This is a genomic window from Streptomyces sp. NPDC058239 (genome assembly GCF_042882185.1).
Classification (GTDB): Bacteria; Actinomycetota; Actinomycetes; order Streptomycetales; family Streptomycetaceae; genus Streptomyces.
The window spans coordinates 48,059-145,871 of sequence record NZ_JBHVWS010000019.1 but is presented as its reverse complement, the minus strand read 5'-3'; the positions used below and the strand labels follow the sequence as shown (position 1 = coordinate 145,871).

Here is a 97,813-nt window from a genome sequence, read left to right as displayed (position 1 = left end):
GCCCGACCGACCCACCGCCCGCACGGCCCGAGACCTCGTCGCGGCCACAGGGTCGAACCGGATGCGACGCCGGCCGGGCCGCCGGTACGGCCACGAAGGGTGCCGCGCCGCCCCACGGGGACAAGGGCGGCACCGCAAGGATCACCGCTCGCTGTCGAGGTGGTGCATCTGGGACTCGGCATAGCGGGTGCCGGCGGCGGCGCCGACGGGGACGGCCTGCTCGATGGCCGACAGGTCGTCACCGGTGAGGGTGAGTTCCTGGGCGCCGAGGGCCTCGGCAAGGCGCTCGCGGCGGCGGGCGCCGACGAGCGGGACGATGTCCTGGCCCTGCGCGGCGACCCAGGCGATGGCGACCTGAGCGACACTGGCGCCCTTGGCCTCGGCGACCCCCCGCAAGGCATCGACCAGGGCCAGGTTGTGGTCGAGGTTGTCGCCCTGGAAGCGGGGGCTGATGGCACGGAAGTCGGGAGCTGCGAACTGCCGGGCCTTGCTCCAGTGGCCGGAGATCAGGCCCCGGGAGAGTACGCCGTAGGCGGTGATGCCGATGCCCAGCTCGCGGGCGGTGGGCAGAATCTCGTCCTCGATTCCGCGAGAGATCAAGGAGTACTCGATCTGCAGGTCGGCGATGGGGTGCACAGCCTGGGCCCGCCGCAGGGAGTCCGCGCCGACCTCGGACAGACCGATGTGGCGGACGAGGCCTGCCTGGACCATCTCGGCGATGGCACCGACGGTTTCCTCGACCGGCACATCGGGGTCGAGCCGCGCCGGGCGGTAGATGTCGATGTGGTCGGTGCCCAGACGGCGCAGGGAGTAGGCGAGGAAGTTCTTCACGGCCTCGGGGCGGGCGTCGTAGCCGCCCCAGCCGCCCTTGGCATCGCGCAGGGCGCCGAACTTGACGCTGATCACGGCGTCGTCGCGGCTGCGGCTGCGCAAGGCATCACGGAGCAGCAGCTCATTGTGGCCCATGCCGTAGAAGTCGCCGGTGTCCAGCAAGGTCACGCCGGCGTCGAGCGCGGCGTGGACGGTGGCGATGGACTCGGCCTCGTCGGCCGGCCCGTAGAGGTCGGACATGCCCATCATGCCGAGGCCGAGAGCGGAGACTGCGGGACCGTTGATTCCGAGAGTGCGGGTGTTCACAGAGGTGATCCTTCACGAGAGACTTATCAACGCTAACGAGTACATGTTATCGCTGATGTAATCGATGCTAACAGGCGTCGGGTAGCGTTTGATTCCATGAGTGCGGAAAAATCTCTCGACACCCGCGAGCGCATCCTCGTCGCGGCCGCCGACCTGCTGGCCGAAGGCGGCAGCGATGCCGTCTCCACGCGCGCCGTCAGCGCAGCCGCCGGCGTCCAGGCACCCACCCTCTACCGGCTCTTCGGAGACAAGAAGGGGCTGCTGGACGCCGTCACCGCCTACGGCTTCGAGCGCTACCTCTCGGACAAGCAGGCCCTGGCAGCCACCGGTGATCCGGTCGAGGACCTGCGGCACGGCTGGGACCTGCACATCGAGTTCGGCCTGACGCATCCCTCGTTCTACGTACTGATGTATGGAGCCGTACGCCCGGGCGAGCGGGCCGCGGCCTCCGGGAAGACGTACCGGGTGCTGCTCGGCATGCTCGAGCGCGCCGCCCGGGCGGGCCGTCTGCGCGTACCCGTCGACGCGGCCGCCGAGATGATCCAGGCCACCAGTGTCGGCGTCGCCCTCGCGCTCATCACCGCCCCCGCCGACGCCCGCGACATGGGCCTGTCCGACCGCACCCGGGACACGGTGCTGACCGCCCTCACCACAGACCCCGCACCTGCCGACCGCGACGCCACCCTCGCCTCCCGCGCCATCGCTCTCGACGCCGCGCTGACCCCCGGGCCCGAATCCCTCACGGCGGGTGAGGTCGCTCTGCTCCGCGAGTGGCTCACACGCCTCGCGTCAGCATGACCCTGCCGCGGCCTGCGCGACTTCACACGGCGCCGCGGGCCACCTTCGCCGGCTCACCGGGTGAGTGCGTCCATGGGCGCGAGGCGGAGCCAGGGGCGCAGACGTTCCAGGTCGGCGGCGAGGGCCAGCAGCCGCTCCTCGCCGCCGGAGGGGGCGACGAGCTGAACGGCGTACGGCGAGCGGTCCGCCCGCTCCGCGGCGCCTAGGGGCACAGCGGCAGCCGGCCAACCCGCGAGGTTCCAGGGCGGGGTGAAGGGGCTGAACCGGGTGTTGGCGAGCAGATTTGCCGTCCAGCCCCGTCGGTGCCAGTCCTTCGCCGCCGGGGCGGGCCGGGCGAGAGCCGGGGTGAGCAGCACGTCGTGGCGCTCGAAGAACGGGAGCATGCGGTCGCGCAGTTGTGACCTGTGGTCGGTGTGCGGCAGTGGAGTACGCACCACCAGGCGGCCGACGGCGGCATGACGACGGGTGCGTGGTGCGAGCCGCCGGGGGTCGAGGCCGACAGCTTCGGCCGCCGTACCGGCGGTCCATCGTGCGGCCGCAGCGACGCCCAGCCACCAGGGATAGGGCGGGTCGGCAGCCACGACGTGGTGACCCGCCTCGCTGAGCAGGCGGGCGGCGTCACGGGCGGCCCGGGCCCAATCGCGGCTGACGCCGACGCCGGGGACGGGGCTGCGGGTGGAGACGGCTATGCGCAGCGGTTCGCTCGCCGAGGGGCCGGGGGACGGCTTTTCCACACCGGCAAGCACCTGGTACATCAGCCTGGCATCCGCGACGGTGGTTGCGATGGGGCCGTTCTCCGCCATGCCGTACCAACCGTTGGTGCCCAGCTCGCAGGGCACCGTATCCGCGCCCGGCTTGAGACCGACCAGGCCGCAGCACGCGCAGGGGATGCGGATGGATCCCATCCCGTCCGCTCCGAGCGCGATCGGTGCCAGCCCTGCGGCGACCGCCGCGGCGCTGCCGCCGGAGGAGCCACCGGAACTGCGAGCCGGCTCCCAGGGGTTACGGGTGACGCCGTGCGCGCCCTCCGTCGTACCGAAGACGCACAGCTCGGGAACATGGGTGAGGCCGATGACGACGGCCCCGGAAGCACGCAGGCGGCTGACGGTCTCGTGGTCGGCGGTGGCGGGTCCGGTCGGCGAGGCCGCGCTGCCGTTGCGGGTGGCCTGTCCGGCGACCGGGACGTTGTCCTTGATCGCAACGGGCACGCCCGCGAGCGGCAGATCGGTCAGGTCCTTCCGGCCGGCGAGAGCATCTGCGGCGGCCGGCGCCTCTGCGTCCAGTACGGCCCGGAAGGCACCGAGACGTTCGTCGAGCCGCCGGATACGTTCCAGGTGCTCGACAACGACCTGACGAGGCGTCACATCACCGCGCCGTACGGCATCGGCGATCTCGACGGCGGTGCGGCCGGTCCAACCCGTCACACGTACTCCCAAGTGGTGTGCGAATGTCGCGGAGAGCGTAGGCGGCAAACCTGCGGGGCGGAAGAGCGGACCGTGCCCGCGCCACCTCGAACACCGGACCCGGACGGCTGGAACAGACATGGACGGAGCCGGCCGCCGCGGTTCGAAATGACACCTGAGCGACCCCAGCCAGACATTCATGATCGCTTCACCGGGAAGTCGGCCAGGTCGCACCACGGCCTGACGCGCGGCACCTAAGGTCTTTGGTTCAGACCGGTTATGCATTCGTTACACAGCCGGACCACAGCTCCCGGACCAGAATTCCCGGGCCAGAGAACAGGGATCCCCGTGAGACTCACCCCTCTCGTGATCGCCGCGACGTCCGTCGCGCTCGTCTCCCCGACCGTCGCGCAAGCCCAGCCCCCGGGCACTCTCGCCCCGTCCGCACCCGGCGTGAGCGTCCCGGGCGGGCGGTACGAACACTCGGTCGAGCTGAAGTTCCGGGCCGAGCGCGGGACCACCGTCCGCTACACGCTGGACGGTACGACCCCGACCCGTGACAGTCGCGCCTACTCCCCCGGCCGTCCGCTGCGGATCAAGAAGGACACCAATGTCACGGCGGTCGCCTTCCGCGGCAGGCAGAGCAGCGTCCCTGTGTCGTACGGCTATCTGATCAAGTCCCGGGAGAAGCCGCTCGCCCGTCTGGTCGTCATGTCCGATGTGCACGTCGGCAGCCATGCGAGCGCCGACAAGAAGTACGAGAGCTTCTTCGACACCATCGGGTCGATCTTTCCCGAGCCGGACGCGATCCTGTCCAACGGCGACATGATCAACGACAACGGGGACGGCAAGGGCCCCGACCACAGAATCGTCTCCGAGATCTTCCAGGCCAACCTCGCCCGCAAGGGCATGACCGACACCCAGTTGCTGATCTCCAACGGCAACCACGACGCGAGCCTCGCCGCGATACGGGCCGGATACCCGAAGGCATGGTTCCCCGACTCGGGCGGTGGCTACTACGAGTCCGAGGTGAAGGGCCTCCACATCCTCACGGTCAACACCGAGACGTACGACTCCAGCACGGCCCAGCGCACTTGGCTGAAGGAGCGGCTCGCCGCGATCACCGCCGATCCGGCCTACGCGGGCAAGCCGGTCCTGGTCCAGGGGCACCGGCCCACCACCGGAACCACCATGGACGGCCAGCAGGCTTCCAACCCGCGACTGGCGGAGGATCTGAGCGCCTTTCCGCAGGCCATCCTCTTCTCCGGTCACTCGCACCTGAACATCAACGACGACCGCTCGATCCACCAGCGCGACTTCACTTCGGTCAACGACGGTTCCATGTCGTACGTCGAGATCGATCACGGCTACCAGATGGTCACCGAGGACGGCCTCGCCGACCGCTTCGAGTCGCCGACCGCGCAGGCGCTCTTCGTCGAGGTCTACAAGGACCGTACGGAGATCGCGCGGGTGAACATGGCCGCGGACAAGCACGACATCTACACCGGTGGCCAGTGGTCGGCGAGCTGGCAGCCGCCGTACGCCAGTGCGGGCACCCTGAGCGGTCCCACCTGGACCGTGCGTCTGAAGGGTTCGACAAGTCAGCAGATCAAGGACAACTTCCGCTACACGGACGCCGAACGCAACACCGTGGCGCCGAAGTTCACCACGCGTGAGCCGCTGTCCCGGGTGCACGACGCGAAGGGCGGCACGGCTCTGCGGATCGCGCAGGCCGAGGACGACCAGATGGTGCACCACTACAACGTCGACATCACCGACGCCTCGACGGGGGCCTCGGTCGTCTCGTCCAAGGTCCTCTCGGACTTCTACTTCATGCCCCGGCCGAACACCCTCGACATCCCGGTGACGGGCGCGGCCGGGGGCGGCCGGTACGTGGCACGGGTCGTCGCCGTCGACGCGTACGGGAACGCCTCCCCCGCCGCGTCGCTGACGTTCCGCAAGTAACGCCGCCGGGACCGGGCGGCTCCCTCCCTGGGGTGCCGTCCGGTCCCTGTCCTGCCGGGTGGTCAGGTCGCGTCGGGGTCGACGGCGGCCCGGCCCTTGGCCCGCCTGCCGACGACGGCTGCCGCCGCGACGGCACTGCCCGCGAAGGCAAGGGCGACCATCCATGGCTGGTTGAAGGCATGCCCGGTGGCATGGTCGAGGGAGTACCGGCCGGGGCCGATCAGGCCGATCGCCGCGGCGGTGAAGCCGAGGAAGGCCGGGTACTCGTAGCCGCCGCCCTGTGCGAAGAATCCGGCGGGTGCGTGGACGGCCACGGCGCCCGCCATCGCCCCGGCCGCGGCCGCACCGGCCGCCGGGGTGGCGAGGCCGAGGGCCAGGAGTGCGCCGCCGCCCGCCTCGCCGAGCCCGGCGGCGACCGCGCTGTGCTTGGGCGGGTGGAAGCCCATGGCCTCCATCGCGGCGGTGGTTCCCTCGATGCCTCCGCCGCCGAACCAGCCGGCCAGCTTCTGGGTGCCGTGCGCGGCCAGTACCGCGCCGGTACCGACGCGCAGGACGAGCAGGCCGAGGTCACGGCGGTCGAGGCAGGCCATGAGGGTCTCCGCAAGGGTTCGGGGGTCGGTGGGCTTCGACGCGCCACCCGCGCCGTGGCGGACAGATGCCACGGTTCCACTTTCCGTGGCCCGGGGCGCCGACGCGTCCTGGTGTTAGGCCGTCCGGGGGACGACCACACTCGCGACTCTGCGACGAACGCCATTATGCAACTTGTTGCACAATGGTGTTTCGGTGGTCTACAACTGGCTCAACGACACTGCGCGAGGAGCCGCCTCATGAGCCCGTACCCGAATCTGCTGAGCCCGCTCGACCTCGGGTTCACCACCCTCCCCAACCGGGTGCTGATGGGGTCGATGCACATCGGTCTGGAGGAGGTCGAGCGCGGCTTCGAGCGGATGGCCGCCTTCTACGCGGAACGCGCCCGGGGCGGCGTCGGTCTGATGGTCACCGGCGGCATCGCTCCGAACGCCCGCGCCTGCTCCTTCCCCGGCGGCGCAAAGATGACCACCGAGGCGGAGGCCGAGCAGCATGCGCGGGTCACTGCCGCCGTGCATGAGGCGGGCGGCCGGATCGCCATGCAGATCCTGCATTTCGGCCGGTACGCACACCATCCCGACCTGGTCGCGCCGAGCCCGATCCAGGCGCCGATCAGCGCATTCACCCCGCATGCCCTTGACGACGACGAGGTCGAGGAGACCATCGAGGACTTCGCCAGGGCCGCCGAGCTTGCGCGGCGTGCCGGGTACGACGGTGTCGAGATCATGGGCTCCGAGGGCTATCTGATCAATGAGTTCATCGCCGCTGCCACCAATCACCGCACCGACCGCTGGGGCGGCTCCTACGAGAACCGCATCCGGTTCCCCGTCGAGATCGTGCGCCGGGTCCGTGAGCGGGTCGGCAGCGATTTCATCCTGATCTACCGGCTCTCGATGCTGGATCTGGTGCCCGGCGGTTCCTCGCTGGAGGAGGTCGTGCAGCTCGCCCGCGAGATCGAGGCCGCCGGCGCGACGATCATCAATACGGGGATCGGCTGGCACGAGGCCCGGATCCCCACCATCGCCACCTCGGTGCCACGCGGTGCCTACACCTGGGTCACCGAAAAGGTGCGCGGCGCCGTCTCCGTACCGCTGGTGACGAGCAACCGCATCAACACGCCCGAGGTCGCCGAGGAGATCCTCGCCTCGGGGCGGGCGGACATGGTGTCGATGGCCCGGCCGTTCCTCGCCGACCCCGACTTCGTCGTCAAGGCGTCCGAGGGCCGCGCGGACGCGATCAACACCTGCATCGGCTGCAACCAGGCCTGCCTGGACCACATCTTCAGCGGCCGGGTCACCTCCTGCCTGGTCAATCCTCGCGCCTGCCACGAGACCGAGCTCACCCTGTCACCGACCCGCACCGTCAAGCGGGTGGCGATCGTCGGCGCCGGGCCCGCCGGTCTCGCGTGCGCCGTCGCAGCGTCCGAGCGCGGGCACGAGGTGACGCTCTTCGACGCGGCCGAGGAGATCGGCGGCCAGCTGAACGTGGCACGCAGGGTTCCCGGCAAGGAGGAGTTCAACGAGACACTGCGCTACTTCCGTACCCGGCTCGCGGAGGAGAAGGTCGGGCTGCGGCTCGGTACACGGGCCACGGCCGATGTGCTCGAAGGCTTCGACGAGGTCGTCCTCGCCACCGGTGTCACGCCCCGCTCCCCCGCGATACCGGGCCTGGACCACCCCAGCGTGGTCAGTTACCTCGACGTGCTGCGCGACGGGGCAAAGGTCGGCGACCGGGTCGCGATCATCGGGGCGGGCGGGATCGGCTTCGACGTCGCCGAGTTCCTGACCGACCCGGGCGATGCCGCGAGCCTCGACCCCGAGGTGTTCTTCCGGCAGTGGGGCGTCGACACCGACTACCGCGGCCGGGGCGGTCTTCGTGCCCCGGAGCGCGGGAAGGCGCCGCGCACTGTCCATCTGGTCCAGCGCAAGACCAGCAAGGTCGGTGCCGGGCTGGGCAAGACCACAGGGTGGATCCACCGCACCGAACTGCGGCACCGCGGCGTCACGATGATCGCGGGCGCCGGCTACGACCGGATCGATGACGACGGACTGCACCTCACGGTCGACGGCGAACAGCACCTGCTGCCGGTCGACACGGTGGTGCTCTGTGCGGGGCAGGAGCCGCGCCGCGAGCTGTACGAGGAACTGCTCGCCGCGGGCCGTCCGGCTCATCTGATCGGCGGCGCCGATGTGGCCGCCGAACTGGACGCCAAGCGCGCGATCCGCCAGGGCACGGAGCTCGCCGCTGCGCTGTGACCGATCCGGGAACCCCCGGCCCGGGGGTTCTCGACCGGCCCGGCCCCTCCGTCATGGGGCCACCGCCCGGCCGTCCTTAGGATGCACCCCATGTCACTCCCGCATGCGATCCTCACCGCCCTGCTCGAAAAGCCGTCGTCGGGGCTGGAGCTGACCCGCAGGTTCGACCGGTCGATCGGCTATTTCTGGTCCGCCACGCACCAGCAGATCTACCGCGAGCTGGGGAAGCTGGAGCAGGCCGGGCAGATCCGGGCGCTGCCGCCGGAGCAGCCCGCCCGTGGGCAGAAGAAGGAGTACGAGGTGCTGCCCGCGGGCCGCGAGGCACTGTCCGCATGGGTGGCCCGGTCCGAGGACCCCAAGCAGATCCGGGATCCGCTGCTGCTGCGGATGCGGGCGGCGGCGGTCGTCGGGGCGCCCGGCCTGGATGCGGAGCTGCGCCGTCATCTGGGGCTGCACCGTCGGCAACTGGCGGAGTATTTGGAGATCGAGGAGCGGGACTTCCCGCCCGAGCGGAACTCCGACGAGGACCGGCTGCGGCATCTGGTTCTGCGTGGCGGCATCGATCTGGAGAACTTCTGGATCGGCTGGCTGACCCGGGCACTGGCCCAGGACGAGCAGCCGAGTCCGTAGGGAGGTTGTTTCCGTACGTGACAGTTCGGTGGGCAGATGTCACGTCTTCGCACCATGCCCCCGGCGGGCGGCGGGCGTCGCTTCCACTCGCTACGGTCCGCCCACCGGCGTCCGGCCCAGCTCCGGTCGTAGCGTCGGCTGGTCCATCGGCCCTCGGCTCCCGATCACGACGCGAGACGGTGATCCGGCCGCGGGCTTCGGCTCTGCCGTGGCCCGGTCGACGACGCTCGACGTCTCCGCCTGGGCGCGGCTCAGCAGAATCACGCCCCGTACCGCCGCTGCCGCACCGAGCACTGCCGGGATCAGGCTGATCGTGCCCCCCTGGAGGCGTTCGCCGAGCAGGGCCAGTCCTATGGCGGCCGCGGCCACCGGATTGGCGAGTGTGACGACGGCCAGCGGCGCGCCCAGGCCACCCCGGTAGGCGGTCTGGGAGAGCAGCAGCCCGCTCATCGCGAACGCGGAGACGAGAAGCGCGACGATCAACAGGCGCCAGCTGAACAGCGGGCCGGTGTGGTCGGTGACGGAGACGGTCAGGGTCTGGGTGAGCGCGGAGGCGACCCCGGAGGTGATGCCGGACGCCGCCGCGTGCCGCAGGCCGGGGCGTGCTCCCGGGCGGCTGAGTCCGGCGACGACGGCCATGGTCCCGGCGCCGACGGCCAGGGCTTCGGGGAGGCTGAGCGTTTCGTGCGGGGCGGCACCGCCCGCGGTCATCAGCAGGGCGCCGAGGCCGAGCAGGGTGAGAATCGTGCCGCGCCATTCGATCCTGGTGACCCGGCGTCCGGCGGCCCTGGCGCCCAGCGGGACTGCGGCGACCAGGGTGAGGGCGCCGAGCGGCTGGACAAGGGTGAGCGGGCCGTACTTGAGCGCCGCGACATGCAGCAGCGCACCACCGGCGTTCAGTCCGACCGCCGACCACCAGGCGCCACGCCCGAGCAGCCCCAGGACCCCGGCGTCCGGTTCGGTGCGCCCGGCGAGCCGGGCCTGCGCCACCGCGGCCGAGGCGTACGCGGCGGCGGAGACCAGCGACAGCGCGACGGCGATCAGGGTGGCGTTCATCGCCGGGTCCCGGACGAGGCGTACGAGCGGGCGAGGTGGGTCTGCGGCTCGGCGCAGGCGGTCGGCACGGCGGGTTCGGCGGGCCGCGGCACGACCGTCAGCGCGGGCTCGTATCCCGTGGAGGGCCACGAGGTGTGTGCCCGTACCGGGACCGTGCGCTTCAGCGGCAGCGCCGCGAACGCCACCGCGAGGAGCGCGGAGACCACGATCGAGTCGAGCCAGTAGTGGTTGGCCGTGCCGACTATCACCAGCAGCGTGATGAGCGGATGCAGCAGCCACAGCCAGCGCCACCGGGTGCGGGTGGCGACGATCAGCCCGACGGCGACCATCACCGCCCAGCCGAAGTGCAGGGAGGGCATGGCGGCGAACTGGTTCGCCATCGAGTCGGTCGCCGGCGTCGCTCCGTACACCGTCGGTCCGTACACCTGGCCGGTGTCGACGAGTCCGGCCGCGGCCAGCAGCCGCGGCGGGGCGAGCGGGAACAGCAGATGGAGTGCGAGTGCGGCGCCGGTGAGAGCGGCGAGGATGCGGCGCGACCAGACGTAGTGGCGCGGGCGGCGCCAGTAGAGCCACACGAGGAAGAGCAGCGTGGCCGGGAAGTGCACGGTCGCGTAGTAGGTGTTCGCGAGGTGGATCAGCGTCTCGTTGTGCAGCAGGAGACTCTGCACAGTGCCCTCGCCGGGCAGGTGCACGGACCGTTCGAAGTCCCAGACGTTTCCGGCGTTGCGATACGCCTCCTCGACGTGACCGTTCGCGGCCTGCCGGCCGAGTTTGTAGATCACGAAGAGCCCTACGACGAGAAGAAGCTCGCGGACGAGGGGCGGTCGGGCAGAACTGTCCGGCTCCTGATCTGCGGGCTCGCTACCGGCGTACATCACCCGGTGCCCCTTTGCTGACGAAGCAGTGTTGCGACGGCATGGTCCAGTCCACGCCGCATCGATACGCCAGTGTACCGATACGCGAACGTATCGGTACACGCGCGTTTCGGTACACTGGCGTATCGATGGACCTCGTCGCAGAATCGCTGAGAGGGAAAACGCATGTCGCCGCAGGAAGCCGCGCAGGAACCGGCACACACGCCACGCCGCTCGAAGATCACGCCTGAGCGGGCGCAGGAGTTCTACGCGGCCGTGCTCGACATGCTGAGAGAGTCCGGCTACGAGGCCCTCACCATGGAAGGGGTCGCCTCGCGGACGCGCTGCGGCAAGTCCACGCTCTACCGGCAGTGGGGCTCCAAGCCCGAACTGGTCGTGGCGGCGCTGCACGGCACTCGGCGGGTGCTGCTTCCGCACATCGACACCGGCACACTGGCAGGGGATCTGCGCGAGGCCGCCCGGGCCATCGGTGCGGGCTCGGGCCGCGACACCCCGCTGATGCACGCGCTCAGCCATGCCGCGCTGCAGAGTCCCGAGCTGCTGTGCGCACTGCGTGAGGCGCTGATCCTGCCGGAGATCGCGGCGATCGAAGCGATGGTCCGGCGCGGAGCGGAGCGCGGCGAGATTCCGGCGGACACTCCCGCGGCCGAGTTCGTCTCCGTGCAACTGCTTGGCGTGATGCGCGCCCGGCCACTGCTGGAGGGGAAGTTCGCGGACGAGGCATATCTCACCCGCTTCGTGGAGAACGCCGTCCTTCCCGCACTTGGACTGGAGGCGTCCGCGCCCTAGTCCCGAGAAACGTGGGCCGTTGTCCGAGCGGATGACGACGGCCCGCTCGCGCCGCACCGTGGGGACGGGGGCGGCGCACCATCCGGGCGGCCGGTGACTCCTCAGGGAGCCACCGGCCGCCCGCACTTTCCTCCCCGCAGCTCATCCCGCTCGGCCGAAGCGGCGACTATTCCACCAAACAAACGATTGGTAGCTTTACGGAACCGATCAGCGTGCACTTCGGCCACAGCAGAGGCGGACCATGGACATCGGCAACCCCATCGACTTCACCGGACGGACAGTGCTCGTCACCGGCGGCACGAAGGGCATCGGCGCCGCGATCGCCAGGGCCTTTCTCGCCGCCGGCGCGGATGTACTGGTCTGCGGCCGCAGCGAACCGTCCGAACTTCCGGGAAGCGGCACCCGGCGGGCACACTTCCGCGCAACCGATGTCCGCGACCCTGCGGCCGCCGCCGCACTGGTCGACACGGCGGCGGAACGGTTCGGACGGCTGGATGTACTCGTCAACAACGCGGGCGGCTCCCCCGACGCCGACGCGGCCACCGTGTCGCCGCGGTTCATCGAGAAGGTCGTCGCACTCAATCTGCTGGCCCCTTTCTATGTGGCGCAGGCCGCCAACCGGATCATGCAGGGCCAGAGCGAGGGCGGCTCGGTCATCAACATCGGCAGCGTCTCCGCGCACACCCCGCAGCCGGGCACGGCCGCCTACACGGCAGCGAAGGCCGGGCTGCTGGCGCTGACCCGGGCACTGGCTCTCGAGTGGGCGCCGAAGGTGCGCGTCAACCACATCACGACCGGACTGATCCGCACCGAGAGCGCGGCACCGGTGTACGGGAAGGACGGTGGCGCCGCCGTCGCCGGGGTGATTCCGATGCGAAGGATGGCCGTACCGGACGATGTGGCACGCGCCTGCCTGTATCTGGCGGGCGGCCTGGCCGAATACGTCAGCGGGGCCGATCTGGCGGTGCACGGCGGGGGCGAGGTACCGGCCAGGTTCCTCGCCTCGAAGGGTGGACAGGACGGCTGAAGAATTTCGGTGAGCGACGGATCACCGGTGGCGAGCATTCGGCGCATCGAAGGCGGACATGCACACGGACGATCATTCTCGTCCCCTTGACGATATCAACCGGACTCCTTATCGTCTTCATGACGAGAATAAGGGGGATTCCGACATGGCCGACATCACCAGGCGCTTCGGCTGGCGCCATCTGCGCTCCGCACCCACTGCCCACATCCGCCACCACAAGCGCGGCCGGCTCGCCCACGACGGGCCGGGGCTGAGTTTCTGGTACCGGTCGCTGACCGCCGCACTTTCGGAAGTGCCGGTCAATGACCGAGAGTTGGCCATGGCCTTCCACGCCCGCACGTCCGATTTCCAGGACGTCACCGTGCAGGCCACCGTGACCTACCGGATCAATGACCCGGCCGAGGCCGCCGCCCGCCTGGACTTCTCCGTCGACCCCGACACCGGGGTCTGGCGCGGCGCGCCGCTGGAGCAGATCGCCACGCTGCTCACGGAGACCGCCCAGCAGCACACCCTGGACGTGCTGGCCCGAACAGCGCTGGCCGAGGCCCTGGTCGACGGAGTCGCATCGGTACGCGACCGCGTCGCAGCGGGGCTTGCCGCCGAACCCCGGCTGCCCGCCACCGGTATCGACGTGGTCGCGGTGCGGGTGGTCGCCATCCGTCCCGAGGCCGAGGTGGAGCGCGCGCTGCGCACTCCCGCCCGCGAGCAGATCCAGCAGGAGGCCGACCGGGCCACCTACGAGCGCCGTGCCGTGGCTGTGGAACGGGAACGGGCCATCGCCGAGAACGAGCTCGCCAGCCAGATCGAACTGGCCCGCCGCGAGGAGCAGTTGGTCGAGCAGCGCGGCACCAACACCCGCCGCGAGGCCGAGGAGAACGCCGCAGCCGACGGGGTACGCGCCGAGGCAGAAGCGGCACGCAAGGTGCGGCTGGCCCGGGCCGAGGCCGAAGCCGCCCGCGAGGTCGGCGCCGCACGCGCGGAGTCCCAGGCGGCCTGGCTGCGGGTGCACGGCGAGGTGGACGCCGCGACCCTGCACGCCCTGGCAGCGACCAGGCTCGCCGAGAACCTGCCGCGCATCGACAGCCTCACCCTCTCCCCCGACGTCCTCACCGGCCTGCTCAGCAAGCTCGGCAGGACCGACCCGGAGCCCCGGGCATGAGCCTGGCCCCACGCGCTGTGCTGGTCCACCGCACCACCGAGTACGAGGAGTTGCTGGCCCGGCACGGCACGCACGGCCAGGCCGCGTTCTTCCTCTCCAGCCGTGGCCGGTCCATCGACGAGGTGGCCCTGCGGCACCGGCAGAGCCGGCGGGCGCTCGCCGATGTGGCGGCAGCCGTACCGCTCCAGTGGCGGCAGTCACGGGTGGAGCGCGCCGATCTCGACCGTTTCCTGTTCGCGCCCGAGGACGTGGTGGTGGTCGTCGGACAGGACGGACTCGTCGCCAACGCCGCCAAGTACCTGTCCGGCCAGCCCGTCGTGGGCATCGACACCGACCCCGGACGCAATCCGGGCGTGCTCGTACGCCACCGGCCCTCCGATGCGGCCGCCCTGCTCCGGGCGGCCGCATCCCCAGGCGGCGCGGCGGACGAACTCACCATGGTCGAGGCAGTCGCCGACGACACCCAGCGCCTCGTGGCCCTCAACGAGATCTACCTCGGCCCGCCCGGCCACCAGACCGCCCGCTACCGGCTCGGCCCCGACGTGCCCGATGCCCCCACCGAACCGCAGGCCTCCTCCGGCGTCCTGGTGGGCACGGGCACCGGCGCCACGGGCTGGCTCCGGTCACTGTGGCAGGAACGCCACAGCGCCCTGCGACTCCCGGCACCCACCGACCCGCGGCTGCTCTGGTTCGTCCGCGAGGCCTGGCCGTCACCCGCGACCGGCACCTCACTGGTCTCGGGCGAACTGGGGCGCGGACAGGGGCTGAGGTTCACCGTGGAGTCCGACCGGGTGGTGGTCTTCGGCGACGGGATGGAGGCGGACGCGCTGGAGCTGACATGGGGTCAGACGGTACGGCTCGGCATCTCGGCGACATCGCTGCGCCTGACCGTCTGACGGCCCGGACCACGCACCTCGCCAGGGCATTTTCCGTGCCGGTGCCCGCTCTCCTGCGTCGAGGACGAGCGGGCACCGGCACGGTCAGCGGACGACCTTCACCGCCGGAGAGTTCCAGATCTCCCTCGGCGCCGCCTGGTCCTTGTCCCCGCCCGCCTTGTCGAAGACGAAGCGCAGGGTGTACGTCCCCGACGGGGCGGGCGAGCCGTCGGCCAGCTTCGCATCCCAGCCGTAGAAATCCACTCCGGTGCCGGCGCCGGAGTTACGGGTCAGCCATGAGACGTCGTACGGCGTGGCGACGACCTTGCCGTGGGCGTCGACCGCCTGGACCCGCATCCGTTCCAACAGCGGGAAACCGTGCGACAGCATCAGCCAGGCGCTGTCGTCGGTGGTCGACTCGTTGCTGAGATCTACCGTCACGGGCAGCGACTTGCCGAAACTGAAGTAGCCGGGGCGCAGCGCCGGGTTGTCGAGCGTCGTGTTGATGCGGCTGAACGTCGGATTGACCGCCGATACAGCGTCCAGGTCTCCCGCCACACCTTGGTACGGCACCCGTACCTCCGGGGTGTCCGCGCCCACGGGGGTCAGCTCGATCCAGCCGCCGTACAGGGTGCCCTGCGGCACGCCGTGCGGTTCACGCAGCCGGACGGTGAGGCTCCTGCTGCCGTGGGCGGGCACGGTGATCCGGCCATGAGCGCTGAAGTCGGCGCGGGCGCCCGCGTCGCCGGCGTCCCATTCGGACGTGTACGGGGGCTGCGCGGAGATCGCCGCGGTGTGGCCGACGGTGTATGTGACGGGGTGACCGGCCGGATTGTGCACAGTGATCCGACGGACGCTCTCGCGGCCCTCGGTGTCACCGAGCGGCAGTTCGGACGGGGTGGCGGTGGCGGCGGTGCGGTCCGCCGCGGCGAGTGCGCCGAGCGCGTTCACCCGGCCGGCGCCCTGCTGGGCGACCGGCTGTGCGCCTCGGGTGTGGTCGCCGGTGAAGGCCACCGGGTCGGCGGTGTTCTGAAGGATGCCGCGCACCTGGCCGGGCTTGAGGCCGGGGTGTCCGGCGAGCATGAGCGCAACGATACCGGCCACGTGCGGGGCGGCCATCGAGGTGCCGGACTCGACTCCGTACCAGCCGAGATGGCGCGGGAGGGTGGAGAGGATCGAGCCGCCGGGCGCGGCGAGGTCGGGCTTGAACTCCTGCTCATTGCCCGGTCCCCAGGAGGACGAGGCGTCCATCAGCCCGGCCTGGTCCGGGCCGTAGGAGATGCCCGCGTAGGCACCCCAGGTCAGTGCGGTGCCGGACGGGGCGGCCAGAATCCTCTTGGCGGCGGTCTCGCTGATGACGACACCGGGGATGTCGGACTGCTCGCAGCAGAAGATGGCACCGGGGAGCTGGTCGCCGCTCGTGGTGTAGTACACGGTGGCCGCGGCGCCGGCCGCCTCGAACCTGCGGATGGCGTCCATCGGCTTGCACGGCAGGCCGAGCGTGCCGGTGAACAGGACGGCCTTGCCGGTCAGGCTGCCTTCGGGCAGCGCGTCGCAGGTGGCGGTCCCCTTCACCACCGGCAGGCTTCCGTCCGCCGGGGTGGACGGGGCGCGGGTGATATTCAGGTACGGGATCGGGGTGTCCGTACCGTCGGCGAAGCGGAAGGCGAGGTAGCCGTAGCGTTCGCTGTGGGTGCTGCCCACGGCGATGGCTTCGTCGGCGACGGCCGGGCTCGCGGCGCGGAACGGCCCCGCGTAGCCGTTGCCGATCGCGACGGTGGCGGTCACTCCGGCATCTGACACCCGGTCGACGGCCCGGGCCAGTGCGTTGCTGGAGCGGGCGCCGTTCGGGTTGCCGAGGCTGAGGTTGACGATGTCCACACCGTCCTCGACGGCCTTCTCCAGAGCGGCGATGACGATCTCGTCGGTGGGCTGGTTCTTCTCGCCGAAGACTCGGTAGGCACGCAGTGTCGCATCGGGTGCGACGCCGACGGTCTGTGGTCCGTCGCCCGCGACGATGCCCGCCACATGGGTGCCGTGGCCGGTGGCCGGTCCGGTCGAGGAGTCGTACGGGTCGGCGTCCTCGTCGGCGAAGTCCCAGCCGCCGGTCACCTTGGCGTTGGGGAATCCCCCGCCGCCGAGCGCCGGATGGTCGTAGGCGATGCCGCTGTCGATGATGCCGACCGTGACCCCCTTGCCGGTGTGCCCGGCGCGGTGCGCCTCGGCGACTCCGGTCAGCCCGGTCACGGTGACGATCTCGCGTCCGGACGGCGAACTCTCCCTGGTCCCGGGCCGATCGCCCGAAGTCGCGTCCGCGACGGCCCGGCGTACCGTTTCCGCCGAGACGGGCGTCGGCGACGGGGGTGCCTCGTAGGTGACCGGCGCCGCGACCTCGGCCACATCGGGAAGCGCGGCCAGACGTGCCGCGTCGGATTCGAAGACGCGTACCGTGAATCCGCTCAGAACCTTGTCGAACCGTCGGGTGACGGTGAGATCGATCCCGGCGCGTTCCGCTTCGTCGAGTACGGCTGCGCGGTCGGCGGCCGTGTCGCCGGAAACCGTGACGATCCGGGTGACGGTGCGGTCCCCGGTACCCGCATCGGTGGCGGCTGCGGGCGCCATGGTGGCGGCGAGGGGCAGGAGCGCCAGTGCGGCAATGAGAGATCTTCGCATGGCCGTTACCCCACCAGCGGTGGTGACCGGCGTCCAGTGGCTCCCGGGTGTCGAGAACTCGCCTGGCGGGAACTCGCCCCGTCCATGGCCCCAGTTGCCACCGGACACCCACCTGACGTGGGATTACACCCATTGTTGTATCGGATACGCACATGTATCTTCTCGGTGTCCCACGGGCCCGATGCCCTGCACGGTTCCGACGGGTGTGCGTAGTCCGCAGGAGGGGGCGCAGTGCTGAGCGCGATAGGCCTCAATGCCGTACAGGAGACGGCATATCAGGAGCTGGTCGCGCACGGGGCTGCCGACGCGGACACCCTGGCGTCCCGCTTCGCGCTTCCCGTGCGGGACGTGCTCCTGGCCCTGCAGGGACTCGAACAGCAGGGGCTCGTCTCACGGTGCGGCAGCCGGCCCGGCGACTGGGTGTGCGCGCCCCCGGCAGTGGCACTCGGCCCGTTGCTCTCGCAGCACCGCCATGAACTGGAGTGCGCGGAGCTGGCTGCGGCGAAGCTCGCCGCAGAGTACCGCCCCGAGGCGGACACGCCCGTGGTGCACGACCTGTTGGAGGTCGTGACCGGTGCGAGCGCCGTGTCCCAGCGTTTCTCCCAACTCCAGCTGGGAGCGGAGCGCGAGGTCTGCTTCCTGATTCTTCCCGAGCCGCTCGCTGTCGCCGCCGAGGAGAACTCGGCCGAGACACTGGCCATGTCGCGCGGAGTGAACTACCGAGTCGTGATCGGACGCGAGATGTTGTCCGGTCAGCATCTTCAGCCGGCCGAGTTGGCCGATTCCCTGGGGCGGGGTATGGAGGTCCGGGTGGCGGACGAGGTCCCGACGAAACTCGTCATCGCCGACGGCTCGCTGGGCATGCTTCCCCTGGATGCCCGGCCTGCGGAACCGGCCGCACTGGTGGTGCGCTCCAGCGGCCTGCTGGTATCGCTGGCCGCGCTGTTCGAGTCGGTGTGGCGTCATGCGCTGCCGCTGAGCCTCAGCGGCGGCGACAAGGCCGTGATGGCACAGCAGCCGGGCCCCGACTCCGTCGACCTGCAGATCCTGTCGCTGCTGCTGGCCGGACTCACCGATGTGAGTGTGGCCAAGGAACTCGATCTCGGGGCGCGGACCGTCCAGCGGCGGATCAAGCGGCTGATGGACGTGAGCGGGGCAACGAGCCGGCTCCATCTGGGCTGGTATGCGAGCGAGTACGGCTGGCTCACGCGCCGTGGCAGCTGACCGGCCGCGGCGAACACCGGGCCTCCGCCGGGCGGCGGGCCACTTCGATGGGGCCGCGTGCGGTGGTACGTAGGCTTCCGGGTACACCGCGATGCCGAGGCCTCGCGCCCGCGGCACCCCACACCCACCCGCTAGGAGCACCATGGACACCACCCCCACGGACACCCTCTCCCGCAACGCCCGTCCGCCGCTGGCGCAGGCGGCGCTCGGCGTGGGCGTCATTGTGCAGGACACCCAGGGGCGCGTGCTGCTCGGCAGGCATCACGGCGGAACCTGGGAACTTCCCGGCGGCAAGGTCGACCCGACCAATGAGTCCATCGCCGCGGCGGCCGTGCGCGAGCTCCGCGAGGAGACGGGCCTGGAGGTCGACGTGGACAGCATGACGGTTTTCGCCATGCTCCACGACGTGGTCGCGGGGATCAACCGTGTCTCGATGGCTGCCGTTGTGACCCTGGAATCGGGAAGCCCGCAGGTGACCGAGCCCCATCTGATCAGCACCTGGCAGTGGACCGGGCTCGACGCTCTGCCGGGTCCGCTGTTCGGCCCCTCGGCGCAGGTACTCGCGGCCTGGCGCCCGGATCTCTCGATCGAGCACCCTCCCGCGCACCGGCTGACCGTCTCGGCCACCGGAGACGGCTCGTAGCCCCGGCCCCTCAGCCCCGTGCCCGGGGTTCGCAGGCGGAGGAGCCGGCTTCAGTCGAGCCGGTGGCCGCCGCGCCGGGCGACGGCGAGGATGGCCATGTCGTCCTGGTGACCGTCGCCGCTCCAGCGTGCGACATCCGCGGTCAGCGCGTGGACCAGGTCACCGGGATCCATGAAGCGGGCGCCGGTGAGCACGGCGGAGGCACACGGGTCGTAGAAGGTACCCGTCCGGTTGCGTGCCTCGGTGACGCCGTCGGTGATCAGGAGCAGCAGCGCGCCGGGCGGCAGCGGGAAGACATCGGTGAGCGCCTCGCCATCGGGTGCCGGGACCGCCCCCAGCCCCATGCCCAGGGGCAGCTGCGGACGGGTCGCGTCGAGCCGTACGATCGCGCCGTCGTGGATCAGGTACGGGCCCGGATGGCCACGGTTGACCAGGCGGAGCAGCTCGCCGTCGCCGGAGACCTCGGCCAGCACGGCCGTGGTGAAGTCCTCGCCCGATGTCTCGTTTCCGCAGCGGCCCGACTCCCTGCTCAGCGCGTCGTCCAGGCGCTGCGCCAGCTCGGCCAACGTGGGGGCGTTCTCGGCCTCTTGACGGAACGCACCGATCGCCACCGAAACGGATGCGACCGCCTGGAGTCCCTTGCCCTTCACATCCCCGATGATCATGCGCACGCCGTACGGAGTCTCCTGCACCGCAAAGAGGTCGCCGCCGATTCTGGCCTCGGCCTGTGCGGGGGTGTATCCGGCGGCGACGGCGAGCGGCCCGGCCCGCGACGGCGGATCCGGCAGAACCGCCAGTTGCACCGCCTCGGCGATGACCCGCGCCCTCGCGAGATCCCGCCCCTGACGCCGCAACAGCAGGTTGACCGCGAGGGCCAGGATTCCGATGAGGCCGATCACGGCGAGATCGACGAAACTCTCCGAAGCGGAACGTCCCTGGGCGTAATCCAGCCCCAACGAGACCGCGCAGGCGAGGCTCGCGACGAGGACGCCGGCCCGGAACGACAGCATCGCTCCGGCGATCAGCGGCGCCGCGGCCAGGAGCGGTAGTCCCATGTACGGCTGGGGCGCGAGGATGTTCAGCAGTACGCCCGAGACCAGGGCCGGGACGACGAGCAGCCAGCCCGCCCACGCCGCCGTGCGCCGACTCTCCTTCACCTGTGCTCCCTGTCGCTCCCCCGCCAGGCCCCAAACTTGAACGTACCACCCAAAATATCCATCCATATATGAATCGTCGCCGGGCCTCCTGATGCCGGCCTCCGCCCCCGCCCGGGCCTAACCGGCCGGCGGCGCCGGGTGAGGGGCACCGAGGTACGGGAATTCGGGGAGCAGGTCGGCGTGGGGGCCGATGTGGTCGCTGCTGACCTTGCCGTTGGTGAGCATGGCCAGGCGGGCAGAGGTGACGTCGTCGGTGAGAGTGCGGCCGTTGGGGTAGGCGGCGGGCTCGGTGCGGTCATAGCGCAGGACGTCCGGCAGAACGGTGTGCAGAGCCTGCTCGGCGGCCTGCGGGTCATAGCCGCCGAAGTGCTGGAGGGCCGCGGTCCACGGTTCGCGGTAGGTGTCCCAGTCCGTCGCGGGTTCGCCGCGGTTGTAGGCATCCTTGGCGTCCTCGGCGTTGAAGTACGCGGTCAGAGAGGGGTGGGCGCCGCGGTCGACGGACGTGAGCTGTCCGTCCTGCCGCAGGCTCACCCGCGCCCACACCCCGATCACCGGCCCCGCGGCGAGTTCGGCGTCCGGCATCTCCAGCACGATGCCGAGGACGTTCTTGTCGGCACCCCAGTCCGTGCCGGTCCACTGGAACTCCTTGACGATGCCGTCCAGGTCGGCGAAGAACGGGTCGCTGCGCAGACCGGCAAAGAACATATAGGGGCCGGCTTCGATCACGACCGGCTCCGGGCCGGAGCCGACCGGCGCGTCCATGATGATCGGCTCGCCCGCGGCCTCGTGGGCGCTCGCCTGCGCTCCGGTCGCCCGGTGGACGGTGGCGGTCTGTTCCCCGTCCTGCGGCGGGGAGAACACGATGCTGAACGCCACGTCGGCCTGGTGGTCGCCGTCGGTGTCGATATTGATCCGGTACACCGCGTCCGGGTGAAAAGCGGCACCGGCGGCGGTCGCGACCGGATGGGCGTTCATGATCAGTACGGTGCGGTCCCCGGGGACGCCGAACGCGAAGAGGTCCGTCAGGTCGAGCCGGGCATCGTCCATGGGGGACCGCAGATCGGGCCCAATGAGGTGATGAGACCTGACCCCAGCGTCCGCCCGGCGCATATGCATCACCCTGCAACGGGCCCGGAGGCCACCCCGGGGTCATCCGCCTGGCCGCAGGGCGCCTCGCTCGGCCACCGTGCACGCTGCAGCGGCCCCACCTTCGGCTACGCGTCAGGCGAACGCTCTCACCTCTTCGCTGCTTTCACCCCACAGTTGTGACCATGCTGAACCGTGTAGCCGTACTGTCCGACATCCACGGAGTCCTGCCGGCCTTGGAGGCCGTGCTCGCCGAGCCGGACGTGAGCACCGCCGAGCGCATCGTGCTCACCGGCGACATCACCGCCGGCCCGCAACCGACTCAGGTTCTCGACCTGCTGACCGGTCTCGGCGACCGAGCCGTATGGATCAGCGGCAACGCCGACCGCGAACTTCTCGAGTACCGCCGCGGGCAACGCGACTCGATTCCCGATCCGATCGCCCCGTGGGCCGCCGAGCAGCTGCGCGAGGATCACCTCGACCTGCTCGGCTCGCTGCCACGATCACTCTCCCTGGCCGTGCGCGGCCTGGGAGAAGTGCTGTTCTGCCATGCCACCCCACGTGACGACGAGGAGGTCGTCCTCGTCGACTCCCGCCTCGACCGCTGGAAGGAAGTCTTCAGCGGACTCGACGCCGACGTCCGTACCGTCGTCTGCGGCCACACCCATATGCCGTTCGTGCGCCTCGCCCACGGCCGGCTCGTGATCAATCCCGGCAGCGTCGGCATGCCTTACGGAAGGGCCGGAGCCCACTGGGCCATCCTCGGCCCGGGCGTCGAACTGCGAACCACGGACTTCGACATCGAGGCCGCCGCAACTCGGATCGGCCGGGACTCCGCCTACCCCGAAATCACCGAGTGGGCCGACTACTTCCTGCACGCCCGCGCAACGGACGAAGACGCCCTTGAAGCGTTCGCCCCACGGGACGGCCGCCGCCACGCGCCGTGACACCCGCACCTTCTCCGGGTGACAGCGGCACAGGCTTGAGCGCCGCCCGGACTAGTGACCTTCGTCGTCGAGGGGACGGTAGCTGAGCAGGTCGCCGGGCTGACAGTTCAGTACCTCACAGATGCGAGTGAGGGTCGTGAAGCGGATCGCCTTGGCGCGGCCGTTCTTCAGGATGGACAGGTTGACGTTGGTCACGCCTACGCGGGATGCCAACTCGGCGAGTGTCATGCCTCGTTCGGCAAGGAGGTCGTCCAGGTGCACCTGGATGGCATGGCTCTCCTGCGCTTCCGGTGCCATCAGACGACCGCGTCGAGGTCTTCGCGCATGGCCACGCCGGCACGCATGATGCGCGCGAAAGTAAGCAGTCCGAGTGCGGTGAGGATCGCGAGGTAGGGGGATGTCCACGTGTTCAGCCAGGCGCCGGCGGAGAAGGGGGCCTCCTCGGCGAGCGTGGCAAGCAGAGCGGCCTTGGCGATGGCCTCGACGGTTTCGACCGCGAGGCTGCCGAGCAGCAGCCACCAGCCGAGAAGCCTCAGATCGGCTGCGGTGCGTGGGGTGTACACACCCTCCCGGGCCGCGGCCCGCAGCAGGCTGTTGAGCATGAGCAACCCGCCGAGCAGCAGTATGAAGGCGGGGAGCTCACCGAGCAGCTTCAGCAGGCCTTGGTAGGTGCCGGGGTGAGCGGTGCAGTACTGCGGGATCGCGTTGACGTGTGCGCCTGCCGCGGCGTTGTAGACCATGTCGGTGTCGCTCGAGCTTCCGGAGATCCAGTCGGCAGTGACGCATGTGGTTCCGCCCATGGCCCAGCCGAAGTGGATATGCGGGTTGAACCAGCTCAGGACGAACCACACTGCGAGCAGGCCGATCAGCAGTCGCACAACGCCCGACACCACTGTGGAGAGCGGTTCGAGCAGCTTGGAGTCCTGGGTCATGGCAGCCCACCTCGTTATCGAATATCGATGTTATCGAAAAACGATACATACGCACGGGCCTCAAGTACACCCCTGTACTGGCGCGTTGCTCCGGCACACGAAGCGGAGACATTCCCAGATACGCCGGAACAGCCTGAACCGCTGTGCGCCGCCGTGACGTTCTGGGTCTGTATCGTCACTTGTTCGAAAGCCCGGAGGCACGGTCCGCCTTACGGGCTGCTGACAGGCCGGCGCGTCGGCCTGATGCGCCGGTGCACATGAGGAGCTGCGATGAGCCCTGAATCCCTACTCCGACAGGCGACCGCCGAGGGCATGAGGGACATCCCTGCCGGGGAGATCGTCCTGCGGGACGAGGGCACGCGGACGAACTGGAACGTCGAGGTCGCCGCCTTCCGGCTGGCGCCGTATCCCGTGACCCGCGAGCTGTACCGCGCCGTTCGGGGCGAGGCGCCCGCGAGTTCGGCGGGGCCGCGGACACCGGTGACCGAGGTCTCCTGGCAGGAGGCCGTTCGGTTCTGCAACCTGCTCTCGCAGGCGACGGGACTCGAACCCTGCTACTCGACCGGCGACGACCCCGACGGGCAGGACGTGGTCTGCGACTGGGAGGCCGACGGGTACCGGCTCCCGACGGAGGCGGAGTGGGAGTACGCGTGCAGGGCCGGGACCTCCGGTGCACGCTACGGAGAGCTGGACGAGATCGCCTGGTACCGCGGGAATTCCGGCGGCGAGGTGCACGATGTCGCGACCAGGGCACCGAACGCGTGGGGCCTCCACGACATGATCGGCAACGTGTGGGAGTGGTGCTGGGATGTCTACGATCCCCGGATCTACGGCCCGTACCGCGTGTTCCGTGGCGGAGGTGGATTCGATCGCCCCCGAGGATGCCGGGCGTCGTGCCGCCGCAAGAGTCACCCGACCTTCCGTATCGACGACCTCGGGTTCCGGCTCGCCCGGTCACTCTGAGCGCGGACGCGCAACGCGTCCGGTCGATGCCATTTGTTCCGGGGCGCCCCATCAGCCGGCACGTAGTTCAGGAACGGCCGCCGGCGGTCGCGTCATCGAATGTGAAAGTGACCGGCAGGTGTTCGGGGCCGCGCAATCCGCCCGGCCGCCACCGCAGTTCGTCCGGGGGAACGGCCAGGGCGAGACCGGGAAGGCGGCGCAGGGCGGTGCCGATGGCGATCTGTCCCTCGAGCCGGGCCAGCGGCGCACCCAGGCAGTAGTGGATGCCGTGTCCGAACGCGAGGTGGCCGTTGTCCTGCCGGGCGATGTCCAGACGATCGGGTTCGGGGAAGTGCTCCGGGTCGCGGTCGGCGATGGCGGAGGCGACCAGCACGGTCGCGCCGCGAGGGATGTTCACCCCGGCGATGGTGATGTCCTCGCGCGCGAACCTGGCGATGCCTGGGTTGACGGGCCCGTCATAGCGCAGGAATTCCTCGATCGCGCCCGGCAGCAGCACCGGGTCGTCCCGCAGCATCCGAAGCTGGTCGGGGTGGGCGAGCAGTGCGGCGATGCCGCTGCCGATCAGATTGACCGTGGTGATGTATCCGGCCACCAGCAGCAGGAAGGCCATGGCGATCAGCTCGTCCTCGTCCAGCCGCTGTTCCTCGTCCCTGGCAACGATCAGCGCACTGAGCAGGTCGTCCCCGGGCCGGGCCCGTTTGGCCTCCAGTAGCTTGGTCAGGTACGAGCGCATGTGCCGCCATGCCCCGTCCACCCGGGCCGGGTCCGGCGGCTCGATCCCCCGGAGGATCATGTCGTCGGTCCACTGCTGGAAGTCGTGCCGGTCGGTCACCGGAACCCCGAGCAGTTCGCTGATCACAGTGACCGGAAGCGGCAGCGCGTAGGTCTCGATGAGGTCGGCGCGACCGGCCGGCACGATCTCGTCGAGCAGTCGGTCGGCGATCCCCTGGACGCGGGGCCGCAGCTCCGCCACCCTGTGGGCGGTGAATGCCTTGGAGACCAGGCGGCGCAGGCGGGTGTGGTCGGGCGGATCGGAGCGGAGCATGTTGCGCAGCACGGACTCACGGTCGGTGGCGGGCAGCCGCTCGATGAGCCGGGGGTCCGACGCATCGCGGACGTCACTGCTCAGCTGCGGGTGGGACAGGGCCGCGAGGCCGTCTTCATACCGCGTGACCAGCCAGGCTTCCAGGCCTCCCGCGATGACGGCGCGTCGCACCGGGCCGTCATCGCGAAGCTGTCGGTAGAGCGGAAAGGGATCCGCCACGAAGGCCGGGTCGGCGTAGGGCAGGAGGACCGGCTGCTGGCTCATCATGCCTCCCGTAGGCATCGCACCTGTTCACACACACTTGAAACGTTTTGAGCGATATGCCCCAGCGTAGTGGGCCCGGGGCGCCACCCAGGGGAAGGGCGGCGCGAGCCGAGGCCGGCGGGTCGGGGACGCTCAGCTCTACGTGCCCGCGCGGGGGCGGGACGCAGCCCCGCCGTCCGTCGCGTCCGGTGGCAGGATCGCGGCGAGACCGGCCACCATGCGCGCGAAGGCCCCGGCCGCCCGTTCGTCGAGTTCCTCCAGCGGAATCCCGGTGTCCCGGGCGTAGGCCTCGCGGAAGATGACATAGCCCATCTGCGCCGCGGCCGTCATCACATGGGCGGCCACCGCGTCCGCTTCGTCCGGCAGGAATCCCTCCTCCTGGTCCCGCTCCAGGCTGCGGCGGGTCTGCGCGAACCGGGGCAGGGGGCTGAAGTCCTCGTCCCCGTCCAGCGCCAACAAGGCTTCCAGCTTGACCAGTTCAGGCTCTTCCAGGCGGTGCCGGAACATGGCCGCCCTGCGCTCGGCGAACGGCAGCTGCCAGTGACCGTCCCGGTCGGCGGTCTGACGCTCCACCAAGTCCGCGACGGACGCCCGGAGCAGAGCCTGGCGGGTGCCGAAGTACTGGTAGATCTGCCCGTGGTTGACCCCGGCCTCGGCGGCGATCTCCCGCAGGTTGACCCCCGCGAGCACCCCGTCGCGCTGGAGCAGCCGGTGCGCGGCCGCCAGCAGGTCCGCCTCGGTCTCCTGCCGGGTCCGCCGGCGTCGCCGCACCTTGCCCGTCTCACTCATGCCCGGCTCCCCGTCCGTCCGTGGGTCGTTTTTCTCGTCGCATGCCCTTGTCGCACTGCGGTGACCAGCTTATGGTCCCACTAACAACGTTTCGTTAATAACGAAACGTGAATTTCATGCGAAGGGGCATCCATGGCGACACTTCCTCTGGCGGGCATACGCGTGCTCGACCTCTCCACCGTCCTCGCCGCGCCGGTCACGGCCACCTTCCTCGGTGACTTCGGCGCGGAGGTGGTCAAGGTCGAGGAGCCGGGGCGCGGTGACTTCACCCGTGGTACGGCGGCCGGTGGCCGCTCCCCGTACTGGGCGCAGGAGGCGCGCAACAAGAAGTCCGTGACCCTGAACCTGCGCACCGAGCGCGGCCGTGGCCTGGTCCGCGACCTCGTCCCGCACTTCGACGTCGTGATCACCAACTACCGCCCGCCCACCCTGCGTGCCTGGGGGCTCGACCCGGAGTCCCTGCGCCCGCTCGCTCCCGACACCGTGCTGGTGTACGTCACCGGATACGGCCTGACCGGCCCGTACTCCGACCGCGGCTCCTTCGACCGGATCGCGAGTGCCTTCGCGGGTCTGACGTACGTCACCGGAGACGGCGACCGGCCACCGGTGCGCAGCGGCTACTCCACCATCGACTACATGGCCGCCTATCTCGGCGCCTTCTCCGTCGTCACCGCGCTCTACCACCGCGACACGGCGGGCGGTGGCGGCCAGGTCATCGACCTCGCGCTGTACGAGGCCGGGTTCCGCGCCTCCGAGGACGCGCTCGCCTCGTATGCGACCACCGGCCGGATCCGCGAGCGCCTCGGCAACCGCAATCCCCAGATCGTCCCGGCCAGCGACTTCACGGCCTCCGACGGACGCCGCGTCTCGCTCCACGCCGGCACGGACCCGCTCTTCCGCAGGCTCGCCGCCCTCATGGGGATCCCTGAACTGGCCGACGCCCCCGCGTACGCCACCCGCGCCGCCCGCGCCGAGCATGCCGACGAGCTGTACGAGAAAATCGCCGCCTGGGTCGCGACGTACACCGCGGACGATCTCACCGAGCTGCTCAGCGACGCCGGGATCCCCGCCGCCCCGCTGATGAACATCGCCGACATCGCGGCCGACCCGCACTACCGGGAGCGGGGCACGCTCGTCACCGTCGACGACCCCGATTTCGGCGAACTCCCCATGGTCGCGCCGCTACCGCGCCTGTCCGGGACCCCGGGCAGCATCCGCTCCACCGGTCCCGCGCTCGGCGCGCACAACGCCGAGGTCTACCAGGACCTGCTCGGTCTGAGCGTCGACGATCTCGCCGTGCTCGGCGCCGACGGAGTCATCTGACATGGCGGCCACCGCCGCGGCCGGCGTGCTCGGGAACCGGCTCGACCGGCTCCCGCTCAGCCGGTTCCACCGCAGACTCGTCCTCGCGCTGGCCGGGATGATCCTCTTCGAATGGGTCGAGACCTACGCCTTCGCGTTCGTCGCGCCCGCCCTGCGCGCCCAGTGGGACCTGTCCCTGTCGGACGTCGCCGTCATCGCGGGCATCGGCCAGCTCGGCGCCTTCGCCGGAGGCGTCCTCGGCGGCTACCTGGCCGACCGGCTCGGCCGCCGCCGTACCATGCTCGCCTTCGTCACCTTCTACTGCGCGGCCACCGCCCTATGCGTCGTCGTCCAGAGCCCGTGGCAGCTGATCGTGGCACGCTGCGCCGCCCACGTGGGCGCGCAGGGTATGGCGGTCGTCGCCATCGTCGTCCTCACCGAGTTCGTCCCGGCGGCCGCCCGCGGACGGCTGCAGACCTACAAGGTCGCAGTGGGCTCGCTCGGCATCCCGATCGCCGCGTGGGCGGGCTACTTCCTCGTACCGCAGTGGAGCTGGGGCTGGCGGCTGGTCTTCGGCCTCGGCCTGTTCGGGGTGGTATTTGCCTGGCTGATCCGGCGTTGGGTGCCGGAGAGCCCCCGCTGGCTCGTCGCGCGCGGAGAACTGGAGCGGGCCGAAGAGGTGGTGCGGTCGATCGAGCGGCAATGCGGAGTACGGCCGGGCGAAGAGCCGGTCACGGTCTCCGCCCCGGCCGTGCCGTCCGCGCCGCCCCGGCCGGTGGGGCCCGAAGCATCCGGCCGTCCCCGCCTCTCCGAGCTGCTGCGCCCCCCGAACCGCCGCAGGTTTCTCGCGGTGTCGGTCATGTGGGTGACCGGGCTGCTCGCCTACTCGGCCTTCAACACCTGGACGCCGACGTTCCTTTCGGAGAGCGGACTCGAACTTTCCGACACCCTCCTCCTCTCCGCCGTCCTCGCCACCGCCGCGCCGCTCGGCGCGCTGGTCGCCCTGCCACTCATCGACCGCTGGGACCGGCGCCTGGCCCAGCTCGTCCTCGGCACGCTGACCGCCGTCACGCTGCTGCTGTTCGGTCTCGTCCGGGACACGACGGCCGTCCTCGTGCTGGGCTGCGTGGTCAGTCTGCTCTTCCAGATGGCCGTGCCCTTCCTCCAGGTGTACTCGGCCGAGATCTTCCCCACCCGAATCCGCGCGCTCGGCTCGGGCACCGCCAACGCCCTGTCCCGGATCTTCAACTTCGCCGCCCCGATGCTGGTGGCCACGATCTTCGCCGGGCTCGGATACGCCGCTGTCTTCACGTTCCTCGCCTCCCTGAGCGTCGTGGGCGGCACCGTCGCCGTCGCCTTCGGCCCACGCAGCACCGGTGTGAGCCTGGAGGCCACCGGAACTCCCGAACACCCCATCACCGCAAAGGAGTCCGCTCACTCATGACCGACCTCGCCTTCACTCCCGCGACCGAACTCGTCACGCTCGTGCGAAGGCGCGAGCTGTCACCCGAGGAGCTCATGCGGCACACCCTCGACCGGATCAGGACGCTGGACCCCGCCCTCAACTCCGTCGTCGCCCTGGACACCGGGCGGGCGCTCGCCGAGGCCGCCGCCATGTCCGCGCGGATCGCCCGCGGCGAGGACCCCGGGCCGCTCGCCGGGCTTCCCGTCCTCGTCAAGGACGGCGAGAACGCGGAGGGGTTCCCCACCACCCGGGGCACCCGCGCCTTCCGGAACATCCCGCCCGCGACCCGCGACGGCATCCACGTGGCCCGGCTGCGCGCCGCCGGGGCGCTCGTGATCGGCAAGACGAACATGCCGCCCCTCGGAGCCGGCGTCCACACCGCGAACGATGCGTTCGGCATCACCCGCAACCCCTGGAATCCCGAGAAATCGCCGGGCGGTTCCAGCGGTGGCGCGGCCGCCGCCGTCGCCGCCGGTCTGGTCGCCCTCGGCACCGCGGGGGACGGCGGCGGATCCACCCGTATCCCCGCCGCGCTGTGCGGAGTCGTCGGCCTCAAGCCGAGCCGGGGCCGCATCCCGTCCGCCGCGCCGTGCTGGCCGCAGCACATCTGCCTCAGCGGCATGGCCCGCACCGTCCGGGACACCGCGCTCCATCTCGATGTGGCCGCCGGTCACGACCCGGCCGATCCCAACTCGCTGCCTGCACCGGGCCTTTCCTACCTGGAGAGCCTCGACCGCCCGTTGCCCCGGCTGCATGTGGGCGTGCTGCGCACGCTGGGCGTGGCCGAGCCCCGGCCCGAGATGCTGCGGGCCCTCGAGAGGACGGCGGACGTGTTGCAGGAGCAGGGCCACGAGGTGGTGGACGACGACTCGGCCCTGCCCGGAGCCGAGGACTTCCCCGCCCCGTTCCTGCTGCGCCAGCAAGTCCTGGCGTACCACCGCCTCGTCGGCATCTTCGACGAGTTCACGGCCCGTCGCGCCGACTTCGAACCGTGGTTCGCCGACGTACTCGACAACGGGGCCGCCGTCACCCCTGCCGACTTCGCCCGCTACTCGCAGCACCGGGCACGTCTGGACCAGTGGGCGGCCGGGCTGTTCGAGCGGTACGACCTGTTGCTGCTGCCGACGGTGCCGACCACGGCTTGGCCCGCGGAGGGTCCCGATGTGATGGCGGCCGTGCGCGAGCGGACCGTGCCGATCTCCTTCACCTCCGTCTTCAATGACACCGGCCATCCGGCGATCAGTGTCCCGGCGGGGCTGGGCCCGGACGGACTGCCCTGTGCGGTGCAGCTTGTCGCTCCGCATCACCGCGAAGACCTCGTGCTCGGCTCCGCGCTGACCGTCGAGGCCGCCCACGGACCCGTGCGTCCGCCGGCCTTCGCGTCCAGCTCCTGACGAAACGGTCCACCGGTGGAAGCAGGACACGGGAGAGTGGTGTGCAAGGTGGTCAGTTCTCCGATCAGGCCCGCGATCGCGGAACCGATGGCGGGTGCGTCGGTGGGCAGGAAGCGGAAAGTGGCGTTCATTCGGCCGCTGAGGGAGTCCGGCGTCATTCGCCGGCGCAGGCTGACGCCGAGCACGTCGTCCATACCCGTCTTGAGCATGGCCAGTAGCCGGCCGGTCCGTTCATCCAGAGGGCGAGGGTACGACCGGCAGGCGCGGCACGGTCCGGTGTCAGTTCTCCTGCGCGACCGGAGCCGGCGGCGCCACAACGGCCGACGGTGGCGGTGTCCGTCGCCGTCGCCGCGTCATGGCCACACCGGCGAGCACGACGATCATTCCCGCGACAGCGCGGAGGCCGATTTCCTCGTTGAGCACAATCGCGCCCAACACCAGGGAGACCACGGGCAGCAGGTATCCGACGGTGGCGGCGTCGGTGGCGCCTTCGTCGGCGATGATCCGATATGTGAGGTGGAAGGTGATCCCGGTCGCGAATATCCCGAGGACAGCAGCCGCGACCAAGGCCGTCGGGCCGGTGTGCAGGGACGTCGCGCCGTCTACGGGCAGAGTCAGCGACGTCAGTCCGGTCGCGGCGATGAGCTGGGCCGCGGAGAGGGAGAGGGTGGAAGTGCCCTTGCCCACGAGATTGCGCTGCATATGGGCGAAGGCGATGGCATAGCTCGCCGCTGCGCCGAGGATGGCGACAGCGCCCAGGCTCACGCCTCCACTCTGCTGCCAGGGGGCGAAGATGAGCACCGTTCCCCCGAGTCCGACCACGAGTCCGGTCAGGCGGATCGGGTGGAGTCCGCGTTCGGTGCCCGTCGCGAGACCGATCAGCAGCGACCACAACGGAGTCGTCGCGTTCAGTACGCCGGCCAGGCCGGAGTCGACGGTCTGCTGCGCAATGCTGAACAACGTGAACGGCAGAGCGTTGCAGAAGAAGGCGGCCACGAAGAGGTGACCCCAGGTCGCACGGCCGCGCGGCAGGCGTTGCTGTGTCGACAGGCACACCACCGCCAGGACGAGCGCACCGAGCGCACAGCGGATGACGGTGACCTGGGCGGGAGACAGGCCTTTCAGAGCCAGCTTGATCCACAGGAAGGTGGACCCCCACAGCAGCGCGAGCACACCTACCCGCGCCCAGGCCGACGTTCCGGATCGCCTATTGATCATGCTCCGTCTCCTTGCTCGTCCGTCCCCAGGAACGGTGCCCGAGGAAATCTGACAGGACAAGTGAAAAGAAGTGCACCTCCGTTAAGCTCTCCTACATGCTTGATGTGAGGCGTATGCAGGTTCTGCGCGCGGTGGTCAGCAGCGGGTCGGTCACCGCGGCAGCAGCGCATCTCGGCTACACGCCGTCCGCCGTGAGCCAGCAGGTGGCAGCGCTGGAGAAGGAGGCCGGGATCGCGCTGCTCGAACGCGTCGGCCGGGGCGTGCGGCCGACAGCCGCCGGGCGACTGCTCACCGAGCACGCCGCGATCATCAGCAAGAACGTTGCCGAAGCGGAGAGCGCACTGGCCGAACTGCGCGCCGGGCGCACGGGGCTGCTGGCGATCCGCTACTTCGCCACGGCGGGAGCGTCCATGGTGGCGCCCGCCGTGACCCGGTTCCGCAAGGAGCACCCGGGCGTGCGTATCGACCTCAAACTGATCGAGCCCGAGGACCCGCTGCCGGAGGTGGAGCAGGGCCGGGCCGACCTGGCCATCATGGTCCGGCCGCAGGACGGGCGGCCCGGTGACGGCATCCGTCTCGTGCACCTGCTCGACGACTCGTACGCTGCCGTGCTGCCCTCGGGGCATCCCCTCGCCGCGAAGCGAGTGCTCGACCTGGCCGACCTTGCCCACGAACCGTGGGTCGGCAGCGAGCCGCCGGGCCCTTGCCTGAAGCCCGTGATCGACGCCTGTGCCGCGGCGGGCTTCACCCCCGACTTCGTGGTGCAGAGCGAGGACTACGCCACGGCACAGGGATTCGTCGCGGCCGGTCTCGGTATCGGCCTGATCCCGCTCATGGGTCTGGGAAACCGCCATCCCGCCGTCGTCGTGCGCGAAGTCCAGAACCCGAAGCCGGTCAGGGCGATCTATGCGGCGGTGCGCGAAGTCTCACTCGCCCAGCCCGCACTGCGGGGACTGCTCGACGCACTTACCGACGCTGCAGCCGTAAGCGCCGGCACGTGAGGGGCGGATGTCCGGTGACCGGGATCGGCCCCCGCCGCCGGTGCCGGGGTGAAAGCCCACGGATGCCGCCGCCCGGGGCGCGCCCGGACCCGGACGGCGGCCGAGGCGGCCACGGCCCGGGACGCTTCGGGGATAAGTCCCTTTTTGATACGGTGAGTTGAAAGTGATGTGCAGCTGAGGAGATACAGCCGTGGTGGGTGACGACGACATCTCCGGGTGATCCCGGAAGTCAGCGGTCGCAGGCATGCACTGGAGTGCGCATGGCCCGTGACCGTCTCGTCATGCCTTGACACCGCCATCATCGATCTAGACGGCTCCCGCGGCTGTACCGTGCGCTACGGCGGCGGTTACCGCGACTACCTCGATCAACGCGCCGCAGCGCAGGCGCGCTGGCGGGAGCAGTACCGCGACTGGTGCCAGGAGCTGGCCGAGGCCCGGCGGAGGCTCGAAAAGGCCGGCAGGTCCGGCCGCAGCTTCGGGGGAATGCGGGACAAGAACAAGCTGGCCTACAACGCTGCCGGAAGCGCTGCCGAGGCCGCCGTCGCCCGCGCGACCCGCGCGGCCCGGCAACAACTGCGGCGGCTGCTGGACGAGCAGGTACAACGCCCGCCCGAGCCACTGAGCTTCCGACCGCCGGAGACCGCGGAGCTGCCCGACGGTGTGATGATCAGGGCCGAGGGCCTGGCCGTCGGCGACGTGGTGCGCGGCGTGGACCTGACACTCTCACCCGGTTCGCTGTATGTGGTCACCGGACCGAACGGCGCAGGCAAGTCCACGCTCCTGTCCGTACTGGCAGGCCGGCGGGCACCTGATGCCGGGGTGGTCGTACACGGACCGGGGCTGCGCATCGGCTATCTGCCGCAGGACAGTGGCTTCTCCCAGGAGCACCGTGGCCTGCTGGAGACCTTCGCCGCGCACCGCGCGGTCCACGTCGACGACGCCATGGCGGAACTGACCAGGTTCGGTCTGTTCGGGCCCGTTGACTTCGGCGTTCCGGTGAACCGACTGTCCGTGGGCCAACGGCGACGGCTCCGGCTCGCGATGCTGTTCGCACAGCGCCCGCACCTTCTGCTGCTCGACGAACCCACCAACCACCTCAGTCTGGTCCTGGTCGAGCAACTGCAGGAGGCGGTGGAGCATTTCACCGGCCCGGTCGTGATGGTCACCCACGACCGTGCGGTTCGCGAACACCATCGGGACAGAGTGCTGGAGCCGGCCGACGGTCGGCTGGTTCAGCCGGCCTGAGGCCGGTGCCGTCGCCGGGTCGCCGATCAGGGCACGGCCCCGGCCGGCCATGTCAGGCGGACACGGCGGCCGTGGACAGCTCCCACAGCCGCTCCGCGGCCACCGGGTCGAGCTCGTACTCGGCGACGCCCACCGGCTCGATGTCCGTCTCCAGCTCCTTCGGGTCGATGACCGAGGCCTCGGCACTGTTCTGGAAGTACCGCCCGGTCACGCCCTCGACCAGCGGCGAGCCGGCCACCAGCGCCGAGGTGGCGGCGCCCTGGGCGGCGGTGCGCCAGGGGTAGGCGTCGTAGACGGCCCGCGCCTCGTCCGACATGTCCTCGCCGAAGGCGTACTGCTGCAAGGGGGTACGGATGCCGCCGGGCATCACCGCGTTGGCAGTGATGCCGTCCGCCGCCCAGCGCCGGCCGGCCTCCTTCGACCTCAAGAAGTTCGCCGTCCGCGTCAGCAGTTGCCGATCGAGGCGCGTGTCATCAGGCCCGCAGCGGTCAGGCGGCCTTGAGCAGTTCGGCCAGCCGGGCCGTGTCGATCAGGTGGGCCCGGGACGGGAACACCTCGTCGACCAGGATCCGGTTGACGTCCGGGTTGTGGTCGGCGACGCCGTCGGTCAGGACGTAGACGCGGTAGTCGCGGTCGGCGACGTCGATGAGCGTGGACAGGACGACGCCACTGGTGCTGATGCCGGAGAGGATCAGGGTGTCGATGCCACGGTCGCGCAGCTGCTCATCGAGGTCGGTGGTGGAGACCGAACCGAAGCGGATCTTACGGACGACGATGTCGCCGTCCTCGGGGGCGATCCGCTCGTCGATCTGCGTGACGTCGTCCTCGTGGTGCATCATCTTCGCCGCGGCGACCCCGCTGAAGGTCTTGTTGGTCTCCGGGATCTTTGCCCAGTCGTCCTCGGTGAAGGCGACGCGGACGTAGCCGATGGTGCCGCCGGCGGCGCGGACGCCGGCTATCGCGCCCTTGACCCGCTCGACGAGCGCGTCGGGCTCGGAGACGGACGCGACGATCCCGTTCTGGAAGTCCATCGCCAGCAGGGCGATCCGCTTGGGGTCGATCTCGGGGAGGGACGAGGTGGTCATACGTGGTTCTCCTTACGGGGGTGTGTCTCTGCGTTCGCAGTGTTCTTTGGGGTGTCGCTGTGATGGGGGCCGCCGGAGTCGCGGTCCGCTCCGCGAGCCATCAGCCGACGGTCGAGGACGGTCAGCAGGAGGACGGCGACGCCCGCCGCGACCAGTACGAGGCCAAGGGTGTGCAGGCCGTGATCGCTCGCACCGTCGCGGAAGACGATACTGCCGATCACGGCGGAGGTGATGCTTCCGAGGTATCCGAAGGTCCGGAAAAGACCGGAGGCGGTACCGATCCGGTCGAGTGGCGCCGCGAGGTAGAGCGCGGTCTGGTTGCCGACCGTGGTGGCGGCCGATATGACGCCGAAGATCAGAGAGACGAGGACGATCGCGATCGCCGGGCTGTGCGAACGGAGCAGCATGATGCCGCCCGAGCCGATCACCATGGCCACAGCCGCGGCGAGCAACGGTCCACGCACCAGGTTGCGGCTGGCGAGCGGGCGCGAGAGCAGTGCGGAGACGGCGCCCATCGGCAGCAGCAGGAGTCCCGCCGTCACTGTGGAGAACCCGTGTGCGGCCTCCATCCACTGAGTCATGCCGTACATCACGGTGTAGACGCCGAGCAGGGTGAGGGCCTGCCGCAGGTAGGTGCGGGCAAGGGCCCCATTGGCGGCGAGTTCGCGAAAGTCGAAGAACGGCGCGGTTTTTCGCAGCTCCCATACGACCGTGGGTATCGCGGCCACGACGAAGACGACGAGCGCGACCCACTTGACGTGGGGAAGGCCCATGAGGAAGACGACCAATGCGGTCATCGAAGCGGCGAAGCCGAGAATGCCGGTCAGGTCGATCCGGTCGGCGATCTTGCGGAAGCTGCTGTCCGCGCGGTCGAGCGCGGGGTCCTTGGGCAGCCAGCGTACGGCCATCATCAGCGCGATCGCGGTGACCGGGATGTTGATGAAGAAGGCCCAGCGCCAGCCCGCGGCGCCCACGAGGAGGCCGCCGATCGGCGGGCCGACGGCGGCCGTGGCCATGCCCGCGATCGCGAGGCCGCCGAGCACCCCGCCCGGCGGCGCCTCCATGCCGGCCTCCTCGGCGCGGCGCCGGATCAGCACCATCGCGCAGGGGAAGGCGGCCGAGGTGCCGATGCCGACCAGTACCCGGGCGACGGTCAGCATCGCCAGATTCTGGCCGAGGCCGCCGACCAGGCCGCCGAGCAGCACCAGCACGACGCCGGACAGGAAGATCCGGCGCGGGCCGAGCACCTCGGCCAGCTTGCCCGCTGTGGGCTGCGCGACGGCACTGGCCAAGTACAGAGAGGAGACGAGGACGGCGGTGGCGCCAACCGCGACGTGCAACTGTGTGGCGATGGGCACCAGGGCGGTCGCGATGATGGAGCTGTTGATCGGGTTGAGGGCGGAGCCCACGTAGAGCGGGGTGGTGAAGGGCCAGGCGAAGGACTTGAGCTTCGGATCGCGCGCCGAAGCGTCGCCCTGACTGGCGGCGGTACTCATATGCCGCCGCTCAGGTCCGCTTCGGCGAGCCGCTCCAGGAGCTCGATGGCCTTCTCCACGTCTTCGCGTTCGTCGGCGGCGACCACCTGGTCGATGGCGCGCGCCAGGAACGAGGCACGGCCTGCCAGGACTCGGTCGATCAGCTCGGTCGCGGAGGCGTCGGCGCTGATCAGCTTCTTGCGGCCGTCCAGTGGGTCGGGCTCTCCGTGGACGAGGCCGGCGGCCTTGAGCACCGCCAGGCTCTGCGCGATGGCCTGCGCGCTGACGTGCTCCAGCGTGGCGAGCCGGGCCGCGGTGACGGGGCCCTCCCGCACCACGCTCGCCAGCACGCCGAGCTGCGTGACGGTCAGGCCGGTCGCGTTCTGCCCCGACTCCGCGCGCAGGCGTGCGCGCAGCCGTTTCATCGCGTCCTGGAGACGCTGTGCGGTCGCAGCAGACACGGCGGGCTGCTGCGGCCGGGGTTCTGTGTTCATGCCCACACCGTAAAACTACACAAGTAACTTTGTAAAGTTACTTGCGTAGTTTCACTGACGGACGAGGCCCTCGGACACGGCCCACAGCCGGGCCGCGTTCTCCGGATCCAGGGCGTACGGCGCGACGCCGGCGACGGCACCGGCTCGCCCGGTGACCGTCTCGGCCTGCGCACAGTCCTCGAAATAGCGGCCGGTGATGCCCTCCACCGTCGGCGAGGCGGCCAACAGCACCGAGGTCGCGGCACCCTGCTCCACAGTCTTCTGCGGTGGCAGCGCGAGTTCGCCCGAGGCGATGAAGTCGGCCACCTGTTGCATGTCCATGTGCCGGGCCAGGGACGTGTCCGCGATGTTGCCCGGCATCAGCGCGTTGGCGGTGATGCCGTCGTGGACCCATCGCTCGGCGGCACCGACGGCGAACAGGGCGTTGGCGGTCTTCGACTGCCCGTAGGAGGTCCAGGGGTCGTAGGGGCGGAAGCGGTAGTCGAGGTCGTCGAAGGCGACCGGTGAGAAGAGGTGACCGATGGAACTCACCGAGACGATCCGTGCGCCGTCCGCCGCCGCGAGTGCCGGGTGGAGGCCGACGGCAAGGGCGAAGTGGCCCAGGTGGTTGACGGCGAACTGCGTTTCCCGGCCGTCAGGTGTACGGGTGAGTTCCGGTGGGGCCATGATTCCGGCATTGTTGACCAGGATGTGCAACGGGCCGTGCCAGGCGGCCACGAACGCCGCGACCGTCGACCGGTCCGCCAGGTCGAGCCGCCCCACGGTCAACTGTCCCGATTCGGGCGGCAGTTCTACCTCCAGGCGCGCCACCACGCGGGCACCCGCGTCGGTGTCCCGCACGGCCAGGGTGACGTCGGCGCCCGCCGCGGCGAGCGCCCTGGCCGTCTCCACCCCGATTCCGGAACTGGCTCCGGTCACCACGGCCCGGCGGCCGTGCAGGTCGACACCGTCGACTATCTCGGCGGCGGTTGTGCTTGCCCCGAAGATGTGGGGCGTCTGAGGTACGGACATGAGGTGAGGCTCCTGACTTGAGTGACTTGAGAAAGCCCAGGGCCGGCCACTCGTTCCACATGGCCGGGCGCGGCGCCTGCGCCGCTCGGCGCGGCAGGTCAGCCCTGCGCGATGAAGGAGACGTGCTCCCAGTCGGCCCAGGTCTCAAGGCGCTGGGCATAGACGGGCTTGATGATCTCGATGGGTTCAGTACCGAACAGCACCCGCAGCGGCGGGTTCTCGGCGTCGACGATCTGCAACAGGGCGGCGCCGGCGTCGGCGGGATCGCCGTACCTGGCGTCGCCGAGGCGGGCCGCAATCGCCTCTCGGATCTGGTCGTAGGCGGGGTTCGGCTCAGCGCGCATGGCGGAGGAGCCGGCCCAGTCGGTGGTGAAGCCACCCGGCTCGACAATGGTGACCTTGATCCCCTCACCCACGACTTCCTGGGCAAGGGCCTCGCTGAAGCCCTCAAGCGCCCACTTGGAAGCGTGGTACGCGCCCAGCGACGGGAACGCGGCGACGCCGCCGACGGACGAAATCTGCACGATCCGTCCGCTGCCCTGCGCACGCATGATCGGCAGCACGGCCTGGGTGACCCAGAACGCGCCGAAGAGGTTCGTCTCCATCTGGTCGCGCAACTGCTGCTCGGTAACCTCCTCGACCATGCCGAAGAGTCCGTAGCCGGCGTTGTTGACCACGACGTCGAGGCGGCCGAACTTCTCGCTCGCGGCGGCCACCGCGGCGGCGACGGCCGCCTTGTCGGTGACGTCCAGCGCCAGCGGCAGGACCGCGTCGTCGCCGTACTTGGCGACCAGATCGTCCAGTGCAGCCACGTTCCTGGCGGTCGCGGCAACCTTGTCCCCACGCTCCAGCGCGGACTCGGCGAACGCGCGGCCGAAGCCGCGGGACGTACCGGTGATGAACCAGACCTTGCTCATGATTTCTCCTTCGGGCCGGCCTGCCGGAACTGACCTCCGGGGCCGACTTCACTGTAACCCACGAAGTTAGACCAGTCTAAAAATACACCTGTCCAGGAATCGGAATGTAGGATGGGCGCATGGGCGGAACCATGAACCTGCGGGAGCGCAAGAAGCTGGCGACCTGGCGCGCCATCCGGTCCACTGCGCTGCGGCTCTTCGGCGAGCAGGGCTACGAGGCCACGACCGTTGAGCAGATCGCGGCCGCTGCGAACGTCTCGCGCGCCACCTTCTTCAACTACTTCGCCAGCAAAGAGGCCGTCGTCTTCGACCAGGACCCCGAGGAGCGGGGCAACTGGCAGGCCCTGATGAACGACCGCCCCACGGACGAGCCGCTCTGGGACTCGCTGACCGCAATCATGACGGGGTTCAGCGAGAGCCTGCGGGACCGCATGCCGCTGCAGCGCCGCCTGAAGGCGCAGTCGCCCGCCCTCGCCCAGTCGGCCCAGAGCTTCGGTGAGCAGTTCTTCAGCGACCTGAGGAACTGGGTGGCGAGCCGCACCACCAAGCCCGACGAGTTGACCGCGACCTTGCAGCTGAACCTCGCGGTGGCCGCCACCGGCACCGCCTATCAGACCTGGCCCGCCGACCAGCCCTTCGACGAATATCTGCAACGCCTCGAACGCTGCCTCCGCCAGGCGGGCGCCGGCACGGCCACCGACTGACTCGTCAACCGCGCCGCCGCGAAAGAGTCTCGGCGGCCCCTGAGCCACAGTTCTTCGCCAACCTGTCCGGCCTGCTCGTCGGACAGCCGGCGAGTTGCGGGCACTTCAGCCTTCATGAAGAGGCCCTTCCTGTGCCACTGCCCGTCGCCCGGCCGGTCGAGAAGGCGGTTCATCAGCGACTCGAGTGCCGCAGCTGCCGCCACACTTGCACCGGAGCCGATTCCCGGCACCTCGTGACCAAGCAGACCCAACGCCTCGTCAAGTACGAGATCTCTCTCGCCCTCCCACCCGCGCCGCCTGTGCTTGCCACTGCGACGCAGCTCCTGAAGCCGCGCAATTTCGTCGTCGCCGCTGCCTTCGGTCTTGTCCCGAAACCAAACCAAGGAATTCGAGAACGGGCCGGGACAGGCGGTGCAGATTCGGGGGCCCGGTGATGAGGATCCGGGAAACCCCCGGGCATGCCCCTGTTCCCCACTTCGGTGCGCGTGCATTGACGGGGTACTCCAGGACAGGTGAGGGCCGGTCGGCCCTCACCCTGCCGGCGTCAGTCCGTCAGTGTCCGCAGGAGGCGATGCTCCTCCTGCTCGCTGAGCCCCTCGCGGTCCCGGGGCAAGCTGCCGCGCGCAGTATCCCGGGCGAGCGTGTCCGCCAGGGCCTGCGTGAGCGGACGGAGCGTCAGCCCGGCGGCCGGCGCAGACAATGGGACAGGTGGGAGCATGCTCCCGCTCACCCCGGGAGCCGGGGAAAAACAACAAGGGGTCGTTCAGTGAACGACCCCTCACTTGCGACTTTCGAGTGTTCGAAAAGTCGGGACGACAGGATTTGAACCTGCGACCCCTTGACCCCCAGTCAAGTGCGCTACCAAGCTGCGCCACGTCCCGATGCGATTCCCCCCGGTGTTCCCGGGCGGCTGCGCAGGACAAACATTACCTCACTCCGAGGAGCGGATCGACGCCCGTGCCTGGTGGGCGCGGTTTGCCAGGGATTCGGCGCCGCACGCCGTGGCCAGTTTGTGAGCTCTGGCGAGTTCGCGGGGTGAGCGGATCGCGATGCCGTAGTCGACGAGGGCCAGGGCGTGTTCGTACGCGGACGGGGACGCTTCCAGGTGGCGGACCGACTCGGCCAGCAGATGGGTGGCGTCCTCGGCGCGGGCGAAGAGGGCGACACAGCGCAGGGCCTCACCGATCGCGGTGTCCGTGCCGAAGCGTTCGGCGTGCACCCGGGCCGAGGTGGCGAGTTGGGCGGCCCGGCCCGGGTCGTCCTCGGCCAGTGCGCGGGCGAGATCGCCGGCCCAGGGTGCCCATACGCCGTTGAACCTGCCGCGGGGTTCAAGGGCCTGACCGGCCGCTTCGAGTTCGGTGGCCGCTTCCTTCGTACGGCCTTCGGCCAGCAGCAGCCGTCCGCGTACGCACGGCGCGTCGGGCAGCACCATCGCGCTGGGGTAGGGCGAGCCGAAGTCGTAACGGTCGGCGATCTCGCGCGCCTCGGTGACACGGCCGCGGGCGACCAATGTGTCGATCAGCAGACAGGCCGCGTCCCAGTGGACGGGAAGTCCACTGCCGACACGGTCGGCGAGGCGCAGCCCTTCGCGGAGGAAGCCCTCCGCCTCGGCCAGCCGGCCGCGACGGCGGTGGACCAGCCCGAGCAGGGTGTGTGCGAAGGCGAGATGTGCACCGCTCCAGCCTGAGATCTCGAAGGCGCGGACGGCCTCGCCGAAGAGTTCCTCGGCCCGGTCGAGCTGGTCCGTGAAGGCGTAGGTGATGCCGACGAGCGTCGGGAGTTCGAAGCCCCACTCGGTGTCGGTCCAGCCGAGCCCGCGGGCGGGGTGGCCGTCGACCAGGGCGCGTTCGCAGAGGTCGACGATGAGCTGGGCGTTCTCGCCGCGCATCATGGCGTCGAAGGCGCGGATGGTGAGCAGGGCGCGCTCGGCGTTGTCGCGGCCGGACAGATGATCGGCGTTCCGGGCGAGCCTGGCGGAACGGGCGGGTCCGTCGTCCTCGGCGGCCTGCATGCCCTCCCAGAGGAAGTGGGCGGCCTGGAGCCGCATCAGGCCGGGGCCGGGGGCGGTGTGTGCGGCCTCGGCGGCGAGGGCGCGTGCCGCTTCCTTCAGCTGGTTGTTGTGGGAGTGCGCGGCCGCGAGCCGGAAGGTGGCGTCGACCCTCTGGTCGTCGGAGAGTCCTGGCATCTCAAGGGCGTCCCGCAGATGCTGGACGGTGGTGGCCGGGGAACTGAGCAGCGTGGCGCAGCCCAGTTCGTACAGCAGAGTCGCCCTGACCCGTTGGCGCGGTGGTTCTTGCAGGGCGCGTTCGAGGCAGCGGCGGGCGGCCTCCGGGGCACCGACCGCGAGGTGCTGTTTGGCTGCTTCGCGGAGCTGCTCGACCAGCTCCTGGTCGTCGTCGGGGTGTACTTCGAGGAGGTGCCGGGAGGCCGCGGCGGGGCCGAGTCCCGCACGGGTGATCGCCCAGGCGGCCCGGCCGTGCATGGCGGTGCGGGTGGCCGGCGGGATGGAGCGGTACACCGCGGTGGCGATCAGCGGGTGGACGAACTCCAGCGGGTCGAAGCCGGTGACGATACGGGCTTCGCGCAGCCGCGCCGTGCAGTCGGCGGCCTCGGCGGGGCTCATTCCGGCGAGGGTGGCGGCGAGATCCTGCGAGATGTCCGTGCCGAGCACGGCGGCGGCCCAGGCGAACCGGTTGGCGTTGGTACCGAGCCGTTCGAGCCGGGCGACGAGTCCGCTGCCGCGGGCCGTTGCACCGAGTTCGCGCAGCAGCCCGGCCGACTCCTCAAGGGGCGCCAGTTCGCGGTCCTGGACCTTGGCGACGAGTTCGACCGCCTCGTAGGGGTTGCCGCCGGTGACGGCCCACACCTCGCGGCAGAACGGGTCGTCGGCGTGCTCGCCGAGGCCTGCGCGGACCAGTTCCGCGGTGGCGTCCGGGGTGAGGGCGCGCAGCGCGACCCGAACCTGGGAGGGGTGGGCGCCGCCCGGTCCGCTCTCCTTCTGCCGCGCTGCCAGTTCTTCCGGCCGGTGGGCCTGGACGACCAGGACGGGCAGTTCGCCGAGGCGTGCGGTGAACGAGGCGAGCCAGGCGAGGGATTCGCCGTCCGCCCAGTGTGCGTCGTCGATGATGAGCAGGAGCGGACGGTGGCTCAGCCGGGATGCGAGCCGGGAGACGACCCAGTCGAGGCCGTCCCGCACACCCTGCGGATCGGGCTGGGGACCGCTCGGTTCGGCGAGTCCGAGTGCGGGCGCGGCGATCTCGTACCAGGCTCCGAACAAGGCCCGTACCTCGTCGGGCGGAAACTGGTCGAGTGCGGGCTGCAGCAACTGGCGTACGACGTGGAACGGCACGGACGTTACCGTTTCGCCGCCGCGTGCGGACCAGACCGTGCAGCGGTCGGCGGCCATCGCCTGGATCTCGGCGAGCAGTGCTGTCTTGCCGATGCCTGCCTCGCCGCTGAAGATCAGCAGCCGGCCTGCCGCCCGGGCGCCGCAGAGGGCGTCCACGGCTTGTGCGGCAGCGGCGAGCTCCGGTTCGCGCTCGTACAGCGGCCGGGACTGCTTCATCCCTACCCTCCCCAAAGTGGTGCGGACGACTGTCGACACTAGTCGTGCGCGGGGGTCCACGGACAGTGGTTCGGACAGTTCGCCGCAGGTGCGGGGCACAATCGAGGGGTGGACGAGACCCGCAGGGACCGCGATGCCGAGGGCCGCGCGCGCAATGCGCGCCCCCGTGACGGGCTGGGACGCCCCCTGCCGTACGGGGCACCGGGAGTGGATCGGCAGCCCGAGGGGGTGACCCGGACCCCCGAGGAGACCCTGCGTGAGGCGCAACGGCTGCTGGACGCGGGGATGCCATTCCATGCGCACGAGGTGTTCGAGGATGCGTGGAAGTCGGGCCCGTTGGCGGAACGAGAGTTGTGGCGCGGTCTTGCACAGTTGGCCGTGGGGCTGACGCACGCGGCGCGGGGCAATACGACGGGCGGGGCCCGGTTGTTGCGACGGGGCGCGGCGGCGCTCGCAGGGTTCGGGACCACCCGCCCTCACGGGATCGGGGTCGACGGACTGATCGGCTGGGCCGGGGAGCTGGCGGGGCGGGTCGAGGCGAAGAAGGCCTGCGGCGCGGACGCGGCGCGTGTGCGGCCCGTCGACGCGGCCGACGAGGCGCCGTGTCTGCGGGCCGGGGGCCGGTAGCCCGGACGCCCGGGGCGGTGGGGCATGGGGCAGACTCGGTGCGGTGAGAAAGATCTATGTCATCGGTATCGGCGCGGGCGACCCCGACCATCTGACCCTCCAGGCCGTCAAGGCGCTGAACCGGGCGGATGCGTTCTTCATCCTCGACAAGGGTGAGGAGAAGTCCGATCTGACCGGGCTGCGGCGGGACATCCTCGATGTGCATGTGAAGAACACCTCGTACCGGCTCGTCGAGGCACGGGATCCGGAGCGGGACCGCAGGACGTCGGACTACTCACCCGCGGTGGACGACTGGCGCAGGCGCCGCGCGGATCTGTACGAGCGGTTCATCGCGGAGGATCTCGGTGCGGACGAGTGCGGGGCGTTCCTGGTATGGGGCGATCCCTCGCTGTACGACTCCACGCTCGGCATCCTCGAAGAGATCCTCGACCGGGGTTCGGTCGCCTTCGACCACGAGGTGGTCCCCGGGATCAGCAGTGTCTCCGCGCTGCTGGCCAAGCACCGGACGGGGCTGAACCGGGTGGCGAGGCCGGTGCAGATCACGACCGGCCGGCGGCTGGCCGAGGGCTGGCCCGAGGGGGTCGACGACGTGGTCGTGATGCTCGACGCGCGGCAGGCGTTCACCCGCCATCTCGACCAGGACCTCTACATCTACTGGGGCGCGTACGTGGGGACCGAGGACGAGATCCTGGTCTCCGGGCACCTCGCCGAGGTGTCGGACCGGATCGAGGAGCTACGGGCCGAGGCGCGCGCCCGCAAGGGCTGGATCATGGATACGTATCTGCTGCGCCGCGGCTGAATCAGTCTTCCCGGCACAGCAGTTGGAGCGCCGACGCCACATCGCGCACGACGGGTACGCCTTCGGGCGGTGGCGGGCGGCGGACCACGACCACGGGCAGGCCGAGGTTCCTGGCCGCGGTGAGTTTCGCCGCGGTGGCGGGGCCGCCGCTGTCCTTGGTGACGAGGACGTCGATGGCGCGGTCGCGCAGCAGCGCCGTCTCTCCTTCGACGGTGTACGGGCCACGGTCGAGGAGTACGTCGGTGTCAGGGGGCAGCGGTGGCTCGGGAGGCTCCACAGACCGTACGAGGAAGTGGAGCGTGTCCGCGCCCGGGGCGGTGGTGAAGGCGGCCAGGCCCAGGCGGCCGGTGGTGAGGAAGATCCGGCGGCCCAGGGCGGGCAGTTGCGCGGCGGCGTGCGCGAGGTCGTCGGCCGGGTGCCAGCGGTCGCCGGGGCCCGCCGTCCAGCCGGGGCGGCGCAGCGCGAACAGTGCGGTGCCGGTGGCATTCGCGGCCGCGGCGGCGTTGGCGCTGATGTTGCCGGCGAACGGGTGGGTGGCGTCGACGACGGTGTTCACACTGTGGGTACGCAGCCAGTCGGCGAGGCTCTGGGGGCCGCCGAAGCCTCCGATGCGTACATCACCGGCGGGCATCCGGGGCCGGGAGACCCGGCCGGCCAGCGACGTGGTGATGCGCACGGTCGCGTCGCCGCCGGGCCCGGTCAGCTCAGCGGCGAGCTGCCGGGCTTCGGTCGTACCGCCGAGGATCAGGATGTGGCCGGGCATGCACCGAACCTACGTCACTTTCGCCGCCCGCCGTGCGGAGCGGTGAACAGGGCGGCCCGCAGCCATTACGATCCGGCGTCATGAGCACTTCTGACCAGGACCAGGCCGTGGACACCCCGATAGCCGGTCCCGAGACCGTTTCGGAACCCGATTCCGAGGCCGCTTCGGAGATCATTCCCGAGACCGATTCCGAGGTCGTTGCCGAGGCCGCTGCCGAGACCTCCGCCGAGACCGGGAACCAAAGACTGACACCTCGTCAGGCAAGACGGCTGCGGATCCTTCTCTCGTCGGTCGGCATGGCGGCGATGGCGGTCGTTCTCGCACTGCGGATCGCCAGCCGGTCGTCCGTGCTGGTGGTCGGGGTGTACGGGCTGGCGCTGATCCTGTGCGGGATCGTGATCGAGCTCAGCAGGAACGGCCGTACGCGGCTCGGCAGTTGGCTGCTGGCCGTCGGTCTGCTGGCGGCCATCGGTTCGGACTGGCTGCTGATTCCCTGACGTACGGTCAGCGCGCCGCGATCCGCACGGTCGCCCCGTGCGGATCGACCCGGTCGAGCCAGTCGGCGCGCAGATGGAACGGACGGCCCGGTGCGGCGGGCAGCAGCAGTCGCTGCCGGTGGAGGACACGGCCGTCCTGGCGGACGACGAGCAGCGGTGAGGAAAGCCTCCGGCCGGTGCGCAGGGTGAAGCGGCCACGGAGCGGGGTGTCGCCCCCGGGAGCGATGAGGTTCGGCGCGATCCACTGCAGCGGGGAATCGACCGCAATGGAGGGCCGGTCCACGGGCCAGGCATCCGCCGCCAGGTGACGCAGTACGGGTGCGGCGACGGCCCGTCCCTCGGCGGCCGCGATGCCGGCGCTCTCCACACCGTGCAGCAGATTGCCGACGGCGAAGACTCCGGTCTCGGTCGTGCGGTACGAGGCGTCGTACGCGGGGCCGCGGGTGCCGGGGTCCAGGGTGACCGCGCCGCGCCGGGCCAGTTCGTGGTCGGGGATCCAGTCGCCGGTGAAGACGACGGTGTCACAGCGCAGGGTCGTGGTCCGGCCGTCGTGATGCCGCAGCGCCACTCCGGTGAGCCGCTCCCGGCCCGTCAGTGCGGTGACGGTGGCGCGGGTGAGGAGCGGGGTGCGGTCCCGGGGCCGGGTCAGGGCCGTGACGCGGGAGGGCGGCTGGTCGGTGACCAGGGCGACGACATCCAGTCCGGCGACGCGCAGGGTGTCGGCCGCGGCACGGCTTACGGGTTCGTCGCCGATGACGACCGCGCGGGTGCCGATCCGCTGCCGGTGGAGATGGACGGCCTGCTGGAGTTCACCGGTGGTGTAGACGCCGGACGGGCGGGTGCCGGGGACCAGGCGGGCGCTGCGGGGGCGTTCGCGGGCGCCGGTGGCGAGGACGACTGCACGGGCCGTGATGCGTTCGAGTCCGGTCGGTGCGGTGGTGTCGACGGTCAGTGGTCCGGCCCAGCCGGTGACGGTGACCCCGGTACGCAGGGTGGCTCCGGCCCGTTCGGCCGCCGCGACGCATTGCCGGGCGTACACCGGTCCGGTCGCTCCTCCCCCGATGAAGCGGCCGCCGAAGCCGCCGTGGAGACAGTGGCGCGGGATGCCGCCCGCGATCTGTTCGCGCTCCAGGACCTCGACCCGGCCCGCACCCGATGCGGCGAGTTCGGCCGCGGCGCCGAGACCGGCCGGACCGCCCCCGACGACCAGAACGTCGACGCTCCGCTCGCACCGGGTCATGGCCGGGCCTCCTCGATCAGCGCGCGGACCGCGGCCCCGCAGTAGAACCCCTGGCAGCGCCCGTTGCCGGCCCTGGTTCTGCGGCGCAGGCCGTCCCGGGTGAGCGGCGGGATCGTGCCGGAAAGGGCGTCCCTGATCTCGCCTGCGGAGACCCGTTCGCAGTGGCAGACAAGCGTGCCGTAGGCCGGGTCCTCGGTGATCAGTTCGTCGTTCTCGTACGGACGGGGGAATGCCTCGCCGAGGTTGGGCATGGCGACGAGCGGCAGTTCGGACGGCGTACCGAGGTCGAGGCCCGAGCCGCCGAGCAGTTCGCAGACGTGCGCGGCGATGGCCATCGAGGCGGTGAGTCCGGTGGAGCGGATGCCGCCGACGGCGATGTAGCGCCGCTCCGGGTAGTCCTGGATGCGGTAGTCCTCCTGACCCGTGGCGGCGCGCAGTCCGGCGTAGACGGCCGTGACTTCCTCGTCGAGCAGTGGAGGCAGGATGCGACGGCCCTTCTCTCGCAGCAGGGCGATGCCTTCCGCGGTCGATCCGGTGGCGGTCTTGTCGTCGAGTTCCTCGGCTGTGGGGCCGAGCAGCACATTGCCGAAGACGGTCGGTGCGACCAGGACGCCCTTGCCGGCGGCGCTGGGTACGGGAAGCAGGATGTGGCTGACGAGATCGCGGGCGAGCTTGTCGAAAACGATGAGCTGACCGCGGCGCGGGGTGACGGTGAAGACGTCGTGGCCGAGTTCCCGGTCGACCTCGTCGGCGTACAGTCCGGCGGCGTTGATCAGATGACGGGTGCGCAGTGTCCCGCGGGTGGTGGTGAGGGTGTGGACGTCGTCGCCGCTGCCGATGTGCTGGACCCGGCAGTTGAGGTGCAGATGGACTCCGGCCCGCACGGCCTGGGTGGCGTAGGCGAGCGGGGTCGTCCAGGGGCAGATGATGCTTTCGTCGGGGATTTCGAGTGCGCCGAGGGCGCCGGGCCCCAGATGGGGTTCGCGGGCCCGCAGTTCGTCGGCGTCCAGGAGGCGTGCCGCGTGATAGTCATTGCGTTCGGCCTTCGCCAACAGGGCGGGAAGTGCGGCCAGTTGCTCCTCGTCCCAGGCGACGAGGAGGGCGCCGACGCGTTCGACGGGGATGCCTGTCTCGGCGGCGTAGGCGCGGAGTCTGTGCCGGCCCTCGCGTACGAGCCGGGCTTCCAGCGAACCGGGTACGGCATCGAAACCGGTGTGCAGGATGGCGGTGTTGGCCTTCGATGTGCCGTTGCCGATGTCGTCCGAGGCGTCGACGAGGGCGGTGCGCAGCCGGTAGCGGGCCAGTTCGCGGGCGATGGCGGCGCCGACGACGCCTGCGCCGACGACGGTCACGTCGTAGACCGGCGTGCCCGGCAGCTCGTCCGCCGAGTCGCCGGGCAGGTCGGCCGTCAGGTCTCCGGTCGTGGTGATCGTGCAGTTCATCGCGTGACTCTCGTACGCATCAGGCATGTTCCAGCAGGGTCTGCACAGCCGCGCGGAATCCGGCAAGGCGTTCGGCCGCCTCGTCGGCGCCGATCCGGGGCTCGTACACGGCGGCGGGCTTCCATTCGGGTACGGCCTGCCGGAGCGGGAGCCGGGGGTCGAGGCCGAGGCGGGCTACGGCTCCGACGCCCAGTGCGGTGACATCGGGCAGCGCGGACACCTCGACAGGTCGTTGCAGCAGGTCGGCCTGGGTCTGCATGAGCAGTGCGGAGCGGGTCAGGCCACCGTCGACGCGGAGCGAGGTCAGCGGGGAGCCCAGGTCGGTCGTGACCGCTTCGGTGAGTTCGACGACCTGCGCGGCGATGCCCTCGCACAGGGCGCGCACCAGGTGGCCCGCGGTGGTGTCGAGTCCGAGGCCGGTCACCGATCCGCGCAGATCGCCGCGCCACCACGGGGCGGCGAGTCCGGCGAGCGCCGGTACGAACGTGACGCCGGCGGAGTCCGGGACAGTGGCACCGACCGGGTCGAGGTCGGCCGCGCCGGAGATCACCCCCAGGTCGCTGAGCCAGCTGACGGCGGACGCGGCGGTGTAGACCTGTCCGTCGAGGCAGTAGCTCGTACGGCCGCCGAGCCGCCAGGCGACACAGCTGACCAGTCCGGTGGAGCCGCGGCGCGGGGCGGGCCCGGTCTGGGCGAGCAGGAACGCACCGGTTCCGTAGGTGCACTTGGCGTTGCCCGGGTCCAGGGCGTTCTGGGCGAGCAGGGCGGCCTGCTGGTCGACGAGGAGTCCGGTCAACGGGAGTTCACCACCGAAGGCGGTAGTGGTTCCGACGGTCCCGTCGGAGTCGACGACGGCCGGGAGGCGTTCGTCGCCGAGGCCGAAGATGTCCAGGGCCGCGGGCGACCAGCCGACCCGGTCGAGGTCGAGCAGTTGGGTGCGTCCTGCGGTCGCCGCGTCCGTGACGAATGCCCCGGTCAGCTGATGGACGAGCCAGGAGTCGCTGGTGGTGACGACGCCTTCGCGGGTCAGCTCACGGCGGATCCAGGCCATCTTGGGTGCGGCGAAGTACGGATCGAGCGGAAGTCCGGTGAGTTGCTTCAACTCATCTTCGTGCGACGCGAGTTCGGCGCACAGCCGGACGGAGCGACGGTCCTGCCAGACGATCGCGTCGGTCAGCGGCCGCCCCGTGTCCGGATCCCAGGCGAGCACCGTCTCGCCCTGGTTGGCGAGGCCGACGGCCGCCACCGGCTCACCCGCTTCGTGCAGCGCCCGTCGCCCGGCGTCGACGACCGAGTCCAGCAGTTCGGCCGGGTCGGCCTCGACCGCTCCTCCGGTGCCGTGACGCGGCCTCACCGGCACCGAACCGGAACCGATCACGCCGCGCTCGGGGCAGATCACCAGAGCCTTGGTTCCCGATGTGCCCTGGTCCACGGCGAGTACCGGGCCTGTCATCGACACTCCAGCTGTGCGGAAGCTCTGCGGCTTGAACGGAATCGTGATCATTGATCCTCGACGCCCAGAGTGGTGCAGACCACCGCGTACGTCAAGGGCTGCCCGGACTCACACCCGGAACGACCGGATGCCGGTCAACGTCCATACGAATAAGACGACTTGAGTAAGATCCACGAATCGGTCCGGAGTTCGGAACAAATGGCCTTACACTCACCGCCGAGCAACAACCGGACGCTTTCGAGCAGTTCATTTTTCAACAGCTGCTTAACCCCCCACGTCCTTGAGGATTGATGACACCGACACTCCGCCCCGATCACCGACATCTCGACTCCCGGGCCTTCCACCTCCGCACGGGTTCCGTGCCACCGCCGGGTTGCGTGACGTGCTGAGGAGATCCCCCATCCGTCGCGTGCCGTCCCGTCGAACGGGGGCAGGGCGAGTCCATGGCCAACAGTGATTTCCGGCCGGTCTATCACCCGGCCGGCCATGACAACGAATTGCGTGTCGCGTTACAGGATTTGCGCACCGGACGCTGGTTGTCCATGCGGAACCTGCTGGAGAGCACGCCCGACTGGACCTTATGGACCCAGCGCACACAGGTACTTGGGGCGGTTGCCGCCGGTTCTGACGCGGTGCAGGCCTGGCTGGCCGAGGAGCCCCGAAGTGTCGCCGCTGCCGTGATGCACGCACGGGTCGTCGTGGAACGGGCCGTGCGGGCCCACCGCGAAGGCCATCCCCGCGCACAGGAGCTGTGGCAGGAAGCGTGGGGAGCCTGCCGCGCTGCCGCGCACACCTCACCCGCGGACCCGGTGCCATGGGTCTGCCTGCTGGCCCTGTCCCAGCTCGACGAGCGGCAGCAGTTGGAGGAGCACCGGCTGCATCCGCCGGGGCCGATGCTCTTCCCCGGCCCGTGGGGGCTGCTGGCGGAGGCCGACAAGCGCGATCCGTGCAACCGCGAGGCCTATCACCGGATGCTCCAGTTCGTGTACGCGCGAAAGGCCGGCGGAACCCTCTCGGAAGCGGTCAACTTCGTGCAGTGGGCGGCCTCTTCCGCCCCCGACGGCTCCGCACTGCATGTGCTGCCGCTGTATGTGCGGGTCGAGCGCTATCGCCGTGAGCACGGCCACGAGAAGGCCCTGGATCTCCACTGGGTCACCGAGGACGCCGAGCGCGACGCGGCCCGGGCCCTGGAGCTCTGGTTCCGTCGTACGGCCCCGATCTCCCACTCCCTGCTCGACCTGAACCATCTGGCCCACGCCCTGTGGGGAGCACTCCAATTCGCCGACGCCGCACCGGTGTTCCAGGAGCTCGGCGCCTATTTCACCTCGGTTCCCTGGGTGTACCGCACCCGTGATCCCAAGGCCCCGGGAGCCGCCGAGGAAGTTTTCCTGCGGGCCCGGAGCCGCTGTCTCGCCTCGTCCCGCGACCCCGGACGGGGGCCGCACGGCTGAGCCATGGCGCCGTGACGCCGCGCGGCCTCCCTCCCCGTCTCGAACCGATCCCCTTCCGTCCCTTCCCCATCCCGCTCATGGAGGTCTTTCCCATGTCCATATCCACCCCGACCCAGTCGGGTGCGGAGACCACCCCACCCATGGACGAGGAGCAGCGGCTGCGTGAACTCGGCTATCAGCCGGTGCTCGCCCGCCGCATGGGCGGCTTCGGCAACTTCGCCATCAGCTTCTCCGTCATCTCGATCCTGTCCGGCTGCATGACCCTGTACGGCTTCGGCATGTCGACCGGTGGCCCGGCGGTGATGCTCTGGGGCTGGGCCGGAGTCGGCCTGTTCGTGCTCTGCGTCGGCATGGCACTCGCCGAGGTGACCAGCGCCTACCCGACCTCGGGCGCGCTGTACTACATGGCCGACCGGCTCGGCGGCCGCAAGTGGGGCTGGTACACCGGCTGGCTGAATCTTCTCGGGCTGCTCGGTGCGATCGCGGGTATCGACTACGGCGCCGCGCTGTTCACCGGTGCGCTGATGAATCTGCAGTGGGGATTCACCCCCACGCCGGGCAAGACCATGATCATTTTTGTCTGCATTCTGCTGCTGCATGCCGTGCTGAATCTCTTCGGTGTCCGCCTCGTCAGTGTGCTCAACTCCATCAGTGTGTGGTGGCATCTCGCCGGTGTCGCGGTGATCGTCGCCGTGCTGGCCATCGTGCCCTCGCACCACCAGTCGCCGTCGTTCGTCTTCACCGAGTTCGTCAATGACACGGGCTGGCACAACCCGTTGTACGTGGCGGCGATCGGCCTGCTCCTCGCGCAATACACCTTCTGCGGTTACGACGCCTCCGCGCACCTGTCGGAGGAGACGTCGAACGCCTCGGTGACGGCCGCCAAGGGCATCGTCCGCGCGATCTGGGTCTCCTGGGTCGCCGGTTTCGTACTGCTCGCCGGGCTGACCTTCGCGATCCAGGACTACGCGGGCACCCAGGAGAGCGCAACCGGGGTTCCTCCGGCGCAGATCCTCATCGATGCCCTGGGCACCTCCGGGGCCACGGCCATGCTCCTGATCGTGATCGCGGCGCAGTTGTTCTGCGGCAACGCCGAGGTCGCCGCCGCCAGCCGGATGGTGTTCGCGTTCAGCCGTGACAACGCACTGCCGGGCTCGGCGCTGTGGCACAAGGTGAGCTCGCGCACCCAGACACCCGTCAACGCGGTGTGGCTGTCGGTCGTCATCGCCGGAGTGCTCGCGTTGCCGTCGCTGTACTCCGCCACCGCCTACGGTGCGGTGACCGCGATCAATGTCATCGGCATCACGCCCGCCTATGCGATCCCGATCTTCCTGAAGCTGCGCTCCGGCGACCGGTTCGAACGCGGTCCCTGGCACCTGGGCCGCTGGAGCAAGCCGATCGGCTGGATCGCCGTGGTGTGGGTCGCCATCGTGACTGTGCTGTTCCTGCTCCCGCAGTCGTCCCCGGTGACGGTCGACTCGATGAACTACGCGTCGATCGCGCTGGTCGCGGTGCTGGTCCTGGCCACCGTGTGGTGGTTCGTCGCGCGCCGTTCGTACAGCACGCCTTCGGCGTACGGGAACGCTCGTGAGCAGGCGGAGATCGAGGAAGGCATCGTCTGACCCCGCCCCGTCCACGCCTTGTTCCCAGCCCTCCCCGGTCGCAGCGAGCAGCTGCCGGGGAGGGCCGAGGCGCGTGTGCGGTGGCGGTACGGATCGCTGTGTGCGGTCAGCGCAGGAGCAGTTGGAGTCCGCCGAGGACGGTCGCGCCGATCACCAGCTGCTCGAAGAGCTTCTGGTTGATGCGGTCCACGCACTTGCGGCCGATGTAGGCGCCGGGCAGGACGAACAGCAGCATGCAGGCATCCAGCAGCAGTGACTGTGCGTCGATGAGGCCCAGGCCCACGCTGAACGGCACCTTGGACGTGTTGACGATGAGGAAGAACCACGCCGACGTCCCCAGGAAGCCGAGCTTCCGGAAGCCGGCGGAGAGCAGATAGAGCGACATGACGGGGCCGCCCGCATTGGCGACCATGGTGGTGAAGCCGCCGAGCACCCCGTACGAGCGGGCCTTGAACCTGCCGCCGCCCCGCACCGGTGGTGTGCCGGACTCCTCCGTGGCCTCCCGGCCCGTGACCGCGGGCCTCCGCCGCCAGATGGTGACACCTGCCATGAACAGCAGGATCGCGCCGATCGATGTCCGCACGGCCGCGTCGTCGGCCCACATCATGAAGGCCGTTCCCGCCACCACGCCGACGGCGACGGCGGGGAAGAGCCGCAGCAGAGTCGGCCAGTGGGCGTGCCGCCGGTAGATGAGAACGGCGAGTACATCGCCTGCGATGAGGATCGGGAGCAGTACTCCGGTGGACTCGCGGGCCGGGAGTACGGCCGCGAAGACTGCCAGACTGATCGTATTGGCGCCGCTGACGGCCGACTTCGAGAAGCCGACGAGTGCGGATGCCGCGGCGAGCGCGGCCAGTTGCCAGAGTGTGAGAGTGTCCATGCCAGGAACAGATGGTAAGCCCACGTGTTTCCGAGCCTGCGTCGAGCCCGCCTTCAAGCGGCCACCTTTTCACCAAATCATCGGATGAGTTGGCATGACAACAGGGCGAGCCACCTTCAAACACCCAATATTTACTGACCAGTTGCCCGCCTGAAGCCTTGACCGCGATAGGCGGCATTGCAAGCATCGGATGTCTCGGTAGGCAGTCCCATCGCCCCCGACCACACCGGCCCCCAGCGAGAGAGCGACGGCCATGGCATTCGGACCGCAGAACCGCACCCGGCCTCCACACACACCATCCGTCTGGGCGAGATGGCGACTCTTCTGCGTCGCCGTGGCCCTCGCGGTGACGACGGGCCTCATCGGCGCACCCGCTGCCACCGCCGAGGTCGAACATCCGCGGCAGCAGTGGATGCGGGACTCCACGGCCGGCCTGTTCCTGCACTGGGGCATGTTCACCGCGCCCCGCCATGTCGACTGCAAGGCGTGGGAGCGCGACGTCACCGACGGCGGCTGGACGCCCGACTACTGGGTCGACGAGGCACGCAAGCTCGGCGCCTCGTACATCGTCCTGGCGACCTTCCACAGCAGGCTCGGATACGCACGCCCCTGGCCCTCGAAGATCCCGGGAAGCTGCTCCACGGAGCGGGACTTCCTCGGCGAGCTGGTGAGGGCGGGCAAGGCGAAGGGCATCAGGATCATGCTGTACATGACCGACGACCCGCAGTGGCACAACGAGGTGCCGGGTGTGCAGACGCTCGACTCGGACGCCTACTCCGCGTACAAGGGCGAGAAGGTCGATCTGACGACGCGGGAGGGCTTCGGCCGGTTCAGCTACGACCAGTTCTTCGAGGTGATGGACAACTACCCGGACCTGGCCGGGTTCTGGATCGACAACGACAACGAGTACTGGGAGAAGAACCAGCTCTACGAGCAGATTCGGGCGAAGCGGCCGTCCTGGCTGTTGACCAACAACAACGAGGACACGCCGATCATGGACACGGTCAGCAATGAGCAGAAGACCGGGATGACGCCGTCGTACGACTATCCGTCGGCCGCGTTCACGCCGATGCCGCGCATCTCCGAGGGTGACTACAAGCTGCCGACCAGCGGCGACTGGTGGTACGACGGCCAGGACCACCCGGTGGACTTCCGGCTCAGCACCGGCCGCTACATCACCAACGCGGGATCGTCCATGAAGTCGCTGATGGCCGAGACGGCGATGGTGAACGGCACCTTCCCGCCGAGCCAGCAGAAGTACAACGACTTCATGGCCCGATGGACCGCGCCGATCCGGTCGTCGCTGCTGGGCACCGAGGGCGGCGGTTACATGTACGGCGGCATGCAGCCCGGCTTCTGGAACGACGGAGCGCATGGCGTCATCACCGTCCGTCCCGGTGCCGAAACCCAGTACGTGCACGTGGTGACCCGGCCCCGGACCGACCTGGTACGGCTGCGCGACAACGGCTACCGGGCCGTGGAGGTGACCGATGTACGGACCGGCAGGGCCATGGACTTCAGCCAGTCCGGCGGCTATCTGACGATCCTCGGCATCCACGACTGGGATCCGTACGACACGGTGTTCAAGGTCGCCACGTCCGGCCGGCAGGAGTCCTACTATCCGCAGAAGTCCCTGCGGGCCACCGCCTCGTCCTCGCTCGCCGGACACCCGGCCGCAGACCTCGTCGACGGGGACTTCCAGAACTACTGGGACAGCGACGCACGGCTTCCCGTGTCCGTGACGATCGATCTCGGGGGCCGCCGGAAGGCGACGTCTCTTGCGGTGAATCAGCGTGAGTGGTCACCGACCCACGCACGCTCGACGTTCGGCAGGCCGGAGGACTCCGCGCGTATCAAGGACTTCAGGGTCTTCGCGAGCGACGACGGCAAGAACTGGAGGACCGTCCGTTCCGGCGCTCTGCCGAGCGCCCGTGGCGTGCAGTTCATCGACATCGGAGACCAGAGGGCCCGCTATCTCAAGCTGGATGTGCTGAACACCTGGGCCGGTCCGCAGGCCCCGGACTTCCTCGGCAGGCTCAGGATCGACGAGATCAAGGTGGCATACGGATCACCGGTGTCGGGCTCGGCCCGAATGCCGCTGGAGGCCGAGTCGCGGCGCAACGACCGGCACGGTGGCGTACGGGCGTCCGCGTGCGGGGCCTGCTCGGGCTCCTCCCGGCTCGTCGGGTTCGGCGGCGGAGCCCGTAACTCCGTCACGTTCCCCGGTGTCACGGTCGCCGAATCCGGTGACTACCGGCTCCAGCTCGACCACACGGCAGGGTCGACAGCCTCCCTTTCGGTACGGATCAACGGTGGGACGGCGATCGGGGTACCGGTGGCCGCGGGCAATCCGGATGTACCGGGATCCACGGCTCTCTCCGTACCCCTGCGCGCCGGAGCCAACACGGTCCAGGTGTTCAGCAAGGCACCCAAGGGGCCCGGCCTCGACCGGATCGCGGTCGGCCCCCTGCCGCCGGCGTCGTACGTGCCCAGGACGACGATGACGGTCGAGCCGCACGGGCTGCAATGGGTCGGCCCCGGGCAGCAGTCCGTCGAGGTGACGGCGAAGCTGAGGCTCGACGCCGACGACGCGCTCGACGGTGTCGAGCTCGCCCCGAAGGTGCCCACGGGCTGGTCGGTCGAGGGCGGCCCGGCAGCGGCGACGTCGCTGCGGCTGGGGCAGACGCTGGAGGCGAGCTGGACACTCACCTCGCCGCCCGGAGCGGATGTCACCTCGACCACCGTGCCGGTCACCGCGCGCTTCCTGACGCTCGGCACACCGCACGAGGTGTCGCAGAGCGTCGGCGTCCGGCCGCGCCCGGCGGACCGGGTGTTCATGCGCGAGGCCGAGGACTCCAGGAACGCGCTCGGCAGTGCGGGACTCACCGGCTGTTCGCCCTGCTCCGGCGGTGAGAAGGTGCGCAACATCGGCGGAAGCGCCACCGCCGGCGTCACGTTCGAGGACGTCACCGTGGACAGCGCGGGACCGTACACACTCTTCCTCGACTACACGGTGAACGGGGACCGTTCGTTCCTCGTGAGTGTCAACGGCGGTGCACCGGTCGAGGCGGCGGTGAGCGGAATCGGGAACAGCACTCCCGAGACGACGTCCGTTCCGGTGACACTCGATGCGGGCGGCAACACTGTCAGGATCTACAACGACGAGGCGTCCGCACCCGACCTCGACCGGGTGTCGCTGGGACGGCCGTAGCCGTCGTCGGCGTGGCAGTGGCGTCAGGGGCCGTTCTCCAGCGGCCCCTGACGTATGCCGGCCCCGTGCCGCACGCCGGGCGTCCGGTCCGGGAGCCAGAGGCAGGCGGCGGCCAGGAGCGCCACCGCCGCCCCGCCTGTGAGCACCGGGATGCTGCCCAGCCAGGAGGCGAGCGCGCCACCGCCGAGTGCGCCGATCGGCACCGTACCGATGAGTGCGGCCTGGAGAACCCCGGCAACCCGGCCCTGGAGCTCGGGCGGGGTGATCAGTTGTTGGGTGGTGGTCATGGAGATGGCCCAGACCGTGGCCGAAAGACCGAAGAGGAACTGGTACGAGAGCAGCGCCGGGAAGCCGAATCCCAGGGAGGCGGCCGGCACCAGGAAGATGGCGAGGGCCGCCACCACCGCGCAGATCCTGGTCGCCGGGGCCAGCCCGATGGTGGCGGCGAACCGGCCGGCCAGCAGCACCCCGAGGACGGTCGCGACGCTGAACGCGGCGTACACCGTCCCCAACTGCCAGGCGGGAAGGGCGAGCTCGCGGGTGGCGTAGAGCACGAAGAGCGCGTCCACGGCTCCGCTGCCGAGATTGAATCCGGCCCCCGCGAGCACCTGCCGGCGCAGCAGCCTCTCCCCACGCACCACGGCCAGTCCGGCGCGCAGCGCGGCCGTGCGGGAGCCCGCCTCGGGGCGGCTGCGCTCGGCCGGGGTGTTCAGCGTGGCGGGGAGGGCGAGGAGCAGCAGCGCCTCGATGCCGTACGCCACGCAGCCGGCCAGCAGCGCCGTGGAGGCCCCGGCCAGTCCCACCAGCACTCCGCCCAGCGCCGGTCCGCCGATCTGCCCGGTGGTGCGGGCCCCGGTCAGTGCGGAGTTGGCGGACAGCAGCTGCTCGGGATGCACGACCCGGGGCAGGGCCGCCTGCAGGGCGACCGCGAGCATGGAGGTCAGCGCGCCGGACGCGGTGGCCACCGCGTACAGCTGGAGCAGGCTGAGCCGGCCGAAGAAGTCCGCCAGGGGTACGGAGCCGACGACGAGCACCTGCAGGACGGTGAGGAGCACGGTCAGGCCGCGCAGACGTGCCCGGTCGGCCAGCACACCGGCGAACGGGCTGAGAAGCGCTCCGGGGAGATAGCTCAGCGCCATCAGAGCGGACGCGCCGAACGGGCCCGCGTCCAGCCGGGTCACGGCGAGCAGCGCGAGCGCCAGAGTGGTGACCTGGCGCCCCACCGAGCTGGCGGTCTGTTCTCCGCAGAGCAGCGCGAACGGGCGGTGGCGCAGCAGGGAGTGTCCGCGGTGCGCGGGGTGGCCGCTCCCGGCACCGGCAGAAGCGGTAGAAGCGGTAGAAGGAGAGGAAGGGTGGTCTGGCGGCGGTTCCATCGTTCAGATGTCTGTGCAGGGAACGGGCCACCGGCGGATGCGCGGTGGCAGGGCCACCACCCAGCCGTCCGTCACCCATGCGAGGCGTTCCGCCGCCAGCAGGTCCACCGCTTCCCGGCCGATCGCGCTCAGGCCGGCCACGGGGGTGGCGTCCAGGACGGTCAGGAAGGTGGCCAGCAGATCGGGGTCTTCGATCGTGAAGCGGGCTGCGGCCGATGGCTCCCTGCGGTCCATGACCGTCACGAAGTCCGGCCCGCGCCGGTGGTAGAGCTGTCCATAGGCATGGCGGTCCCGCCAGGCGGCCAGTTCCGGCGGCTCGCCGGGCAGCAGGCCGGGGGCGGGGAGGTGGCGCAGCAGGCCGGCTGTCGCGGACACCTCGTTCGTGGAGCCGGTGAACAGGGGGTCGTCGGTCGCCGAAGTCCAGTGCACGACGAGATCGTGACTCTGGCACTCGCGCAGGAACTGGACTGCGGCCGCCGCCCGTTGGCCGCCCGCGCCCAGCCGCAGCGGTTCGCCGACCGTCACCAGCCGTCCGTCGATCCGGTGCGGCACATGCTCAGTCGGCAGGGAGGGAGCGGTACGGGTCGGGGGTGCGGGCAGGGTGCTCATCCGGCGACCCTCTCTCCCGGGAACGGGGTGCTCTCGACCGACCGGACCTCCGGCGCCGTGGCGCGCTCGACCGTATGGGCGTCCGGCTCCTGGGCGCGCTCGACCGAGCGGACCGGAACGTGCCAGGTGGGCAGCGCCACGTACGACCGTCCGTCGTCGTAGAGGAGTCCCAGGGAGACCGCGTGGTCGAGCCATTCGCCGAGCGCCTCGACGGACGGCGGGTTTCCGTCGGCGGTGAGCAGCCGGTGCAGTGCGGACCGGGTGCGGCCCGCCTCCAGATGGCGCAGACCGGCGGCCCGCCAGCCGGTCAGCCGGTGGGTGCGGCGCGGCCAGCCGTGCCGTCGGTCGTGGACGAGGAGCACGTCTTCGCCGTCCGGGCCGCCGGGCTGTTCCAGGACCAGGGTCGAGGTGGGGTATCCGGTGTACCAGGCGCGGGCTGCGGTCTTCAGGCGCTCTTCGGTCTCGCCGCCGATGCCGGCGGGCGGGGTGTCGAAGAGATAGACGAGATCGGTCAGTTCTTCCTGCGGCAGATCGTAGACATGGCGGTACATTTCGGCAGGCCGCCGTTGCTGGAAGCCGAGCGCCGGGTTGGCGAAGTTGGGGCTGAATCGCTCCAGTTGGATGCGGTGGGCGCCGCCGGGCGGCTGGAGGTGGACGAGTGCGGGCATCTGGTCGATGGCCGAGGCGTAGTCCTCGGCGCTCTCCCCCGGGAACCCGTAGAGATAGTTCCAGGAGCAGGTGAGCGAGTGGTTCTCGCACTCGCGGAGCGTACGGATGTTACGGGCCCCGCTGACACCCTTGTCCATGAGGTCGAGGGCCTTGTTGCTGAGGGATTCGATACCCGGCTGGATGTGGACCGAGCCTGCCCGGCTCAGCAGTTCCAGCTGCTCGGGCGTGAGGTTGGACTTGACCTCGTAGTGCATGCGCAGGTCCCAGCCGCTGACGGCGGCAAGCGGGAGGAAGTCCTTGAAGTACGCCATGTCGATGATGTTGTCGACGGTGACGATGTCCAGGATGCGGTGGCGTCGCACGAGGCGGTCGACCTCGTTCCACAGGTGTCCGCCGGGCTTGGCACGGAAGGCCATCGCCGATCCGTTGAGTCCGCAGAAGGTGCAGTGGTGCTTCTCGCCCCACCAGCAGCCGCGGGCGCCCTCCACCACCAGTTTCGGATGGACGTACTCCGCGAGCGGGGAGGCGTCGAGGGCCTCCTGCCAGAGGTCGTAGTCGGGTGAGGGGATGTCGCCGGGCACCACCGTGCGACGGGACTCCTCGTTGGCCCGCGACTCCTGCCCGTCCCACCAGCAGAGTCCGGGCACATCGGCCGGTGCGGTGCCCGCGTCGATATGGGCGAGAAGGGCGGGGAAGGCATACTCCCCCTCACCCCGCACCACGTGATCGACGAATCGATGATTGCGGTGCAGGGCATGTCCCATTGGGCCGTCGCAATTGCTGCCGCCGAATACGACGGTCAGCCCGGGGCGACGTCGTTTGAGTTCTGCGGCGAGCGCCAGCGAGGAGACGTTCTGCATGAATGTGGAGGTGAACCCCACGACATCGGGAAGGCCGGCGAGCACGGCGCTCGCGCTCTCGTCGATGAATTCGGCCGCATGGGTACGCATCGCGGTCGCCGTGCCGATATCGATCCCGCGCCGCGAGGCGTAGTCCTTCAGCCGCGCGACACCCCATTCGGGATCCTTGTACAGGACTCCGGAGAATACCCAGTCCCCGAGGCCGTCGAAGATCGATTCGCTCCCCACCGCGACGTGATCGCCGGGTCGCAGCGTTCCCTGCGAGCGTTCCAGCAGGAATTCCGCCCAGCGCAAGGAGCCGTGGAACTCGCGCACCTCGTCGTCCGGGCGGGTGCGGCGCAGCAGTGAGTGCAGCAGTCCCACTTGGAGCGAGGGGAGTTCGAGCGGCTGCCACGGCATGGTCACCAGATGAATTCGCACTGCGCCTCCCATGGCACGGGGCGGACGCCGGGACGCGCCCCACGCCCGCCCTTGTATGTGATGTCCGGCCCCTGTGCACCGGCTGCGTCGGACGCCGATTGCACTGCGTGCCGATTGCTCCGGAATGTGCCGGATCAGCGCGTCGGGCGTTTCTCGATCGTCTGCCGTTCGCGGTTCTTCGCCTCTTCCTCGCGAACCACTACTTTCTTGATCTCCATATGCCCCTCCCTTCCACTGTCGATCTCAAGTTCGTTGACGTTAGGTGCCGTTGTGCAAGGCCCGCAAGAGTGCCTCCTGGGGGCGGTGGGGCGTACGGGACAGTCCACGCGCGTGGACAGCGGAGGGGTGATCGCTATGCTGCGACCCAAGCGCTCACAGGAAGCGTTCAAACGAACAACGCGCAGCGGTACGGCGAGGGGGCCAACAGCATGCGGGAGCCGGTTGAACTCAGGCGGCAGCGAATCCTGTCGGTGGTGGAGTCGCGCGGCGCGGTCAAGGTCAGCGTGCTCGCGGCCGAGCTGGATGTCTCGGTGGTCACGATCCGGCGGGACGTCGAGGAGCTGACACGGGCCGGGCGGCTGCGGCGCGGGCACGGAGTGGCCCGGCCGGTGCGGGAGGCGCAGCCGCCCACCGCGGTCCCGGCGCCGAGGAGCGAGGGGCCGGGCGCGGACGGCGGGGCGGTCGCGCTGGTCGTCCCGGAGCGGCATTCCTACCTGTACGAGACCCTGCACGGCGCCCGGACCGTCCTGGAGGAGTCCGGGATGCGGATCGCCCTGCACATCGCACCTCAGTCGGCCGGCGCCGAACGTCCGCTGGTGGAGCGGGCACTGGCGGACGGGGCGCGCGGGTTGCTGATCGCGCCGCGCTGGCGCAATGCGCGCTCGGAGGAGCTGGACTACGGCTGGCTCGCGGATCTGGGGGTGCCGACCGTGCTGATGGAACGGCGGCCCCGGCCGGGCAGCGTGCTGCACGCCCTGGACTCCGTCTGTTCCGATCACTGGTACGGGACGTATCTCGCGGTGGAGCACCTGGTGTCGCTCGGGCATCGCCGTATCGTGCTGGCGGCCCGCGACGACAGTCCGACGGCGCGCAGTATCCGTGCCGCGTTCGCCGAAATCGCCGCGGGCCGTCCGGAGGTGGAGGACTGGTCGGTGGTGCTGAGTTCCCCGGAGGCGGTGCCCGGCCCCGGCCCCGACTCACCTGCCGCGGGAGACGCAGCCGCTGTGGAAGCCGCCGCCCCGCCCGCCCTCGCGACCGACGGCCGCACCGCTGTCGACCTGGCCGCGCTGCTGCGGGAGCGGGGCGCCACGGCGGCGGTGCTGCACGGCGATGTGGACGCGTTGATGCTGGTGCAGCGGCTGGCGGAGAGCGGTGTCGAGGTGCCGCGGGACTGCTCGGTGGTGGCGTACGACGATGTGGTCGCGGCCCTCGGCAGCACCCCCCTGACGGCGGTGGCACCGCCGAAGGCGGAGATCGGTCGGGCCGCCGCCGAACTGCTGCTCCACCGGCTGTCCGGGGCCCTCGGCGCGAGCGGCCCGGTACGCCGGACGGAGCTGCTGCCCACGCTCAAGGTGCGTGGATCCGCACAGGCACTCACCCCTCCCACCGAGTGAGCGTTTGACCGCTTTAATTTTCTTCTGAGCGATCTATTGACCACTACCGATCAGCCGATCAGGATTCCCCGTGACCCGAATCAGGAGCCGCGGGAGGCGCACATGCCCGGTCGACAAGGTCGTCGATCCGTGCTCGCCACGATCGCCGCCCTGCCTCTGACAGGCGCGCTCAGCGCCTGCAGCGGCAGCGGCGGAACATCAGGATCGGGCAGCACGAGCAACACCAGCAGCACAGTCGGTTCAGCCGGCAAGAACAAGAAGCAGGCCACGCACATCACCTTCTGGTCCGCTCTGCGCGGCAGCCAGGAAGTCGTGGACGCGTTCAATCGCACCCACGACACCGTCCAGGTCGACTTCCAGCAGATCCCCACAGGCGGTCAGGGCGGTTACGCGAAGCTCAGCAACGCCGCACGGGCGGGCAACGCGCCGGACGTCGCGACGATCGAGTACCCCCAGGTGCCCGGCTTCGCCATCGACGGTGTCGCCCGTGAGATCACCGACATGGTCAGCGACAGCCTGCGCGCCAAGCTGCTGCCGCAGGCACTCGGCCTGACCACCTTCGAGAAGCGCGTCTTCAGCGTTCCGCTGGACGTCGAACCGATGGTGATGCACTACCGCACCGACCTCTTCAAGCAGTACGGGCTCGAAATCCCGCGCACCTGGGGCGAGTTCGAGGACGTGGCCCGCACCGTGCACCGCAAGGCCCCCGGCCGCAGGCTGGCGACCTTCGCCACGGACGGCGCCGCGCAGTTCGCCGCGTTCGCCTGGCAGGCCGGCGCCCAGTGGTACGACACCCGGGCGGGCGCCTGGAACGTGTCGCTCGCCGACGAGCCCAGCCGCCGCGTCGCTGCGTACTGGCAGCGGCTCATCGACCAGGATCTGGTCTTCATGAACGCGGTCGACAGCCGCCAGTACGACGCCCAGGTCACCAACGGTCAGATCCTCGTCCGGCTCAGCGGGGCCTGGGACGCCGGGGCGCAGATGAACGCCCGGCCGGGGCAGAAGGGCAAGTGGGCCATCGCACCCCTGCCCCAGTGGAAGGAGTCCGATTCCGCGCTCGGCACCCACGGCGGGTCCACCTTCGCGGTCACCTCCCACAGCAAGCACCCCGAGGCCGCCCTGGAGTTCATCGAGTGGCAGGTGTCCCACCCCGACGCGCTGCGTGCCCGGCTCTCCAGCGGCACCAGCAGCCAGTATCCGGCCGCCCCGGGCCTCGTCGCCGTGGGCCGCAAGGCCTTCGACCGCAGTTACTACAGCGGCCAGGACATCTACACCTTCTTCGAGCAGGAGGCGCACAAGATCAGGGACGGCTGGACCTGGGGACCCCGGATGACCGCCTCCCAGAAGGTGATGCAGGACGGCTTCGCCCGGGTGGGCGGCGGCCAGGGCTCACTGATCGACGTCGTGCGCGCGACCCAGCGGGGCACCATGCCGGACCTCAAGGCACTGGGCCTCGCCACCACCGAGCACAGCAGCTGACCCGAGCCCCCGTCCCCCTTCCCAGCAGCAGAGAGGCAGGTGACACCCATGACCAGCCCCCTCACCACGCCCGCTTCCACTTCCTTGAGCCCTACCGCGCGCCCGTCGCGGAATCCGTCGGCCGCGGTGCCGGCGAGCTCCACCCGCAGGTCTGCCAGGCGCCGTGAACTCGGCGCGTGCAGCGCCCTGATGACCCCGTTCTTCGTGCTCCTTGTGACGGTCTTCCTGATCCCTGTCGGGACGGCCGTATGGCTCAGCTTCTTCAGCGACGACCAGCCCGGGCTCGGCTTCGGGCCGGAGCGCACGGTCTTCGTCGGACTGCGCAGCTACACCTCCGTGCTGACCGACCCGACGTTCCTCAGCGGGCTCGGCACCGTCGCCCTGTACTGCCTGATCTACATCCCGCTGATGGTGATCGGCGCGCTCGCGCTGGCGCTCCTGCTGGACTCCGGGGTGGTACGGCTGCGGTCCTGGGCCCAGCTCGGACTGTTCCTGCCGCACGCGGTGCCGGGCATCATCGCCGCCGTCATCTGGCTGTACCTGTACACGCCGGGGCTGAGCCCGGTGATCGACCTGTTCGCCAAGGCCGACATCACCATCGACTTCCTCGGGGTGCACACCGTCGTTCCGTCGATCGTGAACATCGCCCTGTGGAGCAACCTCGGCTACAACATGGTCGTCTTCTACGCCGCCCTGCAGGCAGTGCCGCGCGAGGTCATCGAGGCATCGGTGGTCGACGGCGCCGGACCGGTCCGTACCGCACTCCAGGTCAAGACCCCTCTGGTGCGTTCGTCGATCGTGATGGTCGCGATGTTCACCCTGATCTTCGCCCTGCAGCTGTTCACCGAGCCGATGCTGCTCAGCCAGGCCACACCGATGATCAATTCGCGGTTCTCGCCCAGCATGTACATCTACGACGCGGCGTTCACCCGCAACAACTACGGCATCGCCGCGGCCGCCTCGGTCGTCCTGCTCATCTGCACGATCGCCCTCTCCTACGGCGTCACCCGCTGGACCAACCGCACAAACACCCCCGAGGAGGACGCCCGATGAGCGCGACGAGCACCACCCGCACCGCCGCCACCCTGCGGCCCCGGCTCCTCGGCCGCTCCGTCGTCAATCTCGTCGTCGGCATCTCGGTGCTGTACACACTCCTGCCCGCGCTGTGGCTGGTGCTCGCCGCCTCCAAGGACCGCGACGCCCTGTTCGGCAGCAATGTGCTGTCGCTGGACCACTTCTCCTTCGCGCAGAATCTCAAGGACCTGTTCGCGATGGACGGCGGACTGTACGGGCGGTGGTACGGCAACAGCCTGCTGTACGCGGTCCTCGGCGCCGCACTCGGCGCGCTGGTGAGCATCGCCTGCGGGTACGCCTTCGACAAGTACCGTTTCGCGCACAAGGAGAAGCTGTTCGGCCTGGTGCTGGCGGCGGTGATGGTGCCGCAGACCGTGCTCGCGCTGCCGCTGTATCTGATGGCGTCCCGCACCGGCCTGGTCAACACCTTCTGGTCCGTCTTCATCCCCGTGCTCTTCAACCCGTTCGGTGTCTATCTCGGCCGGATATTCAGTCAGGGATACGTTCCCGACGAGGTGCTGGAGGCGGCACGGGTGGACGGTGCCGGCGAGCTGACCACGTACTTCCGGGTCTCCCTGCGGATGCTGGGGCCGGGCCTGGTCACCGTCTTCCTCTTCCAGCTCACCGCCATCTGGAACAACTTCTTCCTGCCCATGGTGATGCTCTCCGACGAGCACCTGTATCCGGTCAGTCTCGGTCTCTACACCTGGAACAGTTCCGCCACCGTGTCCCCCGAGTACTACCCCGCCGTGATCATGGGCTCGCTGCTCGCGGTCCTGCCGCTGGTCCTCGCCTTCGCCCTGCTCCAGCGGTTCTGGAAGTCGGGGCTCACCGCGGGCGCCGTCAAGTAGCCGCGCCACCACCCCCCACCCCGTACCAGGAGAAAGATGCCCAGCACTGCCCACACCTCCCCTGCCACCCGGAATCGGCCACGCGCCGCCGTCGCCATGAAGCCGGACGCCGCGGCCGCCCTCCTCGACGCACGGTCCCTGGCCGCACTCGGCGAGGTGTGCGACCTCGCTCCCCTGCCCGTTCTCGACGACTTCACCACCGAGCGGGCCCGCGCCGTACTGGCCGGCGTGGAGATCCTGGTCACCGGCTGGGGCTGTCCGCCGCTCGACGGGGCGGCCCTGGACGCGGCGCCGCATCTGCGCGCCGTCGTCCACACCGCGGGCACCATCCGCGGACACATCACCGAAGCCTGCTGGGAACGCGGCATCGAGGTGTCGTCGGCGGCCGCCGCCAACGCCCTGCCGGTGGCGGAGTACACCGTCGCGATGATCCTGCTCTCCGGCAAACGGGTCCTGGAACGGGCCCGCGACTACCGGACGGAACGCCGCCGCGACAACTGGCTCGCCACCTCGACGGAGGTCGGGAACTACGGCCGCACCGTCGGCATTCTGTCCGCCTCGCTGATCGGCCGACGCGTCATCGAGCTGCTGCGGCCGTACGACCTGCCGGTGCTGCTCCACGATCCGTACGTCTCCGAGGCGGAGGCCGCCGCTCTCGGCGTCCGGCCCGTCGGCCTCGGTGAACTGTTCGCACTCGGCGACGTGGTGAGCGTCCACACCCCGCTGCTGCCGGCCACCCGCGGGCTCGTCAGCCGTGAACTGCTCACCTCGATGCGCCCCGACTGCGTGCTCATCAACACCTCGCGGGGCGCCGTCGTCGACCAGGACGCGCTCGTCGACGTACTCCGGCAGGACCGGATCCGGGCGATCCTCGACGTCACGGAGCCCGACACCCTGCCCGCCGCACACCCCCTCTGGGAGTGCGAGAACGTGACCATCACACCGCACCTCGCAGGCTCGCAGGGCAACGAGTGGCGGCGACTGGTCGATCTGGCGGTCGGCGAGGCCGGCCGCTGGGCCGCGGGCGACGGATTCGCCCACCCCGTACGACGCGAAAGGCTGACATTCCTCGCATGACCGCACCCCAACTGGACTCTCCCCTCGAACTCCCCGCCGACGACCGGGCATTGAGCCCGCACACCGGCTACACCCGTGCGCACTGGGAGGCAGCGGCGGACGGACTGCTCAAGGCCGCCTGGCAGTGGGCCACTCCGGGCGGCGCGCTGCTGGACCTGCCGGGCCGGCCGTCCGCATCCGGGGTGCGCTCCGACGGTCTGGAGGGATACGCGCGTACGTTCCTCGCCGCCGCCTTCCGGGTCGCGGGCGCAGACGGCAAGGACCCGCACGGCTGGCTCGACCGGTACGCCGACGGGCTCACCGCGGGTACCCGTACCCCCGGACGGGACGATGCCGAGTCCTGGCCGCTGATCCGCGACCACACCGTCTTCGGCCAGCCGATGGTCGAGTCCGCGTCGGTCGCCATCGGTCTGCGGCTGACCCGGCCGTGGCTCTGGGACCGGCTGGAGTCCGGGGTGCAGGACCGTGCCGAACAGTGGCTGCGCGGCGCGCTGCGGCACACCCCCGCTCCCAACAACTGGTACCTGTTCCCCTACTCCGTGGCGGCGTTCCTCGACTCCGTGGGCCGTGGCGACGCGGAGACGGCCCGCGCGAAGGAGCGTGCCCTGGACCTGCTGGAGGGCTGGTACCGCGGGCAGGGCTGGTACTCGGACGGCGACGGCCGCGCGTTCGACCACTACAACGGCTGGGCGCTGCACCTCTACCCCGTACTGGACGCGCATCTGTCGGGCGACGCCGAGCTGTCCGCGCACTACGGCGACCGGCTGCGCGGACACCTGGAGGGCTTCTCGCTGCTGTTCGGCGGTGACGGTGCGCCCATCCACTTCGGCCGTTCGCTGACGTACCGTTTCGCGGCGGCTTCGTCGGTCGCGCTCGGCGCCGTCACCGGGCACACCCCGCTCACCCCCGGCGCCTCGCGACGGGTCATCAACGGGTCGCTGCGCTACTTCCTGGACCGGGGCGCGACCGGTACGGACGGGCTGCTGAGCCTGGGCTGGCACGGCCCTCACGAGGCGACGCTGCAGAACTACTCGGCCCCCGCCTCGCCGTACTGGGCGTCCAAGGCCTTCGTCTCGCTGCTCGCCCCGGACGGTCATCCGCTGTGGACCGCGACCGAGGAGCCCGCGCCGAGCGAGGGCCCCGACCGGGTGCTCGCACTGCCCGCACCCGGACTGCTTGTCCAGTCCACCCGGGCTGACGGGATCGTACGGCTGCACAACCACGGCAGCGACCATGTGCGCCCGCACGAGGGCGAGTCGGGTGTGCAGGACGATCCGCTGTACAGCCGTCAGTCGTACTCCACGGTGACCGGCCCCACGTCGAAGGCGAACGTGGCGGACAACCACCTGGCCGTGGTCGTCGCCGGGGCGCGCAGCGGTCGCCGTGCCATCCGTCCGCTGGGCGCCGGTGGGGGCGACGGCTGGGGCTGGGCCGCCTCCTGGCACCGCCCCGTGTTCACGTCCGGTGCGCCGATGGTGCCGGGGATGCGGGTCGAGAGCGTCACCGTGGTCCGCGGCCGGTACGAGCTGCGGGTGCACCGCGTGCTCGGCGCACCGGCAGGGGCCCGGGTGGAGCAGACGGGCTGGGCGACCGGCCGCGACGACGCGGTGACCTCCGCGCTGCACGGTCTGCACGGCTGGGAGACGCGGGACGGGATACGGGCCCCGCAGGGCACGGCGTACACGCGCTGGGCGGTGGTGCCCCGGCTGTCCGCGGCTGCTGAGGGCACGACGGTGCTGGTGGCGCTCGCCTCGCTGACCGCGGAGCCCGACGCGGCGCCGCTCGATGCGGTGGTGAGCGGGGTGAATATGGACGGGGACACGGTGGAGGTCTGCTGGGCGCAGGATGCGGCGACGACACGTATCGGCTTCGAGCCGCTGACGGTCACGCACGGGTGAGCACCGGGGTTGGGGGGGGCGGGGGGGGCGCCCCCCCGCCCCCCCCCCGGGGCCCGCCCCGCCGCACCGGGGCCTGTCGGGTCAGGCTCACCGCATCCGGGTGGCCCACTCCTGCACCTTCTGGATCCGCTGCTGGATCTGCCCGGCCGTGGCCTCCGCACTCGGCGGCCCGCCGCACACCCGGCGCAGCTCGGTGTGGATCACCCCGTGGGGCTTTCCGCTCTGGTGCGTGTACGCCGACACCATCGTGTTGAGCTGCTTGCGCAGCCCCAGCAGCTGCTTGTGGGTGACCACCGGCCGGGCCTCGGCCGGCTTCTCCAGCAGGTCGGCCTCCCCGGCCGGCTTCTGGCGGCTGTGCGCGATCTGCCGGGTCTGACGCTTCTGGAGCAGCAGCTGCACCTGGTCGGGTTCCAGGAGCCCCGGAATCCCCAGGTAGTCCTGCTCCTCCTCGCTCCCGGGGTGTGCCTGCATGCCGAATTCGGCACCGTCGTACAGCACCCGGTCGAAGACCGCGTCGGATTCGAGGGCCTCGAAGGGCAGCTGCTCCTCGGTCTCCTCGTCCTCCAGGCGTTCCGCGTCGGCGAGGAGCTTGTCCTCCTCCGAGAACGGGTTCTCCTCCTCGCTGCCCTTCTTGGGCTTGTCGAGGACGTGGTCCCGTTCGACCTCCATCTCGTTGGCGAAGTCGAGGAGCATCGGAATGGTCGGCACGAAGACGGAAGCGGTCTCGCCGCGCCTGCGCGAGCGCACAAAACGGCCGACGGCCTGCGCGAAGAAGAGCGGCGTGGAGATGGTGGTGGCGTACACGCCCACGGCGAGGCGCGGCACGTCGACGCCCTCGGACACCATGCGGACCGCGACCATCCAGCGCGATTCGTCCTCGCTGAACTTGTCGATCTTCTTCGACGCGGCCTTCTCGTCGGAGAGGACCACGGTGGCCTTCTCGCCCGTGACCCTCTTGAGGATCTTGGCGTACTCGCGCGCCGACTCCTGATCGGTGGCGATGACGAGCCCACCCGCATCCGGAATGCCCTTGCGCACCTCGGTCAGCCGCTTGTCGGCGGCGCTCAGCACATTGGGGATCCAGTCCCCGGTGGGCGACAGGGCGGTACGCCAGGCCTGCCCGATGGCGTCCTTGGTCATCGGCTCGCCGAGCCGGGCGGCGATCTCGTCACCGGCCTTGGTGCGCCAGCGCATGTTGCCGCTGTAGCTGAGGAAGATCACGGGCCGGACGACGCCGTCGGCGAGCGCGTTGCCGTAGCCGTAGGTGTAGTCGGCCGAGGAGCGCCGGATGCCGTCGTTCCCCTCCTCGTACGCGACGAAGGGGATCGGGTTGGTGTCGGACCGGAACGGCGTACCGGTGAGCGCGAGCCGCCGGGTGGCCGGGTCGAACGCCTCCTGGCAGGCCTCACCCCAGGACTTCGAGTCACCGGCGTGGTGGATCTCGTCGAGGATCACGAGGGTCTTGCGCTGCTCGCACCGGTTGCGGTGCAGCATCGGCCGGACGCCGACACCCGCGTAGGTGACCGCGACCCCGTGGTACTCCTTGCTCACGGGGCCCGCGCTGTACTCGGGGTCGAGCTTGATCCCTATCCGGGCCGCGGCCTCGGCCCACTGCTTCTTCAGGTGCTCGGTCGGCGCGACGACGGTGACCTGCTGCACCACGTGGTGGTGCAGCAGCCATGACGCGAGGGTCAGCGCGAAGGTGGTCTTACCCGCGCCGGGGGTGGCGACCGCGAGGAAGTCGCGCGGCTGCTCCTGGATGTACTTCTCCATGGCGCCCTGCTGCCAGGCTCGCAGCTTGCCGGCCGTGCCCCAGGGGGCGCGGCCGGGGAAGGCGGGTGAGAGGTGGTGGGAGGCGGTAGTAGTCACGGTCTCCGGTTCGGGTCTCTCGGGTACGTGGGGCGCTGTCCGTACGGGCCGGGACGGACTCGTACGCGATACGACAACCGGGCCACCTTACCGGGGGCCCGGCCGGAACCCCGTATGAACGAGCGGTGGTTCGGCGCCGCTGAGACCCTCTTCACAGAACAGCGTTACGCGGCGAACCCGGGGAGCCGTTCCGCGATCCTGGGCATGTCAAGAGCCCCCTGGCGCACGTCCAGCACGAACTTCTCGGCCTCGTCGACATCGAAGTCCGCGCTCAGGCGATGCCCGTTGATGTGCAGGAAGACCCAGGTGGCATACCAGGCGATGCGCTGGTTTCCGTCGACGAGCGCATGATTGCGCGCCAGGGACTCCATGAGCGCCGCGGCCTTCTGCCACACGTCCGGATAGGCGTCCTGGCCGAACACGCTCGCCTGCGGGCGGGCGAGTGCCGAATCGAGCAGCCCGTAGTCGCGCACCTCGGCAGCACCGAGGCGCTCGGCGAGGTTGAGCAGCTCGGGAAGTGTCAGGTACTTCATCAGGCGAGCCTCCGGTTGAGCTCCTCACTCACCTTCAGCACGTGGTCCGCAGCCTCGTCGAAGAGGCGCGAGTGTTCGTTTATGGCGGTGATCACCGCGTCGTGGGCGAACGACTGCATGCTCCGCCCCTCCGACTCGGCGCGCGCACGCAGTGCGTCCAGCTCTTCTTCGGTGAACCGCAGATTCAGACCGGCCATGTACGGATGGTACCGCGTGGTACCACACGGTACTAACGCTTTGTCCGCACCCGGGCCGCCACCCACGCCCCCACCAGCGCCACCCCGGCCATCGGCAGGAAGACCACCGCGAACGCCCCCGGATGAGACCCGGAGGCCCCTGCCTCCGCCACCCCGTGCACGGCCCCCACCGCACCTCCGCCGAGCGCGGCGAAGGCCGCCCCGCCCGCGGCCAGCAGCAGGACGTTCGACAGACCGTCGGAGATCTGGAGGGCGGCCGAGTTCGCACCCGCCTCCTCCGGCGCCGACAGCTTCAGCAGCAGCACGCTCGTCGATGCGATCACCATGCCCATGCCGAAACACCCGAAGGCCCAGGCCACGGCCACGGTCCAGACCGGCACCCAGTCGATCAGCACGGACGGCGCGGCCGCGATCGCCGCGGCGACCAGCACCATGCCGCCCACCATCAAGCGCTCCCGGTACGGCTCAAGGCGCGGCCTGGACTGTACGTAGGAACCGAGCGCCCAGGTCCCGCCCCCGGCCGCGAGCGAGAGCCCGGCCATCGTCGGGCTCAGCCCGCGCTGGGTCACCAGCATCAGCGGCACGAACGACTCGGCGGCGATGAACGACCCGGCCGCCACCCCGCGCAGCAGCACCACCGAGGGCAGCCCGCGCACCGCCCGGCCCGTACCCGGGGGCAGCAGTCCGCGCACGGCGGGAACGAGCAGCCCGAACCCGACGACGGCCACCAGCAGCGCGAACCAGTTCCGCTCCTGCCCGGCGTACTGGAGCAGCCCCGCCCCCAGCGAGATCCCGAGCGCCAGACGGATGCGGCGCCGGTCGTACGGCTCGACGGGCGCCGCCGGATCCGCCGGCCCCGACGCCCGGCGCCGGATCGCGGGCAGCGCGAGCGCCAGCGGGAACACCACCAGCACGGGAATGCCGATGAAGACCCACCGCCACCCCAGGTGCTCGGTCACACTCCCGGCGGCGAGCGGCCCGACGACGGACGGGATCACCCAGCTCGCGGCGAACGCGGCCATGATCGACGGCCGCAGATGCTCCGGGTAGGCCCGGCTGATCACCACGTACAACGCCACGATCACGAGCCCGCCACCGAGCCCCTGAACGGCCCGCCCGGCAATGAACATCCACATGCCGCCCGCCGTACCCGACAGCAGCAGCCCCGCCCCGAACGCACTGATCCCCGTGGCGAGCGGCGCCAGCGGCCCGCGCCGGTCCGCCCACTGCCCGGAGAGAACCATGGCGAAAAGGCTGGTGGTGAAATACGCGGAGAACGCGAACGCATAGAGCGGGATGCCGTGCAGCTCACGGGCGGCGACCGGCATCGCGGTCCCCACGGCCGTCGCCTCGAAGGCGATCAGGAACACGACGGAGACTATGCCGACACTGAGCGCCCGATAACTCCGCCCGAGCACCCCGCCGGATTCGGCGGGCGGGACCGGTCTCGCCGCTTCGGCGGCGGTGCCGGCATCGATACCGGCGTCTCGTGGTTCCAGGGCGCTCATGAGCCCAAGAGTAAGGGGCAAGATCTTATTTGGCCCCTGTCGCGAGACGGTCCGCCGCTCGTACGTTGGTCGTAGGACCGCGGAGCCGATCGTGAACGCGGTATGGCAGTCCCATTGCAGCCCGCCCCGCACTCTTGAGCAGCGCGGACACCCGGCCCTACGGTCGAACCACAACGAGGAACACACGGCCGTGTGCCCGAGTGGTTCAGGGGCTCGACTGCAACTCGAGTTACACCGGTTCGAATCCGGTCACGGCCTCGCAGACGAAGCCGCCCGCCCCGGGAAAGTTCCGGGGCGGGCGGCTTCGACAGTTCGCTCCTACTGTCCGAGAGGCTCCCTAGAGTGGGCGGCATGGCTGATCGCACGGGCCACGGCGTCGCCCCGCAGACCCACCCCGACCTGCCGGCATGGCTGACCGAACGCGCCCGGAGATTCGAGCCCTGGGCCGAGGCCACCAGCACCCCCGAGAACTCCGCAATACGGATCATCTGCGCCGTCACCTCACGCTGCCACCGCTCCTGGTCCTCGGCGGTCATCGTCTCGATGGCCTGTCGGGACTGCTCCCACGCCTTCGGCCACCGCTCGCGCACCTCGGCCTCAGCAGGGGAGTGCTCGAATCCCTCGAACAGGTTCTCCGGCCTGTTGATCTTTTCCATGTCGTTGTTGTCCTTGCCTTCCTCCAGTTCGGCGATGGTCCGCTCAACCGTGCGGACGAGCGTCTCCAGCCGGTCACGCTCCCTGAGCAGCCGCCGGTGGTGCTCGCGCAGCACAGCCACCTGGTCGACCTGGCTGTCCAGAACCGCCTGGATCTCACGCAGCCCCAGGTCCAACTCCCGCATCAGGAGGATCTGCTGCAGCCGCAGCAGATCGGCCTCTTCGTAGTTGCGGTGCCCGTTACTTCCGATCCACGCAGGCGGCAGCAGACCGATCTCGTCGTAATGCCGCAGCGTCCGGGACGTCACGCCGGACATCCGGGCCACATCCGCGATCGACCAGGCCATTGCCCTGCCTCCCATCGCCAGGCCGGTCTCTCCGGCCACACAGACGACCGTAGAAGTTGACGCAGCGGAAACCGCAAGCCGGAACCGGCGCTCGCCAAGCCGGTCGTGGTCGTGCGGGCCTCGATACGTATCGCCTCGTTGTTCACGTCCACCGACAGCACCGCCACGTCCGTGATCGACGGAAACAGCAACTACTCCAACCGGAGAACCGTCTCGAATGGCAAGCGAGCCGCTCCCGCCGCAGTCGCTGCGCTGATCAGGGAACCTTCCCAACCCCATGCGCATAAAGCGATTTCCACCGACCCGAATCTGCACCGGGTCCCCACATACGAAAGGCGACCACCCTGCGCACGGCGCGGGCAGTCGCCTTCTCTCGTATGGTCCGGAGATCAGGAGGCGATCGTCTTCTCTTCCTTGAGCGCTTCCTTCACCATCTCCCGCAGGTGTGCCTCGTCCTCCTTGCTGAGCGAGGTCTGCACGAGCTGACCACCGAACTTGGCGATCTCGGGGATGACCTTGTCGCGGGCGGACGTCCTGACGAGCACGAAGACGGCGGCGGCGCCGGGCCGGAGATTGGCGCTCAGCTCCTTCATGAAGTCGTCGTTGACACCGGTGTCGACGACGGACCCTCCCGCGGCGCCGGCCGCGGCGCCCACCGCGGCACCGAGGAACGGCACGAGGAAGAGCAGCCCGATGACGCTCCCCCACAGCGCGCCGCCCGCGGCACCGGTACCCACGTGGTTGACGGCCTGATGCAGCTTGATCTTGCCGTCCTTCTCACGCCGTTCGACGACGACGACGTCCTCCAGCTCGACGAGGTGCTCGCGGTTCATGGACAGCAGCTTGTCCCGGACCTGGTCGGCAGTGGCGAGATCGTCGTAGGCGATGACAAACAGATTGCTCATGCGGCTGACTCCTCCGGTTGGTGCGTTACCGCACCAACCATAGAGGAACCGTTGTTAAATAAGACATTAGGTCCGAATGCATCGGCCCTCCAGCCACTTCAGCTCTCCGCCGCTCCCACCACCCGCGCCCGGCCAAGCTCCGCGAGGACCGTATCGACCGTCTGCTCCACGGTCTGCCCGGTCGTGTCCAGCCAGAGCCCGATCCGAGGCGTCTCCTCCCGCAGCACCCGGTCCAGCGCCTCGACCGTCCACCCGGCCCCGTAACCGCTCTTGCCCCGCCCGGCTTCCCGCTCGGCAACGGCCTGCGGCTCGGGGGCGAGCACGACGACGTACAGCGGCCGTGTCCGTACGAGACCGACGTACGCGGACAACTCCTCCCCCAACACCACGTCCTGCACCACAGCACTCCAGCCCTCACCCGCGTACGCGTCAGCCGTCATCGCGATGTCCAGGTCCTCCATCCCTGCCCCACCCCTTTGAACAGGCAACGAAATGTTCGACGGAACAACCCGCCGATCGGCAGTCGGTGACATCGATCAGCCCTGTTCCGCGACTCCCGAGTCGTCGAAACCTTCGAGGAGAATGCCTGCGGTGTCCCTCAGATCCTCGACCACGTCGTTGTCCCGGACAAAGGAGAGCTCAGGGAGATAGTTCGGATACGGGACATAGGAGACCGACCACAGTGCCGTCTCTCTGACCCGGGGGTCGGCGTGCCGCAAGGCATCGTTGATTCGTGTGAAGAATCGATCGTCGAACTCTTCAGGAGCCCCAAGGCCCGCCCGAATTACGGCCCGCGTCAGATCAACTGGCTCGGATGCGGAATCCACTTCCGCCACCAACTCATCGAGACGCCAGGATAAAATATCCCCTTTTCGGGGTCCCTGTCGATCTCTCCGATAAATTCCCATTGGTTATTTTCTGCAAGCGCTCGAATGTCTCCGGATTCCACGTGACTCCGCAGAATCAGGCGACGGCTCGTGCGGTTGAGATCCGGCATGCCTTACTCCCCCTTGAAGAATTATTGATGGCGGCCTCATCAGCGATGCATCGCCCACCTAGAGAACCGAAAGATGCTCGCCAACGGATATCGAGGACGTCTCGCAGAACTTCCCGCTGTCATCCGGATCATCACAGCACTTGAGTTCCACCGACTCGGCCGGTAACCGTTACGGATAACGCTCCTGGATATGGATGAAGCCGGTACAGGAAGGACTCCGCAGAGGAAGCCCACAAGACCGTGGACGCCCATCTGGAGGAGCAGCGTCAGGCCGGGGCTCTCGAATGCGCGTTGCCGGGATCAACGGCAACAACTCGAAACGCCCGCGGTCAGCCCGTGACGGCACCCGCAAGGAAGACGGCCCAGGCGGCGGGGGCGACAGCGAAGGTGGGGCCGTCGGCGACCTTGGAGTCACGGACATGGACGGTGCGGGGGCAGGTTGCCACCTCCACGCAGGCTTCGCCCTCGTTGTTGCTGTAGCTGGACTTGCGCCAGTCGTAGGCGACTTCGACGCAGGCGCCACCTTCGTTGTTGCTGTAGCTGGACTTGAACCAGGAGAGCTCGGGCCCGGTGGTCACAGTTGCCTCGCCTTCGTTTCGATGATCTCCGCCGACTTCCAGGGGTTGAGCGCCTGGGCCCGCAGGATGCCGAAGAGGTCGAACGTGTCACCCACCTGCTCCGGCCTGGCGATCAACCTATCGCCGCCCTGGCTCTCCGCGAAGACCAGATTGCGGCCTTCCGCCGTACACATCAACTGCATCGGCCCGTTCAACCCCGCGTGGGTGTGCTGATCCGAGGGCATCACCTGCACGGTGAGGTGGTTCATCCGCCGCATGCACTCCAGCAGATGCAGAAGCTGCTCCTTCAACACCTCCGCGCCACCGAGCGTCCGATCCAGGATCGACTCCTCGATGACGAACCCGACGTACGGCGGTGGGGTGCGCATCAGCACCGCCTGCCGTTCCAGGCGGGCCTCGACGTGCCGGACGATCTCGTCCTCGGTGTACGCGGGTTTGCGTGCCCGGTACAGGGCGTACGCGTACGCCTCCGTCTGGAGCAGCCCCGGAATCAGCATCGTCTCGTACGCGCTGATGACCCGCGCCTGCCGTTCCAGCCGCGCCCAGTCCAGGAACTTCGCCGGGTACTTCTCCTCGTCGATCAGCTCGATGCACGCCTTCAGCGCACCACCCGCGGCAAACACCCGGTCCGCGTCGGCCAGCAGCTCCAGCGCCGGAATGCGCTCCGCCCGCTCGACCGCCCCCATCAGCGACTCCGAGATCAGCAGCTTGTCCGCAGCGTCCTTCTGCGTGAACCCGGCCCGCACCCGGTGGATACGAATCAGGTCTCCCACAAGCCTCCGCACCCGCGACGGCTCACCACTGGTCCCCACAGCCACCACCACCCTCACCACATCCCGCCGATGTGGACCGCGTCCTCCTGGTCACGCTACGCAGCCGCCGGAATCCTTGGCGTCATGACGAGCAAGAAACGCCCCGAATGGGTACCCGCCGCCGGACTCCGACTCCACCTGACCGGCATCCACTTCGACGCCATCCGGCTGCGGGGCGTACGGGGCGAGGCAGTGCTGCACCACCTCGGGACACTCACCGACGGCGAACCGGGCCCGGTCGTAAGGGAGATCGCGGGCGGCCGGTGGATGTACTTCCTGATCCCGCCCGGATCGAGCAAGGAGTACGACTGGCCGCCGGGCGCCAGGTGCTTCGGGCCGGCCGCCCGGGACCAGTACGTGGGAATCCCCGCACCGGACGGCAACACCTATCCGCTGACCTGGCGGTGCGGGGCGCCGCAGGAAGGGGAGTTCGTGGACGCGGAGCTGCTGTACGGGCTGGTGATGGCGCAACTGGCGCCGGAGGAACGGTGAGTTGGTGCGTACACCGTTCCTCCGATTGACGCTTCGACTTCAGCCTCGGGGTTTCACGTCAGCCAGCAGCGGTGACAGTGCGCCGCTCCGGGTTGCGTCTGCAACCCGGAGCACGCCATCCGTACAGGGCTCAGGACTTGGGGGCCGCCACCGCCGCCTGGGGCCTGATGGGGAGGCGGTTTATGGGGCGGCCGGTGGCGGCTCGTACCGCTGCGGCCACTGCTGCGGGGGAGGTCACCACGGGGATCGCGGAAGCCGGCTTGGCGCCGAAGGGGGCCACCACGTCGCGCTCCTCGACGAGTTTGACGATGCGAATTTCCGGTGCGTCCAGGGCGGTCGGAAGCGCGTAGCCGGTGAGGTCGGGGTGGCGGATCAGGCCGCGGGCGCTGCGGAGGTTCTCGGTGAGGGCGGCGCCGATGCCCTGGGTGATGCCCGCCTCGATACGGGTCGCCAGCTGGGACGGGTTGAGGACCCGGCCGACATCCTGGGCGATCGCCATCTCCACGACCCGGACGGAGCCGAGTTCGATGTCGACGTCCACCACCGCACGGATCGCGCAGAAGGCGAGGCCGACGAAGGCGTCGCCCTGGCCCGACTCGTCCAGGGGTTCGGTCGGGTGGGGGCGGCACTGGGCGGTGGCCCAGAGTTCCTTGCCGTCCATCGCTTCCGCGACCGTCGTGGACAGCACCCCGTCGTACGAGGTGATCTTGCCGTCGGCGATCTGCAGCAGCTCCGTGGACATGCCGAACTGGTGAGCCAGGGGCTGGAGAAGCTGTGTGCGGACCATCTTGGCCGCGCGTTCCACCGCTCCTGCCGAGACCCAGGTGTGGCGGCCGTGCGTCGCCGGGCCCGCCGGGGGCTGGTCGGTGTCGACGGACGCTACGTGGACCTCTTCGATGCCCAGGGTCTCCTGGACCACCTGGCGGGCGAGGGTGGAGAAGCCCTGGCCCGTTTCGACCGCGGCGCAGATGACCGTCGCGATGCCGTCGTGGACCCTGACCGTGGCCGTGGAGACCTCGTCGGCGCCCTCCGCCCCGAGCATGTGGACCATGCCCAGCGCATAGCCGACTCCTCGGCGCACCGCACCGGGCTCGCCCGCGCCCTCCGGGCCGCCGGGGAGCAGCCAGTCGTCCTCCGGGGCGTCCTTGGGGAGGGCGGGGAGGGGGAAGTCACGTACAGAACCGAGGAGTTCGGCCACCGGTGCCGGGCAGGTCACCGTCTGGCCGGTGGGGAGGATGTCTCCGGTGGACAGCGCGTTACGGAGGCGCAGTTCGGCCGGGTCGATGCCCAGCTTGGCGGCCAGCTTGTCCATCTGGCCCTCGTACGCCGCGCAGACCTGCATCGCGCCCTCGCCGCGCACATGGCCCGACGGCGGGTTGTTCGTACGGACCGCCCAGCCCTCGATGAAGGCGTGCGGGACGACGTACGGGCCGCAGGCGAACGCGACCGCCGCGGCCAGCGACTCGGACGAGGCATCGGCGTACGCGCCTGCGTCGAGCAGGATCTGCGCCTCGACCTTCACCAGCCGGCCCTCGGCGTCCGCGTGGTGGCGGTAGCGGAGCAGCGTCGGGTGGCGGTGGGCGTGGCCGAGGAAGGACTCCTCGCGGGTGGCGGCCAGTTTGACCGGGCAGCCGGTGCGTAGGGCGAGCAGCCCGAGTGGGAGCTGGAAGCCGGGGTCCTCGCGGTCGCCGGTCGCGCCGGGGACGCCGGTGACGACGACCTTCACCCGGTCCGGTTCGAGGCCGAAGCAGGCGGCGGCGAGATCGCGGTCGGTGTGCGGGTCGGTGGAGGCGGTGTAGATCTCCACTCCGCCGTCGGGGCGGGGCACGGCGAGTCCGGCCTCGGCGCCGATCGGGGCCGGATCCTGACGGCCGATGCGGTACAGGCCCTCGACGACGACCTCGCCGGTGACATCCGGGTCGCCGTAGCGCAGCGGGATGTGGCGGATCAGATTGCCGTCGGGGTGCAGCGGTTCGGCGGCGAAGGCCTTCTCCGGGTCGGTGACCGGTTCGAGGACCTCGTACTCGACGGCGATGGCCGCGGCGGCGAGCCGGGCCGTGTCGGGGTGGTCGGCGGCGACCGCGGCGATCGGCTCGCCGTGGTGGCGCACCAGGTCGGAGGCGAAGACGGGGCGGTCGACGACCCTGCGCCCGTACACACCCTCGCCGGGTACGTCCTCGTGCGTGACGACGGCCCGTACGCCCGGCATCTCGACGGCGGCCGAGGTGTCGATGGACAGGATGCGGGCGTGCGGGTGCGGGGAGCGGAGGACGGCCGCCCACAGCAGGCCCTCGGCCCAGAGGTCGGCGGCGTACGGGAAGGTGCCCTCGGTCTTGGCACGCGCGTCGGCGGGCGGGAGGGAGACGCCGAGGCCGAGTGCGGGCGGCTCGGTGTCGGGGCCTTCGACCGGCGGGGTGGTGATCCGTGTGCTGGTCGCGTTGGCAGCGGTGGCTGCGTCGTTGCTCACGCCATGCCTCCGTCCTGCAGGTGCGGCTGGACACTACCCGCGCCGGGGGCCGCCTGGTGCGGGATGCGGGCCTCGTCGGACTCCGGGGACGAGGAGTCCGACGAGGCGGGATCGGTGATCGTCTCGCGGCCCGCGATGACCTCGTTCACGGCGTCGAGGACGCCCCGGTAGCCGGAGCATCGGCAGAGGTTGCCGCAGAGCGCCTGACGCGTCTCCAGTTCGCTGGGGGCGTGGTTGCCCTCCAGCAGGTCGTGGACGGTCATGGCCATGCCGGGGATGCAGAAGCCGCACTGGACGGCACCGCACTTGGCGAGGGCGCGCTGGACGTCCGACGGCTCGCCGTCCACGGCCAGGCCCTCGACCGTTCGGACCTCGCTGCCGGCCGCGGTCGCCGCGGGGACCAGGCAGGAGGCGACCAGACGGCCGTCCACCTGGACGTTGCAGGCACCGCACTCGCCCTGCGAGCAGCCGTCCTTGGCACCGGCGAGGCCGAGGCGTTCGCGGAGCACGTAGAGGAGCGACTCGCCGATCCAGGCGTCGGTGACGGGGCGGTCGGCGCCGTTCACGTGCAGGACGTAGGAGGCGGCGGGGTGCTCGCTGGGGAGCGGTGAGGCTTCCGGCGGGGTGTCCAGTGGTGGTGTGTCCGGGGCTGTGTCCGGCTCGGAGCCGGGTGCCGTGTCGGCCGGCGGCTCTGCCGGGTGGTGCTCGGGCGTGGCCTCCACCGGGTGCTCGGCCGGGGTGTCGGCCGCCGGAGCGGTGTCGGGGGCCTGGGCCTGTGCGAGGTCCACCCCGAGAGCGGGGGTGTCTCCGGCAGCGGGCACGGGTACGTCGTCGGCAGCCGCCCTCGGTGCCGCCTCCGGGGCCTGGAGGGTGCTGTCTTCGTACGCGGACGGCTCCACCGCAGGCGCGGAATCGGCTCCCGGCGCGTGCTCCGGCTCGACGTCCGCTGCGGGTGCCGGCTGCTCCACCGCGAGCTCGGGCTCGGGGGCCGCGACCGGCTGCTGGGTCGCCCACGGTGCGGGCGCACCGCCCGGCAGCGTGGCCGGCGGGGTCCGGTCCGCGTACCACTGGGAGGCCAGAGCCGACGCCGCGAACTCGCCGGACTCCTCGGGGAGGTCGCCGTCGGCGACCGGAACCGTCCACTGGCCGGTGTGGCCGGTGGGGTCGGCGTGCCCGCTGTGCCCGGACTGACCGCTGTGCCCGGACTGACCGCTGTGGTCGGACTGAGCAGGGTGCCCGGCCTGACCACTGTGGTCCGCGTAGCCGCCGAACTCGGTGGACTCGGCGGACTCGGTGAAGTTCCACTGGCCCGTCGCGGCCGGCGTCTCCTGGTACTGCCCCTGCTGCGGGTACTCGTACCCGTACTGCGGCTGCTGGTTGGGGTCCGGCCAGTGCACCGCGTCGGGTGCCGGCTGCTCCGTTCCCGTACCCCGCTCCTGCTGGCTCTGCGTCTGCATGACCCAGCTGCCCGTGGCCGCCGGGTCGAGCCCGGCCGCGGGGGTCAGCGGCAGGATCATCGGCGGTACGTAGCCATGGCCGGGCGCAGCCAGCGGGATGTCCGCCAGGTCCTCCGGCGGCAGGTGGACGAAGGCCGTCGCCTCGGCGTCGTACTCGCCGCCCTGCGGTGTCGGCTGCCAGCCCCCGTGCTGCGGCTGCTCCCGCTGCCCGTGCTGATCGTTGTGGTCCTCGTTGCTCACGACAGTGCCCTCCCCAGCGCTCGTCGGGCCAGCGCGGCGACGGTTCGCCGCAGATGCAGTACGGCGGGGGGCAGCGGTGGCGCCTCTCCCCCGTCGGCGGGCGGTGCCTGGTCCGGGATACAGGCCGCGGCGACGTACTCGCCGAAGGCGGCCAGCGCATCGGGTGCCAGGCCCCGTTCGCCGTCCCAGTCGATCAGTGAGGCGATCCAGCGCTCGGCCTCCAGCGGCCGCAGCGGCATCGGCGCGATGGCGCCGACGGCGCAGCGCACTCCGCGCCGGGCCGGGTCGAGGACGATCGCGACGGATGCGGTGGCACGGCCGGGACCGGTGCGGCCGGTGGCCTTCAGGAAGACCTGGGGGGCGTGCAGCAGCGGTACCCGGACGAAGCCGATCAGTTCGGCGGGTTCGAGCATGTCGCGGCCGGCCAGCAGGTGCGAGACCGGGATCTCTCGGCGGGCGCCGCCGGGCCCTGCGACGACGAGCTCGGCCTCCAGCGCGGCGAGCACCGGCAGGGCGTCACCGGTCGGGGCGGCGGTGGCGATGTTGCCGCCGAGTGTTCCGGCGTTACGGATCTGGGGCGGGCCCGCGGCGCGCGCGGACGCGGCCAGGGCGGGGATGAGGGCGGCGAAGTCGGGCCGCCCCATGCGTGCGTGGGTGAGTCCGGCGCCGAGCAGGGCGTGGCCGTCCTGGTAGTGCCAGCCGCGGAGCTCACTGATCCGGCCGAGGCCGACCAGCCCCGAGGGGCGCAGCAGCCCCTTGTTGACGGCCGACATCAGGTCTGTACCGCCTGCCACAGGAACGGCGGCGGGCATGGCGCCCAGCGCCGCCACGGCCTCGTCGAGCGAGGCCGGCAGCGTCACGGACTGCGTCGCCTGCGGTGCGTGCGTGGTCAACCCAGCTGCCCCTTCCCGGTGTCCCGGCTGTCCGGCTTGTTTCGCCGTACGGTACGTGCTCAAAGCCTGGACGTGGCAACTCTGGCACATCTTCCGACCGGCCCGACGCGAGGGTCCACGAAGGGCGTATCCGTCCCCGACCAGGGGGATGATCCCGATTCGCCCCGCTTCGACGCAGAGTGCGAATTGCCACTCTTCGGCAAACCTTGTACGGCTTGTTCCGTTCCGGCTGTTCCGGTCCGGCGGGGGCGTGTTCCGTTCCGGCGGGGCGCGTTCCGGCTGCTCCGTGCCGACGGGACGCGTTCCGGTATTCCGTTCCGGCTGGGATGCGTTACGGGGAACGACCGCCGGCCGTCACACTCCCGGGGAGGGTGACGGCCGGACCCGGAGCGCGACCGGGATCACACGTTCGGGGGCGGTCCCTCAAGAGGGCGTCCGAGGACGCCCGGGCGCTGTTGCCGGGGCAACGGCCCGCTCGGCGGCCGGTAGTCGACGCCGAGCGCGTCAAGTCGGGCGTAGTGCGTGGTCATTCGGCGTTCGAAGTCGGCGAAGTCCCGTTCGGCGGAGGCGGGCAGAGGCGACCAGGCGACCTCCGCGAACGCCGCGAGGCGCGGGAAGACCTGGTAGTCGACGCGGGCCCGGTTCTGCATGACCTCGGTCCAGACATTGGCCTGGGTGCCGAGGATGTGACGGGCCGCCTCCTCGGAAAGGCCCGCAGGTACGGGTTCGAAGCGGTAGACGTCCTCCAGGGTGCGGATGAAGCCGATGGGCATCGGCTCGTCGGCGCCGCCGTCCTGACGGTGGTCCAGGTACACGTGCTGCTCCGGGCACATCACCACGTCGTGGCCGGCCTCGGCGGCGGCGATGCCTCCTCCGTAACCCCGCCAGGACGACACGGCGGCGCCCGCCGGGAGGCCGCCTTCGAGGATTTCGTCCCAGCCGATGAGCCGGCGTCCGCGTGCGGTGAGCCAGGTGTCGAAGTGCCGGATGACCCAGGACTGCAGCTCGTCCTCGTCGGCCAGGCCGAATTCGTTGATCCGGGCCTGGGCGGCCGGGGACTCCTTCCACTGGTCCTTGCGGCACTCGTCGCCGCCGATGTGGATGAACGGCGAGGTGGCGGCGGGGAAGAGGTCGAGGATCTCTTCGAGGACGCCCTCGAAGAAGCGCAGGGTGTTGTCAGTGGGGGCGAGTACGTTCGGGTTGATGCCCCAGGTGTCCCAGACGGAGAGGGTGGTGGTGTCGATGACGTCGGTGTTGCCCAGTTCGGGGTACGCGGCGATGGCCGCCTGCGAGTGGCCCGGGATGTCGATCTCGGGGACGACCCGGATATGCCGCTCTGCGGCGTACGCGACGATCTCGCGGATGTCGTCCTGCGTGTAGTGGCCGCCGTGCGGGGTCTCGTCCCACAGCTCGGAGGCCCGGTGGCCGTGCTTGGTACGGGACCGCCAGGAGCCGACCTCGGTGAGGCGCGGGTAGCGCTTGATCTCGATGCGCCAGCCCTGGTCATCGGTGAGGTGGAAGTGGAAGACGTTCAGCTTGTGCGCGGCGAGGAGGTCGAGGTAGCGCAGGACGTCGTCCTTGGGCAGGAAGTGCCGGGCCACGTCGAGCATCATGCCGCGCCAGGGGAAGCGGGGGCTGTCCTCGATGTCCGCGAAGGGGACGGCCGGCCGGCTGCCGGGGCTGATCGGCGCGCGGCGGAAGGCTTCGGGGCCCAGGAGCTGCCGGAGGGTCTGGGCGCCCCAGAAGACCCCGGCGGGGCTGCCGCCGGTGATCTCGACGCTCCGGCCGGTCCCGGTGGACAGCCGGTAGCCCTCGGGCTCCAGGGCCGGGTCGATGCGCAGCCGGATGGTGTTGTCCCTGCCCTCGGCGCCCGGTGCGAGCGGCAGGCCGAAGGCGGCCCCGAGCGTGGAGCGGAGCCAGCGTTCGGTGTTCGCGGTGCCGGGGTCCGCCGCAATGGTGGTGGACGGGTCCAGCCGGAAGCCCTCCGGCTTCTCGTCACCGAAGTCACCCGGGTCGCCGGCGCGCACGGGTGCCGGGATCAGTTCCATGTCCATGGCGTCAGTCCTTTACCGCTCCGCCCGGTCCCGAGACCAGGCGGCGCTGTACGAGTACGAAGAAGACCAGTACGGGAATGGTCATCACCGTCGAGGCTGCCATGATCCCTCCCCAGTCGTTCTCGTTGGGTTTGAAGAAGACCAGCAGCGCCATCGGGAGCGTCGACTGGGAGGTGTCGCTGATGACGAACGACTTCGCGAACAGGAATCGTTCCAGGTCGAGATGAACGAGAAGACGCTGGTCGCCACCAGACCGGGAAAGACCAGCGGGAAGAGGATCTGCCACAGGAAGCGGGTGCGGCCGGCGCCGTCGATGCAGAGCCGCAGCCTCGGCGGCCGGCCGGCCGGATCACCAGCATCACGACGCCGATCGCCGAGCCGAGGCTGTACTGCGAGGACGCGAACGCCTTCTGGTACGCGTACACGTTGAGCACCGGGTTCTGGCCGACGATGCCGCCGCCGTTGGTCATGACTTGAAGTGCTCTCCCGGCCGAAGCCGGGAGATTCCCTCCTACCTTGCGGTGGTGGGCTTGACGCGTTTCCGCGCCTGACGACTGCTTCTTCCAGCAGCCGGGATCACCACGAGGCCGATCCGGTACAGGTGCAAGACGTTCCGAGATGCGTTGTGGTCGGCATTTCCTGACCATCCGCAGTCGGGGTTCCTGCATACGAACGTGGCCTGGTCTTCGCGGCGTCCGCCGCCGCGAGAGATCTGCGGTGCCTGGGAAGCATGGTCCACCAGTCATGCAGGAGATTCCACGTGGCGCGTGCGGCGTGCGCCTGGTCGTCCATGAGCAGGATCTGCGCAGGGGTCAGCGCAAGCCGGGCACGATGCCCGAACTGCCGCTTCACCCCTGCCTGTTCACTCATGAAAACGAAACCAACACTGGCCTACGACACTCCGACGAACCTGAACACCAATGCCCGGAACTGCCTCAGCCGTGACCGCGACCTGCACGTCCACATGACCACTACGCCAGAAACCATCAAGATGTGATCACTCCCATCATGCCGACGCGACGCGATACAAGGAGATCAACCAGGAAGTCCGAGGACGACGAGCGCGACAGACCAGCATCACGCCCAGGGCATACGAAAAAGCCCCCGGGCGCGCATTCGATGCGCGCCCCGGGGGCCTGAAGCAATGGTGGCCGAACGGCTCCGGACTACTTCTTGTCCTTGCCGCCCTTGCCCTTGTCCTTGTCGCCACCGGCACCCATGGACTCGTAGATCTCCTTGCACATGGGACAGACCGGATACTTCTTCGGGTCGCGACCCGGTACCCAGACCTTGCCGCACAGTGCGACCACGGGGGTGCCCTCCAGGGCACTCGCCATGATCTTGTCCTTCTGGACGTAATGGGCGTAGCGCTCGTGGTCGCCGTCGCCGCTCGACACCTGCGGCGTCGGCTCTACGAGGGTCCCCGTACCTGCCCCGCGCTCGGGCTCAAGAGTGCTCATAACTGCCAGGGTACTGAAAGGCCCGGGCTTCAGTTGAGCGAAGGGTCGTCCGGATAGGTGGCGATCATGGCGAGCTCGCTGCGCTGACGGCGCAGGACCGCCCGCCACAGCTGTTCCGGACGCGGCGAGGAGACGTCTCCGGGCTCCGACTCCACCACGTACCAGGCCCCCTCGGTCAGCTCCGTCTCCAGTTGCCCGGGCCCCCAGCCCGCGTATCCGGCGAAGATCCGCAGCGAGCCGAGCGCCGCGGCCAGCAGCTCCGGCGGGGCCTCCAGGTCCACCAGGCCGATCGCCCCGTACACCCGGCGCCAGCCGAGTGGTCCCTCGTCGCCGGGGATGACGGCCACTCCGAGCGCCGAGTCGAGCGAGACCGGGCCGCCCTGGAACACGACGTCGGGTTCGCCGGTCAGGCCGGCCCAGGACGTGAGGATGTCGCCGACGCCGACCGGGGTCGGGCGGTTCAGGACCACGCCGAGTGAGCCCTCCTCGTCGTGGTCGAGGAGCAGCACCACCGCGCGGTCGAAATTCGGGTCCGCGAGCGCGGGTGTGGCCACGAGCAGTCGCCCTGTGAGCGAGGACACCTCGGTCATGGCAGAAATGATCCCGCATCTTCGCTCCCCGCGGGGACCAAGTGGGCCGCCCGGCCGCCGAGGGGGACCGGGCGCAGCTCAGGGCGTACGGATGCATGGAGAGCGCACGGCTCGGAGGGCGTTGCGGACGGTAACCCTCCGCAAGAGACGAGGAGCAGAGCGTGTTGTGGCGAATTCATGACGTTCGCACACCCCCCGCTCTCTTATGGAAGGGGGGTGGTGGGCCATTACCCTTTCGTTTGGCCCCCTGCCCGACCACTCCGGAACGCGAGATTCATGACCGGCACAGACGATGTCCTGCTTGTCCACGGCGGAACCCCGCTGGAGGGCGAGATCCGCGTCAGAGGCGCCAAGAACCTGGTGCCGAAGGCAATGGTCGCCGCGCTGCTCGGCAGCGGGCCCAGCCGGCTGCGCAATGTGCCCGACATCCGCGACGTGCGGGTGGTGCGGGGGCTGCTGCAGTTGCACGGCGTGACGGTCCGGCCGGGCGACGAACCGGGCGAGCTGATCCTGGACCCGACCCATGTCGAGAGCGCCAACGTCGCCGACATCGATGCCCACGCGGGCTCGTCGCGCATCCCGATCCTCTTCTGCGGCCCGCTGCTGCACCGGCTGGGCCATGCGTTCATCCCCGGGCTCGGCGGCTGTGACATCGGCGGACGGCCGATCGACTTCCACTTCGACGTGCTGCGGCAGTTCGGCGCGACCATCGAGAAGCGGGCGGACGGCCAGTATCTGGAGGCCCCGCAGCGGCTGCGCGGCACGAAGATCCGGCTGCCGTACCCGTCGGTGGGCTCCACCGAGCAGGTGCTGCTGACGGCCGTGCTCGCCGAGGGCGTCACCGAGCTGTCCAACGCGGCCGTGGAGCCGGAGATCGAGGACCTCATCTGCGTACTGCAGAAGATGGGCGCGATCATCTCGATGGACACCGACCGGACGATCCGGATCACCGGTGTCGACCGGCTGGACGGTTATACGCACCGGGCGATCCCGGACCGTCTGGAGGCGGCCTCCTGGGCGTCCGCGGCGCTGGCCACCGAGGGCAACATCTACGTGCGGGGCGCACAGCAGCGCTCGATGATGACGTTCCTGAACACCTTCCGCCGGGTCGGCGGGGCGTTCGAGATCGACGACGAGGGCATCCGCTTCTGGCACCCGGGCGGCGCGTTGAACGCCATCGCCCTGGAGACGGACGTGCACCCGGGCTTCCAGACCGACTGGCAGCAGCCGCTGGTCGTGGCCCTGACGCAGGCCTCGGGCCTGTCCATCGTCCACGAGACGGTGTACGAGTCCCGGCTCGGCTTCACCTCCGCGCTCAACCAGATGGGCGCGCACATCCAGCTCTACCGCGAGTGCCTGGGCGGCTCCGACTGCCGCTTCGGTCAGCGCAACTTCCTGCACTCCGCGGTCGTGTCCGGGCCGACGAAGCTGCAGGGCGCGGATCTGGTCATCCCGGACCTGCGCGGCGGTTTCTCGTACCTGATCGCCGCACTGGCGGCGCAGGGAACGTCGCGGGTGCACGGCATCGACCTGATCAACCGCGGCTACGAGAACTTCATGGAGAAGCTGGAGAAGCTCGGCGCGAAGGTGGAGCTGCCGGGCGGGGCGCTGGTCTGAGGCGCGGCGCCTGACGGCTGCTGACGGGGGTTCGGGGCGCTGCCCCGGGCCCCCGTTCTTCATCTGCGGGAGGGGCCGGGTCCGTACCCCTGGTCCGCAATGGCGACAGAAGCCCAGAAAGGGCCCTCTCGGGCCGTTACACCGAAGGGCGGTCACCCTGGTCGGGTGACCGCCCTTCGTCGCGCCTGTGGGGCTTACTTGCCCTTGGCGGCTTCCTTGAGCTTGGAGCCCGCGGAGACCTTCACGCTGTAGCCGGCCGGGATGTTGATCGGGTCGCCGGTCTGCGGGTTACGAGCGGTGCGAGCGGCACGGTGGGTGCGCTCGAAGGTCAGGAAGCCGGGGATGGTGACCTTCTCGTCGCCCTTGGCGACGATCTCACCGACGGTCTCGGCGAGCGCGGCCAGCACGGCGTCGGCGTCCTTGCGAGTCACCTCGGCGCGGTCGGCCAGGGCGGCCACCAGCTCACTGCGGTTCATGTTGTTACTCCCGTGTTCTTCTTGCCTGTGAGGCGTGAGATCGAAGCCGATGCTGCCAGGGCCCTCGGACAGTCCCCGGACCCGGGTCTGTCGTCAGACCCTCGCGCCCGATTACGCATCCTGCCCCCACCTGCGGCGGGAAAGCCAATCCGGCACCCTCCGGAGTCACACGAAAAGCACCACTGCCTCGTCGTGGTGACGTTCCGTCGACTCCCCGAAAGCGGTCCGCAGCGGATGCGGGGCTCTGCGGGACGCGCCGCCCGCCCACCCTAAAGGGGCGTTTGTGGCGCCGCGACCCGCGACGCGCCGTACGTCAGGCCAACGTGGGGGGCGCCGCGGTCGCGGGCGACGCCGTCAGGGGCCGTGCCGGGTTCTGTGAGCGGGATGGTTCAGCCGAGGTCGCCCGAGCCCGTCACGGCGCCGCTCGCCGCCTTCGCGGCGTCCCGGACGGCGCCGGCGACCGCTCCCGCGACCCTGTCGTTGAAGACCGACGGGATGATGTAGTTCGCGTTCACCTCGTCCTCGGCGACGACATCGGCGAGGGCGCCCGCCGCGGCGAGCATCATCTCCGTGTTGACGGTGCGGGACTGGGCGTCCAGCAGACCGCGGAAGACACCCGGGAAGACCAGCACGTTGTTGATCTGGTTCGGGAAATCGGAGCGGCCGGTGGCGACAACTGCCGCCGTCTGGCGGGCGATTGCCGGGTCGACTTCCGGGTCCGGGTTCGCGAGCGCGAACACGATCGCGTCGTCGGCCATGGCGGCGACGTCGGCGCCGTCCAGCACGTTCGGAGCGGAGACGCCGATGAAGACGTCGGCGCCCACGACGGCCTGCTTGAGGGTGCCGGTGATGGATTCGGGGTTGGTGTTGTCGGCGATCCAGCGCAGCGGCGAATCGGCATCGGCGGAGACCAGGTCCTCGCGGCCCGCGTGCACCACGCCGTGGATGTCGGCGACGACGGCGTGCTTGACGCCTGCGGCGATGAGGAGCTTCAGGATGGCGGTACCGGCCGCCCCGGCGCCGGACATGACGACCCGTACGTCCCCAATTCCCTTGCCTACCACGCGCAGTGCGTTGGTCAGCGCGGCCAGGACCACGATCGCGGTGCCGTGCTGGTCGTCGTGGAAGACGGGGATGTCCAGGGCCTCGCGCAGCCGTGCCTCGATCTCGAAGCAGCGGGGTGCGGAGATGTCCTCCAGGTTGATGCCCGCGAAGCCGGGGGCGATCGCCTTGACGATCTCGACGATGGCGTCGGTGTCCTGGGTGTCCAGGCAGATCGGCCAGGCGTCGATGCCGGCGAACCGCTTGAAGAGGGCCGCCTTGCCCTCCATCACCGGGAGGGCGGCCATCGGGCCGATGTTGCCGAGGCCGAGCACGGCGGAGCCGTCCGTCACAACTGCGACGGAGTTGCGCTTGATCGTGAGGCGGCGGGCGTCCTCGGGGTTCTCGGCGATCGCCATGCAGACCCGGGCCACACCCGGGGTGTAGATCATCGAGAGGTCGTCACGGTTGCGGATGGGGTGCTTGGACGCCATCTCGATCTTGCCGCCGAGGTGCATCAGGAACGTACGGTCGGAGACCTTGCCGAGTACGACGCCCTCGATGCCGCGCAGGTTTTCGACGATCTCGTCGGCGTGCGCGGTGGAAGTGGCGGCGATGGTGACGTCGATCCGCAGCTTCTCGTGGCCGGAGGCGGTCACATCGAGGCCGGTGACCGAACCGCCGGAGGACTCCACGGCCGTGGTCAGCTGGGAGACCGCTGTGCCGCTCGCGGGCACCTCCAGCCTGACCGTCATCGAGTACGAGACGCTGGGCGCCGTTGCCATGGCCGAGTCCTTCGCTTTCCTTAGCTTCATTGCCGCGCGGCCGGGGCGCTCGCCTCGGACACGCTTCCCGATCGTCGCACCTACTGGCTGGTAGCCGGTAATGACTGCCACGTTTCGGAAAGTATTTTCCACCATACGAGAGATAACGGCTTCAGCGGAACCCCCAACCGCTCCCCGCCGGGGCCGGAAGCCGCCGAGCCCGTAAAGAAGCCGTCAGGTCCGCAAACAACAACAGACCCGCGCCACCGATTGGTGACGCGGGTCTGTCTTCTTGTTTAAGCGACACCGACCCGCCATGCTCGCCTCGCGGCAAGTGGTCGCTCGAAGCGACGAAGGTTGGGCCCGGGGGCTTGGATCGAGCCGGTGCCGACACCAGGCTAACAAAGACCCCGCAGAAGTGATTCCCGCAGGACAGGTCGGTTCAAAAAACTGCCCCGACGGCGGTGCCTCCGCTCCTTGCCTCAGTCCCTCAGCAGGTCCGGGACGCCCTCCTCGTCGGGCAGGTCCCGCTCCCCCGAGACCACGGTGAGCTGCTGCGTCGCACGTGTCAGCGCCACGTACAGCACCCGCAGACCGGCCGGGGACTCGTCCGCGATCTCCGCGGGCGAGACGACCACCGTGGCGTCGTACTCCAGGCCCTTCGCCTCCAGGCTGCCCAGCGCCACCACCCGCTCGCCGAGCTCGGCGAGCCAGTTGCGCGCCTGCGCCCGGCGGTGCATCGCGACGACCACACCCACCGTGCCGTCCACCTCGGCCAGCAGCCGCCGCGCCTCCTCGCGCACCGATGCGGCCAGATCGCCGTCCCGTACGGTCTCGAAGCGCGGCTTGACCCCCGTGGAACGGACCGCGGCCGGTGACTCCATTCCGGGCATCGCGAGCGCCAGGACCTTCGAGGCCAGCTCGGCGATCTCCGCCGGGTTGCGGTAGTTGACCGTGAGGGTGAAGCGGCGGCGCGGCCGGTTGCCGAGTGCCTCGTCGCGCGCCCGGGCCGCCTCGTCCGGATCGGACCAGGAGGACTGCGCCGGGTCTCCGACGATCGTCCAGGTGGCGTGCCGGCCACGACGGCCGACCATGCGCCACTGCATGGGCGTGAGGTCCTGCGCCTCGTCGACGATGACATGCGCGTACTCCGTACGCTCCGCGGCCAGCCGCTCGGCCCGCTCGCGCTGGGTCTCCTCGCGCTGCGGCATCAGCTCCTCCAGACCGGAGAGCTGGTCCAGCGGGTCGAATTCGCGCTTCTTCTTCGGCCGGTGCGGGGTGCCGAGCAGCGTCTGCAGCTCGTCGAGGATCGCCACGTCGTGTACGGAGAGCGGCCCGTTCCCTTCGCTGTCGAGCCGCTTCAGGGAGCGGGCGAAGCGGCGCGCCTCGCCCTGGTTGAGGACCCGGCGCGCCCAGCGGCCGAGCCGCTTCTCGTCGGCCATCGCGGCGAGCACCCCGCGTGGGGTGAGCTCGGGCCACCAGGCGTTCAGGAAGTCGAGGAAGGGCGTCTCGGTGGAGACGTCCTCGTCGAAGGAGGAGCGCAGTTCGGCGGCCAGCTCGGGGTCGGTGTAGCGGCCCCGGCCCGAGGACTTGTTCCACAGGGCGTCCAGGAGCAGTCTGCGGGCGCGCGGGCGCAGCAGGTTGACCGGGGCGGTGCCGCCGAGGACGGACTGCCGGATGCGGTGCAGTTCGTCGGCGTTCAGCTCGACACGGGCACCGAACGCGACGACCCGCAGCCGGGTCGGCGTGGCCGGGGCCTCGTCGGCTCCGTCACCGAAGGACAGCTGGCCGTCCCGGTCCTCCGTCCTGCGGGGGGTACCGGGCTGTTCCAGTGCGCCGCGTGCCGCCTTGCGCAGCACCTGGAGCATCCGGGAGGAGCCCTTGATCCGGGCGACGGCGGGTTCGTCGTACGTGGTGGCGCCCTCGACGCCGGCCGCCTCGTCGGAGAGCGAACCGACCGCGCGGATCGCGACCTGTCCCTCCTCGCCGAGCGAGGGCAGCACGCCTTCGGTGTACGCGACGAGGAGCGGGGTCGGCGAGACGACGAGGATGCCGCCCGCGTAACGCCGCCGGTCCTGGTAGAGGAGGTACGCGGCACGGTGCAGGGCGACGGCGGTCTTGCCGGTGCCGGGGCCGCCGGACACCTCGGTGACGGAGGCGGCGGGGGCCCGGATCACCAGGTCCTGCTCGGCCTGGATGGAGGAGACGATGTCCCGCATGGTGTGGCTGCGGGCCTGGCCGAGCGCCGCCATCAGGGCGCCGTCGCCGATCACGGGAAGCTTGTCGCCACCCAGGTACGCGGTCAGCTCGGGGCGCATCAGGTCGTCCTCCACCCCGAGGACCTTGCGGCCCTTGGAGCGGACGACCCGGCGGCGCACCACCCTGCCCGGTTCCTTCGGCGTCGACCGGTAGAACGGTGCGGCGGCCGGTGCGCGCCAGTCGATGACCAGCGGCGCGTAGTCGGAGTCGAGGACCCCGATCCGGCCGATGTGCAGCGTCTCCGCGATATCGGCGGAGTTGTCGTCGCGTACGGCGTCGTCGGCCGGCTCGACGGAGGTGTACGCGCCGTCCGGGCCCCGTTCGCCGTCCTTGCCGAGCAGCAGATCGATCCTTCCGAAGAGGAAGTCCTCGAACTCGCTGTTCAGCCGGTTGAGGTGGATTCCGGCCCGGAACACCTGGGCGTCGCGCTCGGCGAGCGCTCCGGGAGTACCGACCTGGCCGCGCTTGACGGCGTCACTCATGAGAAATTCCGCCTCGTGGATCTTCTCTTCGAGGCGGTGATAAACACGGTCGAGATGTTCCTGCTCGACACCGATTTCCCGGTCCCGCATCGAATCGACAGCGGCATCCTGCGCGGCCACCGAGGCCCCCTTCTGACGTGCATTGGGCAGCCGTCAACCCTATGCGAAGCGGGGGCCGCCGCGCACCTGCCGCGCGTGTCGAAATGGCACGACGGGGTATCGATCAGGCGTCGACCTCCACCAGCCGCTTGCCGTCGAACGTACGCACCTCGAAGTGGTCGATGTCGGCGCGGTCCATCGCCGCGCCGCCGTGGACATAGAGCGGGTACTTCGAGGCCGGGTGCGGGGAGTCCTTGATTCCGTATCCCCACTTCGGTACGGACCAGGAGGTGACGACCTCCTCCTCACCGGTCTTCGACACGGCGATCAGGCTGCATTTCTCCGGACCCGTGACGTTCTTGAGCTCCAGCACGGCGTGGGTGCCCCATGCCTTCTTCTCCATGCCGATGGTGGCGTCGACCTTGGTGGTGGGGTCGGTGGCCCGCACCTTCTCCGTCATGTGGTGGAAGAAGGCGTCCTCGGCGGGGCTGGTGGGGTGCGGGTCGGCCGCCTGCGCCGAGGTGCCGTCGTTGCCGGTCGCCAGGACCGCGACCACCGGACCGCCGATGATCAGCGCGGCTGCCGCCGCGATCAGATACATGGAGCGGCGCCTGCGTCCGGCCCGTTTGACCGCGACCTCGTCGACCAGCCGGTCGAGCATGCGGGGAGCGGGCGGCTGCGGCACGTGCGGGACGGGGCGGGCGCCCGGTACGGCGGCCGGGGACTCGGAGAGCAACGCGAGCATGGGTTCCAGGCCGGCGAACTCGTCGAGATGGGCGGCGCACAGGTCGCAATCGGCCAGATGCGCCTCGAAGGCGGATGCCTCGGCGTCGTCCAGAATGCCGAGGAGATACGCACCGGCGGCGTCGTGCCCGGGCCCTTCGGCGGCTCTGCCCGGGGCTGTGTGGCCACCGGGGCTGCGGGGGCCGCTGGGGCTGTGGGGGCCGGAGGGACCGGTCGGCCGGGGCCCGAAAGGCTCCCACTCGTGGTCGCTCATGCCGTGATCCCCCTTTCTTCGAGAGCAAGCTTCATCGAACGCAGTGCGTAGAAGACCCGGGACCGCACCGTCCCGCTGGGGATGCCCAGCACATCGGCTGCCTCATTGACCGTACGGCCCTTGAAATAGGTCTCGACCAATGCTTCCCGGTGAGCAGGGGTCAAATCGTCGAGCGCGTCCGAGAGCGTCATCAGCCACAACGCCTTGTCTATCTCGTCCTCCGCGGGAATGACCTCCAGCGGCGACGGATCGACCTCGTGCGGCCGGGCCTGCCGACTGCGGTGGCCATCGATGACGATGCGCCGGGCGACCGTCACCAGCCAGGGGCGGACGGAGCCGGTGGCCCGGTTGAGCCGGCCGGCGTTCTTCCAGGCACGGATGAGCGTTTCCTGCACCACGTCCTCGGCGCGCTGTCGGTCGCCGGCGACGAGGCGGAGCACATACGCGAGCAGAGGTCCGGCGTGTTCGCGGTAGAGCGCCCGCATCAACTCCTCGTCGGGGACGTCGGAGGGGGACGGGGGCGGCTCACTGCGATGTCGAGCCCTGTGCGGACGGTCATCGGCCACGGCCGCATCCTTGCGCACCCGAACCTCCCGGTCGAGACCCTGTTGAGCTCCTTGACCATGAACACGGAGGGGGGCCGCGATCCATTCAATCCGGTTCCAAGATTCTTTACGGCGCTCCCGCATCCGTGTCCGCGTCCGTGGTCGCCACGACCGCCGCCCGGCGCCGGTGCCGGGCCACCCGCTCCCGGTTCCCGCACACCTCGCTGGAGCACCAGCGGCGCCGTCGGCCACGTGAGGTGTCCAGGTAGAGGCGGCGGCAGTTGCCGGCCTCGCAGCGGCGCAGGCCGGCTCGCGCCACGGGGTCGGTCAGGAGATCCACGACGTCGCGGGCCACGGCGGCCAGCAGTGCCCCGCATTCGGGATCGGCGCTCAGTGTCCGTACCAGTGTGCCGCTTCCTCCGCGTACGGCCCGCAGTCCCGGTGGCGCGGTCGCGGCGAGCGCGTTGACCCGTTCCAGGGCGCTCTCGGCTCTGCGGCCGCCGAGTTCGGCGGTCAGCAGGCGCTCGACGCCGGTCCTCAACTGCCGGAAGCGCACCACCCAGGTGTCGTCCACTGCGCCGAGGTGGGTGCCGCTCGGTACGAGTCCGGCGGCCACCAGCCAGTCGGCGAGCCGCTCGGCGCCGTCGAGCAGTTCGCATGCGCCAAGGGTGCCGATTCCTGTGGCCACCAGGTCCAGGCAGGGGCGGCCGGAGTCGAAACGCCAGTCGTACGAGCTCTTGCCCGCCGCCATATATGTGTCACCGCCTCGGGGTCTCCGATCGGGGTCTCCCCCAGAGTGCCCCTCGGGCGGCAGACCCGGAACCCCTGCTGCCACACGGGTCGGTGCACGCGGGCCCGTACGGTGTCCTGATGAACGACGATCGCCGTACCGCCACCCTTGCGGCCGGCCCGCTCCTGCTCCGGCCCTGGCTGCCCGACGACATGCCGGCCGTGATCGAGGCGTACCGCGATCCCGCGATGCGCGCCATGCTGCGCATGCTGGTCACGGACGAGGCGGAGGCGCAGCACTGGCTGCGCGTGCAGCAGGAGGGCCGGGAATCCGGCAGCCGCTTCAGTTTCGCGGTGGTCGATCGCGATCGCGCCGACGAGCTGGTCGGCAATGTGGCGCTCAAGTACCCCGCACCGGGCTCCGGCAGCGCGGAGGTCGGCTACTGGACGGCGGCGCGGGCACGCGGCCGCGGGATCGCGCCGCGGGCGCTCGGGGCGCTCACCGACTGGGCGTTCGAGGCGTTCTCCGGGGACGGGCTCGTGCGGCTGGACCTGATGCATCAGGTGAACAACGAGGCATCCTGCCGGGTTGCCGAGAAGAGCGGATACGGCTTCGCGGAGGTTCTTCCGGCACGGCCGCCGTGGCTGATGGACGGACACCGGCATGTGCGGGGGCGTACCGGGGGCGTCCGTTAGCCGTCTTCGCCCTCAATCGCCGGGCAGGCTCAACTTTCGAGCCCGTGCGGCGAAAGCAGGCCCGTCCGGCGTTCGAGGACACTCCCACAGCAGGCGGTCACCCGGCCAACGGCCCATCGTGCAGAATCCGCTGGAACAGCCGGTGGTCACGCCACTCACCGTTGATGTGCAGGTAGCGCGGAGCCATCCCGTACTGCTCGAAGCCGCACTTGGCGAGCACCCGCTGCGACGCCATGTTGTCCAGCACCGTCCCTGCCTCGACCCGGTGCAGGCTCAGCTCGTCCCTGGCCGACTCGCAGATCCGCTCGACGGCAGCCGTGGCCAGCCCGCGACCCGCGTACTCGACGTCGACCCAGTAACCGAGAACCCCGCTGCGGAACGGCCCGAGCACAATGCCGTTGAGGTTGAACGCGCCCACCACACGGTCCTGTTCATCGGCGAGCACCCACGGCATCACCCGCCCCGCGTCACGGTCCGCGAGTATTCCGGCCAGGCGTTCCCGCTGCCCCTGCTCGGTGTAGAAGGTGTCGGGCCGCACCGGCTCCCAGGGCTGCATGTACGCGCGACTGCGGGTCAGCGCCACGGCGAGGGAAGCGGCGTCGGCCGGGGTGACGGGACGGAGGCGTACCTCCGCGTCGAGCCGGTGGATGTCATTGATCATCCCAGCACGCTATCCCGGCCTCATTTCGCCGTGCTCCCCCGCCGGGCCCGCCGGCCGGCCGAAGCTCGGGATCGGCTCCACCCAGGACTTGTGCGCTCCCGCCGGCGTTCTGGGCCGCCGCGGAGACGATGTCCTGCAGCGCTGCGACGTGTTGTGTGGTCGGGGGTGGGGGGGTGTTGTGGGGCACAAACCCCCGCCAGATGTTTAGGCCGGAGTGGTATGCCGGGGTAATATTAAAAAAAAAAAACCCCCCAAAAAAAAACCCCCAAAACCCCAAAATAAATAAAATAAAAAAAAAAAAAAACACAAAAAAACAAAAAAAAAAAACAA

Annotated in this window: 83 protein-coding genes, 2 tRNA genes and 4 pseudogenes; 34 read left to right on the top strand and 55 right to left on the bottom strand. The window is 70.1% G+C overall.

The genetic code is table 11. The features are described 5' to 3' along the window. Window positions 1–141: 141 nt before the first annotated feature. Complete coding sequence (locus ACFVYE_RS21595; protein ID WP_389606916.1) at window positions 142–1,137, bottom strand: aldo/keto reductase; 996 nt, start codon at window positions 1,135–1,137, stop codon at window positions 142–144. Window positions 1,138–1,233: 96 nt separating this feature from the next. On the opposite strand from ACFVYE_RS21595, the gene ACFVYE_RS21590 reads away from it, so the two are divergent. Further along, window positions 1,234–1,935, top strand: coding sequence for a TetR/AcrR family transcriptional regulator (locus tag ACFVYE_RS21590; RefSeq protein ID WP_383975712.1), 702 nt, complete (start codon window positions 1,234–1,236; stop codon window positions 1,933–1,935). Window positions 1,936–1,988: 53 nt separating this feature from the next. On the opposite strand, the gene ACFVYE_RS21585 is transcribed toward ACFVYE_RS21590, so the two are convergent. Then, window positions 1,989–3,359, bottom strand: a complete 1,371-nt coding sequence (locus ACFVYE_RS21585; RefSeq protein WP_383975709.1) for an amidase — start codon at window positions 3,357–3,359, stop codon at window positions 1,989–1,991. A gap of 327 nt (window positions 3,360–3,686) precedes the next feature. On the opposite strand from ACFVYE_RS21585, the gene ACFVYE_RS21580 reads away from it, so the two are divergent. Further along, a complete protein-coding gene (locus tag ACFVYE_RS21580; RefSeq protein ID WP_383975706.1) occupies window positions 3,687–5,303 on the top strand; it encodes a chitobiase/beta-hexosaminidase C-terminal domain-containing protein in 1,617 nt (538 codons plus the stop codon). A gap of 62 nt (window positions 5,304–5,365) precedes the next feature. Here the strand turns inward: ACFVYE_RS21580 and ACFVYE_RS21575 are convergent, their stop codons facing one another. Further along, window positions 5,366–5,893, bottom strand: coding sequence for a DoxX family protein (locus tag ACFVYE_RS21575; RefSeq protein ID WP_383975716.1), 528 nt, complete (start codon window positions 5,891–5,893; stop codon window positions 5,366–5,368). A gap of 237 nt (window positions 5,894–6,130) precedes the next feature. Between ACFVYE_RS21575 and ACFVYE_RS21570 the strand changes: the two genes are divergently transcribed. Both ACFVYE_RS21570 and ACFVYE_RS21565 read left to right on the top strand, forming a co-directional pair. Then, a complete protein-coding gene (locus tag ACFVYE_RS21570) occupies window positions 6,131–8,146 on the top strand; it encodes an FAD-dependent oxidoreductase (protein WP_383975703.1) in 2,016 nt (671 codons plus the stop codon). 90 nt (window positions 8,147–8,236) lie between these two features. Then, complete coding sequence (locus ACFVYE_RS21565) at window positions 8,237–8,776, top strand: PadR family transcriptional regulator (protein WP_383975700.1); 540 nt, start codon at window positions 8,237–8,239, stop codon at window positions 8,774–8,776. Between the two features lie 90 nt (window positions 8,777–8,866). On the opposite strand, the gene ACFVYE_RS21560 is transcribed toward ACFVYE_RS21565, so the two are convergent. Together ACFVYE_RS21560 and ACFVYE_RS21555 are read right to left on the bottom strand one after the other, a co-directional pair. Further along, the gene (locus ACFVYE_RS21560; RefSeq protein ID WP_389606913.1) at window positions 8,867–9,832 is read right to left on the bottom strand and encodes a hypothetical protein; all 966 of its coding nucleotides are present in this window, start codon (window positions 9,830–9,832) and stop codon (window positions 8,867–8,869) included. Further along, the gene (locus ACFVYE_RS21555; protein ID WP_383975694.1) at window positions 9,829–10,707 is read right to left on the bottom strand and encodes a phosphatase PAP2 family protein; all 879 of its coding nucleotides are present in this window, start codon (window positions 10,705–10,707) and stop codon (window positions 9,829–9,831) included. The genes ACFVYE_RS21560 and ACFVYE_RS21555 overlap by 4 nt, the downstream gene beginning before the upstream one ends. Window positions 10,708–10,872: 165 nt before the next feature. Here ACFVYE_RS21555 and ACFVYE_RS21550 point away from each other — a divergent pair, with 165 nt between their 5' ends. The 4 genes from ACFVYE_RS21550 to ACFVYE_RS21535 all read left to right on the top strand — a co-directional run bounded on the left by ACFVYE_RS21550 (window position 10,873) and on the right by ACFVYE_RS21535 (window position 14,578). Then, window positions 10,873–11,496 carry a TetR/AcrR family transcriptional regulator gene (locus ACFVYE_RS21550; protein ID WP_383975692.1) on the top strand — a complete coding sequence of 208 codons (624 nt, stop codon included), beginning with the start codon at window positions 10,873–10,875 and terminating at the stop codon, window positions 11,494–11,496. 241 nt (window positions 11,497–11,737) lie between these two features. Then, complete coding sequence (locus ACFVYE_RS21545) at window positions 11,738–12,523, top strand: SDR family oxidoreductase (protein WP_383975689.1); 786 nt, start codon at window positions 11,738–11,740, stop codon at window positions 12,521–12,523. A 145-nt stretch (window positions 12,524–12,668) separates the two neighbouring features. Beyond that, window positions 12,669–13,682 (top strand): SPFH domain-containing protein, encoded by a 1,014-nt coding sequence (locus tag ACFVYE_RS21540; RefSeq protein WP_383975687.1) that lies wholly within the window; start codon window positions 12,669–12,671, stop codon window positions 13,680–13,682. Then, window positions 13,679–14,578, top strand: a complete 900-nt coding sequence (locus ACFVYE_RS21535) for a hypothetical protein (protein WP_389606910.1) — start codon at window positions 13,679–13,681, stop codon at window positions 14,576–14,578. The genes ACFVYE_RS21540 and ACFVYE_RS21535 overlap by 4 nt, the downstream gene beginning before the upstream one ends. Before the next feature lie 84 nt (window positions 14,579–14,662). Here ACFVYE_RS21535 and ACFVYE_RS21530 read toward each other — a convergent pair whose 3' ends face one another. After that, window positions 14,663–17,230: a S8 family serine peptidase gene (locus tag ACFVYE_RS21530; protein WP_389606908.1), complete on the bottom strand. Its 2,568-nt coding sequence runs from the start codon at window positions 17,228–17,230 to the stop codon at window positions 14,663–14,665. Between the two features lie 231 nt (window positions 17,231–17,461). On the opposite strand from ACFVYE_RS21530, the gene ACFVYE_RS21525 reads away from it, so the two are divergent. Together ACFVYE_RS21525 and ACFVYE_RS21520 are read left to right on the top strand one after the other, a co-directional pair. Next, window positions 17,462–18,454, top strand: a complete 993-nt coding sequence (locus ACFVYE_RS21525; protein ID WP_389606906.1) for a helix-turn-helix domain-containing protein — start codon at window positions 17,462–17,464, stop codon at window positions 18,452–18,454. A gap of 142 nt (window positions 18,455–18,596) precedes the next feature. Next, window positions 18,597–19,097 carry an NUDIX hydrolase gene (locus ACFVYE_RS21520; RefSeq protein ID WP_383964459.1) on the top strand — a complete coding sequence of 167 codons (501 nt, stop codon included), beginning with the start codon at window positions 18,597–18,599 and terminating at the stop codon, window positions 19,095–19,097. Window positions 19,098–19,147: 50 nt separating this feature from the next. Here ACFVYE_RS21520 and ACFVYE_RS21515 read toward each other — a convergent pair whose 3' ends face one another. After that, window positions 19,148–20,254: a PP2C family protein-serine/threonine phosphatase gene (locus ACFVYE_RS21515; RefSeq protein WP_383964456.1), complete on the bottom strand. Its 1,107-nt coding sequence runs from the start codon at window positions 20,252–20,254 to the stop codon at window positions 19,148–19,150. Between the two features lie 117 nt (window positions 20,255–20,371). After that, window positions 20,372–21,301: a DUF4331 family protein gene (locus ACFVYE_RS21510; RefSeq protein ID WP_383964453.1), complete on the bottom strand. Its 930-nt coding sequence runs from the start codon at window positions 21,299–21,301 to the stop codon at window positions 20,372–20,374. Between the two features lie 224 nt (window positions 21,302–21,525). Here ACFVYE_RS21510 and ACFVYE_RS21505 point away from each other — a divergent pair, with 224 nt between their 5' ends. Beyond that, window positions 21,526–22,287 carry a metallophosphoesterase family protein gene (locus tag ACFVYE_RS21505; RefSeq protein ID WP_383964452.1) on the top strand — a complete coding sequence of 254 codons (762 nt, stop codon included), beginning with the start codon at window positions 21,526–21,528 and terminating at the stop codon, window positions 22,285–22,287. Between the two features lie 51 nt (window positions 22,288–22,338). On the opposite strand, the gene ACFVYE_RS21500 is transcribed toward ACFVYE_RS21505, so the two are convergent. Beyond that, window positions 22,339–22,584 carry a helix-turn-helix domain-containing protein gene (locus ACFVYE_RS21500; protein WP_383964449.1) on the bottom strand — a complete coding sequence of 82 codons (246 nt, stop codon included), beginning with the start codon at window positions 22,582–22,584 and terminating at the stop codon, window positions 22,339–22,341. Beyond that, window positions 22,584–23,219, bottom strand: coding sequence for a DUF2975 domain-containing protein (locus ACFVYE_RS21495; RefSeq protein WP_389606902.1), 636 nt, complete (start codon window positions 23,217–23,219; stop codon window positions 22,584–22,586). The genes ACFVYE_RS21500 and ACFVYE_RS21495 overlap by 1 nt, the downstream gene beginning before the upstream one ends. A 270-nt stretch (window positions 23,220–23,489) precedes the next feature. Here ACFVYE_RS21495 and ACFVYE_RS21490 point away from each other — a divergent pair, with 270 nt between their 5' ends. Then, window positions 23,490–24,182 (top strand): formylglycine-generating enzyme family protein, encoded by a 693-nt coding sequence (locus tag ACFVYE_RS21490; RefSeq protein WP_383964443.1) that lies wholly within the window; start codon window positions 23,490–23,492, stop codon window positions 24,180–24,182. A gap of 67 nt (window positions 24,183–24,249) precedes the next feature. Here ACFVYE_RS21490 and ACFVYE_RS21485 read toward each other — a convergent pair whose 3' ends face one another. Then, a complete protein-coding gene (locus ACFVYE_RS21485; RefSeq protein ID WP_383964471.1) occupies window positions 24,250–25,491 on the bottom strand; it encodes a cytochrome P450 in 1,242 nt (413 codons plus the stop codon). A gap of 138 nt (window positions 25,492–25,629) precedes the next feature. After that, complete coding sequence (locus ACFVYE_RS21480; RefSeq protein WP_383964440.1) at window positions 25,630–26,280, bottom strand: TetR/AcrR family transcriptional regulator; 651 nt, start codon at window positions 26,278–26,280, stop codon at window positions 25,630–25,632. A 132-nt stretch (window positions 26,281–26,412) separates the two neighbouring features. On the opposite strand from ACFVYE_RS21480, the gene ACFVYE_RS21475 reads away from it, so the two are divergent. Genes ACFVYE_RS21475 through ACFVYE_RS21465 form a run of 3 tightly spaced genes read left to right on the top strand, consistent with a single transcriptional unit; the run spans window position 26,413 to window position 30,441 of the window. Beyond that, window positions 26,413–27,603, top strand: coding sequence for a CaiB/BaiF CoA transferase family protein (locus ACFVYE_RS21475; protein WP_383964437.1), 1,191 nt, complete (start codon window positions 26,413–26,415; stop codon window positions 27,601–27,603). Between the two features lies 1 nt (window position 27,604). Further along, window positions 27,605–29,026: an MFS transporter gene (locus ACFVYE_RS21470; protein ID WP_383964434.1), complete on the top strand. Its 1,422-nt coding sequence runs from the start codon at window positions 27,605–27,607 to the stop codon at window positions 29,024–29,026. After that, window positions 29,023–30,441: an amidase gene (locus ACFVYE_RS21465; protein ID WP_389606899.1), complete on the top strand. Its 1,419-nt coding sequence runs from the start codon at window positions 29,023–29,025 to the stop codon at window positions 30,439–30,441. Before ACFVYE_RS21470 ends, ACFVYE_RS21465 begins: the two co-directional genes overlap by 4 nt. A gap of 279 nt (window positions 30,442–30,720) precedes the next feature. Here ACFVYE_RS21465 and ACFVYE_RS21460 read toward each other — a convergent pair whose 3' ends face one another. Further along, complete coding sequence (locus ACFVYE_RS21460) at window positions 30,721–31,659, bottom strand: DMT family transporter (protein WP_383964429.1); 939 nt, start codon at window positions 31,657–31,659, stop codon at window positions 30,721–30,723. Window positions 31,660–31,754: 95 nt separating this feature from the next. Here ACFVYE_RS21460 and ACFVYE_RS21455 point away from each other — a divergent pair, with 95 nt between their 5' ends. Further along, window positions 31,755–32,660 (top strand): LysR family transcriptional regulator, encoded by a 906-nt coding sequence (locus ACFVYE_RS21455; RefSeq protein ID WP_383964426.1) that lies wholly within the window; start codon window positions 31,755–31,757, stop codon window positions 32,658–32,660. A 267-nt stretch (window positions 32,661–32,927) separates the two neighbouring features. After that, window positions 32,928–33,905 (top strand): ATP-binding cassette domain-containing protein, encoded by a 978-nt coding sequence (locus ACFVYE_RS21450; protein ID WP_389606896.1) that lies wholly within the window; start codon window positions 32,928–32,930, stop codon window positions 33,903–33,905. Window positions 33,906–33,957: 52 nt separating this feature from the next. Here the strand turns inward: ACFVYE_RS21450 and ACFVYE_RS21445 are convergent, their stop codons facing one another. The 6 genes from ACFVYE_RS21445 to ACFVYE_RS21420 form a co-directional block, all read right to left on the bottom strand. After that, a complete protein-coding gene (locus tag ACFVYE_RS21445) occupies window positions 33,958–34,332 on the bottom strand; it encodes a hypothetical protein (protein WP_389606894.1) in 375 nt (124 codons plus the stop codon). A 61-nt stretch (window positions 34,333–34,393) separates the two neighbouring features. Further along, entirely contained in the window at window positions 34,394–34,990 is a 597-nt protein-coding gene (locus tag ACFVYE_RS21440) for a cysteine hydrolase family protein (protein ID WP_383964417.1), read from the bottom strand. Continuing rightward, window positions 34,987–36,486, bottom strand: coding sequence for an MFS transporter (locus ACFVYE_RS21435; RefSeq protein ID WP_389606892.1), 1,500 nt, complete (start codon window positions 36,484–36,486; stop codon window positions 34,987–34,989). The genes ACFVYE_RS21440 and ACFVYE_RS21435 overlap by 4 nt, the downstream gene beginning before the upstream one ends. Then, window positions 36,483–36,959 (bottom strand): MarR family winged helix-turn-helix transcriptional regulator, encoded by a 477-nt coding sequence (locus ACFVYE_RS21430; protein WP_389606890.1) that lies wholly within the window; start codon window positions 36,957–36,959, stop codon window positions 36,483–36,485. The genes ACFVYE_RS21435 and ACFVYE_RS21430 overlap by 4 nt, the downstream gene beginning before the upstream one ends. A gap of 51 nt (window positions 36,960–37,010) precedes the next feature. Then, window positions 37,011–37,970, bottom strand: coding sequence for an SDR family NAD(P)-dependent oxidoreductase (locus ACFVYE_RS21425; RefSeq protein ID WP_389606888.1), 960 nt, complete (start codon window positions 37,968–37,970; stop codon window positions 37,011–37,013). Window positions 37,971–38,068: 98 nt separating this feature from the next. After that, complete coding sequence (locus ACFVYE_RS21420; RefSeq protein ID WP_383964406.1) at window positions 38,069–38,887, bottom strand: SDR family oxidoreductase; 819 nt, start codon at window positions 38,885–38,887, stop codon at window positions 38,069–38,071. Between the two features lie 119 nt (window positions 38,888–39,006). Here ACFVYE_RS21420 and ACFVYE_RS21415 point away from each other — a divergent pair, with 119 nt between their 5' ends. Then, window positions 39,007–39,591, top strand: coding sequence for a TetR/AcrR family transcriptional regulator (locus tag ACFVYE_RS21415; RefSeq protein WP_383964403.1), 585 nt, complete (start codon window positions 39,007–39,009; stop codon window positions 39,589–39,591). A gap of 807 nt (window positions 39,592–40,398) precedes the next feature. Here the strand turns inward: ACFVYE_RS21415 and ACFVYE_RS21410 are convergent. Both ACFVYE_RS21410 and ACFVYE_RS21405 read right to left on the bottom strand, forming a co-directional pair. After that, window positions 40,399–40,472 (bottom strand) — tRNA-Pro (locus ACFVYE_RS21410). Between the two features lie 50 nt (window positions 40,473–40,522). After that, the gene (locus ACFVYE_RS21405) at window positions 40,523–43,156 is read right to left on the bottom strand and encodes an ATP-binding protein (RefSeq protein WP_383964400.1); all 2,634 of its coding nucleotides are present in this window, start codon (window positions 43,154–43,156) and stop codon (window positions 40,523–40,525) included. A 108-nt stretch (window positions 43,157–43,264) separates the two neighbouring features. Here ACFVYE_RS21405 and ACFVYE_RS21400 point away from each other — a divergent pair, with 108 nt between their 5' ends. Both ACFVYE_RS21400 and cobF read left to right on the top strand, forming a co-directional pair. Continuing rightward, window positions 43,265–43,783 carry a DUF309 domain-containing protein gene (locus ACFVYE_RS21400; protein ID WP_389606885.1) on the top strand — a complete coding sequence of 173 codons (519 nt, stop codon included), beginning with the start codon at window positions 43,265–43,267 and terminating at the stop codon, window positions 43,781–43,783. Window positions 43,784–43,826: 43 nt separating this feature from the next. Further along, the gene (cobF, locus tag ACFVYE_RS21395; RefSeq protein WP_383964395.1) at window positions 43,827–44,582 is read left to right on the top strand and encodes a precorrin-6A synthase (deacetylating); all 756 of its coding nucleotides are present in this window, start codon (window positions 43,827–43,829) and stop codon (window positions 44,580–44,582) included. Window position 44,583: 1 nt separating this feature from the next. On the opposite strand, the gene ACFVYE_RS21390 is transcribed toward cobF, so the two are convergent. Beyond that, window positions 44,584–45,345 (bottom strand): cobalt-precorrin-6A reductase, encoded by a 762-nt coding sequence (locus ACFVYE_RS21390; RefSeq protein ID WP_383964392.1) that lies wholly within the window; start codon window positions 45,343–45,345, stop codon window positions 44,584–44,586. Between the two features lie 80 nt (window positions 45,346–45,425). Between ACFVYE_RS21390 and ACFVYE_RS21385 the strand changes: the two genes are divergently transcribed. Further along, window positions 45,426–45,842, top strand: a complete 417-nt coding sequence (locus ACFVYE_RS21385; protein WP_389606882.1) for a hypothetical protein — start codon at window positions 45,426–45,428, stop codon at window positions 45,840–45,842. A 7-nt stretch (window positions 45,843–45,849) separates the two neighbouring features. Here the strand turns inward: ACFVYE_RS21385 and ACFVYE_RS21380 are convergent, their stop codons facing one another. Genes ACFVYE_RS21380 through ACFVYE_RS21370 form a run of 3 tightly spaced genes read right to left on the bottom strand, consistent with a single transcriptional unit; the run spans window position 45,850 to window position 49,977 of the window. After that, on the bottom strand, window positions 45,850–47,082 hold the full coding sequence (locus ACFVYE_RS21380; protein WP_389606880.1) for an FAD-dependent oxidoreductase: 1,233 nt from the start codon (window positions 47,080–47,082) through the stop codon (window positions 45,850–45,852). Beyond that, a complete protein-coding gene (locus ACFVYE_RS21375; RefSeq protein WP_389606878.1) occupies window positions 47,079–48,524 on the bottom strand; it encodes an NAD(P)/FAD-dependent oxidoreductase in 1,446 nt (481 codons plus the stop codon). Before ACFVYE_RS21375 ends, ACFVYE_RS21380 begins: the two co-directional genes overlap by 4 nt. 19 nt (window positions 48,525–48,543) lie before the next feature. Further along, entirely contained in the window at window positions 48,544–49,977 is a 1,434-nt protein-coding gene (locus ACFVYE_RS21370; RefSeq protein WP_389606876.1) for an FGGY family carbohydrate kinase, read from the bottom strand. A 443-nt stretch (window positions 49,978–50,420) separates the two neighbouring features. Here ACFVYE_RS21370 and ACFVYE_RS21365 point away from each other — a divergent pair, with 443 nt between their 5' ends. Together ACFVYE_RS21365 and ACFVYE_RS21360 are read left to right on the top strand one after the other, a co-directional pair. After that, window positions 50,421–51,428, top strand: coding sequence for a hypothetical protein (locus ACFVYE_RS21365; RefSeq protein WP_389606874.1), 1,008 nt, complete (start codon window positions 50,421–50,423; stop codon window positions 51,426–51,428). Window positions 51,429–51,520: 92 nt separating this feature from the next. After that, window positions 51,521–53,050: an amino acid permease gene (locus ACFVYE_RS21360; protein ID WP_383964374.1), complete on the top strand. Its 1,530-nt coding sequence runs from the start codon at window positions 51,521–51,523 to the stop codon at window positions 53,048–53,050. Window positions 53,051–53,156: 106 nt separating this feature from the next. Here ACFVYE_RS21360 and ACFVYE_RS21355 read toward each other — a convergent pair whose 3' ends face one another. Further along, a complete protein-coding gene (locus ACFVYE_RS21355) occupies window positions 53,157–53,930 on the bottom strand; it encodes a sulfite exporter TauE/SafE family protein (protein ID WP_383964371.1) in 774 nt (257 codons plus the stop codon). Window positions 53,931–54,183: 253 nt separating this feature from the next. On the opposite strand from ACFVYE_RS21355, the gene ACFVYE_RS21350 reads away from it, so the two are divergent. Further along, entirely contained in the window at window positions 54,184–57,141 is a 2,958-nt protein-coding gene (locus tag ACFVYE_RS21350; RefSeq protein WP_389606871.1) for an alpha-L-fucosidase, read from the top strand. Window positions 57,142–57,164: 23 nt separating this feature from the next. Here ACFVYE_RS21350 and ACFVYE_RS21345 read toward each other — a convergent pair whose 3' ends face one another. The 3 genes from ACFVYE_RS21345 to ACFVYE_RS21335 all read right to left on the bottom strand — a co-directional run bounded on the left by ACFVYE_RS21345 (window position 57,165) and on the right by ACFVYE_RS21335 (window position 61,072). After that, window positions 57,165–58,415 carry an MFS transporter gene (locus tag ACFVYE_RS21345; RefSeq protein WP_383964468.1) on the bottom strand — a complete coding sequence of 417 codons (1,251 nt, stop codon included), beginning with the start codon at window positions 58,413–58,415 and terminating at the stop codon, window positions 57,165–57,167. Between the two features lie 102 nt (window positions 58,416–58,517). Further along, the gene (locus tag ACFVYE_RS21340; protein WP_383964365.1) at window positions 58,518–59,123 is read right to left on the bottom strand and encodes a DUF5825 family protein; all 606 of its coding nucleotides are present in this window, start codon (window positions 59,121–59,123) and stop codon (window positions 58,518–58,520) included. After that, window positions 59,120–61,072 (bottom strand): RiPP maturation radical SAM C-methyltransferase, encoded by a 1,953-nt coding sequence (locus ACFVYE_RS21335; protein ID WP_383964363.1) that lies wholly within the window; start codon window positions 61,070–61,072, stop codon window positions 59,120–59,122. The genes ACFVYE_RS21340 and ACFVYE_RS21335 overlap by 4 nt, the downstream gene beginning before the upstream one ends. Window positions 61,073–61,500: 428 nt before the next feature. On the opposite strand from ACFVYE_RS21335, the gene ACFVYE_RS21330 reads away from it, so the two are divergent. The 6 genes from ACFVYE_RS21330 to ACFVYE_RS21305 all read left to right on the top strand — a co-directional run bounded on the left by ACFVYE_RS21330 (window position 61,501) and on the right by ACFVYE_RS21305 (window position 69,064). After that, on the top strand, window positions 61,501–62,685 hold the full coding sequence (locus tag ACFVYE_RS21330; protein WP_389606868.1) for a substrate-binding domain-containing protein: 1,185 nt from the start codon (window positions 61,501–61,503) through the stop codon (window positions 62,683–62,685). A gap of 102 nt (window positions 62,686–62,787) precedes the next feature. Continuing rightward, window positions 62,788–64,164: an ABC transporter substrate-binding protein gene (locus ACFVYE_RS21325; RefSeq protein WP_389606866.1), complete on the top strand. Its 1,377-nt coding sequence runs from the start codon at window positions 62,788–62,790 to the stop codon at window positions 64,162–64,164. Window positions 64,165–64,212: 48 nt separating this feature from the next. Further along, a complete protein-coding gene (locus ACFVYE_RS21320; RefSeq protein WP_383964354.1) occupies window positions 64,213–65,217 on the top strand; it encodes a carbohydrate ABC transporter permease in 1,005 nt (334 codons plus the stop codon). Next, window positions 65,214–66,089, top strand: coding sequence for a carbohydrate ABC transporter permease (locus tag ACFVYE_RS21315; RefSeq protein WP_383964351.1), 876 nt, complete (start codon window positions 65,214–65,216; stop codon window positions 66,087–66,089). Before ACFVYE_RS21320 ends, ACFVYE_RS21315 begins: the two co-directional genes overlap by 4 nt. 36 nt (window positions 66,090–66,125) lie before the next feature. Continuing rightward, window positions 66,126–67,166, top strand: coding sequence for a hydroxyacid dehydrogenase (locus ACFVYE_RS21310; RefSeq protein ID WP_389606863.1), 1,041 nt, complete (start codon window positions 66,126–66,128; stop codon window positions 67,164–67,166). After that, complete coding sequence (locus ACFVYE_RS21305; RefSeq protein ID WP_389606861.1) at window positions 67,163–69,064, top strand: DUF2264 domain-containing protein; 1,902 nt, start codon at window positions 67,163–67,165, stop codon at window positions 69,062–69,064. Before ACFVYE_RS21310 ends, ACFVYE_RS21305 begins: the two co-directional genes overlap by 4 nt. An 87-nt stretch (window positions 69,065–69,151) precedes the next feature. Here ACFVYE_RS21305 and ACFVYE_RS21300 read toward each other — a convergent pair whose 3' ends face one another. The 4 genes from ACFVYE_RS21300 to ACFVYE_RS21285 form a co-directional block, all read right to left on the bottom strand. After that, window positions 69,152–70,933: a DEAD/DEAH box helicase gene (locus tag ACFVYE_RS21300; RefSeq protein ID WP_383973855.1), complete on the bottom strand. Its 1,782-nt coding sequence runs from the start codon at window positions 70,931–70,933 to the stop codon at window positions 69,152–69,154. Window positions 70,934–71,097: 164 nt separating this feature from the next. Continuing rightward, window positions 71,098–71,466, bottom strand: coding sequence for a type II toxin-antitoxin system death-on-curing family toxin (locus ACFVYE_RS21295; RefSeq protein WP_383973853.1), 369 nt, complete (start codon window positions 71,464–71,466; stop codon window positions 71,098–71,100). After that, entirely contained in the window at window positions 71,466–71,663 is a 198-nt protein-coding gene (locus tag ACFVYE_RS21290; RefSeq protein WP_383973851.1) for an Arc family DNA-binding protein, read from the bottom strand. The genes ACFVYE_RS21295 and ACFVYE_RS21290 overlap by 1 nt, the downstream gene beginning before the upstream one ends. A gap of 32 nt (window positions 71,664–71,695) precedes the next feature. Beyond that, window positions 71,696–73,171: an MFS transporter gene (locus ACFVYE_RS21285; RefSeq protein WP_383973849.1), complete on the bottom strand. Its 1,476-nt coding sequence runs from the start codon at window positions 73,169–73,171 to the stop codon at window positions 71,696–71,698. Between the two features lie 186 nt (window positions 73,172–73,357). Here ACFVYE_RS21285 and ACFVYE_RS21280 point away from each other — a divergent pair. Then, window positions 73,358–73,429: transfer RNA gene (locus ACFVYE_RS21280), tRNA-Cys, on the top strand. 209 nt (window positions 73,430–73,638) lie between these two features. Here ACFVYE_RS21280 and ACFVYE_RS21275 read toward each other — a convergent pair. The 6 genes and pseudogenes from ACFVYE_RS21275 to ACFVYE_RS21250 form a co-directional block, all read right to left on the bottom strand. Next, window positions 73,639–74,172: pseudogene (locus ACFVYE_RS21275) on the bottom strand (MerR family transcriptional regulator); the annotation flags it as partial. A gap of 389 nt (window positions 74,173–74,561) precedes the next feature. After that, on the bottom strand, window positions 74,562–75,077 hold the full coding sequence (locus ACFVYE_RS21270) for a DUF1269 domain-containing protein (protein ID WP_389606857.1): 516 nt from the start codon (window positions 75,075–75,077) through the stop codon (window positions 74,562–74,564). 98 nt (window positions 75,078–75,175) lie between these two features. After that, window positions 75,176–75,520 (bottom strand): annotated as a pseudogene (locus ACFVYE_RS21265) (phosphotransferase); the annotation flags it as partial. A gap of 93 nt (window positions 75,521–75,613) precedes the next feature. Further along, complete coding sequence (locus tag ACFVYE_RS21260) at window positions 75,614–75,904, bottom strand: hypothetical protein (protein ID WP_389606855.1); 291 nt, start codon at window positions 75,902–75,904, stop codon at window positions 75,614–75,616. A 499-nt stretch (window positions 75,905–76,403) separates the two neighbouring features. Beyond that, window positions 76,404–76,652 carry a DUF397 domain-containing protein gene (locus ACFVYE_RS21255; protein WP_389606853.1) on the bottom strand — a complete coding sequence of 83 codons (249 nt, stop codon included), beginning with the start codon at window positions 76,650–76,652 and terminating at the stop codon, window positions 76,404–76,406. Next, window positions 76,649–77,425, bottom strand: coding sequence for a Scr1 family TA system antitoxin-like transcriptional regulator (locus ACFVYE_RS21250; protein ID WP_383973840.1), 777 nt, complete (start codon window positions 77,423–77,425; stop codon window positions 76,649–76,651). Before ACFVYE_RS21250 ends, ACFVYE_RS21255 begins: the two co-directional genes overlap by 4 nt. Before the next feature lie 123 nt (window positions 77,426–77,548). Here ACFVYE_RS21250 and ACFVYE_RS21245 point away from each other — a divergent pair, with 123 nt between their 5' ends. Next, window positions 77,549–77,956 (top strand): hypothetical protein, encoded by a 408-nt coding sequence (locus ACFVYE_RS21245; RefSeq protein WP_383973838.1) that lies wholly within the window; start codon window positions 77,549–77,551, stop codon window positions 77,954–77,956. A gap of 130 nt (window positions 77,957–78,086) precedes the next feature. Here ACFVYE_RS21245 and ACFVYE_RS21240 read toward each other — a convergent pair whose 3' ends face one another. From ACFVYE_RS21240 to ACFVYE_RS21205, 8 genes and pseudogenes are all read right to left on the bottom strand, one after another. Further along, a complete protein-coding gene (locus tag ACFVYE_RS21240; RefSeq protein ID WP_383973836.1) occupies window positions 78,087–80,423 on the bottom strand; it encodes a xanthine dehydrogenase family protein molybdopterin-binding subunit in 2,337 nt (778 codons plus the stop codon). After that, window positions 80,420–82,120 carry a 2Fe-2S iron-sulfur cluster-binding protein gene (locus ACFVYE_RS21235; protein WP_383973834.1) on the bottom strand — a complete coding sequence of 567 codons (1,701 nt, stop codon included), beginning with the start codon at window positions 82,118–82,120 and terminating at the stop codon, window positions 80,420–80,422. The genes ACFVYE_RS21240 and ACFVYE_RS21235 overlap by 4 nt, the downstream gene beginning before the upstream one ends. Next, window positions 82,117–83,013, bottom strand: coding sequence for an FAD binding domain-containing protein (locus tag ACFVYE_RS21230; RefSeq protein WP_383973832.1), 897 nt, complete (start codon window positions 83,011–83,013; stop codon window positions 82,117–82,119). The genes ACFVYE_RS21235 and ACFVYE_RS21230 overlap by 4 nt, the downstream gene beginning before the upstream one ends. 401 nt (window positions 83,014–83,414) lie before the next feature. After that, entirely contained in the window at window positions 83,415–85,067 is a 1,653-nt protein-coding gene (locus ACFVYE_RS21225; protein ID WP_383973830.1) for a beta-N-acetylhexosaminidase, read from the bottom strand. Window positions 85,068–85,071: 4 nt separating this feature from the next. After that, window positions 85,072–85,382 (bottom strand): annotated as a pseudogene (locus ACFVYE_RS21220) (ABC transporter permease subunit); the annotation flags it as partial. 32 nt (window positions 85,383–85,414) lie between these two features. After that, window positions 85,415–85,546 (bottom strand): annotated as a pseudogene (locus tag ACFVYE_RS21215) (sugar ABC transporter permease); the annotation flags it as partial. A gap of 687 nt (window positions 85,547–86,233) precedes the next feature. Continuing rightward, window positions 86,234–86,527, bottom strand: coding sequence for a DUF3039 domain-containing protein (locus ACFVYE_RS21210; protein WP_063756076.1), 294 nt, complete (start codon window positions 86,525–86,527; stop codon window positions 86,234–86,236). A 29-nt stretch (window positions 86,528–86,556) separates the two neighbouring features. After that, window positions 86,557–87,117 (bottom strand): YqgE/AlgH family protein, encoded by a 561-nt coding sequence (locus ACFVYE_RS21205; RefSeq protein WP_383973828.1) that lies wholly within the window; start codon window positions 87,115–87,117, stop codon window positions 86,557–86,559. Window positions 87,118–87,393: 276 nt separating this feature from the next. On the opposite strand from ACFVYE_RS21205, the gene murA reads away from it, so the two are divergent. Beyond that, the gene (murA, locus tag ACFVYE_RS21200; RefSeq protein WP_093900252.1) at window positions 87,394–88,734 is read left to right on the top strand and encodes a UDP-N-acetylglucosamine 1-carboxyvinyltransferase; all 1,341 of its coding nucleotides are present in this window, start codon (window positions 87,394–87,396) and stop codon (window positions 88,732–88,734) included. Window positions 88,735–88,928: 194 nt separating this feature from the next. On the opposite strand, the gene ACFVYE_RS21195 is transcribed toward murA, so the two are convergent. The 6 genes from ACFVYE_RS21195 to ACFVYE_RS21170 all read right to left on the bottom strand — a co-directional run bounded on the left by ACFVYE_RS21195 (window position 88,929) and on the right by ACFVYE_RS21170 (window position 96,148). Continuing rightward, window positions 88,929–89,210 (bottom strand): HU family DNA-binding protein, encoded by a 282-nt coding sequence (locus ACFVYE_RS21195; protein WP_003968811.1) that lies wholly within the window; start codon window positions 89,208–89,210, stop codon window positions 88,929–88,931. A gap of 389 nt (window positions 89,211–89,599) precedes the next feature. Then, entirely contained in the window at window positions 89,600–91,036 is a 1,437-nt protein-coding gene (locus tag ACFVYE_RS21190) for an NAD-dependent malic enzyme (RefSeq protein ID WP_383973091.1), read from the bottom strand. Between the two features lie 461 nt (window positions 91,037–91,497). Then, window positions 91,498–93,876, bottom strand: a complete 2,379-nt coding sequence (locus tag ACFVYE_RS21185) for a HelD family protein (RefSeq protein WP_383973089.1) — start codon at window positions 93,874–93,876, stop codon at window positions 91,498–91,500. A 103-nt stretch (window positions 93,877–93,979) separates the two neighbouring features. After that, window positions 93,980–94,852 (bottom strand): anti-sigma factor family protein, encoded by an 873-nt coding sequence (locus tag ACFVYE_RS21180; RefSeq protein WP_383973087.1) that lies wholly within the window; start codon window positions 94,850–94,852, stop codon window positions 93,980–93,982. Then, window positions 94,849–95,436, bottom strand: a complete 588-nt coding sequence (locus ACFVYE_RS21175; protein WP_383973085.1) for a sigma-70 family RNA polymerase sigma factor — start codon at window positions 95,434–95,436, stop codon at window positions 94,849–94,851. The genes ACFVYE_RS21180 and ACFVYE_RS21175 overlap by 4 nt, the downstream gene beginning before the upstream one ends. An 88-nt stretch (window positions 95,437–95,524) precedes the next feature. Further along, a complete protein-coding gene (locus ACFVYE_RS21170; protein ID WP_383973083.1) occupies window positions 95,525–96,148 on the bottom strand; it encodes a CGNR zinc finger domain-containing protein in 624 nt (207 codons plus the stop codon). A 119-nt stretch (window positions 96,149–96,267) separates the two neighbouring features. Here ACFVYE_RS21170 and ACFVYE_RS21165 point away from each other — a divergent pair, with 119 nt between their 5' ends. Beyond that, window positions 96,268–96,822 carry a GNAT family N-acetyltransferase gene (locus tag ACFVYE_RS21165; RefSeq protein ID WP_383973081.1) on the top strand — a complete coding sequence of 185 codons (555 nt, stop codon included), beginning with the start codon at window positions 96,268–96,270 and terminating at the stop codon, window positions 96,820–96,822. 97 nt (window positions 96,823–96,919) lie between these two features. Here the strand turns inward: ACFVYE_RS21165 and ACFVYE_RS21160 are convergent, their stop codons facing one another. After that, a complete protein-coding gene (locus tag ACFVYE_RS21160; RefSeq protein ID WP_383973079.1) occupies window positions 96,920–97,483 on the bottom strand; it encodes a GNAT family N-acetyltransferase in 564 nt (187 codons plus the stop codon). Beyond that, window positions 97,473–97,813, bottom strand: a 341-nt coding sequence (locus ACFVYE_RS21155; RefSeq protein ID WP_389606846.1) for a hypothetical protein, incomplete at its 5' end; no start/stop codon positions are given. The genes ACFVYE_RS21160 and ACFVYE_RS21155, both read right to left, overlap by 11 nt.

What these genes read in the sequence shown, in the direction of transcription:
- ACFVYE_RS21365 (WP_389606874.1), top strand. Translation starts at nt 50,421, where the DNA reads ATGGCCAACAGTGATTTCCGGCCGGTCTATCACCCGGCCGGCCATGAC.
- ACFVYE_RS21375 (WP_389606878.1), bottom strand. Translation starts at nt 48,524, where the DNA reads ATGAACTGCACGATCACCACGACCGGAGACCTGACGGCCGACCTGCCC.
- ACFVYE_RS21225 (WP_383973830.1), bottom strand. Translation starts at nt 85,067, where the DNA reads ATGGACATGGAACTGATCCCGGCACCCGTGCGCGCCGGCGACCCGGGT.
- ACFVYE_RS21380 (WP_389606880.1), bottom strand. Translation starts at nt 47,082, where the DNA reads ATGACCCGGTGCGAGCGGAGCGTCGACGTTCTGGTCGTCGGGGGCGGT.
- ACFVYE_RS21370 (WP_389606876.1), bottom strand. Translation starts at nt 49,977, where the DNA reads ATGACAGGCCCGGTACTCGCCGTGGACCAGGGCACATCGGGAACCAAG.
- ACFVYE_RS21355 (WP_383964371.1), bottom strand. Translation starts at nt 53,930, where the DNA reads ATGGACACTCTCACACTCTGGCAACTGGCCGCGCTCGCCGCGGCATCC.
- ACFVYE_RS21295 (WP_383973853.1), bottom strand. Translation starts at nt 71,466, where the DNA reads ATGAAGTACCTGACACTTCCCGAGCTGCTCAACCTCGCCGAGCGCCTC.
- ACFVYE_RS21435 (WP_389606892.1), bottom strand. Translation starts at nt 36,486, where the DNA reads ATGAGTACCGCCGCCAGTCAGGGCGACGCTTCGGCGCGCGATCCGAAG.
- ACFVYE_RS21415 (WP_383964403.1), top strand. Translation starts at nt 39,007, where the DNA reads ATGGGCGGAACCATGAACCTGCGGGAGCGCAAGAAGCTGGCGACCTGG.
- ACFVYE_RS21560 (WP_389606913.1), bottom strand. Translation starts at nt 9,832, where the DNA reads ATGAACGCCACCCTGATCGCCGTCGCGCTGTCGCTGGTCTCCGCCGCC.
- ACFVYE_RS21285 (WP_383973849.1), bottom strand. Translation starts at nt 73,171, where the DNA reads ATGAGCGCCCTGGAACCACGAGACGCCGGTATCGATGCCGGCACCGCC.
- ACFVYE_RS21325 (WP_389606866.1), top strand. Translation starts at nt 62,788, where the DNA reads ATGCCCGGTCGACAAGGTCGTCGATCCGTGCTCGCCACGATCGCCGCC.
- ACFVYE_RS21440 (WP_383964417.1), bottom strand. Translation starts at nt 34,990, where the DNA reads ATGACCACCTCGTCCCTCCCCGAGATCGACCCCAAGCGGATCGCCCTG.
- ACFVYE_RS21320 (WP_383964354.1), top strand. Translation starts at nt 64,213, where the DNA reads ATGACCAGCCCCCTCACCACGCCCGCTTCCACTTCCTTGAGCCCTACC.
- ACFVYE_RS21565 (WP_383975700.1), top strand. Translation starts at nt 8,237, where the DNA reads ATGTCACTCCCGCATGCGATCCTCACCGCCCTGCTCGAAAAGCCGTCG.
- ACFVYE_RS21170 (WP_383973083.1), bottom strand. Translation starts at nt 96,148, where the DNA reads ATGGCGGCGGGCAAGAGCTCGTACGACTGGCGTTTCGACTCCGGCCGC.
- ACFVYE_RS21590 (WP_383975712.1), top strand. Translation starts at nt 1,234, where the DNA reads ATGAGTGCGGAAAAATCTCTCGACACCCGCGAGCGCATCCTCGTCGCG.
- ACFVYE_RS21555 (WP_383975694.1), bottom strand. Translation starts at nt 10,707, where the DNA reads ATGTACGCCGGTAGCGAGCCCGCAGATCAGGAGCCGGACAGTTCTGCC.
- ACFVYE_RS21360 (WP_383964374.1), top strand. Translation starts at nt 51,521, where the DNA reads ATGTCCATATCCACCCCGACCCAGTCGGGTGCGGAGACCACCCCACCC.
- ACFVYE_RS21530 (WP_389606908.1), bottom strand. Translation starts at nt 17,230, where the DNA reads ATGCGAAGATCTCTCATTGCCGCACTGGCGCTCCTGCCCCTCGCCGCC.
- ACFVYE_RS21490 (WP_383964443.1), top strand. Translation starts at nt 23,490, where the DNA reads ATGAGCCCTGAATCCCTACTCCGACAGGCGACCGCCGAGGGCATGAGG.
- ACFVYE_RS21160 (WP_383973079.1), bottom strand. Translation starts at nt 97,483, where the DNA reads ATGATCAATGACATCCACCGGCTCGACGCGGAGGTACGCCTCCGTCCC.
- ACFVYE_RS21390 (WP_383964392.1), bottom strand. Translation starts at nt 45,345, where the DNA reads ATGCCCGGCCACATCCTGATCCTCGGCGGTACGACCGAAGCCCGGCAG.
- ACFVYE_RS21510 (WP_383964453.1), bottom strand. Translation starts at nt 21,301, where the DNA reads ATGGACGATGCCCGGCTCGACCTGACGGACCTCTTCGCGTTCGGCGTC.
- ACFVYE_RS21165 (WP_383973081.1), top strand. Translation starts at nt 96,268, where the DNA reads ATGAACGACGATCGCCGTACCGCCACCCTTGCGGCCGGCCCGCTCCTG.
- ACFVYE_RS21500 (WP_383964449.1), bottom strand. Translation starts at nt 22,584, where the DNA reads ATGGCACCGGAAGCGCAGGAGAGCCATGCCATCCAGGTGCACCTGGAC.
- ACFVYE_RS21520 (WP_383964459.1), top strand. Translation starts at nt 18,597, where the DNA reads ATGGACACCACCCCCACGGACACCCTCTCCCGCAACGCCCGTCCGCCG.
- ACFVYE_RS21470 (WP_383964434.1), top strand. Translation starts at nt 27,605, where the DNA reads ATGGCGGCCACCGCCGCGGCCGGCGTGCTCGGGAACCGGCTCGACCGG.
- ACFVYE_RS21340 (WP_383964365.1), bottom strand. Translation starts at nt 59,123, where the DNA reads ATGAGCACCCTGCCCGCACCCCCGACCCGTACCGCTCCCTCCCTGCCG.
- ACFVYE_RS21550 (WP_383975692.1), top strand. Translation starts at nt 10,873, where the DNA reads ATGTCGCCGCAGGAAGCCGCGCAGGAACCGGCACACACGCCACGCCGC.
- ACFVYE_RS21310 (WP_389606863.1), top strand. Translation starts at nt 66,126, where the DNA reads ATGCCCAGCACTGCCCACACCTCCCCTGCCACCCGGAATCGGCCACGC.
- ACFVYE_RS21575 (WP_383975716.1), bottom strand. Translation starts at nt 5,893, where the DNA reads ATGGCCTGCCTCGACCGCCGTGACCTCGGCCTGCTCGTCCTGCGCGTC.
- ACFVYE_RS21330 (WP_389606868.1), top strand. Translation starts at nt 61,501, where the DNA reads ATGCGGGAGCCGGTTGAACTCAGGCGGCAGCGAATCCTGTCGGTGGTG.
- ACFVYE_RS21270 (WP_389606857.1), bottom strand. Translation starts at nt 75,077, where the DNA reads ATGAGCAATCTGTTTGTCATCGCCTACGACGATCTCGCCACTGCCGAC.
- ACFVYE_RS21570 (WP_383975703.1), top strand. Translation starts at nt 6,131, where the DNA reads ATGAGCCCGTACCCGAATCTGCTGAGCCCGCTCGACCTCGGGTTCACC.
- ACFVYE_RS21245 (WP_383973838.1), top strand. Translation starts at nt 77,549, where the DNA reads ATGACGAGCAAGAAACGCCCCGAATGGGTACCCGCCGCCGGACTCCGA.
- ACFVYE_RS21460 (WP_383964429.1), bottom strand. Translation starts at nt 31,659, where the DNA reads ATGATCAATAGGCGATCCGGAACGTCGGCCTGGGCGCGGGTAGGTGTG.
- ACFVYE_RS21545 (WP_383975689.1), top strand. Translation starts at nt 11,738, where the DNA reads ATGGACATCGGCAACCCCATCGACTTCACCGGACGGACAGTGCTCGTC.
- ACFVYE_RS21385 (WP_389606882.1), top strand. Translation starts at nt 45,426, where the DNA reads ATGAGCACTTCTGACCAGGACCAGGCCGTGGACACCCCGATAGCCGGT.
- ACFVYE_RS21480 (WP_383964440.1), bottom strand. Translation starts at nt 26,280, where the DNA reads ATGAGTGAGACGGGCAAGGTGCGGCGACGCCGGCGGACCCGGCAGGAG.
- ACFVYE_RS21430 (WP_389606890.1), bottom strand. Translation starts at nt 36,959, where the DNA reads ATGAACACAGAACCCCGGCCGCAGCAGCCCGCCGTGTCTGCTGCGACC.
- ACFVYE_RS21420 (WP_383964406.1), bottom strand. Translation starts at nt 38,887, where the DNA reads ATGAGCAAGGTCTGGTTCATCACCGGTACGTCCCGCGGCTTCGGCCGC.
- ACFVYE_RS21465 (WP_389606899.1), top strand. Translation starts at nt 29,023, where the DNA reads ATGACCGACCTCGCCTTCACTCCCGCGACCGAACTCGTCACGCTCGTG.
- ACFVYE_RS21180 (WP_383973087.1), bottom strand. Translation starts at nt 94,852, where the DNA reads ATGAGCGACCACGAGTGGGAGCCTTTCGGGCCCCGGCCGACCGGTCCC.
- ACFVYE_RS21485 (WP_383964471.1), bottom strand. Translation starts at nt 25,491, where the DNA reads ATGAGCCAGCAGCCGGTCCTCCTGCCCTACGCCGACCCGGCCTTCGTG.
- ACFVYE_RS21540 (WP_383975687.1), top strand. Translation starts at nt 12,669, where the DNA reads ATGGCCGACATCACCAGGCGCTTCGGCTGGCGCCATCTGCGCTCCGCA.
- ACFVYE_RS21290 (WP_383973851.1), bottom strand. Translation starts at nt 71,663, where the DNA reads ATGGCCGGTCTGAATCTGCGGTTCACCGAAGAAGAGCTGGACGCACTG.
- ACFVYE_RS21425 (WP_389606888.1), bottom strand. Translation starts at nt 37,970, where the DNA reads ATGTCCGTACCTCAGACGCCCCACATCTTCGGGGCAAGCACAACCGCC.
- ACFVYE_RS21475 (WP_383964437.1), top strand. Translation starts at nt 26,413, where the DNA reads ATGGCGACACTTCCTCTGGCGGGCATACGCGTGCTCGACCTCTCCACC.
- ACFVYE_RS21495 (WP_389606902.1), bottom strand. Translation starts at nt 23,219, where the DNA reads ATGACCCAGGACTCCAAGCTGCTCGAACCGCTCTCCACAGTGGTGTCG.
- ACFVYE_RS21210 (WP_063756076.1), bottom strand. Translation starts at nt 86,527, where the DNA reads ATGAGCACTCTTGAGCCCGAGCGCGGGGCAGGTACGGGGACCCTCGTA.
- ACFVYE_RS21455 (WP_383964426.1), top strand. Translation starts at nt 31,755, where the DNA reads ATGCTTGATGTGAGGCGTATGCAGGTTCTGCGCGCGGTGGTCAGCAGC.
- murA (WP_093900252.1), top strand. Translation starts at nt 87,394, where the DNA reads ATGACCGGCACAGACGATGTCCTGCTTGTCCACGGCGGAACCCCGCTG.
- ACFVYE_RS21350 (WP_389606871.1), top strand. Translation starts at nt 54,184, where the DNA reads ATGGCATTCGGACCGCAGAACCGCACCCGGCCTCCACACACACCATCC.
- ACFVYE_RS21505 (WP_383964452.1), top strand. Translation starts at nt 21,526, where the DNA reads ATGCTGAACCGTGTAGCCGTACTGTCCGACATCCACGGAGTCCTGCCG.
- ACFVYE_RS21190 (WP_383973091.1), bottom strand. Translation starts at nt 91,036, where the DNA reads ATGGCAACGGCGCCCAGCGTCTCGTACTCGATGACGGTCAGGCTGGAG.
- ACFVYE_RS21535 (WP_389606910.1), top strand. Translation starts at nt 13,679, where the DNA reads ATGAGCCTGGCCCCACGCGCTGTGCTGGTCCACCGCACCACCGAGTAC.
- ACFVYE_RS21195 (WP_003968811.1), bottom strand. Translation starts at nt 89,210, where the DNA reads ATGAACCGCAGTGAGCTGGTGGCCGCCCTGGCCGACCGCGCCGAGGTG.
- ACFVYE_RS21315 (WP_383964351.1), top strand. Translation starts at nt 65,214, where the DNA reads ATGAGCGCGACGAGCACCACCCGCACCGCCGCCACCCTGCGGCCCCGG.
- ACFVYE_RS21405 (WP_383964400.1), bottom strand. Translation starts at nt 43,156, where the DNA reads ATGAAGCAGTCCCGGCCGCTGTACGAGCGCGAACCGGAGCTCGCCGCT.
- ACFVYE_RS21305 (WP_389606861.1), top strand. Translation starts at nt 67,163, where the DNA reads ATGACCGCACCCCAACTGGACTCTCCCCTCGAACTCCCCGCCGACGAC.
- ACFVYE_RS21205 (WP_383973828.1), bottom strand. Translation starts at nt 87,117, where the DNA reads ATGACCGAGGTGTCCTCGCTCACAGGGCGACTGCTCGTGGCCACACCC.